We start from the raw sequence: 112,290 nt of genomic DNA, 5'->3' as shown, positions 1-112,290 counted from the left end.
GGGCGTGGCGATGCAAACGTGCAACCTGCCGGGCAGCGACGATGAAGAAGGGCGTATCAAGGATGGGCATGTCGAACTCGGGTTGGGCATTCACGGCGAGCCGGGCGCGTCGGTGGTTGATACGCACAACAGCAAAGAGATTATCGACACCCTGGTGAAGCCGTTAAAAGAGACGGCCGGCGAAGGCAAATTTGCGGTGCTGATTAACAATCTCGGCGGTGTATCGGCGTTGGAGATGGCGCTACTCACGAAAGAACTGGCGGACTCTGCGCTGAAAGAAAATATTGCGTATCTGATTGGCCCTGCGCCGCTGGTAAGCTCGCTGGATATGAAAGGCTTTTCGCTGTCACTGTTACAGCTTAATGATACTTTTGAGAAAGCCATTAATGCCCCCGTCGAAACTATCGGCTGGCAAAAGCCGGTAGCATTCGCGCCATTACGCACGCTTTCGCACACTGCGATTCAGGATCGTGTTGAATTTACGCCTTCCGGGAACGAAGAGGTCGCAGCGCGAGTGGCAGCGGCGACGCAAACGTTGCTCGCTCTGGAGAACCGTTTAAATGCGCTGGACGCCAAAGTGGGTGACGGCGATACCGGGTCGACTTTTGCGCAAGGCGCGCGGGAAATTGCACAGCTTCTGGAGCAAAAACAGCTTCCGCTGAACGATCTTTCTAAGCTGTTGTTGCTGATCGGCGAACGGCTGGCGACGGTCATGGGCGGGTCGAGTGGCGTCCTGATGTCGATCTTCTTTACAGCGGCCGGACAGAAACGACATGACGGAAAATCATTGCCGGAGGCAATGCTGAGCGGGCTTGCGCAAATGAAGCATTACGGCGGAGCGGATCTTGGCGATCGTACCTTGATCGACGCGCTACAGCCTGCACTGGCGGCGCTGCAAAACGGCGATATTCAGGCGGCTGCCCAGGCAGCGAAAAAAGGCGCAGACGCTACGGCTGGCATGCAAAAAGCGGGAGCAGGGCGTTCGTCGTATGTGAATAAAGAGAACCTGGAGGGTGTAATGGATCCTGGGGCAGTGGCCGTTGCAGAGGTGTTTGCGGCAGTGGCCAAAGCAAAACGGTAGCACCTGTACGTGCACCCTCTCCCGTGGGAGAGGGTTGGGTGCGGACATTCGCTCGCACCGTATTTCTGAGCGGGTTAAATCAGAAATCCGCTTTCAGCACGACACGATAACGGGCTTTGCCGTCACGAACGTGCTGAATAGCTTCATTGATTTTAGACATCGGATACAGTTCGGTCGTTGGCGCAACCTTCGTGCGGCCAGCGAATTTCATCAGCTTGCGCAATTCGTAAGGCGTACCGGTCGCAGAACCGGACACGCTACGGTCGCCGCCAATCAGGGTGAACGCAGGCACAGGCAGTGGCTTCAGAACTGCCCCGACGGTGTGGAAATTACCGCCATAGGCCAGCGCTTCAAAGTACGGCTGCCAGTCGAGATCGACGTTAACGGTGTTGATGATCAGATCAAACTGACCGGCCAACGCTTTTAACAATTCCGGATCCCGGCTGTTAACCACTTTGTCAGCACCCATCGCCAGCACTTCTTGCTCTTTTGCCGGGTTAGAGCTGAACGCGGTGACTTCGCAGCCCATGGCGTGCAGCAGCTTGATGGCGATGTGCCCCAGACCACCAATACCGATAACGCCGACGCGGCTGGTGGCAGTGACGTGATGCATCAGAAGAGGTTTGAAGACGGTGATACCGCCGCACAGCAGCGGGCCCGCGGATTCGATATCAATGCTGTCCGGCAGTGGAATAACCCATTGCCAGTCGGCGCGCAGTTTGTCGGCGAAACCGCCTTTGTTCAGGATTGTCGGGACAGCACCTTCCAGACAGTTGATCTGATTGCCGCTGATACAGGCATCACAATGTCCGCAGCTACGTGCAGTCCAGCCGATACCGACACGCTGACCGATTTTAAGCCCTTTGTCCTGGGCAGCCGTCCCCAGTGCGACCACGCGACCAATGACTTCGTGTCCGGCGACGAGCGGATAGCTTGAGAAACCCCATTCGTTGTCGATCATCGACAGGTCTGAGTGGCAGATGCCGCAATAATCGACCTGTACTTCGACGTCTTCTGCTTTCAGCTCGCCCGCATCATATTCGTACAGCTCAAGTTCTGCACCTGCCTGCGGTGCGGCGTAGCTTTTTATCTTCGACATCGTCTTTCCCCCGTTTTGGTGTGAACTGAGAGTGTAGAGCATTCAGTTTACAGCCGCTTAACAGAAGAGGGCGGGAAAGGAATTTACAGATTTTTCAGCATTCTGACTTCGCAGTCGACGTGTCCGGTACAGCCGAGAGGTTCTGAGATGTGCTCAAAGCCGAGGTGTTCGTACAACCCAATCGCGTCTTTGAGGAACGCGGTGGTTTCGAGATAACAGCGCTTAAAACCCTGCGCGCGAGCGTGATCGAGTGCCACCAACGCCAGCTTTTTCGCCAGCCCTTGGCCGCGCACGGACGGCAGAAAGTACATTTTTTGCAGTTCGCAGATGTCGGCTTCGCTGCAGCTCAGCGGTGCCACACCGCCTCCGCCGACGACATGACCGTTTTGCTCGATGACCCAGTAGGCATGGCCTGGCTGACTGTAGAGTTGATACAACTCATCCAGATTCGGGTCAGCGACGGTGTAGCCTTTATCGGCCGTTAGACCATATTCAGCCGATACCGCACGAATGACGGTGGCGATGCCGGAATTATCCAGCTCTGTTATCCGACGCATCGTTGTCGCGGCGGTCGGGGTAATTACGCTCATAGCATGGCTCATGACAAAAATTGACACACAGTTGCAGTTAATAGCATCGCAGAAAAGGGAGTGCAAGCGAGGATATTTCAGGGAGGAGTCCCCTTACCTGCGAACAGGTAAGGGGTTAAGGCCTTACAGCGCAGCGATAACCGCTTGCTGTTCGATCAGTTTCGCTTTTGCATCAGCGAAAGCTACCAGGCGTTCGCGCTCTTTCGCGATAACCGCTTCTGGTGCACGTGCCACGAAACCTTCGTTAGACAGTTTGCTTTCGATTTTGCCAATTTCGATCTCGACTTTGGTCACTTCTTTCGCCAGACGCGCCAGCTCAGTGTCCTTGTCGATAAGACCTGCCATTGGGATCAGCAGCTCGGCGCCATCGATGATTTTGGTCACGGAAACCGGACCTTTTTCATTGGCTGGCAGCACGGTAATGCTTTCCAGACGCGCCATGTTCTGCAGGAAGCTGCTGTTCTCATTAACACGACGAACCGCCGCATCACTGCAACCGCGCAGCAGGAGTTCCAGCGGTTTGCCCGGGGAGATGTTCATTTCCGCACGAATATTACGCACGGCAACGATCGCTTGTTTCAGCCATTCGGTATCGGAAGCTGCAGCTTCATCCACCTGCGCGGCATCAAACTCCGGGAACGGCTGGAGCATGATGGTATCGGCAGTAATGCCTTTGATAACCTTCACGCGCTGCCAGATGGTTTCGGTAATGAATGGAATGATCGGATGCGCCAGGCGCAGTAAACCTTCCAGAACGGTGATTAGCGTGTTGCGCGTTCCGCGCAGTTCCGCTTCATTGCCGCCGTTCATCACCGGCTTGGTCAGCTCCAGATACCAGTCACAGAACTGGTTCCAGGTGAATTCGTACAGGATACCTGCCGCGATATCAAAGCGATAAGTGTCCAGCGCTTCACGGTATGCTTTGATGGTCTGGTTGAATTCCGCGAGGATCCAGCGATCCGCCAGCGACAGTGTCATTTCACCGCCGTTGAAGCCGCAATCCTGATCTTCGGTGTTCATCAGCACAAAGCGGCTGGCGTTCCACAGTTTGTTACAGAAGTTGCGGTAGCCTTCCAGACGTTTCATGTCCCAGTTGATGTCGCGACCAGTAGAAGCCAGCGCCGCCAGGGTGAAGCGCAGGGCGTCGGTGCCGTGCGGCTCGATGCCGTCCGGGAATTGCTTCTCGGTACGCTTAGCGATTTTTTCCGCCAGCTGCGGCTGCATCATGTTGCCGGTACGTTTCTCGAGCAGATCTTGCAGAGAGATACCGTCAACCATATCCAGCGGGTCGATAACGTTGCCCTTGGATTTGGACATTTTCTGACCTTCATCGTCACGAATCAAACCGGTCATGTAGACGGTTTTAAACGGAACCTGAGGTTTGCCGTTTTCATCTTTGATGAAGTGCATGGTCATCATGATCATGCGGGCGATCCAGAAGAAGATAATGTCGAAGCCGGACACCATTACGCTGGTTGGGTGGAACTGACGCAGCGCGTCGGTGTTCTCTGGCCAGCCGAGCGTAGAGAAGGTCCACAATGCGGAAGAGAACCAGGTATCGAGAACGTCGTCATCCTGACGCAGCGCAACGTCTGCACTGAGGTTATTTTCCTGACGCACTTCTTCTTCGGTGCGGCCGACAAACACGTTGCCGTCGTTGTCGTACCACGCAGGGATACGGTGACCCCACCATAGCTGACGAGAAATACACCAGTCCTGAATATCGCGCATCCAGGAGAAGTACATGTTTTCGTACTGCTTCGGCACGAACTGAATGTCGCCGTTTTCAACCGCTTCAACCGCAGGTTTTGCCAGCACGTCAGCGCGTACGTACCACTGGTCGGTCAGCATCGGTTCGATAACCACGCCGCCACGGTCGCCGTAAGGAACGGTCAGATCGTGTGGCTTAACGTCTTCCAGCAGGCCAAGCGCGTCGATGGCGGCAACCACCGCTTTACGCGCGGCAAAACGTTCCAGCTTCTGGAATTCCGCCGGAATATCGCTTGGGTAAACGTCAGATTCTTCGCCTTTGGTGTCGTACACTTCTGCGCTTTCGCGGACGTCACCGTCAAAGGTAAAAATGTTGATCATCGGCAGGGCGTGACGACGGCCAACTTCATAGTCGTTGAAGTCGTGCGCCGGGGTGATTTTCACACAGCCGGTGCCTTTTTCCATATCAGCGTGTTCGTCGCCCAGAATCGGGATGCGACGATTCACCAGCGGCAGCATGACGAACTTGCCAATCAGATCTTTGTAGCGCGGATCTTCCGGGTTAACAGCCACGCCGGTATCGCCCAGCAGGGTTTCCGGACGGGTCGTCGCCACGACCAGGTAATCTTTACCGTCTGCGGTTTTTGCGCCATCGGCCAGCGGATAGCGGATGTGCCACATCGAGCCTTTCGACTCGCGGTTTTCCACTTCCAGATCGGAAATTGCCGTGCGCAGTTTTGGATCCCAGTTTACCAGGCGCTTGCCACGGTAAATCAGATCTTCTTTGTACAGACGGACGAACACTTCTTTCACGGCATTGGAAAGGCCTTCGTCCATGGTGAAGCGCTCGCGCTCCCAGTCCACGGAGTTGCCGAGACGACGCATCTGACGGGTAATGGTGCCGCCAGATTCTGCTTTCCACTGCCAAATTTTGTCGATAAAGGCGTCGCGACCGTAGTCGTGGCGGGTTTTACCTTCTTCAGCGGCAATTTTACGCTCCACCACCATCTGGGTCGCAATACCCGCGTGGTCAGTACCTGCCTGCCACAGGGTATTTTTCCCCTGCATGCGCTGGTAGCGGATCATGGTGTCCATGATGGTTTGCTGGAAAGCATGACCCATATGCAAACTGCCGGTGACGTTCGGCGGCGGGATCATGATGCAGAAGGACTCTTTGCTTTCATCGCCGTTAGGCTTGAAATAGCCCTGCTCTTCCCAGTGCTCGTAAAGCGGCTGTTCGATATCTCGTGGGTTGTATGTCTTTTCCATTATTTCCAGGTTGCCGTATTCAGGTTAAAACCAGCCAGGCGGTACGCTTTGTAGCGTTCGCGCGCCAGTTGTTTCAGAGAATCTTCGTGAGGGACAAAGTCTACCACTTCTGTGAAAGCGGTGGCAAAATCTGCAAAGCCCGTACGCAAGCTAATCAAGATATCGCGTGCGCTGCTGTTGCGTTTTTGCGGCCAGGCTATTTCCACCGGCGCGCCGCCGCGTGGTCCTTCACCCGATAAATTGTGCGGGACAAAACTCTCGGGCGGTCTTGCCCACAGCGCTTCGTCGAGGCGAATAGCCTGCTGTTCATCTTCGCAGGCAATCAGTACACGTTTTCCATTTCGCCAACGTTCTGCGGCAATTTCACACACCAGTTGTTCAACGGCGCTGAGACCATCCTGATGGGTATCATTGTCCAGAAGGTAGAACGTTGCATTCTTCATATATGGGGCTTCTTGTGGTGAATTTAAACGTAGTGCCCGACGGCAATGCGCCGGTCGGGCATACGATTAGTTTACTCTTCGCCATTAAACCCGGCGCGGTTGAGCAGGAACTGTGACAGCAGAGCGACAGGACGACCGGTCGCGCCTTTGGCTTTACCGGAGCGCCATGCGGTGCCCGCGATATCGAGGTGCGCCCAGTTGTACTTACGGGTGAAGCGCGCCAGGAAGCAGCCCGCAGTGATAGCACCACCCGGACGACCGCCGATGTTGGCCATATCCGCAAAGTTGGATTCCAGCTGTTCCTGATACTCATCGCCCAACGGCAGACGCCACGCGCGATCGCCAGCCTGTTCGGAGGCTCCGATCAGCTCATGCGCCAGCGGGTTGTGGTTCGACATCAGGCCAGTGATGTGATGGCCCAGGGCAATCACGCAGGCGCCGGTCAGCGTAGCGACGTCGATAACCGCTTCAGGCTCGAAGCGCTCAACGTAGGTCAGCACATCGCACAGCACCAGACGGCCTTCGGCGTCGGTGTTCAGCACTTCGACTGTCTGGCCAGACATGGTGGTCAGGACATCGCCAGGGCGATAGGCACGGCCGCCAGGCATGTTTTCGCAGCCTGCCAGCACGCCGATAACGTTAATCGGTAGCTGTAGCTCGGCCACCATACGCATCACACCGTACACCGCCGCAGCGCCGCACATGTCGTACTTCATCTCGTCCATGCCTTCAGCAGGTTTGATGGAGATACCGCCGGAGTCAAAGGTCAGCCCTTTACCGACGAGCACGATTGGGCGCGCATCTTCCGATGGGTTGCCTTTGTACTCAATTACTGACATCAGCGATTCGTTTTGGGAACCGTTGCCGACCGCAAGGTACGAGTGCATTCCCAGCTCTTTCATCTGCTGTTCGCCGATGACGCGGGTCACGATATTTTTGCTGTACGAATCCGCCAACTGACGTGCCTGAGAAGCCAGGTAGCCCGCGTTACAGATATTCGGCGGCATATTGCCGAGATCTTTTGCTGCTTTGATACCGGCAGCAATCGCCAGACCGTGCTGAATCGCGCGTTCGCCGCTGGTCAGTTCGCGACGAGTAGGCACATTAAAGACCATCTTACGCAGCGGACGTCGCGGTTCGCTTTTGGTGGTTTTCAGCTGGTCAAAGCTGTAGAGACTTTCTTTCGCTGTCTCAACCGCCTGGCGCACTTTCCAGTAGGTGTTACGGCCTTTAACGTGCAGTTCGGTCAGGAAGCAGACGGCTTCCATCGAGCCAGTATCATTCAGCGTATTGATGGTTTTCTGAATAACTTGTTTATACTGACGTTCATCCAACTCACGCTCTTTGCCACAGCCGATCAGCAGAATGCGTTCGGACAGCACATTTGGAACATGATGCAGCAACAGCGTCTGCCCAGGTTTGCCTTCCAGTTCGCCACGGCGAAGCAGGGCGCTGATATAGCCGTCACTGATTTTATCGAGTTGTTCGGCGATCGGGGAGAGACGGCGTGGTTCAAAGACGCCCACAACGATACAGGCACTCCGCTGTTTCTCCGGGCTACCGCTTTTTACACTGAACTCCATGCACTACGCTCCTGAATCTTAAAGACAACGACGGCGGCTACGGATAGAATTGCAACCTTTCGTAACTCATGTCCGCTGTTGTGGTGACTTCGTGTTAATCTTACGTTACTACGGTTTCGGCAGTTCAAAAAAATTTCCTGAAGCGCGAATCCGCCGGGTTTTTTAATTTTAGCGGTGATTTCGACGACTCAAGAGAATAAATGACCTTTAAGCCATGAAACAAGCAATATTCCAGCAAAGAGACGGGTTTTTACGGGCGTATTTAAAGTGATAATCATAAGATATCTGGTACGGGAGACGCTCAAGAGCCAACTGGCCATCCTTTTCATCCTGCTTCTGATCTTTTTCTGTCAGAAGCTGGTCAGGATCCTCGGTGCGGCTGTTGACGGTGAAATCCCAACAAATCTGGTGCTTTCTCTGCTCGGATTAGGCGTGCCTGAAATGGCGCAGCTTATTCTGCCGCTAAGCCTTTTCCTCGGCCTGCTCATGACGCTGGGCAAACTCTACACCGAAAGTGAAATCACGGTCATGCATGCCTGCGGCCTCAGCAAAGCCGTATTGGTGAAAGCCGCGATGGTACTGGCGCTGTTCACGGGTATCGTGGCGGCGGTGAACGTCATGTGGGCAGGGCCCTGGTCTTCAAAACATCAGGACGAAGTGCTCGCAGAGGCAAAAGCTAACCCAGGCATGGCTGCCTTGGCGCAAGGTCAGTTCCAGCAAGCTTCTGACGGCAGTTCCGTGCTCTTTATTGAGAGCGTCGACGGTAGCCGATTCAACGACGTGTTCCTCGCGCAAATTCGTACGAAAGGCAACGCACGCCCGTCGGTGGTGGTGGCTGATTCCGGTCAACTCACACAACGTAAAGACGGCTCTCAGGTTGTGACGTTGAATAAGGGGACGCGTTTTGAAGGCACAGCGTTGCTGCGCGATTTCCGTATTACGGACTTCCAGAACTATCAGGCGGTTGTTGGCCATCAAAACGTGGCTCTCGACCCGACAGATACTGAGCAGATGGACATGCGCACGCTGATCAATACCGATACCAATCGCGCCCGCGCAGAATTGCACTGGCGTCTGACGCTGGTATTCACCGTGTTTATGATGGCGCTGATGGTCGTGCCGCTGAGCGTAGTTAACCCTCGTCAGGGCCGTGTACTGTCAATGCTACCGGCCATGCTGCTTTATCTGGTGTACTTCCTGCTGCAAACGTCCATCAAGTCTAACGGTGGAAAGGGTAAGATCGATCCCATGATTTGGACATGGGCCGTCAACGGTCTTTACCTGCTACTGGCGGTTGTATTGAACATGTGGGATACCGTGCCGATGCGTCGCATCCGTGCCCGTTTAATGCGTAAAGGAGCGGTGTAATGCAGGCGTTTGGCGTTCTTGACCGCTATATCGGTAAAACTATTTTCACCACCATCATGATGACGTTGTTCATGCTGGTGTCGCTCTCGGGCATCATCAAGTTTGTTGACCAGCTGAAAAAGGCCGGGCAGGGCAGTTACGACGCACTGGGTGCGGGGATGTATACCCTCCTTAGCATCCCGAAAGATGTGCAGATTTTTTTCCCGATGGCCGCGCTGCTTGGCGCATTGTTAGGTCTGGGAATGCTGGCGCAGCGCAGTGAGCTGGTGGTGATGCAGGCGTCGGGTTTCACCCGTATGCAAGTGGCGCTGTCAGTCATGAAAACGGCTATTCCTCTGGTGTTACTGACCATGGCTATTGGCGAGTGGGTGGCACCGCAGGGCGAGCAGATGGCACGTAATTACCGTGCGCAAGCCATGTACGGCGGCTCGTTGATGTCCACTCAGCAGGGCTTGTGGGCAAAAGACGGCAATAATTTTGTCTATATCGAACGCGTGAAGGGCGACGATGAACTGGGCGGCGTGAGTATTTACGCTTTCAACGATAATCGTCGTTTGCAGTCCGTCCGGTATGCGGCGACGGCAAAATTTGATTCTGCAAACAGGGTATGGCGTTTGTCGCAGGTGGATGAATCTAATCTGCAAGATCCTAAGCAAATTACCGGTTCTCAGACGGTATCAGGCACCTGGAAGACCAATCTGACCCCAGACAAACTGGGTGTAGTGGCATTGGATCCAGACGCGTTATCGATCAGTGGCTTACACAACTACGTGAAGTATCTGAAGTCGAGCGGCCAGGATGCGGGGCGTTACCAGCTCAACATGTGGAGCAAAATTTTCCAGCCGATGTCGGTGGCGGTGATGATGCTGATGGCGCTGTCGTTTATCTTCGGGCCGCTGCGTAGCGTGGCAATGGGCGTGCGCGTGGTGACGGGGATCAGCTTCGGTTTCGTCTTTTACGTGCTGGATCAGATCTTCGGTCCGTTGACGCTGGTCTACGGCATTCCGCCGCTGATTGGCGCACTGCTTCCAAGCGCTTCGTTCTTCCTGATCAGCCTCTGGTTACTCCTAAGACGCTCTTAGTTTCCTGACTTACTCACTCCCGCATCGCCGGGAGTGAGCCTCCTCACCCGTTTCACTCCGCACTTTTTCACACAACCTTCAACGTCTTGCCTCAAATTTGAGTATGATTGAGCGATGATGTTGTGAAGGGATCCCCTATGAAGCAAATTCGTATGCTGGCGCAGTATTACGTCGATCTGATGATGAAGCTCGGCCTGGTGCGTTTTTCCCTGCTGTTGGCCCTGGCGCTGGTGGTTCTGGCGATTGTGGTCCAGATGGCCGTGACCATGGTGCTGCACGGGCAGGTTGAGAGCATTGACGTTATCCGCTCAATCTTCTTTGGTTTGTTAATCACGCCGTGGGCCGTCTATTTTCTCTCGGTGGTGGTGGAGCAACTGGAGGAGTCGCGCCAGCGTCTTTCCAGGCTGGTGCAAAAGCTGGAGGAGATGCGCGATCGCGATCTCAAACTCAACGTGCAGTTAAAGGACAACATTGCGCAGTTGAACCAGGAAATTTCAGATCGTGAGAAGGCGGAAGCGGAACGTCAGGCCACGCTTGAGCAACTGAAAATCGAGATGAAAGAACGCGAAGTGACGCAAATTCAGCTCGAACAGCAATCCTCATTCCTGCGATCTTTCCTTGATGCCTCACCCGATCTTGTTTTCTATCGTAATGAAGATAAAGAATTTTCTGGCTGCAACCGGGCCATGGAGTTGTTGACGGGAAAAAGCGAAAAACAGCTGATTCACCTTAAGCCGCAGGACGTTTACTCTGCAGAGGCTGCGGTAAAAGTGATTGAAACCGACGAGAAAGTGTTCCGTCACAATGTCTCTTTAACCTACGAACAGTGGCTGGATTATCCGGACGGTCGCAAAGCCTGTTTTGAAATCCGCAAAGTACCGTATTACGACCGCGTCGGTAAGCGGCACGGGCTGATGGGCTTTGGCCGCGATATTACCGAGCGTAAGCGCTATCAGGATGCGCTTGAGCGTGCCAGCCGTGACAAGACCACCTTTATCTCCACCATCAGCCATGAATTGCGCACGCCGCTGAATGGCATCGTGGGGCTCAGTCGTATTTTGCTGGATACCGAATTAACCAGCGAACAGGAGAAATACCTCAAAACTATTCATGTTTCCGCGGTGACGCTGGGTAATATTTTCAATGATATTATCGATATGGATAAGATGGAGCGCCGCAAAGTCCAGCTGGATAACCAGCCGGTAGACTTCACCGGTTTCCTGGCCGATCTAGAAAATCTCTCTGGCTTACAGGCTCAGCAAAAAGGGCTGCGTTTTGTGCTTGAGCCAACATTGCCGTTGCCGCATAAAGTGGTGACTGACGGGACGCGCTTGCGCCAGATCCTGTGGAATCTTATCAGCAATGCCGTGAAATTTACCCAGCAGGGTGAAGTGGTGGTTCGCATCCGTTTTGACCAGGGCGATATGCTGCACTTCGAGGTGCAAGATTCCGGTATCGGTATTCCGCAGGATGAGCATGACAAGATTTTCGCCATGTATTATCAGGTGAAAGACAGCAACGGCGGGAAACCCGCGACGGGAACCGGGATTGGCCTGGCCGTATCGCGCCGCCTGGCAAAAAGCATGGGTGGGGATATCACGGTTTCAAGCCAGCAGGGTAAAGGCTCAACGTTTACGCTGACTGTCCATGCCCCGGCGGTAGCGGAAGAGGTAGAAGACACCTTCGAAAACGACGAATTGCCATTACCTGCGCTGCATGTGCTGCTGGTTGAAGATATTGAATTGAACGTCATTGTCGCCCGTTCGGTGCTGGAAAAACTGGGTAATAGCGTCGATGTGGCGATGACCGGCACCGCCGCGCTGGAGATGTTTACCCCCGGTGAATATGATCTCGTGCTGCTGGATATTCAGCTTCCGGACATGACAGGGCTGGATATCTCGCGCGAGCTGACGCAACGTTATGCCCGCGACGAACTTCCGCCACTGGTCGCGTTGACGGCGAACGTGCTGAAGGACAAAAAAGAGTACCTCGATGCTGGCATGGACGATGTGCTCAGCAAGCCGCTGGCGGTGCCGGCCCTGACTGCCATGATCAAGAAATTCTGGGATACCTGTGATGAAGAGGAGAGCACTATGACGTCAGTTGATAGCGAAAAAGCGCAAACGATTCTGGATATCGCCATGCTTGAACAGTATATCGAGTTGGTGGGTCCGAAGCTGATCACCGATGGTCTGGCCGTATTCGAAAAAATGATGCCAGGCTATTTAAGCGTGCTGGAATCGAACCTGACGGCTCGCGATCAGAAAGGTATCGTCGAAGAAGGTCACAAGATTAAAGGTGCCGCCGGGTCGATTGGTTTGCGTCATTTGCAGCAGTTGGGTCAGCAGATCCAGTCTCCCGATTTACCTGCGTGGTCAGATAATGTGGGTGAATGGGTTGAAGAGATGAAGCAGGAATGGCAAAACGATGTTGCCGTGCTGAAAGCGTGGGTGGAAAGGACAAAAAAATGACCCCGGATAAACCGGGGTGCGCGAAATACTGCGCCAACACCAGGGAAATCGTGGCCGCGCCTGATTCTTTGTGTTGTTTTCGCATGGACGCTGCCTTAAGAATGAGGCCGCACGCAGTTAAGATAGCAAATCTTAAATGATTTGTTACATGAATCAGTGAAATGTGTGAAGCATAGCGTTTTAATCAGAATTTTTAATATGCTTCAGACGGTTGGAGAGAAGGTACAGCAAGATGAAAAAAGTGGGTGTAGTGCTGAGTGGGTGCGGCGTTTACGACGGTGCAGAGATCCACGAATCCGTTTTGACGCTGCTCGCGCTGGCTAAACAGGGCGCAGAAGCCGTTTGCTTTGCGCCGGATAAAAATCAGGTGGATGTGATTAACCATCTGTCTGGTGAACCAATGTCTGAAACGCGTAACGTGCTCATCGAAGCCGCCCGTATTGCCCGAGGCAATATCTTGCCGCTCGCGCAGGCGAATGCTGACGAACTAGATGCTCTGATCGTTCCCGGTGGGTTTGGCGCGGCAAAAAATTTGAGCACCTTCGCCAGCCAGGGGAGTGAGTGCCACGTCGATAGCGCGTTGCAAGCGTTGGCTCAACGCATGCATGCGTTGGGAAAACCGCTGGGCTTTATCTGCATCGCGCCCGCCATGCTGCCAAAGATATTTGATTTCCCGTTACGTTTGACCATTGGCACCGATATCGACACGGCGGAAGTGATCGAAGAGATGGGCGGTGAACATGTTCCTTGTCCGGTCAACGATATTGTTGTCGATGAAGACAATAAGATCGTGACCACGCCCGCTTACATGGTGGCGCAAAACATCGCAGAGGCCGCAACCGGTATTGATAAGCTGGTTGACCGTGTGTTGGTGCTGACCCAGTGAGTCAAAAACGTTCTCCTGTTGCATGGGCGAAGCGAATCTTCATTCGCGTGATGCTGGCGCTGGCCGTTTTCTGGGGCGGCGGCATCGCGTTGTTTAGCATTATGCCCGTGCCTTTTTCGGCGGTGATGGTGGAGCGTCAAGTCAGCGCATGGCTAACCGGTCATTTTGGTTATGTGGCGCATTCCGACTGGGTGAGCATGGACGAGATTTCGCCATGGATGGGGCTGGCGGTGATTGCGGCGGAAGATCAGAAATTCCCGGAACACTGGGGATTTGACGTTTCGGCAATCGAGAAGGCGCTGGCCCATAATGAGCGCAATGAGAAGCGCGTACGCGGCGCATCGACTCTTTCACAGCAGACGGCAAAAAATCTGTTTTTGTGGGATGGCCGAAGCTGGGTACGAAAAGGGCTGGAAGCCGGGTTGACGGTCGGGATGGAAACGGTCTGGAGTAAAAAACGCATCCTGACGGTGTACCTGAATATCGCCGAGTTTGGCGACGGGGTGTTTGGTGTCGAAGCCGCAGCACAGCGCTATTTCAATAAGCCCGCCAGTCGTCTGAGTCAGTCAGAGGCGGCGCTGCTGGCCGCAGTATTGCCAAACCCCATTATCTACAAAGCGAATGCGCCATCGGGATACGTCCGTAACCGCCAGGCGTGGATTATGCGCCAGATGCGTCAGCTTGGTGGGGAAGGGTTTATGACCAGAAATAAACTGTACTGAGTGAATCTCAAGCCCCTTGGATGCATGCAAGGGGCGAAGGGCAAAGGGCTTAATCAGTCCTCGTCAAAGCCTGAGTTAAACAGTGCAACGACCGCTTCCAGCGCCTCAACTTCTTGCGGTCCGGTGGCTTCGACTTCAATCTGGCGACCTTTGGCGGAATCGAGCATGAGTAACGCGATAACGCTGTTGGCTTCGGCTTCGGTGCCTTCGTCGTTACGCAACAACACTTCAGCGTCAAAACCCTGCATCAATTCAAACAATTTCATCGCTGGACGAGCGTGCATGCCCAGCTTGTTGGTGATCTCAACGGTATGTTTTACGGTCATGTTTTGCGTTTTTCCAGCGTGCGATGACGAGACTGAACGTTTTTCCCGCGTGAGCGGAAATAGTCGGCCAGCTGTTCAGCAATATACACCGAACGATGTTTACCGCCAGTACAACCAATGGCTACGGTCAGGTAGCTACGGTTGTTGGTTTCCAGCATAGGTAACCATAGCTCAAGGTAGCTTCGCGTCTGGTATATAAAATTGTGAACTTCTGTGTGTCTGTCGAGGAATGCCGCGACAGGCTTATCCAGACCGGTCATTGGACGCAGTTTAGGGTCCCAGTGCGGGTTGGGCAGGAAGCGCACGTCAAACACATAATCCGCATCAATAGGGATCCCGTGTTTGAAGCCAAACGATTCGAACACCATGGTGAGCTCACGCTCACGTTTGCCCAGCAAGCGGGTGCGCAGCATTTCGGCCAGTTCATGAACCGACATCTCGGAGGTGTCGACAATCAGATCGGCACGGGAACGCAGCGGCTCCAGCAAATCGCTCTCTTCGTCGATAGCGCTCTCAAGGGAGAGATTTTTGCTGGAAAGCGGATGCAAACGTCGGGTATCACTGTAGCGACGAATCAGCGTGTTGCGATCGGCATCCAGGAACAGCAATTGCGGAGTGAAGGTTTCTGGCAAGCTGCTCATCGCCTGCTCAAAGACTTCCGGCGATTCCGGCATATTACGGACGTCGATGCTGACGGCAGCAGAAATTTGTCTGTCAGCCAGCGTACGCGCCAGTTCTGGTAGCAGCACGACCGGAAGGTTATCGACGCAATAAAAACCCATATCTTCGAGCGCTCGAAGGGCCACGGATTTCCCCGAGCCCGAACGACCGCTGACGATCATCAGCACCATGTTCCGTTTCTCCTCGCGCCTGCAGATGTGGAGGCCATCTTGTGGTTACGCATCATCCTGATTGCCTTCCGCTTCGGTGATAATTTGATACAGTTCCTCATCACTTTGAGCTGCGCGCAGACGGCGGCAAATTGTTTTATCTGCCAGACGCTTGGCCACCAGCGAGAGCGTATGCAAATGGGTTTTGGTCTGGTCAGCAGGCACCAGCAGTGCGAAAAGCAGATCGACGGGCTGGTTATCGATCGCATCAAAAGCGATCGGCGTTTCCAGTTGGACAAAGACGCCCACGGCGCGCAGTGTGTCCTCCTCCAGCTTGCCATGCGGAATGGCAATACCATTGCCGATACCGGTACTGCCCATTTTTTCACGGGTCAGAATGGCCTCAAACACCACCTGAGGTGGCAGGCTTAACTGTTTTGCGGCCAGTTCACTGATGATTTCCAGAGCGCGTTTTTTGCTCTGGCAGTGAACGCCACTGCGGGTACATTCCTGGTTAAGGACATGACTTAATTGAAGACCGGAATCGTTGTTCATCATAATTTCACCTAAGCGCTAACTGTACAAATGGCCTGTTGTGTTTCACAACAGGCCGTCCTGCACCCGTTAACTGCTCGGACAATTAGTGTTGTTTCAGTTTATCTTTATGTTTATTAAGCTGTCGCGCAAGCTTGTCAATCAAGCCGTCGATAGCCGCGTACATGTCTTGCCCTTCCGCACTGGCATGGATTTCGCCCCCGTTTATGTGCAGGGTTGCGTCCGAGATATGAGTCACTTTCTCCACTTTCAACACAATGTAGACCTGATTGATCCTCTCGAAATACTGCTCCAGCTTGGCGAATTTTGTATTCAAAAAGTCGCGTAAAGCCTCAGTGATTTCGACATTGTGTCCTGTGATGTTGAGCTGCATAGTGTCTTCCTTATCGGTTGTGTCAAACCAGTTGTTTACGCTGGTTAGACGGCGGAATGGATAAAGACTCTCGATACTTCGCAACAGTACGACGTGCCACCATGATACCCTGATCGGACAGCATGGTGGTTAACTTACTGTCACTCAGTGGCTTCGCGGGGTTTTCCGCGGCGATCAACTTCTTCACCAGAGCACGAATTGCCGTCGACGAGGCTTCGCCGCCGCCTTCGGTATTCACATGACTGGAGAAGAAATACTTAAGCTCAAAAATACCACGTGGGCTGTGCAGATACTTCTGCGTGGTCACACGCGAAATGGTCGATTCGTGCATCTCAACGGCTTGAGCAATATCTGCCAAAACCATCGGTTTCATAAATTCTTCGCCCTGCTCAAAAAAGCCTTGCTGCTGTTCCACAATGCAGCGACTCACGCGTAGCAGCGTATCATTTCGGCTTTCGAGGCTTTTGATCAGCCATCGCGCTTCCTGAAGATTGCTACGAATATATTGATTGTCGGAGTCGTTCCGCGCACTGGTGCACATGGAAGCGTATTGCTGGTTGATTTGCAGGCGGGGAATGCTGTCGGAATTGAGTTCTACGGTCCAGAGACCGTTGTGCTTTCGGACCAGAACGTCAGGAATCACATATTCGGGTTCGCCGGTTTGGATCGATTGCCCCGGCCGGGGATCGAGCGACTGGATCAGATTTACCGCTTCTTTCAGTACATCTTCTTTGAGTCGCGTCACGCGCATCAGGCTGCGGAAATCATGATTCGCCAGCAAATCCAAATGTTCGCTGATAATTAGTCGCGCTTCGTCGAGTCTTGGCGTCTCTTTTGCAAACTGAGAAAGCTGGATCAGCAAACAGTCGCGCAGATCTTTTGCTGCGACGCCGATAGGGTCAAAGCGTTGAATGCGCTTGAGGACGGCTTCGATCTCGTCGAGTTCGATTTCGCTATCACCCATGCTTTCCAGAATTTCGTCCAGGGTCACCGTTAAATACCCGGTATCATCCACGGCATCGACAATGGAAGTGGCAATCGCGCGATCGGTTTCGGTGAAAGGGGTCAACTCCACCTGCCACATCAGGTAATCCTGTAGCGACTGCGTGGTTTCACCCTGATAAACCGGTAACTCATCATCCTGATAATCAGCGCGCGTTCCGGATGGGGTACCAGCGGTGTAAATTTCATCCCAGCTGGCATCTAGCGGTAACTCGTCAGGCATCTCTTTCTGCTCAAGGGCATCTGCCGTATCGAGCGTTTCGGTGTCCTGCTTTTCCTGGGTATCTACCTCTTCATGAAGATCGGTTTGCTCCAGCAGCGGATTACTGTCCAGCGCTTGCTGCAGTTCCTGCTGAAGTTCTAACGTTGACAGTTGCAACAGACGGATCGCCTGTTGTAACTGTGGCGTCATCGCCAACTGTTGGCTGAGCCTTAATTGCAAACCTTGCTTCATGTTCAGGGCGTTTTTCTCCGGTCCTGCGTAACTTAACCTCTACCCTATCAGAGTCTGAAGTCTTCCCCAAGGTACACGCGCTTAACATGTTCATCTTCGAGGATTTCGAGTGGCGTGCCGTGAGCAATCAAATGGCCCTGGCTGACGATATACGCACGCTCACAAACGGCCAGCGTTTCGCGCACGTTGTGGTCGGTAATCAGCACACCGAGACCGCTGTCGCGCAGATGTTCGATAATGCGTTTAATGTCGATAACGGAGATGGGGTCAACACCTGCAAATGGTTCATCCAGAAGGATAAATTTCGGATTGGCTGCCAGGGCGCGAGCAATTTCTACTCGGCGGCGTTCCCCCCCCGAAAGTGCCTGGCCGAGGCTGTCGCGCAGGTGTTCAATATGGAACTCTTCCATCAATTCGTTGGCGCGATCCTGACGCTGCTCAGCGGTCAAATCGTCACGGATTTGCAGGACGGCCATCAGATTGTCGAACACGCTAAGACGGCGGAAAATAGACGCTTCCTGCGGCAGATAGCCAATCCCGCGACGCGCGCGAGCGTGCAGCGGCAGCAGGCTAATGTCTTCATCATCAATGATGATGTTGCCCGCATCGCGCGGAACAATGCCAACCACCATGTAAAAGGTGGTGGTTTTACCAGCACCGTTAGGACCCAACAGGCCAACAATTTCGCCGGAGTTAACGGTCAGACTGACATCTTCCACGACGCGGCGGCCTTTGTAGGCTTTGGCGAGGTTTTTTGCAGTTAATGTTGCCATAACGAATTAGTTACTCTTTTTCTGTGCGGGAGCCTGGGTTTTCCCTTTGTCCTGCAGCTGAGACGGAACCAGTACGGTTGTCACGCGCTTACCTTTCTCGCTGGAAGCCTGCATTTTCTGCTCTTTCACCAGATAAGTGATCTTATCGCCAGTGATGTTGCTGTCCAACTGCTCCAGATACGCATTGCCGGTCAGGATGACAAGGTCCTTCGCCAGCTCATAGTGCATGTGCGAGGCGTGGCCTTTAACCGGCTTACCGTTATCCTGCATCTGATAGAACGTTGCCGGATTGCCGTAGCCATCAATAATTTCTTTGCCTTGTTCACCGCCAGGACGGGTGACAACCACTTTATCGGCATTGATTTTGATGGTGCCCTGCGTCATCACGACGTTGCCCGTGAAGGTCACAACGTTCCCCTGCATATCAAGTGACTGGGTGTCAGACTCGATATGAATAGGTTGCTCAGTATCTCCTGTCACCGCAAGGGCAGGGAGACTGGCGGCCAGCAGCGCGCTGGCGATAACAAAATTAAGGCTGAGTTTGTTTATTTTGAATTTCATATGAGGTTCTAACCTTTTCAATCAGCTCGGCGTTTTTGCTGCGTAAGTTCCCGCGCATTCTCAAACCGCTGGAATTAAATGTAGTGCCGTATAACGTCACCAGATCTTGCGACGTCACATCCTGGGTCACCAGGTTGATCTGCGCATTATCTGTCGTAATTTTGCGTAGTTGAGAGTCAGCGGTCAGGGCGTTCACTTCTACGTGACCGTACAGATAAAGCATACGGTCATTTGTCAATTTTGCTCTGTCAGATTTGATCGACCAGGTCGGCACCTTATTGGTGTCAAACGTGGTCATGACCGGCTGAGTAAACCACGAGATACCTTCATCGGAAAAATACTCAACGTGCTGGGCAATCAAGCGATAGTTCAGCGCACCTTCCGGGCTGTAAACCACCGTGTCGCTGTGATCGCTCTTATAGGTCGGATCGTTAGTGGCGACCACTTCTGCTGGCGCATCGTCATTGTCAGCGAGATTCACGCCAATCAATACCAACACGGCCAGTGAAAGCAGAATGATAACCCAACGTCTGGTTTTACTCATATCGATTGCCCTTTGGCCTCATCAAGCTTGCCCTGTGCCAGCAATAACAAATCGCACACCTCGCGAACGGCACCGCGCCCCCCGTTGATCCGGGTGACATAGTCCGCGCGCGGGATCAGCAGAGGATGTGCATCGGCGACGGCGATACTTAACCCCACTTCAGCCATCACCGGCCAGTCAATCAGGTCGTCCCCGACATAGGCCACATTCTCAGGTGCGATGGTCAGTTTCGCCAGTAAATCTCTGAAAGCGACCATTTTGTCAGACTGTCCCTGATACAGATGGGTGATGCCCAATGTCTCACAGCGATCTTCTACCAGTTTAGCCTTACGCCCGGTGATAATGGCAACTTCTATCCCGGATGTGAGCGCACAACGAATGCCGTAACCGTCGCGCACGTTAAATGCTTTCAGCTCTTCGCCGTTATTGCCCATAAAAATCAAGCCATCGGAAAGAACGCCATCTACATCCAGAATTAGCAGACGAATCTTTTCCGCCTGCGCCATCATTTGCGTGCTTACCGGACCATAACAGGTTGCAAGGGATGCACCCGCATTACTCATTGTCTTATCCTTTATTACACTACGCCTGCGCGCAGAAGATCATGCATATGTACCACACCCAGCAGTTGGTCGCCATCGGCAACCATGACCGCGGTAATATGACGGGACTGCATTAGGTTCAAAACGTCGACTGCCAGCGTGGCGGGACGGACCCTGATGCCGCCAGGCGTCATTACGTCAGCGATCCCCAGCGTGCGGACATCAACGCCCATATCGAACACGCGGCGTAAATCGCCATCCGTGAAGATCCCTTCGATGTTCATCTGGTCGTCGCAAATCACCGTCATGCCAAGATTTTTACGCGTAATTTCCAGCAAGGCGTCGCGCAGCGGGGCATCTTTACTGACGCGAGGGATCTCTGCGCCCGTATGCATAATATCATTTACCCGCAGCAGTAGCTTACGTCCCAGCGCACCGCCCGGATGAGAGAGAGCGAAATCTTCTGGCGTAAAGCCTCGGGCTTCAAGAAGCGCAACGGCGAGGGCATCTCCCATAACCAGCGCAGCGGTCGTGCTGGAGGTCGGCGCAAGGCCGAGTGGGCAAGCTTCTTTCGGCACTTTTACGCATAAGTGAACATCAGCCGCACGCGCCATCGTGCTTTCTGGTCGGCTGGTCATGCAAATGAGCGGGACGCGGAGTCGTTTCAGCACGGGAATCAGCGCCAGAATCTCGTTGGACTCGCCCGAATTCGACAGGGCGATAACGATGTCCTGCGGCGTCACCATTCCGAGATCGCCATGAGCGGCTTCACCGGGATGAACGAAGAATGAGGATGTTCCGGTACTGGCGAACGTCGCGGCCATTTTGCGCCCAATATGACCCGATTTGCCCATGCCCATCACCACGACTTTGCCCGCGCAGGAGAATATTTTCTCGCACGCAAGGCTGAAATCCTGATTGATGTATTGATCTAACTGCGCCAGACCTTCACGTTCAATCTCCAGAACTTCTTTGCCTGCTTTTTGAAAGTCAAAACCCGGTTGCAATTCTATTTGCGACATAATGCGTTCCGTTTACCCAGAGAGAAGAGGCGACAGCCAATACAGCATCGCCATCCATACGATAAAACCACCCGTCAGTAAGGCACCCGCGCCTTTGCCAATCTGTTGTTTCCGTCGCCAGCACAGCAGGGCGAAAATAATACTGACAATGAGCATCACCCCGTAATCGCGCGAGAAGGCCAGCGGATTAAATGCCCCTGGCGCAATCAGCGCCGGTAAACCCATCACGATAGCGATGTTAAAGATATTGGAGCCAATGATATTGCCAATCGCCATATCGCCTTCGCCTTTACGTACGCCGGCAACGGCAGTCGCCAGTTCTGGCAAACTGGTGCCAATCGCTATCACCGTCAGGCCGATAGTCAGCTCACTGATGGCATAGAAATTGGCGAGCACGGTGGCGTTATCAACGACCATACGCGTGGACATTGGCATGATAATCAGCGCGACGCCCAGCCACAGCAGAGCGACGGGCAGGGTGCCTTCGCGAGGCAGTTCCGCGACTTGCTCACGCGTCAGGCTGTCATTTCCCTGTTTTTCTGCCAGACGCGCAATTTTAACGATATACAGCAGCCAGATGATCGCCAGCGCGATAAGCAGGATGCCGTCATCCAGCGTGAGTTGCCCGTCGTACAGCACGTAACCTGCCAGCAGGCTGACAATTAACATTAGCGGCAATTCGCGGCGCAGAACATCAGAATGCACGCGAAATGGATGCATCAGCGCGGCGAGGCCGAGGATCAATAATATATTGACGATGTTAGAGCCAATTGCCGTCCCAATCGCGAGGTCAACCTGACCATGAAGAGACGCTGAAGCAGAGACGATAATTTCTGGAAGCGATGTTCCGACACTCACCACGGTCATCCCGATGATAAGGGGCGGTATGCCAAAAAGCCGACACAGGATGGATGCTGCAAAAACCAGACGGTCAGCACTGTAGACCACTAACAGTAAACCGATTATTAACAGGGCCGTTGCTAAAAGCATCAAAAATCCTTTATTCAGGTATACTCGCCGGTCCACTGAGAATGAATCTCTGGCGCCGCATGCAGTCTGTAGACGTAACGATTCTCTAATTTTGACTTTATGCGTCGGAAAAGTAAAACAAATGCCAGCTTTCGCTAACCTGTACAGGCAATATTCTGTAAAAATGTCGGGTTTAAGGCTGAATTAAGCGCCATGCTTAACCTCAAAGGGAAAGAAAGGAATTTTAAATGAGCCAAACAATGGCGAATTTAGTCGATGTCCGTGACGTCAGCTTCTCCCGCGGCAACCGATTGATCTTCGAAGACATTACATTGACGGTGCCGCGTGGCAAGATCACTGCGATCATGGGGCCATCCGGCATCGGCAAAACAACGCTGCTGCGTCTGATCGGTGGACAGATCCCGCCAGACAGCGGTGAAATTCTTTTTGACGGCGAAAATGTGCCTGAGATGTCGCGCACGCGCCTCTATACCGTGCGTAAGCGCATGAGCATGTTGTTTCAGTCGGGTGCGTTATTCACCGATATGAACGTCTTTGATAACGTGGCGTATCCGCTGCGTGAACATACGCATTTGTCCCCTGAACTCTTGAAAACGACGGTCATGATGAAGCTTGAAGCGGTGGGGCTGCGTGGCGCTGCCAGGCTGATGCCTTCTGAGCTGTCTGGCGGAATGGCGCGGCGTGCGGCGCTGGCGCGTGCTATCGCGCTGGAGCCGGACTTGATCATGTTCGACGAACCTTTCGTCGGCCAGGACCCTATCACCATGGGCGTGCTGGTCAAGCTGATTTCAGAACTTAACAGCGCACTCGGCGTGACCTGCGTTGTGGTCTCTCATGATGTCCCAGAAGTGCTGAGCATTGCGGATTACGCTTACATTGTGGCGGATAAAAAAATTGTGGCGCAAGGGGGGGCTCAAGAATTGCAGAATAACAGCGATCCGCGGGTTCGACAGTTCCTGGACGGTATTGCGGACGGTCCTGTTCCGTTCCGCTATCCCGCGTGTGATTATCATCAAGATTTATTGGGAATAGGGAGTTAAGCCACTGATGCTGTTAAATGCGTTGGCCGCTCTGGGACACCGTGGCATAAAAACCATCAGGACGTTCGGGCGTGCCGGGTTGATGTTGTTCAATGCGCTGGTAGGCAAGCCGGAATTTCGCAAGCATGGGCCACTGCTGGTACGCCAGCTCTATAATGTCGGCGTGCTGTCGATGCTCATTATTATCGTTTCCGGTTTGTTTATCGGTATGGTTCTTGGGCTGCAAGGCTACCTTGTTTTAACGACATACAGTGCTGAAACCAGCCTCGGTATGCTGGTGGCTCTTTCTCTATTGCGCGAACTTGGACCGGTTGTGGCAGCGCTGCTTTTTGCCGGACGCGCGGGTTCTGCGTTAACTGCAGAAATCGGTTTGATGCGCGCAACGGAACAGCTTTCCAGTATGGAAATGATGGCGGTTGATCCTCTGCGTCGTGTTATTTCTCCGCGTTTTTGGGCGGGTGTGATTTCGCTACCCCTGCTGACTATTCTTTTTGTGGCCGTCGGAATTTGGGGCGGTTCGCTGGTGGGCGTGCAGTGGAAAGGCATTGACGCGGGCTTCTTCTGGTCCGCGATGCAGGATGCGGTTGATCTGCGTATGGATCTCGTGAACTGTCTGATTAAAAGCGTGGTCTTTGCGTTCACGGTTACCTGGATTGCGTTGTTCAATGGTTACGATGCGATACCGACCTCTGAAGGGATTAGTCGTTCGACAACGCGCACTGTAGTTCATTCGTCGCTGGCCGTATTGGGTCTGGATTTTGTGCTCACCGCACTGATGTTTGGGAATTGAGTTCATGCAAACAAGAAAAAGTGAAATTTGGGTAGGTGTGTTTCTTGTGCTGGCGCTGTTGGCTGCACTGTTTATTTGCCTCCGCGCGGCGGACATCACCTCAATTCGGACTGAACCCACTTATCGTCTCTACGCGACATTCGATAATATCGGGGGCCTGAAGGCGCGTTCACCGGTTCGTATCGGCGGCGTTGTGATTGGCCGAGTAGCGGACATTACTCTCGATGAAAAAACCTATTTGCCGCGTGTGGAAATGGAGATCGAAGAGCGCTACAACCATATTCCGGACACCAGCTCGCTCTCCATCCGTACTTCCGGTTTGCTGGGTGAACAATATCTGGCGTTAAACGTCGGCTTTGAAGATCCGGAACTGGGAACGTCTATCCTTAAAGATGGCGGCGTAATCCAGGATACCAAATCTGCGATGGTGCTCGAAGACATGATTGGTCAGTTCCTTTACAGCAACAAAGGGGACGCCAAAACCACTGACGATGCCTCTGCAAAGAGCGAAGGCCAAACTGATGTTGCTCCGACCCCTGGCGCAACCCATTCATCTCAGGAGAAGTAATTGATGATTAAACGACTATTGATGGTTGCCATGCTGGTGATTGCCCCTCTGAGTGCCGCCTATGCCGCGGATCAGGCCAATCCTTATAAACAGATGGACGAAGCGGCGAAGAAGACATTTGACCGCCTCAAAAATGAGCAATCAAAAATTCGTTCCAATCCGGATTACCTCCGTGATGTGGTTGATCAAGAGCTGTTGCCCTACGTGCAGGTGAAATATGCGGGTGCGTTAGTTCTGGGTCGTTATTACAAAGATGCCACGCCTGCACAGCGTGATGCTTACTTTGCGGCGTTCCGTGAATACCTTAAGCAGGCTTATGGCCAGGCGCTGGCGATGTATCATGGCCAGACCTATCAGATTGCTCCAGAGCAACCGCTGGGCGATGCGACCATTGTGCCTATTCGCGTCACCATCATCGATCCAAACGGGCGTCCGCCGGTGCGCCTGGATTTCCAGTGGCGTAAAAATACGCAAACTGGAAACTGGCAGGCTTACGACATGATTGCTGAAGGCGTGAGCATGATTACGACTAAGCAAAACGAGTGGAGTGATTTGCTGCGCACCAAAGGCATCGATGGTCTTACCGAACAGTTAAAATCTATCTCCAGCCAGAAAATTTCGTTGGACGAGAGAAAGTAATGACGCAGCCATTAAGCTGGACGCGTGAAAGTGACACATTATTCTTGTCAGGCGAGCTTGATCAGGACCTGCTGATTCCGTTATGGGATTCGCGTGAATTCGCAATGCAAGGCGTCACGCTGATTGATTTGCATAGCGTAACCCGTGTGGACACCGCAGGCGTTGCACTGTTAGTGCATCTCGTGGCTGAAGGCAAAAAACAAGGTGCAGCGGTGAAACTGGCGGGTGTCAGCGAAAACGTTCTCACCCTGGCAAAACTTTATAATTTGCCCGAAGACGTATTACCTCGCTAATTTTTTCAGTGCGTTACTTCTTAAAGCCTCGACTGTTTCACGGTCGGGGCTTTTTGCTTGTTTAAGACTGCGTCACTTTGCTCTAAGATGTTGGGCTTGTTTTCACTAAAGATGATTTAGAACCCATGGAAAATCATGAAATCCAGTCGGTGCTGATGAACGCACTCTCCCTTCAGGAAGTCCACGTCACCGGCGATGGCAGTCACTTTCAGGTTATTACTGTGGGTGAGATATTCGACGGCATGAGCCGTGTGAAGAAACAGCAGGCTGTCTACGCGCCGCTGATGGAATATATTGCGGATAACCGCATCCACGCCCTGTCGATCAAAGCTTATACCCCGCAAGAGTGGGAACGCGATCGCAAACTAAACGGTTTTTGAGCTGAGGGTGGTTTGCCCGCAGCACGGTTGAATTCATAAGAGAGCACAATCATGGATAAATTTCGTGTACAGGGGCCTACGCGTCTCCAGGGCGAAGTCACAATTTCCGGCGCGAAAAACGCCGCGCTGCCGATTCTGTTTGCCGCACTGCTTGCGGAAGAGCCGGTAGAAATTCAGAACGTACCGAAGCTGAAAGACATCGACACCACGATGAAGCTGCTCAGCCAGTTGGGCACCAAAGTGGAACGTAATGGTTCGGTTTGGATTGATGCCAGCAAGGTGAATAACTTTTCTGCGCCGTACGATCTGGTGAAAACCATGCGTGCGTCTATCTGGGCGCTTGGCCCGCTGGTGGCGCGTTTTGGTCAGGGTCAGGTTTCTCTGCCGGGCGGCTGTGCGATTGGCGCGCGTCCGGTTGATTTACATATTTTCGGTCTTGAAAAGCTGGGTGCAGATATCAAGCTCGAAGAAGGCTACGTTAAAGCCTCCGTCAATGGCCGTCTGAAAGGCGCGCACATTGTGATGGATAAAGTCAGCGTCGGCGCGACGGTCACCATCATGTCAGCGGCGACGCTGGCGGAAGGCACAACCGTTATCGAAAACGCGGCGCGCGAGCCGGAAATTGTTGATACGGCGAATTTCCTCGTCGCACTCGGCGCGAAGATTACCGGGCAGGGCACCGATCGCATCACCATCGAAGGTGTTGAGCGTCTGGGCGGCGGCGTATACCGCGTGTTACCCGATCGTATCGAAACTGGCACCTTCCTGGTTGCTGCGGCGATTTCTGGCGGTAAAATTCTGTGTCGCAATGCGCAGCCAGACACCCTGGATGCTGTATTAGCGAAACTGCGCGATGCCGGTGCAGACATTGAAACCGGTGAAGACTGGATTAGCCTGGACATGCACGGTAAACGCCCTAAAGCGGTTAACGTTCGCACTGCTCCGCATCCGGCGTTCCCAACCGATATGCAGGCACAGTTTACGCTGCTGAACCTGGTAGCTGAAGGGACGGGCTTCATTACTGAAACCATCTTCGAAAACCGCTTTATGCACGTACCTGAACTCATTCGTATGGGGGGGCGTGCAGAAATCGAAAGCAACACCGTGATTTGTCATGGCGTAGAAACGCTGTCTGGTGCTCAGGTAATGGCAACGGATTTACGTGCTTCTGCGAGCCTGGTGCTGGCGGGCTGCATTGCCGAAGGCACAACGATTGTGGACCGCATTTACCACATCGATCGTGGCTATGAGTGTATTGAGGACAAACTGCGCGCTCTGGGTGCAAACATCGAGCGTGTAAAGGGCGAGTAATCGTTCCGGCAGCCCCCTGCCAGATGGCCGGGGGGTTGCTGTTCTTTTCTCCTGCAAGTCTCTCGCAAGCGTCAATTCCCGTGCTCGTTTTCCTGCTTTTTCTGACGCATCATTCGCGTTCTGTCGATAAATTCATGGGTAATCGGGTCGTGGTAACGCGAAGGCCATATAATCCAGGGCTGGGTTTCCAGCGCCGTCGCAATAATCAATTCTCCTTTTGGCCATGGGCGAGTCAACGCGTTGGCAAGCGTTGAAGAGCTGAGCCCATTGCGCCTGGACTCTGCTGCAAGTGAGGTCCCTTTTTTGCGCAGTGCGGCAATAATGTCGGCCGAATGCCAGTCGATAAACTTCTTTTCCATATACTGTCCTTAGATTCAAGTACGTCCACGTCATTCAGGTGAAGTGACGTGAGTTACTATACCTTCTTAGACGGGCTGTTCTAAAAAGTTCGCATAACTGGAGGCAATATTCGGAATATGACAGGGCTTTATTAATGCAGCCTGTAAGCTGATGAATTAACGCGAATGAAGAGCTTATTGGAGTTTATTGGAGTCTCCCCGGCAGGGGCGCGAGGAGACGTTGAGCTTTTAACGATCGCGCTGAACGGCGATGTGGGCAAGCCCAATTAACGCATCGCGCCATGGGCTGTCTGGAATAACCTGAAGGGCTGTAATCGCCTTATCCGCTTCTTCTTCAGCCCGCTGGCGTGTCCATTCAAGCGATCCACAGATCGCCATTGTTTCCAGTACAGGTTCCAGAAGATGTCGGCCATTTCCTTGCTCGATCGCTTCACGAATCAATTTCGCTTGTTCCGGTGATCCGTTGCGCATTGCATGCAGCAGGGGCAGGGTAGGTTTACCTTCGTTCAGGTCATCGCCCACGTTTTTGCCCAGGGTTTCACCATCCGCACTGTAATCCAGTAAATCGTCGATCAGCTGGAATGCGGTGCCAAGGTAGCGGCCATAGTCCTGCAAGCCACGCTCTTGCGCTTCAGTACAGCCTGCAAGAATGCCAGAGCACTGCGCTGCGGCTTCAAACAGACGCGCCGTTTTGCTATAAATCACACGCATATAGTTTTCTTCGGTGATGTCCGGATCGTTGACGTTCATCAACTGCAGCACTTCACCTTCGGCGATGACGTTTACGGCCTCTGACATGACTTCCAGCACCTTTAACGAGCCAAGGCTCGTCATCATCTGGAATGCGCGGGTGTAGATAAAATCCCCCACCAGAACGCTCGCTGCGTTGCCAAATGCGGCGTTTGCGGTCGCTTTCCCGCGACGCATATCGGATTCATCCACCACATCATCATGAAGAAGAGTTGCGGTGTGGATAAATTCGATGAGAGCCGCAATATTGACGTGCGCATCTCCCTGATATCCAACGGCTCTGGCAGCCAGAATGGCGATCATTGGGCGAATGCGTTTACCGCCGCCACTGACGATGTAATAACCCAACTGATTGATGAGCTGAACATCAGAGTTGAGTTGCTCCAGGATTACTGCATTCACACCCGCCATATCTTGCGCGGTTAACTCGTTGATTTTATCTAAATTCATCGCAAAAGCCGGGCTTCTTATCCTGTTTACCACATATCAAATGGGCTAACGTAGGGTTTTGGTTTATCAAATAGTATGCCTGATTGTACTGAAAAAACGGCTCAGATAAACGTTACCGTACGTGTTGTGTTTTTTTTCTTCATGTATCGATGGTAGCACTTGTCAAAGGCTCGCGTTTTGCGTAATATTCGCGCCCTATTGTGAATATTTATAGCGCACTCTGAATCACACGAGGATGTGCGCGGAAGCGGAGTTCTATATGTACGCGGTTTTCCAAAGTGGTGGTAAACAACACCGAGTAAGCGAAGGTCAGACCGTTCGCCTGGAAAAGCTGGACATCGCAACTGGCGAAGCTGTTGAGTTCGCTGAAGTTCTGATGATCGCAAACGGTGAAGAAGTCAAAATCGGCGTTCCTTTCGTTGATGGCGGCGTTATCAAAGCTGAAGTTGTTGCTCATGGTCGTGGCGAGAAAGTTAAAATCGTTAAGTTTCGTCGTCGTAAACACTACCGTAAGCAGCAGGGCCACCGTCAGTGGTTCACTGATGTGAAAATTACTGGCATCAGCGCCTAAGACCTGAGGAGAGATTTAAATGGCACATAAAAAGGCTGGCGGCTCAACTCGTAACGGTCGCGACTCAGAAGCTAAACGTCTTGGCGTTAAGCGTTTCGGTGGCGAAACCGTTCTGGCGGGTAGCATCATCGTTCGTCAACGTGGCACCAAATTCCACGCTGGTAACAACGTAGGTTGCGGTCGTGACCACACTCTGTTTGCTAAAGCAGACGGTAAAGTGAAATTTGAAGTTAAAGGCCCGAACAACCGTAAATACATCAGCATCGTTGCTGAGTAAGTTTTTCGTGGTCCGGTAACGGATTAAAGCCCCGCAACGTGTTGCGGGGCTTTTTACATTGAAAACCCGGAAAAATTTTCTGCAGGAAAAACGGGCATGAAACAGCAGGCAGGCATCGGTATTCTTTTGGCACTCACTACGGCGGTGTGCTGGGGAGCGTTGCCCATTGCCATGAAGCAGGTTCTGGAAGTCATGGAACCGCCTACGGTAGTGTTTTATCGCTTTTTAATGGCCAGTATTGGCCTTGGCGCGATTCTGGCGATAAAAGGAAAACTTCCACCGCTGCGGATTTTTCGTAAACCGCGTTGGCTGATTCTCCTGGCTATCGCAACGGCTGGTCTGTTCGGTAACTTCATTCTGTTCAGTTCTTCTCTGCAATATTTAAGCCCCACCGCATCACAGGTCATCGGTCAGCTTTCGCCTGTGGGCATGATGGTTGCCAGCGTATTTATCCTCAAGGAGAAGATGCGTGTCACGCAGATAGTGGGTGCAAGTATGTTGTTATGCGGTCTGGTGATGTTTTTCAACACCAGCCTGATCGAGATTTTTACCCGCCTGACGGATTACACCTGGGGTGTGATTTTCGGTGTTGGGGCAGCAACGGTCTGGGTGACCTATGGCGTCGCGCAAAAGGTGTTATTGCGCAGGCTCGGCTCACCGCAGATTCTCTTTTTATTGTACACTTTGTGTACAATAGCATTATTGCCGTTAGCAAAACCGGGTGTCATTACCCAGCTCAGCGACTGGCAACTGGCGTGTCTCATTTTCTGTGGGCTTAACACGCTGGTCGGTTATGGCGCGTTGGCCGAAGCGATGGCGCGCTGGCAGGCAGCACAAGTGAGTGCATTAATTACGCTCACGCCGCTGTTTACGCTGTTATTTTCAGATTTATTATCAATGGCCTGGCCCGATTTCTTCGTCAAACCGATGTTAAACCTCTTGGGATATCTCGGTGCGTTTGTCGTGGTTGCGGGCGCGATGTATTCCGCCATTGGTCATCGTCTTTGGGGACGTTGGCGCAAAAATGAAGCGGTTGTAGTTGTCCCCCGCTCAGGCGAATGATTTACGGAGAGTAAAATGAAGTTTGTTGATGAAGCAACAATCCTGGTTGTTGCAGGTGATGGCGGTAATGGTTGCGTAAGCTTCCGCCGTGAAAAATATATTCCTCGTGGTGGTCCTGACGGCGGCGATGGCGGTGATGGCGGTGATGTGTGGTTAGAGGCGGATGAAAACCTCAACACGCTGATCGATTACCGTTTCGAAAAATCTTTCCGCGCCGAACGTGGTCAGAATGGCCAAAGCCGTGACTGTACCGGTAAGCGTGGCAAAGACGTGACCGTTAAAGTCCCGGTCGGGACGCGCGTTATCGACCAGGGCACTGGCGAGACGTTGGGTGATATGACCAAGCATGGTCAGCGCTTGATGGTGGGTAAAGGCGGTTGGCACGGTCTGGGTAACAGCCGTTTTAAATCCTCTGTTAACCGTTCTCCGCGTCAGAAAACGATGGGGACGCCTGGTGATAAACGCGATCTGCAGCTCGAACTAATGCTGCTGGCAGACGTGGGTATGCTGGGGATGCCAAACGCGGGTAAATCGACCTTTATCCGTTCTGTTTCTGCTGCTAAACCTAAAGTCGCGGATTATCCGTTTACCACGCTGGTACCGAGCCTGGGCGTTGTCCGCATGGATAACGAAAAGAGCTTTGTGGTTGCTGATATCCCGGGTCTGATCGAAGGTGCTGCTGAAGGCGCTGGGCTGGGGATTCGTTTCCTGAAACACCTTGAGCGTTGCCGCGTTCTGTTGCACCTCATCGATATCGATCCAATTGACGGTTCAGATCCGGTCGAAAATGCCCGAATCATCGTTGGCGAACTGGAAAAGTACAGCGATAAGCTAGCCGCTAAACCGCGTTGGCTGGTCTTTAACAAGATCGACCTGATGGACAAAGCTGAAGCTGAAGCCAAAGCGAAAGCCATTGCTGAAGCGATGGGCTGGGAAGATAAGTACTATCTGATCTCTGCTGCAACCCAGATGGGCGTCAAAGATCTTTGCTGGGATGTGATGACCTTCATCATCGAGAACCCAATTACTCAGGCAGAAGAAGCGAAGCAGCCTGAGAAAGTTGAGTTTATGTGGGATGACTATCACCGCCAGCAGCTTGAAGAACAAGAAGTTGAAGTCGAAGATGACGAAGAGTGGGATGAGGATTGGGACGAAGACGACGAAGAAGGTGTCGAATTCATCTACAAACGTTAATCCCGTGAAAAGCCCCCTGTTGAAGGGGGCTTTTTTTATGCATTTTAGCTCAACGTCGACGGTAGCCAGCAACTGGCGATTAACCCGCCCTCAGGCGCATTATCGAGTCGTAAAGTGCCACGATGAAGCTGCACGATGCGCTGAACAATACTCAGCCCCAGACCACTCCCACCAAAGCGTTGATCGAGTCGACGGAAGGGTTCGGTAATTGAATGCCTGTGTGCTTCATCAATTCCCGGTCCATGATCGATAACGCTCACTTGTGTCCCGTCTTCATGTTCAGCCAGTGTGATTCCGATAGTAGTGCCAGGTGGACTGTATCGAGCCGCGTTTTCCAGTAGGTTTCGCAGCATCAGTCGCAGCAATATGGCATCGCCCTGAACGGTAAGTTCGCTGTGCGCGGGCCAAATCACCAGATGATCTTTGAATTCATGCTCCAGCTTTAACGGGGCAATAATGTGATTTGTCCAACTGATGGTATCGTAATGACCACTCGCCATGGCTTGTCCCGCACGCGCCAGCATCAAAAGCTGTTCAACCGTATGCATAAGCTGATCGATACGATCGATAAGCGTGGATGCCTGTGGAGTGCCTGATTGCGCCATGAGTTCGAGGTGGAGTCGAATCCCGGCCAGCGGCGTTCGCAGCTCATGAGCGGCGTCAGCGGTAAATAAGCGCTCTTGCTTAATGGTGTGGTCCAGGCGAGCCAGCAGTTGGTTCAGAGACGTCGTGACGGCACCAATCTCTTCCATATCGGAAAATTCAGGAAGAGGCGAGAGATTATCTGCGGATCGATTCGCGAGGCTAATACGCAGCTTGTTGAGGGGACGCGTTATCCAGGTGATCGCCCAGAAAGAGAAAAATAGTGTGAAACCAACCATCACCAACGAAGGAACCAAAAGTGACGCAATGGCTTCGCGGATTTCCTTTTCGACATGCTGGTTACGTGCTTTGGCTGAGAGGGTTTCGCTCACCAGGAAGCTAATTTGCTCTCGGCTTTCATGCCAGAGCCAAATCACACTGATGAGCTGGAAAAATAACAGAATGACCGCCAGCAAAACCATCAATCGCCGACGCATGCTATTCATTGTGGGTTCTCAAGACGATAGCCGACGCCGCGAATGGTTTTGATACGATCCTTGCCGAGTTTACGTCGAAGGTTATGAATGTGTACTTCGAGTGTGTTCGAGCCAGGATCGTCTTGCCAACTGTAAATATCCTGCTGCAGCGTTTCGCGGTGTACGGTTTGCCCCGATCGCATAATCAGGCGCGTGAGCAGTGCAAACTCTTTTGGTGTGACTTCGACAGGGTGAGAATCGCACAGAACCTGCTGGGTTTGCAGATTGAGCGTGAGATCGCCATCGACTACCTGATTATCGCTGTGGCCTTGATAGCGGCGAATCAGCGCGCGTGCTCGAGCCTGTAACTCAGCAAGCGCAAAGGGTTTGACCAGATAATCATCTGCGCCCGAGTCAAGTCCATGAATTCTGTCTTCAATGGCGTCGCGAGCAGTCAGGATGAGAACCGGATTATCAATGCCGCGACGACGCCACTGGCTCAGCAGCGTCGCGCCATCTTTGTCAGGCAGGCCCAGGTCGAGGATAACAAGGCTGTACTCGCCACTTTGAATCAGTGAGTCAGCCTCTGCGGCGGTAGCCGCACAGTCCAGCGCATAGCCTTCGTTGGCAAGCCCCAGAGCCAGCCCTTCCTGTAAGAGAAGATCGTCTTCAACAATGAGTAATTTCATCGCTAGTTATTCTGATAAATGTCCTTGTAAAGCCTGCTTTCGAAACGGACCAGAGGAATACGACGATTACGCTGGTCACCCGGTTCGACGGCATAGCCGGATAGATACTGTACAAACGCCATACGCTGCCCGCTGGCCGTGGTAATAAAGCCAGCCAAATTATACACGCCCTGCAGCGAGCCAGTTTTAGCGGAGACTTTACCATCGACGCCGGCTGCGTGCAGACCTGCGCGATACTGCAGAGATCCATCGTAGCCTGCCAACGGCAGCATCGAAATAAAGTTTAGCTCAGTGTCATGCTGGGCAATGTACTGAAGAACTTGCATCATTGTTGCAGGAGAGATCAAGTTATGCCGTGAAAGGCCTGAGCCATCAACAGCGATAGTATTCCCAAGATCGATTCCCGCCTGCTGGCGCAAAATCTGACGTACAGCATCTGAACCTGCGCGCCAGGTTCCTGGAACGCCAAAACGCGCATGCCCGATCATGCGGAATACGGTATCGGCAATCATGTTGTCCGATTTTTTCAGCATAATCTTAAGCAAATCGTGCAGTGGAGCAGATTGCTTGCTGGCAATCACCGTACCTGCTGCACTTGGTTGCGTCTGACGTAACAACGTGCCTGAATACGTGATATTAGCCTGTTTTAGCTCATCTTTCAGAATCGCACCTGCATAACTTGCGCCATCCTGGATAGCGAAAGCCAACGGCAGGGGGTCAGCGCGTTGTGTCAGGCAGCCCGTCAACGTAAAGCGATTGAGATCGCCGGGAACGACATCGAGTTCACAATATTGCGCATCCGGTGAGCCTTTCGCCAGGGTTCTGACCTGGCTGAACATGGTCACTGGGTAATAGGACGCCACGCGAATAAAGGCTAAATCATCGGGTTTTGGTGCGCTGTACAGCGAAACCGAGAAGCAGTTGCGGTCGACAATAGCGGCTGCAGGAGGCGAGCTAAAGCATTGCGTCATATCATTCCAGGGCCAGCCGGGTGCTTTATCGTGACTGGCGAAAATAGACGTGTCGATCAGCACATTGCCCTCGATTTTTTGGATCCCGGACTTTTTCAGAACGGCGACCATATTGCGGATATCCTGACGTTTAAACGTCGGATCGCCGCCAAATCGAGCAATTAAGTCACCTTTCAGAACGCCGCTATCCACATTCCCCTTGGTTTCAAGCGTCGTGGTGAAACGGAAGTCTGGGCCGAGTTGCAACAGTGCAGCCAGCGCTGTAATCACTTTCTGCGTACTGGCGGGCAGGGCCATTTGCTGGCTGTGATAATCAATCTCCGGCGCCTGGGCACCCACTTTTTGCACCATGAGCGCAAGATTAGCGCCAGCAGGGAGTTGATTGATATATTCATCAACATTCGCTGCGTTTGCAGTGAATGCCATACTGGTAGTCAATCCGATGATAAATCTGGAAAATCGCATAATCTCGCGCTAACAACCCGTAAACAAACCGCCATACTACGGTGCAACGCCCTGTAAAGTAAACGATGACCCATAGTGAACTTCGCGGTAAAATACGTATCAAATTGAAAAATTGCTGCTGACCTGGAACTTTGCTTCCGGGTCAGTTTTCTTTTGCTCCTGACCTGAGACAGGCATTGAAGTCTGCGAGGCCGGTAGTCGGGGTGTGTCACTCCCAACAGGAATGTTTAAGAGGTATAACAAATGCAAGCTATTCCGATGACCCTACGTGGTGCAGAAAAACTGCGCGAAGAACTGGATTTCCTGAAATCGGTTCGCCGTCCTGAGATCATTTCCGCCATTGCCGATGCGCGTGAGCATGGTGATCTGAAAGAGAACGCTGAATATCACGCTGCGCGTGAGCAGCAGGGTTTTTGCGAAGGGCGCATTAAAGATATCGAGGCTAAGCTGTCTAATGCGCAGGTTATCGATATCACCAAAATCCCAAATACGGGCCGCGTGATCTTTGGCGCTTCGGTAAAAGTGCTGAACCTGGACAATGACGAAGAGCAGACTTATCGCATCGTGGGTGATGACGAAGCAGACTTTAAACAGAATTTAATCTCTGTAAACTCACCTATTGCACGTGGTCTGATTGGCAAGGAAGAAGAGGATGTCGTTGTCATCCGTACGCCCGGCGGCGAAGTGGAATTCGAAATTATTAAGGTCGAGTACCTCTGATTCGCATCTCAGCGCAGATGTTGATACATTGTAAAGAAAGGAAAAAGGCCGCATAGCGGCCTTTTATCAACTGTCAGAGCATGGCATTTTGCTCACCTACTCATGGAAATCCCTCGTTTTACACAGAAAATGTGTTCGATTCAGGATATTCTTAGCGTGGTAGCGAGATTTTACGCTCTTTAGTCGGGCGATAGAGCACCAGCGTTTTACCGATAACCTGTACATTACAGGCACCGGTTTCACGCACGATTGCTTCCACGATTAAGGTTTTAGAGTCTCTGTCTTCAGAGGCGATTTTCACCTTGATTAACTCGTGGTGCTCAAGCGCTAGTTCGATCTCGGCAAGCACCCCTTCGGTCAAACCATTGTTGCCAAGCATGACTACAGGCTTGAGTGGATGTGCCAGACCTTTAAGGTGCTGTTTTTGTTTAGTACTCAGATTCATCGTATATTTTTGCTTACGTTGGGATTGAAAACGGTTCATTCTACCGCCATCTCCCTTATATCGCCAAATAGCTGCGTAGAAATTTACGTCACAGGCAAATTACGATGAACCAGGACGGAAAGTGAAATGACAGGTAAAAAGCGTTCTGCCAGCTCCAGCCGCTGGCTCCAGGAACACTTTAGCGATAAATATGTTCTACAGGCGCAGAAAAAGGGATTGCGTTCCCGCGCCTGGTTTAAACTTGATGAAATACAGCAAAGTGACAAACTCTTTAAACCGGGAATGACGATTGTTGATCTCGGTGCTGCACCCGGTGGATGGTCTCAGTATGCGGTTACGCAGATTGGTGGCCAGGGTCGAATCATCGCTTGCGATCTTTTACCAATGGATCCAATCGTCGGTGTTGACTTCCTTCAGGGCGATTTTCGTGATGAATTAGTGCTTAAAGCGCTGCTTGAACGAGTCGGTGACAGTAAGGTTCAAGTTGTCATGTCGGATATGGCGCCAAATATGTGCGGAACACCAGCGGTGGATATCCCCCGTTCCATGTATCTGGTTGAACTGGCGTTAGAAATGTCTCGTGATGTTCTAGCACCTGGTGGTAGTTTTGTAGTGAAGGTGTTCCAGGGCGAAGGTTTCGAGGAGTATCTTAAGGAAATTCGCTCCCTGTTTGCGAAGGTGAAAGTTCGTAAGCCGGACTCTTCCCGTGCTCGTTCACGAGAAGTGTATATTGTAGCGACAGGACGTAAATGATAACCGGTTGATTTCAAACGCAAGTTTGAGAAAAGCCAGGTGCAGACTATCCTGACGCTGTTTTTAACACAGTTGTAATATGAGGTTCATCCCTTGAGTGACATGGCGAAAAACCTAATACTCTGGCTGGTCATTGCCGTTGTGCTGATGTCAGTGTTCCAGAGCTTTGGGCCCAGCGAGTCGAATGGCCGCAAGGTGGATTATTCTACCTTCCTGCAAGAGGTCAATCAGGACCAGGTTCGCGAAGCGCGTATCAACGGACGTGAGATCAACGTTACCAAGAAAGATAGTAACCGTTACACGACTTACATCCCGGTGAACGATCCTAAGCTGCTTGATAACCTTCTGACTAAAAACGTCAAGGTGGTAGGTGAGCCGCCGGAAGAACCGAGCCTGCTGGCTTCTATCTTCATTTCCTGGTTCCCGATGCTGTTGCTTATCGGTGTCTGGATCTTCTTTATGCGCCAAATGCAGGGCGGCGGTGGCAAAGGTGCCATGTCGTTCGGTAAGAGCAAGGCGCGTATGCTTACGGAAGACCAGATCAAGACCACTTTTGCTGACGTTGCAGGCTGTGACGAAGCAAAAGACGAAGTGGCAGAACTTGTTGAATACCTGCGTGAGCCAAGTCGTTTCCAGAAACTGGGCGGTAAGATTCCGAAAGGCGTTCTGATGGTCGGCCCTCCGGGTACCGGTAAAACGCTGTTGGCGAAAGCCATCGCAGGTGAAGCGAAGGTGCCGTTCTTTACTATTTCTGGTTCTGACTTCGTCGAAATGTTCGTGGGTGTGGGCGCATCTCGTGTGCGTGACATGTTCGAACAGGCTAAGAAGGCAGCACCGTGCATTATCTTCATCGATGAAATCGACGCCGTAGGCCGCCAGCGTGGCGCAGGTCTGGGCGGTGGTCACGATGAACGTGAACAGACGCTGAACCAGATGTTGGTTGAGATGGATGGCTTCGAAGGTAACGAAGGTATTATCGTTATTGCTGCGACTAACCGTCCAGACGTACTTGACCCTGCGTTGCTTCGTCCAGGCCGTTTCGACCGTCAGGTTGTTGTTGGTTTGCCGGATGTTCGTGGTCGTGAACAGATTCTGAAAGTCCACATGCGTCGCGTACCGCTGTCTCCAGATGTCGATCCGGCAATCATTGGGCGTGGTACACCGGGCTTCTCCGGTGCTGACCTGGCAAACCTGGTCAACGAAGCGGCACTGTTTGCTGCTCGTGGTAACAAGCGCGTGGTGTCCATGGTGGAATTCGAAAAAGCGAAAGACAAAATCATGATGGGTGCGGAACGTCGCTCCATGGTGATGACGGAAGCGCAGAAAGAATCCACGGCATATCACGAAGCAGGTCATGCGATTATTGGTCGTCTGGTTCCGGAACACGATCCGGTACACAAAGTCACCATTATTCCACGTGGCCGTGCGTTGGGTGTTACGTTCTTCCTACCGGAAGGCGATGCAATCAGCGCCAGCCGTCAGAAGCTGGAAAGCCAGATTTCGACCCTGTACGGTGGTCGTCTTGCTGAAGAAATTATCTACGGTGTGGAACATGTTTCTACCGGTGCGTCGAACGACATTAAAGTCGCGACCAACCTGGCTCGTAACATGGTGACCCAATGGGGCTTCTCCGACAAACTTGGTCCGCTGCTGTATGCGGAAGAAGATGGCGAAGTATTCCTGGGACGCTCTGTCGCGAAAGCGAAACATATGTCTGATGAAACAGCACGTATCATCGACCAGGAAGTCAAAGCGCTGGTTGAACGCAACTATGGCCGCGCACGTGAAATCCTGAATGAAAACCTGGATATTCTGCACTCGATGAAAGATGCGCTCATGAAATATGAGACTATCGATGCTCCGCAGATCGATGACCTGATGGCTCGCCGCGAAGTGCGTCCGCCAGCGGGTTGGGAAGATCCAGGCGCTTCTAATAACTCTGACAACAATGGCACCCCGCGTGCGCCGCGTCCGGTTGATGAACCCCGTACGCCAAATCCGGGTAATACCATGTCAGAGCAGTTGGGCGACAAATAAGTTACTGCCTGAAATCGGTTAATCTGTACCCAAACCCTGGAGCTTGCTCCGGGGTTTTTCTTATCTGTTCATTTAAATACCAGGGATTTAGCCATGAAACTATTCGCCCAGGACTCGACTCTTGATCTCTCACATCCACATGTGATGGGGATCCTGAACGTTACGCCTGACTCGTTCTCCGACGGCGGCGCGCACAACACGCTGATTGAAGCGGTGAAGCATGCCAATCTGATGATCAACGCGGGTGCGACGATTATTGATATCGGCGGCGAGTCTACGCGCCCTGGCGCGTCGGACGTGAGTGTGGAGGAGGAGTTAGCGCGGGTGATCCCTGTGGTGGAAGCGATTGCTCAACGCTTTGAAGTGTGGATCTCCGTGGATACTTCAAAACCTGAAGTGATCAGAGAATCCGCGCGAGTAGGGGCTCACATCATTAACGACATTCGCTCGCTTACCGAGCCAGGCGCACTGGAAGCGGCTGCCGAAACCGGTTTGCCGGTATGCCTGATGCATATGCAGGGGCAACCCAAAACAATGCAGGCAGCGCCGAAGTATGACGATGTTTTTGCCGATGTGAATCGCTACTTTAATGAGCAAATAGCACGTTGTGAGCGTGCGGGTATCGCAAAAGAGAAATTGTTGCTCGACCCGGGATTCGGATTCGGTAAAAATCTCTCCCATAACTATGAGTTGCTTGCGCGTTTATCAGCGTTTCACCATTTTGGTCTGCCGTTGCTGGTTGGGATGTCGCGAAAAACGATGGTAGGGCAATTGCTTAATGTGGGTCCTGGCGAACGTCTGAGTGGAAGTCTTGCGTGTGCAGTTATTGCGGCGATGCAAGGCGCGCACATTATTCGCGTCCATGACGTCAAAGAGACAGTAGAAGCTATGCGTGTGGTTGAAGCCACACTGTCAGCGAAGGAAAATAAACGCTATGAGTAATCGTAAATATTTTGGCACCGACGGCATTCGTGGGCGCGTGGGCGACGCACCGATCACCCCAGAATTTGTTCTTAAACTTGGCTGGGCGGCGGGTAAAGTGTTGGCTCGCCACGGCTCGCGTAAAATTATCATCGGGAAAGATACCCGTATTTCGGGCTACATGCTGGAGTCTGCATTAGAAGCTGGCCTTTCCGCCGCAGGGCTTTCCGCTTCATTCACCGGCCCAATGCCAACGCCTGCGGTCGCGTATCTGACGCGTACCTTCCGTGCAGAAGCGGGCATTGTGATTTCTGCCTCGCACAATCCGTTCTACGATAACGGGATTAAATTCTTCTCTATTGATGGCACAAAATTACCTGACGAAGTTGAAGAAGCAATCGAAGCGGAAATGGAAAAAGAGCTGACCTGCGTCGATTCATCGGAATTGGGCAAAGCAAGCCGTATTGTTGATGCTGCGGGCCGCTACATTGAGTTCTGCAAAGGCACGTTCCCCAATGAGCTGAGCCTGAGCCATCTCAAAATTGTGGTCGATTGTGCGAATGGCGCGACCTACCATATTGCGCCAAATGTTTTCCGCGAACTCGGTGCAAAAGTTATCGCCATTGGCTGTGAGCCTGATGGCCTCAACATCAACGAGGAAGTGGGCGCGACAGACGTGCGTGCTTTGCAGGCCCGCGTGTTGGCTGAAAAAGCCGATCTGGGCATTGCGTTTGACGGCGACGGTGACCGCGTGATCATGGTTGATCACGAAGGAAACAAAGTCGACGGCGACCAGATTCTGTACATCATTGCCCGTGAAGGTCTGCGTCAGGGCCAGCTGCGCGGCGGTGCGGTAGGCACATTGATGAGCAATATGGGCCTGGAACTGGCTCTGAAACAACTTGGCATTCCGTTTGCCCGAGCCAAAGTAGGCGACCGCTACGTGCTGGAGAAACTCCAGGAAAAAGGCTGGCGTATTGGCGCAGAAAACTCTGGCCATGTGATTCTGCTAGACAAAACAACGACCGGCGACGGCATCGTGGCAAGTCTTCAGGTTGTTGCTGCGATGGTGCGCAATCATATGAATTTGCATGACCTATGCAGCGGCATGAAAATGTTCCCGCAGATTCTGGTTAACGTTCGTTTTACTGCTGGTAAAGGCGATCCGTTGGAAAATGAAAATGTGAAAGCGGTCATGGCAGAAGTGGAAGCAGCGCTGGGAAATCGCGGTCGCGTGCTGTTACGCAAATCGGGGACGGAGCCTTTGATTCGCGTAATGGTTGAAGGCGAAGAAGAAGCGCAGGTTACTGAGTTTGCTCATCGAATAGCCGATGCGGTTAAAGCGGCATAATCTCTCGCAGTAAGTGTTTAAAAAGGCGGCGTTTGCCGCCTTAAGATTGTCCGATATTGGTGCTTTTGCTGTTTTTTTCAGCAGTTGATACAATGCACTAAAATTGCCCTTGCGAAGGCCATTCGCTTTGGTTAGTATTCACACCCGCTTCAGTGGGAAACAAAAATCCTGCTAAATTGGTCGAAGCATTGGTATGCGGCAAATCCGCAAGGAACAGGTTGATTATGTACGAAGCTCTTTTAGTTGTTTTCCTTATTGTAGCCATCGCTCTCGTAGCGCTGATCATGCTGCAGCAAGGTAAAGGCGCTGATATGGGAGCCTCCTTCGGAGCAGGCGCTTCCGGTACGCTGTTTGGCTCAAGTGGTTCTTCGAACTTCATGACCCGTACTACGGCGATTCTGGCTACGCTGTTCTTCATTATCAGTCTGGCGCTTGGCAACATCAATAGCAACAAGACCAGCAAAGGAAGCGAGTGGGAAAATCTGAATGCTCCGTCTAAAACCGAGCAGACTCAGCCAGCTGAACCGGCTAAGCCGACCAGCGATATCCCGCAGTAAGTTTTCAGTACCGAGGTGGTGGAATTGGTAGACACGCTACCTTGAGGTGGTAGTGCCCTAACGGGCTTGTGGGTTCGAGTCCCATCCTCGGTACCAATATTCCAGAAGAAAGACATCGAAAGATGTCTTTTTTTTCATCTGTTAGTTTTGCCGTTTTAAAAAATAGCAGAGTGATGACCGTTGCCATTATGCTCGACAGAGAGCGATGGTCGGCATCAGCGGCCGATATCTCACAGACACAAAAAAGGCGCCTTTTGGCGCCTTTTTTATTCCGCTTCGCGATTACTTTTTATCGCTGTGTTCCAGATTCTCAACCTGCGGCAGACCATTTCCGGAAGACGCAGAGAGCAAACCGGTTTCAATGTAATTGAACAGTTTCTCACGCGTGTCGGTGATATCCAGATTACGCATAGTTAATTGGCCGATACGATCATCCGGAGAGAAGACAGAGTCCCCTTTCTCCATGGTCAGGCGTTCAGCTTTGTACGTCAGATTATCAGACACGGTATTCAGGATAGAGTAGTCATTACCACGACGCAGTTCCAGAGTCACTTCGCCCGTAATGGCGCTGGCAACCCAGCGTTGCAGGGCATCACGCAGCATCAACGCCTGCGGATCGAACCAACGTCCCTGATACAGCAATTTACCCAACTGGCGACCATGAGAGTGATACTGCTCAATGGTGTCCTCGTTGTGAATACCGGTCAGCAGACGCTCGTAAGCAATGTGCAGCAGCGCCATGCCCGGTGCTTCATAGATCCCGCGGCTTTTTGCTTCGATAATACGGTTTTCAATCTGATCGCTCATGCCTAAACCGTGACGACCACCAATGCGATTTGCTTCCAGCATCAGTTCTACGTCGTCTGAGAAGGTCTGGCCGTTCAGCGCCACCGGGTGACCACGTTCGAAACGAACCGTGACTTCTTCAGCCTGAACCTTGACGTTTTCGTCCCAGAACTTCACGCCCATGATGGGATTGACGATTTTGACGCTAGAGTTCAGGAACTCAAGATCCTTCGCTTCGTGTGTCGCGCCTAACATGTTGGAATCTGTGGAATACGCTTTCTCGGCAGACATTTTGTAGTCAAAACCGGAAGCCACCATAAACTCGGACATTTCCTGACGGCCTCCCAGTTCATCAATGAAATCCGTGTCCAGCCAAGGTTTGTAAATCTGCAATTCAGCGTTGGTCAGCAGGCCGTAACGATAGAAACGTTCAATATCGTTGCCTTTATAGGTGCTGCCGTCGCCCCAAATATTCACGCCATCATCTTTCATGGCTGCAACCAGCATGGTGCCGGTAACCGCGCGGCCCAGAGGCGTGGTGTTGAAATAGGTCAGGCCGCCAGTCGTATTGTGGAAAGCACCGCATTGAATGGCCGCGATACCTTCAGCAACCAGTTGCTTACGGCAGTCAATCAGACGTGCGTTCTCTGCACCGTATTCCATGGCGCGACGAGGAATCGCATCATAATCTTCCTCATCCGGCTGACCCAGGTTCGCTGTATATGCATAAGGAACCGCTCCCTTTTGGCGCATCCACAGGAGTGCAGCGCTGGTATCCAGGCCGCCCGAAAAAGCGATGCCTATACGTTGTCCTACTGGAAGATGCTTGAGAATCGTCGTCATAAAATAAAACCCTGCTTGATTGACTGATGAGAGACCGCTTTCAGCTCTCTTTGCATGTTTATGCAAAATAAGTGAGTTTTCATTTAATCATCTTTTGCCAATGACCGGAAGAGATTCGTGAGTTTTTTGTAAAAATTTCCCACTGTTTAGGCCGCTAGACATGAAGACGTCAGAACAGAATAGTGCCTGCTGGCTTATTCAGCAAAACGCATAGCTTGTAGGGTTGACAGGTGGGGTTAACTATCAATATACTAAACGCCGATTTAAAGTCCCGTCCTCGGTACCAAATCCCAGCATTATTTGCATTTTTTACCCAAAACGAGTAAAATTTGCCACGTTTCAGGCGCGGGGTGGAGCAGCCTGGTAGCTCGTCGGGCTCATAACCCGAAGGTCGTCGGTTCAAATCCGGCCCCCGCAACCACTTTCCTATAAAGTTCTTTTTCAAATATACTGTGAAGACATAGCGGCTTCGTAGCTGGATTTGAAAAAATTCTTTCAGAAAGTGCTCCAGGCCGCAGTTGCGGCTATAGGGTTCAGTTATCTAAAGCCCCGATTTATCGGGGTTTTTTGTTATCTGACTACAGAATAACTGGGCTTTATGCCCTTTTTTTACGTCTTGGGGGTGGGCTTGTCCACATTAGAGCAAAAATTAACAGAGATGATTAAAGCACCGGTCGAAGCACTGGGCTACGAACTGGTCGGCATCGAATTTATTCGCAGCCGTACATCCACGCTGCGCATCTATATTGATAGTGAAGATGGCATCAATGTTGATGATTGTGCTGATGTTAGCCACCAGGTCAGTGCGGTTCTTGACGTTGAAGATCCTATTACTGTTGCCTACAACCTGGAAGTTTCCTCGCCTGGCCTCCATCGTCCAATGTTTACTGCTGAACACTACACTCACTATATTGGTGAAGAAGTGGCTGTCGTTCTGCGTATGGCTGTGCAAAACCGCCGTAAATGGCAGGGCGTTATTAAGGCCGTTGATGGTGAGATGATCACAGTAACAGTCGAAGGCAAAGATGAAGTGTTCGCGCTGAGTAATATCCAGAAGGCGAACCTGGTTCCCCACTTTTAACAGTCTGGATTGAGGTGAAAAGCCCGCGATGAACAAAGAAATTTTGGCTGTTGTTGAAGCCGTCTCTAACGAGAAATCACTGCCGCGTGAGAAGATTTTCGAAGCGCTGGAAAGTGCACTGGCTACAGCAACCAAGAAAAAATACGAACAAGAGATCGATGTTCGCGTAGAAATCGATCGTAAAAGCGGTGACTTCGATACATTCCGTCGTTGGGTTATTGTTGAAGAAGTGACCCAACCGACTAAAGAAATTACGCTGGAAGCGGCTCGTTACGAAGACGAAAGCTTCAATGTCGGCGAATATGTTGAAGATCAGATTGAATCGGTGACGTTTGACCGTATCACTACCCAAACGGCGAAACAGGTTATCGTACAGAAAGTACGTGAAGCTGAACGCGCCATGGTGGTTGATCAGTTCCGTTCACACGAAGGTGAAATCATCACTGGCGTCGTGAAGAAAGTTAACCGTGACAACATCGCGCTTGACCTGGGTAGCAACGCTGAAGCGGTTATTCTGCGCGAAGATATGTTGCCGCGTGAGAACTTCCGTCCAGGCGACCGCATCCGCGGTGTTCTGTATGCGGTACGGCCAGAAGCGCGCGGTGCGCAGCTGTTCGTTACGCGTTCTAAAGCAGAGATGCTGATTGAACTGTTCCGCATTGAAGTACCAGAAATTGGTGAAGAACTTATCGAGATCAAAGCAGCGGCCCGCGATCCAGGTTCACGCGCTAAGATCGCGGTAAAAACCAACGACAAGCGTATCGACCCGGTCGGTGCTTGCGTAGGTATGCGTGGTGCGCGCGTTCAGGCTGTATCAACTGAACTGGGCGGCGAGCGTATCGATATCATCCTTTGGGACGACAACCCGGCACAATTCGTGATTAACGCGATGGCTCCGGCAGATGTTGCTTCCATTGTGGTCGATGAAGACAAGCACACCATGGATATCGCTGTTGAAGCCGGTAACCTGGCGCAGGCTATCGGACGTAATGGTCAGAACGTACGTTTGGCTTCTCAACTGAGTGGTTGGGATCTGAACGTGATGACCGTTGATGATCTGCAGGCGAAGCATCAGGCTGAAGCTCACGCCGCGATCGCGACCTTCACGAAGTACCTGGAAATTGACGAAGATTTCGCAACTGTCCTGGTTGAAGAAGGTTTCTCTTCGCTTGAAGAACTGGCCTATGTGCCAATTAAAGAACTGCTGGAAATTGACGGCCTGGATGAAGCAACCGTTGAAGCCCTGCGTGAACGCGCTAAAAACGCACTGACCACCCTGGCACTGGCTCAGGAAGAAAGCCTTGGTGATAACAAGCCGGCTGATGACCTGCTGAATTTAGAAGGTCTTGATCGTGCGATTGCGTTCAAGCTGGCTGCCCATGGTGTTTGTACGCTGGAAGATCTCGCTGAGCAAGGCGTTGATGACCTGGCTGATATCGAAGGTTTAACCGACGAGAAAGCCGGCGAACTCATCATGGCCGCACGTAATATTTGCTGGTTCGGCGACGAAGCGTAATAAACTGTAGCAGGAAGGAACAGCATGACTGATGTAACTGTAAAATCGCTGGCTACTGAGATTCAGACCCCCGTGGAGCGCCTGGTACAGCAATTTGCTGATGCAGGGATCCCGAAGGCGGCTGATGATTCGGTAACCGCGCAAGAAAAACAAACGCTGTTAGCGCACCTGAACCGTGAACACGGCTCTACGCCTGACAAGCTGACGTTGCAGCGCAAAACGCGTAGCACGTTGAGTATTCCAGGTACCGGTGGAAAAAGTAAATCGGTACAAATCGAAGTCCGCAAGACACGCACCTTTGTAAAACGTGATCCGCAAGAGGCCGAGCGCCTTGCAGCGGAAGAGCAGGCACAGCGTGAAGCGGAAGAGCAAGCTCAGCGTGAGGCTGTTGAAACAGCTAAACGTGAGGCCGTATTAAAAGCTGAACGTGAGGCCGCAGAAAAAGCGAAGCGCGATGCAAATGATAAAGCGAAGCGCGACGCTGCGGAAAAAGACAAAGTGAGCAATCAACAGACTGACGAAATGACCAAAACTGCCCAGACAGAAAAAGCCCGCCGTGAAAATGAAGCTGCGGAGCTGAAGCGCAAAGCGGAAGAAGAAGCCCGTCGCAAACTCGAAGAAGATGCGCGTCGCGTAGCAGAAGAAGCCCGTCGCATGGCTGAAGAAAATGCAGGCGTTTGGGCTGAGCAAGAGAAAGCGAAAGGTGAAGAGGATAAGACCGATTATCACGTCACCACTTCTCAGCACGCTCGCCAGGCTGAAGACGAAAATGACCGTGAGGTTGAAGGTAACCGTAGCCGTACGCGTACTGCGACGAAAGCTGCTCGTCCTCAGAAGAAAGGCAACAAACACGCTGAATCCAAAGCAGACCGCGAAGAAGCGCGCGCTGCGGGTCGCGGTGGTAAAGGTGGCAAGCGTAAAGGTTCATCTTTGCAGCAGGGCTTCCAGAAACCTGCTCAAGCCGTTAACCGTGACGTTGTGATTGGCGAAACCATCACCGTTGGTGACCTGGCGAACAAAATGGCTGTTAAAGGCTCTCAGGTCATCAAAGCGATGATGAAACTGGGCGCAATGGCAACCATCAACCAGGTTATCGATCAGGAAACAGCGCAGCTGGTTGCTGAAGAGATGGGCCATAAAGTGACCCTGCGCCGTGAAAACGAGCTGGAAGAAGCGGTAATGAGCGACCGTGACACTGGCGCTGCGGCTGAGTCTCGCGCACCGGTTGTGACTATCATGGGTCACGTTGACCACGGTAAAACCTCTCTGCTTGACTACATTCGTTCTACGAAAGTGGCATCTGGCGAAGCGGGCGGCATTACCCAGCATATCGGTGCTTACCACGTTGAAACTGACAACGGTATGATCACCTTCCTGGATACCCCGGGCCACGCCGCGTTTACCTCTATGCGTGCTCGTGGTGCTCAGGCAACGGATATCGTTGTTCTGGTTGTTGCAGCAGACGATGGCGTGATGCCACAAACGATTGAAGCTATCCAGCACGCAAAAGCGGCGCAGGTACCGGTTGTTGTTGCAGTCAACAAAATCGATAAGCCTGAAGCAGACATGGATCGCGTTAAAACCGAACTGTCTCAGTACGGCGTTATGCCGGAAGAGTGGGGCGGTGAATCCCAGTTCATCCCAGTTTCTGCGAAAGCGGGTACCGGTATTGATGACCTGCTGAACGCTATCCTGCTGCAAGCTGAAGTACTGGAGCTGAAAGCGGTTCGCAACGGCATGGCAAGCGGCGCAGTGATCGAATCCTTCCTGGATAAAGGTCGTGGTCCGGTTGCTACCGTACTGGTTCGTGAAGGTACGCTGAACAAGGGCGACATCGTTCTGTGTGGCTTCGAATACGGTCGTGTTCGCGCAATGCGTAACGAACTGGGTCAGGAAGTGCTGGAAGCAGGTCCATCCATTCCAGTGGAAATCTTGGGTCTGTCCGGTGTTCCGGCTGCCGGTGACGAAGTGACCGTTGTTCGTGACGAGAAAAAAGCGCGTGAAGTTGCATTGTATCGTCAGGGCAAATTCCGTGAAGTTAAACTGGCTCGTCAGCAGAAATCTAAACTCGAGAACATGTTCGCAAACATGACTGATGGCGAAGTTCACGAAGTGAACGTCGTACTGAAAGCGGACGTTCAGGGTTCTGTGGAAGCGATCTCCGATTCTTTACTGAAACTGTCTACCGACGAAGTGAAAGTAAAAATCATCGGTTCTGGTGTCGGTGGTATCACCGAAACCGACGCAACGCTGGCGGCTGCTTCGAACGCGATTCTGGTTGGCTTCAACGTGCGTGCTGACGCTTCTGCACGTAAAGTTATCGATTCAGAAAGCCTGGATCTGCGCTACTACTCCGTCATCTATCATCTGATTGACGAAGTGAAAGCGGCGATGAGCGGCATGCTGTCTCCGGAACTGAAACAGCAGATCATCGGTCTGGCTGAAGTTCGTGACGTGTTCAAATCACCTAAATTTGGTGCGATCGCGGGCTGTATGGTTACCGAAGGTACGATTAAACGTCACAACCCAATCCGCGTACTGCGTGACAACGTGGTTATCTACGAAGGCGAGCTGGAATCCCTGCGCCGCTTCAAAGATGACGTTAACGAAGTCCGTAACGGCATGGAATGTGGTATCGGCGTGAAGAACTACAACGACGTTCGCGTTGGCGATATGATCGAAGTGTTCGAAATCATCGAGATTCAACGTAGCATCGCTTAATTCATGGCGTCTTTCGGGTTGCAACGAAGAGTTATAGCCCGAATGACTCAGTGGATGAGAACGTGCAGGCCGGGTTAGCGAAGCGCCACCCGGCAATAATTTTAAAAGGGGCTAATAGCCCCTTTTTTGTCTGGAGAATTTATTATGGCGAAAGAATTTGGTCGCCCGCAGCGTGTTGCTCAGGAGATGCAGAAAGAAATCGCACTCATCCTGCAGCGTGAAATCAAAGACCCGCGCGTCGGCATGATGACGACCGTTTCTGGTGTTGAAATGTCTCGTGATCTGGCATATGCCAAAGTGTTCGTCACGTTCCTCAATGATCAAGATGAAGCGGCGGTTAAGAACGGTATCAAAGCCTTGCAGGAAGCGTCAGGATTTATCCGCTCTCTGCTCGGTAAAGCGATGCGTCTGCGCATCGTGCCTGAACTGACGTTCTTCTACGATAACTCGTTAGTAGAAGGCATGCGTATGTCTAACCTCGTGACCACTGTGGTTAAACATGACGATGAGCGTCGTGTGAACCCGGATGACGAAAAGGAAGACTGATGAGTCGTCCTCGTCGTCGCGGTCGCGACGTGCATGGCGTGCTGCTGCTGGATAAACCTCAAGGTGCATCCAGTAATGACGTATTGCAAAAAGTTAAGCGTATTTATAACGCAAACCGTGCCGGACACACCGGTGCGCTGGATCCGCTGGCGACAGGTATGCTGCCCGTTTGTCTGGGTGAGGCGACAAAGTTTTCCCAGTATCTGCTCGATTCTGATAAGCGTTATCGCGTCATCGCAAAATTGGGTCAGCGCACGGATACTTCCGATGCCGATGGCCAGGTTGTCGAAGAACGCCCGGTAACGTTTAGTGCCGAACAGCTGGATGCTGCGCTGGAAAGTTTCCGGGGCGAAACCCAGCAGGTGCCGTCGATGTATTCGGCGCTGAAATACCAGGGCAAAAAGCTATACGAATATGCGCGCCAGGGGATAGACGTCCCGCGCGAAGCCCGTCCGATAACCGTGTATGAGCTGTTATTCATTCGCCATGAAGGTGATGAACTGGAACTCGAAGTGCACTGTTCGAAAGGCACCTATATTCGTACCATCATTGATGATCTGGGCGAAAAACTGGGTTGTGGCGCGCATGTGATTTATCTGCGTCGTCTCGCCGTCAGTAAGTACCCGGTCGACCGTATGGTAACGCTTGAACAGCTTCGTGAATTGGTAGAGCAAGCCGAAACGCAGGGGATTTCACCTGAGGATTTACTTGATCCGCTGCTGATGCCAATGGACAGTCCAGCGTCCGATTTCCCGGTCGTCAATTTGCCGTTAACGTCTTCAGTTTACTTTAAAAATGGTAATCCGGTACGTACGACAGAGACGCCACAACGGGGTCTGGTTCGCGTCACTGAAGGCGAAGAAAATAAGTTCATCGGCATGGGTGAAATCGACGATGAGGGCCGTGTAGCACCGCGTCGCCTGGTTGTTGAATATCCGTTTTAAGCGAGTGACTTGCCTTGCGATAAGCAGGGGAGACGAGTAGAATATCGCCGCTTAACGTCCGGTAAAGTGTTTACCATTTTGCAGGGCGTAAACTGGGGTTGCTGAATTAGAGATCGGCACCCTTTCATTCTTTATATTTTTGGAGTTCATCATGTCTCTAAGCGTTGAAGCTAAAGCTAAAATCGTTTCCGAGTTCGGTCGTGGTACTAACGACAGCGGTTCTACCGAAGTTCAGGTTGCACTGCTGACCGCACAGATTAACCACCTGCAGGGTCACTTTGCAGAGCACAAAAAAGATCACCACAGCCGTCGTGGTCTGCTGCGTATGGTTTCTCAGCGTCGTAAACTGCTCGACTACCTGAAACGTAAAGATGTTGCACGCTACACCGCGCTGATCGAGCGTCTGGGCCTGCGTCGCTAAGTCTTGCGAGTTTCAGAAAAAGGGGCCTAATGGCCCCTTTTTTCAACCAGACGGCAGCAATTCACTGGAAACTATTGTATTGTTGCTATAAATGATCTTCATTGCAGAGGTTCGCGCGGCTAATGAGAGGCTTCACCCATGGGGGTGTCGGTTGTCATTAGTCGCGAGGATGCGAAGAAGGTCGGGTTAAATCGACAGCACACCGTGGGTGTGCTGTCATCTATTAAGAAAGGACAGAATTTTGCTGAATCCGATCGTTCGTAAATTCCAGTATGGTCAGCATACCGTCACGCTGGAAACCGGCATGATGGCACGTCAGGCTACTGCTGCCGTTATGGTAAGCATGGATGACACTGCTGTATTCGTGACCGTAGTTGGCCAGAAAAAAACTAAGCCAGGCCAGGACTTCTTCCCGCTGACCGTTAACTATCAGGAGCGTACTTACGCTGCTGGTAAAATTCCTGGTGGCTTCTTCCGTCGTGAAGGCCGTCCAAGCGAAGGCGAAACCCTGATTGCGCGTCTGATTGACCGCCCGGTTCGCCCGCTGTTCCCGGAAGGCTTCATTAACGAAGTTCAGGTTATTGCCACCGTTGTTTCCGTTAACCCACAGGTTAACCCTGACATCGTAGCGATGATCGGCGCATCTGCTGCGCTGTCTCTGTCCGGCCTTCCGTTCAACGGTCCTATCGGTTCTGCTCGTGTGGGTTATATCAATGACCAGTACGTACTGAACCCGACTCAGGACGAGCTGAAAGAAAGTAAGCTGGATCTGGTTGTTGCAGGTACCGAAGCTGCAGTGTTGATGGTTGAATCTGAAGCAGAACTGCTGAGTGAAGACCAGATGCTGGGCGCAGTGGTCTTTGGTCACGAGCAGCAGCAGATCGTTATCGAAAACATCAAAGATCTGGTGAAAGAAGCCGGTAAACCACGTTGGGACTGGCAGCCAGAAGCGGTGAACGAAGCGCTGAATGCGCGCGTTGCTGCACTGGCTGGAGCGCGTCTGAGCGATGCATACCGCATCACTGACAAACAAGAACGTTATGCCCAGATTGATGTGATCAAATCTGAAACCATCGCTACGCTGGTTGCAGAAGATGACTCTCTGGACGCTAACGAACTGAGCGAAATTCTGCACGCTATCGAGAAAAATGCTGTTCGTAGCCGTGTTCTGGCTGGCGAGCCGCGTATCGATGGCCGTGAAAAAGACATGATTCGTGGTCTGGATGTGCGTACGGGCGTTCTGCCACGTACTCACGGTTCTGCACTGTTCACCCGTGGCGAAACTCAGGCGCTGGTGACTGCGACTCTGGGCACCGCTCGTGACGCACAGAACATCGACGAACTGATGGGCGATCGCACTGACAGCTTCCTGTTCCACTACAACTTCCCTCCGTACTCTGTAGGTGAAACCGGTATGGTGGGCTCGCCGAAGCGTCGTGAAATTGGTCACGGTCGTCTGGCGAAGCGTGGCGTACTGGCTGTTATGCCAGAGGCTGACAAATTCCCGTACACCGTGCGTGTGGTTTCTGAAATCACCGAATCTAACGGCTCTTCTTCCATGGCTTCCGTGTGTGGCGCATCTCTGGCTCTGATGGATGCTGGCGTACCGATCAAAGCTGCTGTTGCCGGTATCGCAATGGGCCTGGTGAAAGAAGGTGACAATTTTGTTGTTCTGTCTGACATTCTGGGCGACGAAGATCACCTGGGTGATATGGACTTCAAAGTTGCGGGTTCCCGCGAAGGTATCTCTGCGCTGCAGATGGATATCAAAATTGAAGGCATCACCAAAGAGATCATGCAGGTTGCACTGAACCAGGCTAAAGGTGCGCGTCTGCACATCCTGGGCGTGATGGAGCAGGCGATTAACGCGCCACGCGGCGACATTTCTCAGTTCGCACCGCGTATCCACACCATCAAGATCAGTCCAGACAAGATCAAAGATGTTATCGGTAAAGGCGGTTCTGTTATCCGTGCTCTGACCGAAGAAACCGGCACCACCATCGAAATCGAAGACGACGGTACTGTTAAAATCGCAGCGACCGACGGTGAGAAAGCGAAATTCGCTATTCGTCGTATCGAAGAGATTACGGCAGAAATCGAAGTGGGCCGTATCTACAATGGTAAAGTGACGCGTATCGTTGACTTTGGCGCATTCGTTGCCATTGGTGGCGGTAAAGAAGGTCTGGTTCACATCTCTCAGATCGCTGACAAGCGTGTTGAGAAAGTGACTGATTACCTGCAGATGGGTCAGGAAGTTCCAGTTAAAGTTCTGGAAGTTGATCGCCAGGGCCGTGTTCGCCTTAGCATCAAAGAAGCAACCGAGCAGACTCAACCTGCTGCCGCGCCGGAAGCGCCGGCTGCAGAGCAAGGCGAGTAAAGTTGCATTTGCCCTCCGCTTTAGCGGAGGGCCTATTATCAGGCAGGACGCCTTGTTAGCAGCCGGGGGACAGGACGTTCATCCAATAGTTGTCTTCGGGAGTGGAAATGAAGCCTTTTTTGCGCTGGTGTTTCGTTGCGACAGCTTTAACGCTGGCAGGATGCAGCAACTCTGCCTGGCGTAAGAGCGAAGTTCTCGCAGTGCCATTGCAACCCACTTTGCAGCAAGAAGTGATTCTGGCACGCATGGAACAAATTCTTGCCAGTCGGGCTTTAACCGATGATGAACGCGCACAGCTTTTATATGAGCGCGGAGTGTTGTATGATAGTCTCGGTCTGAGGGCACTAGCGCGAAATGATTTTTCACAAGCGCTGGCAATCCGACCTGATATGCCTGAAGTATTCAATTACTTAGGCATATATTTAACGCAGGCAGGCAATTTTGATGCTGCCTATGAAGCGTTTGATTCTGTACTTGAGCTTGATCCAACTTACAACTACGCGCACTTGAATCGCGGTATCGCATTGTATTACGGCGGTCGTGACAAGTTAGCGCAAGATGATCTGCTGGCGTTTTATCAAGACGATCCTAATGATCCTTTCCGTGTCCTGTGGCTTTACATCGTTGAGCAGAAGCTCAATGAGAAGCAGGCAAAAGAGGCGTTAAAACAACGCTTCGAGAAATCGGACAAGGAACAATGGGGATGGAACATTGTCGAGTTCTACCTGGGCAACATTAGCGAAGCAACGCTAATGGATCGGCTCAAGGCGGACGCAACGGATAACACCTCGCTCGCTGAGCATCTCAGTGAAACCAACTTCTATTTAGGTAAGTACTACCTAAGTCTGGGGGATATGGACAGCGCTACGGCACTGTTCAAATTAGCGGTTGCTAACAACGTACACAACTTCGTTGAGCACCGTTATGCATTGTTGGAATTATCGCTCTTGGGCCAGGAGCACGACGACCTGGCAGAATCGGACCAGCAATAGCTGACGACATAAACATCAGCCCGTAATCTTTTGATTGCCATCACCTTAACTGGTGAGGGCGTTGTTGTTCGTCAATACACCTACTTTGAGCCGGTTCACACTTTTCAATGAAAATCGCTAATCATTTTCACGATGAGTTATGTAGACTGGCCGCCATTAATATCGAGGCACTTGTACTACATGGCTGAATTCGAAACCACTTTTGCAGATCTGGGGCTGAAGGCTCCTATCCTTGAAGCCCTTACCGATCTGGGTTACGAAAAACCATCTCCGATCCAGGCAGAATGCATCCCGCATTTGCTCTCTGGTCGTGACGTGCTGGGCATGGCCCAGACTGGCAGTGGTAAAACCGCAGCATTCTCGCTGCCGCTGCTCAACAACATTGATCCGGAACTGCGTGCACCGCAGATCCTCGTATTGGCTCCGACCCGTGAACTGGCTGTTCAGGTGGCGGAAGCTATGACTGAATTCTCTAAACACATGCGCGGCGTGAACGTGGTAGCCCTTTACGGCGGCCAGCGTTATGACGTGCAGTTACGCGCCCTGCGTCAGGGTCCACAGATTGTCGTCGGTACGCCGGGTCGTCTGCTGGATCACCTGAAACGCGGTACACTGGATCTCTCTAAACTGAAAGGTCTGGTTCTGGATGAAGCTGACGAAATGCTCCGCATGGGCTTCATCGAAGACGTAGAAACGATTATGGCGCAGATCCCAGAAGGTCATCAGACCGCTCTGTTCTCTGCAACCATGCCAGAAGCGATCCGTCGTATTACCCGTCGTTTCATGAAGGATCCGCAGGAAGTGCGTATCCAGTCTAGCGTAACGACGCGTCCGGACATCAGCCAGACTTTCTGGTCGGTACACGGAATGCGTAAAAACGAAGCGCTGGTGCGTTTCCTGGAAGCAGAAGATTTTGATGCGGCGATTATCTTCGTTCGTACCAAAAATGCGACTCTGGAAGTGGCTGAAGCGCTGGAGCGTAGCGGTTATAACAGCGCCGCGCTGAACGGTGACATGAACCAGTCACTGCGTGAGCAGACTCTGGAACGTCTGAAAGACGGTCGTCTGGATATTCTGATTGCAACTGACGTTGCAGCACGTGGTCTGGATGTTGAGCGTATCAGCCTGGTTGTTAACTACGACATCCCGATGGACTCTGAGTCTTACGTTCACCGTATCGGTCGTACCGGTCGTGCGGGTCGTGCGGGTCGTGCGCTGCTGTTCGTTGAGAACCGTGAGCGTCGTCTGCTGCGTAACATTGAACGTACCATGAAGTTGACCATTCCAGAAGCAGACCTGCCTAACGCAGAGCTGCTGGGCAAACGCCGTCTGGAGAAGTTCGCCGCTAAAGTACAGCAGCAGCTGGAAAGCAGCGATCTGGACAAATATCGTGAACTGCTGACGCAAATCAAGCCGACCGCCGAAGGCGAAGAGCTGGATATTGAAACGCTGGCTGCAGCACTGCTGAAAATGGCTCAGGGCGAACGCGCTCTGATCGTGCCAGCTGATGCACCGATGCGTCCTAAGCGTGAATTCCGTGAACGTGACGAGCGCTTTGAGCGTCGCGACCGTAATGACCGTGGCGATCGTAACGATCGTGGCCCACGTCCAGAACGTGCTGCTGGCGCTGCTGGTGAAGAGCGTCCACGTCGTGAACGTCGTGAAGCTGGCGATATGGAACTGTACCGTATTGAAGTTGGCCGTGATGATGGTGTTGAAGTTCGTCATATCGTTGGCGCTATCGCTAACGAAGGCGATATCAGCAGCCGTTACATCGGTAACATCAAACTGTTTGGTACTCACTCAACTATCGAGCTGCCTAAAGGCATGCCGGGCGAAGTTCTGCAGCACTTTACTCGCACCCGCATCCTGAACAAGCCGATGAACATGCAGTTGATGGGTGATGCCCAGCCGCGTCCAGACCGTGGTCCTCGTCGTGAAGGCGATCGTCCTGCGGGCGAACGTCGTAGCTTCGGTGGCGGTGAGCGTCGTGAAGGCGGTCGCGGTCCTCGTCGTGATGGCGCAGCGCCAGCTGGTGCTGGTGCAGGTCGCTTCAGCGGTGAACGTCGTGAAAACCGTGGTCCACGCCGCGAAGAAGGTGCTGCTCCTACTCGTCGTCGCGACGCGTAAGCCTTTCGTCTCTAGCGTAAAGTAATATATACAGCCCCGATAAACACTATCGGGGCTTTTTTTATTCCTTTTGTACTCCTGTACTGGTACAGTGCGACGCATTAGATTGAGTAGCACTATTTTCACTGGAGAATTGGCGGTATGGCGACACTAACGACCACACAAACGTCACCTTCGCTGCTTGGCGGCGTGGTGATTATTGGCGGTACCATTATTGGTGCGGGGATGTTTTCTCTGCCGGTGGTGATGTCGGGTGCGTGGTTTTTCTGGTCACTGGCGGCGTTGGTGTTGACCTGGTTCTGCATGTTGCATTCCGGATTGATGATCCTTGAGGCGAACCTTAATTACCGCATTGGCTCGAGCTTCGACACCATCACCAAAGATTTGCTCGGCAAACGCTGGAACGTGGTCAACGGCATCTCTATTGCCTTTGTGCTGTATATCCTCACCTACGCATATATTTCAGCGAGCGGTTCGATTCTTCAGCATACTTTTGCGGAAATGTCGCTGAATGTTCCGGCGCGCCTGGCGGGCCTGACGTTTGCTCTCGCAGTGGCTTTTATCGTCTGGATCAGTACCAAAGCGGTCAGCCGCATGACGGCGATTGTGCTCGGTGCCAAAGTCATCACTTTCTTCCTGACTTTCGGCAGCCTGCTGGGGCACGTCACGCCGACGACGCTGTTTAACGTGGCAGAAAGCAACGCATCCTACTCGCCGTATTTGCTGATGACGCTGCCATTCTGTCTGGCATCATTTGGTTATCACGGCAACGTGCCGAGCCTGATGAAGTATTACGGTAAAGATCCGCGCACCATTATTCGCTGCCTGGTATACGGCACGCTGCTGGCGTTGGCGCTTTATATCATCTGGTTGTTAGGGACGATGGGCAATATTCCGCGTCCGGAGTTCATTGGTATCGCGGCGAAGGGCGGAAATATTGATGTGCTGGTGCAGGCGCTGAGCGGGGTCCTTAACAGCCGTAGTCTGGATCTGCTGTTAGTCGTCTTCTCAAACTTCGCCGTTGCGAGTTCTTTCCTCGGGGTGACGTTGGGGCTGTTTGATTATCTCGCCGATCTGTTTGGTTTTGATGATTCCGCCATTGGACGTTTAAAAACGGCGCTGCTGACCTTTTTGCCGCCGATCGTTGGCGGGCTGATGTGGCCGAACGGTTTCCTGTATGCCATTGGCTATGCGGGGCTAGCGGCAACCATCTGGGCCGCGATTGTTCCGGCACTGCTGGCGAGAAAATCGCGTAAACGTTTCGGTAGCCCAAAATTCCGTGTCTGGGGCGGAAAGCCGATGATTGCGCTGATTCTGGTGTTTGGCGTTGGTAACGCGCTGGTGCATATCCTGTCGAGTTTTGATCTGTTGCCGGTTTATCAGTAAATGCCTCTTTTCACCCTCTCCCGCTGGGAGAGGGTGTCCATCAACATTAACCCAGCAACTCTTCTTTCACCTGCATCGCTAAATCAAACGAATGCAAACGCGCCTGATTATCGAAAATTTGCCCGTTAACCATAATCTCGTCCGCCTGCGTTTCACGCAGTACCGCTTCCAGACCGTGACGTACTTTCGCTTTATCACCCACCAGAGACATGCTCAGCGCTTGCTGGACACCGTACTGTTCTGATGCCGACCAAAGCTGATGCATATTTTCCACGGGTGGCGGCAGCTGTCCGCTTTCGCCACGACGCAACTTCGCGAAGGCTTGCTGCATCGAGGTAAACAAGAATTCCGCATCACGATTGCTGTCTGCCGCGATGATGTTGATGCACACCATGGCATACGGCTTTTCCAGTCGCGCCGACGGTTTAAACTGAGTGCGGTAGAGATGCAGCGCCTGATGCAGCATATCCGGTGCAAAATGCGAGGCAAACGCAAACGGCAGGCCAAGCTGTGCCGCCAGCTGCGCGCTATAAAGGCTTGACCCTAACAGCCATACCGGCACCTGCTCGCCGTAACCTGGCACCGGGCGTACCTGTGGATTGGGATCATGTGCATCAAACCAGTCCACCAGTTCTGCTACATCGCGCGGGAAGTTATCAATATCGCCGCTCATATGGCGACGCAGCGCACGCATAGTAGGCTGGTCGCTGCCGGGCGCGCGTCCCAGACCTAAATCAATACGGCCAGGATAGAGGGTATTCAGCGTACCAAATTGCTCAGCAATCACCAGAGGGGAATGGTTTGGCAGCATCACGCCGCCTGAGCCAAGATGAAGCGTGGTGGTATTGGCGGCAAGATAGCCAATCAGAACCGACGTTGCCGCACTGGCGATGCCCACCATATTATGGTGTTCCGCCAGCCAGTAGCGATGGTAGCCGCGCTGTTCCGCGAGACGGGCAAGATCCAGAGAATGCGAGAAAGCTTCTTTGGCAGAAGAACCTTCGGGAATCGGTGCCAGGTCCAGCACCGAAAACGGAATGGATTTATCAGTCATAACAGCTCACTTTGTCGACGGTGAATCTTTTAATAGTGCATTAAAATTTGATAACCGTTGTTAACAAAGTGAGCTTTATTCACGTCGTCCTTCACGCTGCCCGGATGCAGCTTGAGGGATTTGGCGTCTCTTTACACCTGCAGTTCCAGCCCCGCCAGACGTTTCCAGTAACCGTTGCAGTCACTGTTTGCCTTTAACGGCAAAGGCGCGCCACCCTTTTCATTGGCGCGGAACGCATCCATCATCGCGAAAACATCAGTATCCAGTGGGGAGAGACGCACCATATCCACCACGCCATGCATTGACGTTAATTCGTTGCCAAGGTTATACACGTAACCGCTCATCGTCTGAATGCCGTTGAGAACAAACACCTGCTGATTTTCCTGCGATAACATGCTGCGCCCGTTCGGGTATTTGATACAGCAGGTTTCACATTCGTCTTTGGGCTTGTCTTCCGAGCGGGCGGTAAAGCAACGCGCCGAGTAGGCCAGCGGCAGGTGCCCGTAACTCAGCACTTCCACTTCAAACCGATCGCGGATGCCCAGATCGTCGCATTGGTTCAGCAGATTGACGAGCCAGTCGCGGGACAACTCAACAGGCATACACCAGCGGATCATCCCTTGTTTCAGCAGCAGGCGCAGCGTCACCGCGTTGTAGCAGTTCAACGCGTGTCCGGCCACGAACGGCAGTTTACGCTCGGCGCACATGTTCACCACCCCGAGATCGCTGGCTTCCAGCAGGAAATCCCCGTTCTCGACGTAACGTTTGATCTCGCCCAGTTCCGACGACGCCTGTACCAGCGCCAGCGTTGAGAGCACAACCTGTTTCCCACTACCTGCCAGACTTTTGGCCATCTCCAGCCATTCGCCCACCTTGGTGGCGCGGCGTTTACTACACACGGATTCACCGAGATAAATCGTGTCGGCGCTGCTTGTCGCTGCCTGCTGGTAAAAATCTTCCAGCATCTCTTTTGACCAGTAATAGAGCACCGGTCCTAATGAATATTTCATTGATTATCTCACTGCCATTTTCGGTGATACGCACCCAGCGTGGTTTGCGTGCCTTCAGACATTGCGCCAAGCGTCTCCATCCAGGCGGGCTGCGGGGCGTAGTTCTGCGGATCGGCCATGCAGCGGTCAATCGCCTGACGCCACACTTTTGCCACCTGGCTGACATACGCCGGGCTGCGCTGACGACCTTCGATTTTGACCGAGGCGATATTGGCGGCCAGCAGCTCTGGCAGCAGTTCCAGCGTATTCAGGCTGGTAGGCTCTTCCAGTGCGTGGTAACGCTCGCCATCCACCAGATAGCGACCTTTGCACAGCGTCGGATAGCCCGCGTTTTCGCCATCCTGGTAACGGTCGATAAGCACATCGTTAAGACGAGACTCCAGCCCTTGCGGCGTTTGCTGCCAGCGGACAAAGCGGGCAGGGGAACACGCGCCCACGGTATTCGGCGATTCACCGGTCAAATAAGAGGAAAGGTAGCAACGCCCCTCCGCCATGATGCACAGGCTACCGAAGGCAAAAACTTCCAGCGGAACTGGCGAGACGCGCGCCAGTTGCTTAACCTGATGAATAGACAGCACGCGCGGCAATACCACGCGAGCCACGTCAAAGTGACGATGATAGAAGCGAACCGCCTCTTCGTTGGTGGCGGAAGCCTGAACAGAGACATGGCGCTCAATATGCGGATAGCGTTCTGCGGCATACTCAAGCATGGCAAGGTCAGCGAGAATCAGCGCATCCGCGCCAAGCTGAGCCGCCATATCCACGGCACGCTGCCAGCGTGCGTAGCCATCGGGATGAGCAAAAGTATTGATGGCGATATGTAATTTACGACGGTGCTGATGTACGAAATTGACGGCTTCCTGGAGTTTTTTCTCCGTGAAATTCAGGCCAGCAAAGTGGCGGGCGTTAGTATCATCTTTCAGCCCGATATAGACCGCGTCGGCGCCATTTTCGATGGCCGCTTTAAGTGCCGGGAGGTTTCCGGCTGGACAGAGCAGCTCCATAATTTATCCTGAGTCCGCTGCCCCAGAGGGCACAAAATTGTTAACGAACGTGGAGTTTAATTAACCTCTGCGCGACAATTTTTGATTTAAGGCAGTTAATGGCGTATTGATGACACCAATAATGAATGTTGCAGCAAGACGGTTTGTTGATTTACGCCGCTACGGCAACCGCCGGATATGGCAAAATGACCGCATTAACGATATCAGGGAGTAAAGCTCGTGCTGGATAAACTGCGTTCACGTCTCGTCCAATTTGGCCCATCACTGTTGAGCGTGCCGGTAAAATTGGCGCCGTTCGCCCTTAAACGTCAGATTCTTGAGCAAATGCTCAGCTGGCAATTTCGTCAGGCGCTTGAAGAGGGCGAGCTGGCGTTTTTGGAGGGCCGCTGGCTGAGTATTGAAGTGCGTGATATTGGGCTACGCTGGTTTACCTCGGTAGAAAACGACCGATTGATCGTCAGCGATTCTGCCACGGCGGACGTCAGTTTCAGCGCTGACGCCAGCGATCTGCTGATGATCGCCGCACGAAAACAGGATCCTGATACGCTCTTTTTCCAGCGTCGTCTGGTCATTGAAGGCGATACCGAACTAGGCCTGTACGTCAAAAATTTAATGGATGCCATTGAACTGGATCAGATGCCAAAGCCGCTGCGCGTGGTGCTGATGCAAATGGCCGATTTTGTTGAGGCAGGGCTAAAAACCCCGCCTGAGAGTAAACACACTTCAGTGGGTGAGCCATGCTGATTCGAGTTGAAATAGGGATTGATGCCCCGGGTATCGATGCATTGTTACGTCGTTCGTTTGCGCAAGAGAGTGAGGCACGACTGGTGCACGATCTCCGTGAAGACGGGTTGATCACCCTGGGGCTGGTGGCCACCGATGACGAAGGTCAGGTGGTTGGCTATGTGGCGTTTAGTCCGGTTGCCGTTCAGGGTGAAGAGTTGCAGTGGGTTGGAATGGCTCCGCTGGCGGTCGATGAAAACTATCGCGGTCAGGGTCTGGCACGTAAGCTGGTCTATGAAGGACTGGATTCACTGAATGAATTTGGTTATGCGGCGGTGGTTGCGTTGGGCGATCCGGCTTTTTACGGGTGTTTAGGGTTCGAACCCGCTGCGCCGTACGATTTGCATTGCCGCTGGCCGAATACGGAGACCGCATTCCAGGTGCATCGTCTGGCGGATGACGCACTGAACGGCGTCAGCGGTCTGGTTGAGTATCACGACCATTTTAATCGCGTTTAACAGGCGGCGTTTGCAGGCTTTCGTATAGCGCCTCAAACGAACCGTCCCCGGCGACGAGGCGCTCTTTCTGACGCTTCGTCAGCTGCTTAATGCGGTACTCCATCTTCAGCGCCAGTGAGCGCTCGCCAACGGGCGCGGAAAAGGCCAGTGAGAGTTCACCTTTTCCCCGCAGCGCTTTCGCGCCTTTCCCTGTTTGATGTTCAAGGAAACGCCGCCCGACGTCGGTGGTAATTCCGGTGTAAAGCGCGTTATCAGCCGTTCTGACGAGATAGAGAAACCAGCACACGGTAAGCATATTCAGTATCTTAAGGTGAACGCACCATAGCATGAGAGAGAGCAAAAATGGAAACTCTGGCCGCCATTAACCGCTGGCTGGCAAAGCAGCATGTCGTGACCTGGTGCGTGCACCATGAGGGCGAGCTGTGGTGCGCTAACGCGTTTTATTACTACGATCCCGAGCGCGTTGCGTTTTACGTGTTAAGCGAAGACAAAACGCGCCATGCGCAGATGACCGGGACGAGAGCAAAAGTCGCCGGGACAATTAACGGGCAGCCGAAAAACGTCGCGCTGATTCGCGGCGTCCAGTTTCAGGGTGAGATTCGTCGTCTGGAAGGTGAGGAAAGCGACAGCATGCGCAGACAGTACACTCGCCGCTTTCCGGTGGCTTTGGCGTTGTCAGCGCCCGTCTGGGAAATTCGCCCTGACGAACTCAAGTTCACTGACAACACCCTGGGCTTTGGTAAAAAGCTTCACTGGCTACGCGCCGAGTAAGCGCAAGGCCTCACGATTAAACGCGGGCAGATCGTCCGGCGTACGGCTGGTCACAAGCTGATCCTGATCGACCACTACCTCTTGATCGTAAAAGTCGGCACCCGCGTTTTTAAGATCAATCACGATCGGTTTGACGGCCGTAAGTTTGCGCCCGCGCACCACTTCGGCGCTGATCAGCAGTTGCGGCCCATGACAGATGGCAAAGACAGGTTTGCCGCTGGCGACAAAATCACGGGTAAACGTGACAAAGCGCTCGTCACCGCGCAGGGTATCCGGCGAATGGCCGCCTGGCAATAAAAGCGCGTCGAACTCAGCCGCTGTGACGTCGTCAATGGACTTATCGATTGTCACGCTAGCCTCGCCTTTATGGCCTTTCACCGTTTTCCCCGCCTGTGTATCTATTGTCACAACTTCATGCCCCGCTTTGCGGAACGCCTCAGCAGGCGAGGTGAATTCTGAATCTTCAAACTCGTCGGTGATCAAGACCGCTATTTTCTTGCTCATGTTTCCTCCGTTGTTTTGGCTTCAGACAGATTTTTCTGCGTTTGTGGTAAATACTTAACCAACAGACTACTCAGTGTGGTCGAACAGGCTGAAACCGCATACGGACTAATCTGTAAAGGAGATAAAATGAGCCAGGTATTGATTACAGGCACTACCGGACTGGTCGGCGGCCATTTGTTACGGCTGTTGATGCAGGAGCGAAAAGTCAATTATATCGCCGCCCCGACTCGCCGTCCGTTGACCGATATTTCAGGTGTCTTTAACCCTTACGATCCCCAGCTCACCGATGCTCTGGCGCAGGTCAAGGATCCAATTGATATCGCTTTTTGCTGTCTTGGCACCACGCGTCGTGCAGCTGGAAGCAAAGAGGCGTTTATTCATGCCGACTATACGCTGGTGGTGGATACAGCGCTCACGGCAAAAAAGTTGGGAGCAAAACACTTTCTGGTGGTCAGCTCAATGGGGGCTAATGCCCGTTCTCCCTTTTTCTACAATCAGGTGAAAGGGAAAATGGAAGACGCATTGATCGCGCAAAACTGGGAACGACTGACCATTGTACGTCCGTCTATGCTGCTCGGGGATCGCGATAAACAGCGCTTCAATGAATCGATTTTCGCGCCATTGTTCCAGCTTTTTCCCGGAAACTGGAAATCCATTCAGGCGAGAGATGTTGCGCGTGCCCTGTTGCACGAGGCGTTTTCTCCGTCGCAGGAAGGGGTCAACATTATACCCTCGGCAAAACTGCGTGAAATTGCAAAAGGTGAGGCGTAAACTCCCCCAGCTCATTAATGACTCTCCCCGGGATAGGTTATGACTGGTCAGTCTTCATCTCAGGCGGCAACGCCCTTTCAGTGGTGGAAACCCGCACTCTTTTTTCTCGTCGTTATCGTCGGTCTTTGGTATGTGAAATGGCTGCCCTATTACGGTAAAGCCTTCACCGCTGCCGATACTCACAGCATAGGCAAATCCATACTCGCCCAGCCGGACGCCAGCCCGTTGCAGGCGGCGTGGGATTACGCGATGGTCTATTTCCTCGCCGTATGGAAAGCCGCGGTGCTGGGCGTGTTGCTGGGATCGTTGATTCAGGTGCTGATTCCGCGCAACTGGCTGATGCGAACGTTAGGCCAGCCGCGGTTTCAGGGCACATTGTTGGGGACGATTTTCTCTCTGCCCGGCATGATGTGCTCCTGCTGCGCAGCGCCCGTGACGGCTGGCATGCGGCGTCAGCAGGTATCAATGGGTGGCGCGCTGGCATTCTGGATGGGAAATCCGGTACTCAATCCCGCCACGCTGGTCTTTATGGGCTTTGTGCTGGGCTGGCACTTTGCGTTGATCCGCCTGGTGGCCGGGCTACTGACCGTGCTGATTGTGGCCTCTATCGTCCAGTATCTGTTCAAAGATAAAGATGCCCCGCCAGTGTCCGTAGACGTCGTCACGCCTGAAGCGCAGGGCGGATTCTTTGCCCGCTGGGGAAAAGCGTTGTGGCAGCTTTTCTGGAGCACCATACCGGTGTATATCCTTGCAGTACTCGTGTTAGGCGCGGCACGCGTCTGGTTATTCCCTCACGCAGACGGCGCGATCGATAACACGCTGCTGTGGGTGATTGCGATGGCGGTGGCCGGATGCTTGTTTGTGATCCCGACTGCGGCTGAAATTCCGATTGTGCAGACGATGATGCTCGCCGGTATGGGTACCGCTCCCGCGCTAGCACTGTTAATCACGCTGCCAGCCGTGAGCCTTCCGTCGCTTATCATGCTGCGCAAGTCATTCCCGGCGAAAGCGCTGTGGCTGACGGGGTTGCTGGTCGCATTAAGTGGTGTGATAACAGGCAGTATTGCGCTGCTGTAAAACAAAAAACCCGGCTTCCGCCGGGTTTTTCTTATCATGCAAACGCGTTTACTTAATATAGGTAAATGCGGTTGTCACGTGCTTCACGCCGCTCACACGGCTGGCGGTATCGGCCGCAGCTTTGCCTTCACGATCGGTGACCAGTCCGAGCAGGAACACTTCGCCATTCTCGGTGGTGACTTTCACGTTGGAGGATTTCACCTGATCGCTACCCAACAACTGTGAACGCACTTTGGTGGTGATCCAGGTATCCGACGATGCCGTTCCCAGACCAATAGGCTGACCCTGGCGAACTTCGTTGAACACTTCCGTGGTGCCTTCTACGCCCATGGCGATTTGTTTCGCGCGGGCAGCCAGTTCCAGATTGGGTGCCTGGCCTGCCAGCAGCACTTTGCCCTGATAAGCGGTCACGTTAATGCGCGCTTCTTTCTTAATTTGTTCGTCTTTCGACAGGGCGCTGTTGACGCGCAGTTCCAGCGTGCCGTCATCGACTTGAGTACCCACAGAGCGCGGATCGGTTGCTGCTTTGGTGCCGACAGCCGCTGTACCTACCACAGCCGCAGCGATACATCCTTGAAGCAGCAGCGCAGAAATAAGGACTGCGAGGGGCGTTAATGCCTTCATTAGTACTCCTTAATCATCCTGGTGAGGGAAAAGCGTGTTATCAATCAAATCGCATAGACAGTTCACCGTCAGCATGTGCATTTCCTGAATGCGCGCACTGCGATGAGAGGGAATGCGAATTTCCACATCCTGCGGGCCTAAAAGGCCTGCCAGTTCACCACCGTCATAGCCTGTTAGCGCGACAATGGTCATATCACGCGTCACGGCAGCTTCGACGGCTTTCACGATATCACGGCTATTTCCGCGCGTAGAAATCGCCAGCAGAATATCCCCGGCGTGGCCTAAGGCTCGAACCTGTTTTGCGTAGATTTCGTCATGAAGACGATCGTTGGCAATCGCGGTTAAGACCACATTATCGGTATTAAGTGCAATGGCAGGTAAACTAGGGCGTTCTGTTTCAAAACGATTGATCATGCTGGCAGCAAAATGCTGTGCGTTGGCGGCGGAGGTGCCGTTGCCACAACAGAGGATTTTGTTGCCATTGAGCAGGGACTGCACCAGCGTCATTGCTGCGCGTGAAATAGCTTCCGGGAGGGCTTCCGCCGCTGCAATCTGAGTTTGAATGCTTTCTGTGAAGCAAACCTTAATTCTTTCGAGCACGTTATCCCTTTAAATCTTAATTATGCGTCTTCGCCAAAAGCGTTTTTAAGCCACTCGATGTCGTTTCCGGTGAAGGCTACCACATCGAACCGGCAATCCACAGTATCAAAACTCCCATTATGGCGGGCAAGCCACAAGTGGGCAGTCTGTAATAATTTATGTTGTTTGGCGAGCGTCACGCTGGCGGCAGCGCCACCAAATCGGGACGACTGTCGGAAACGTACCTCAATAAACACGATAACCTGACCGTCTTTCATGATCAGATCAATTTCGCCGCCACGTCCGTGAACGTTAGCGGCGATAAAACGCAGTCCTTTGCCTTCCAGCCAGCGACGCGCTTTTAGCTCCCACGCGTCGCCCGTCTGTTTGCGGCTTAACTTGCCGGGACGATCTGCCCCTGCTGGTATTTGAGCCATGATAACTTCCTGTTAATCACACAATCCTGAGTAGCGGTCAGATCGCCGGTGTTGCCGTTAAGCTCAAAGCCCGGCACCTGACGCATCTGGGTAAAGTGGTTCGCCAGCGCCCACGCATCCACGCCCATCGCGTACAAACGCGCGAGTGAATAGTCGTTACGTACGCTGCTCAGTGCTTGCTGCATCAGCGCCGGGTTGCTACCCGCCAGCATAGGGATTTCGCTGTATTGCAGGCCATCCATTTCCAGACGGAAATCAGGCCCAGCCGTCCCCTGTGCGCTGCGCGAGCTGGCATACAATGTTACGCCGCTTTGGCTGCCATTGCGCATGGCAATCATCGGTTTGATAAAGGCAATTTCTTCTGGCGTCGCGACGATATAAGCCGCATCCACTTTGCCGCCGCCGCTGATTTGCGCGTCAGTTGGTGGAGCCGGAATCGTCAGACCGCCGATGGTCACGCCTTGCTGCTGCGGCAGACTGGCCGAAACCGGGCTGCCGGTCAGTGCAATACCTGACCCGCCGTTCACGCCTGCTCTTAGCTCAGAGGTTGAGCCAAATTTCTGCTGCAACACGATATTACCGCCGAGCTGTTGCCATTCCTGAGCAAACGCCGTGGCGACGCGGTCACCCAGCGCGCTACGCGGTGTCAGTAGCAACGGGGCCTGTTTTCCTTGTTCATGAATATGACGCGCCGCGTCGCGAGCTTCGTCTTCTGGTGAAAGGGCGAAGTAACAGATATTCGCGCGATTCTGAACTTGCTCAGGCTGGTTAAGCGCCAGCACGTTCAGCGAAGTGTTGCTCTTCATCAACTCTTCGACATTATTCTTCAGCAAGGGACCAACCACGATACTGGCACCGTCCTTCTGAACTTGCGCCAGCACCTGATCGAGTGGCTGCGAACTGGTGTCATAGATTTTCAGTTCTGCACGCGGATTCGCGGTCGTTGCAGCAACGGTTTGCGGCTGTGCGGCAGGCTGCTGATCGGGCGTCGAGGTTTGTGGTTGTGCCGTTGCCGCATCGGTTGCAGGTGCCGCCTGGGGAACAACAGGCGTTTGTGCTTCCGCTGGCGCTGCGGTTTCTGCAGGGGCCTGCGTGGTCGCTGGCGGCGTTGTCGGAGCGGTCACTGGATTTTGCATCGTGCCTTGAGCTGGCGCTTGCGCAGAGGTCAAATCGCTGGTTTCTACCGCAGACGGGCTAATCACATCGTTCACATTCGCGGCCTGCGCTGCTTGTGCAGGAACAGCGTTACCTGCCACCGCAGTGGTGCCATTTTTCGCCGCTTCAAAGCCCTGCTGAATGGTACGACCAAATACCGCCGCCTGACCATTCAATGGCAGCAAAAGGGCGATTTTGCTGACGGAGACAGGCTGGAAGTTCTGCACGTTGACCAACTGCGTCGGCAGCATTTTCGCCCCCGGGTTTTGCGGGTAACGCGTCTGCCAGTCGGTAATGCCCGCTTTCAGCATTTTTGGATCGCTGCGGTTGTTGAACCACATCTGCTGCAAATCCAGCCAGCCTTGCAACACATTCTCATCAGCGTTGATTACCAGCGCCTGAGCCTGTTCCGGCGTCATTGAGGAGAGCGCTTGCCAGGTGGCATCGATGTTTTTCTGCTTGTCGGCGCCGCTCAACAGCGGCTCTTGTGCAATGAGCGCGCGCAAGAGTGGCAGGGAAGGGCGACCCTGTTCAGCAGCGATAACGGCCTGCCAGTATCGGGCCTGCTGGTTGTTTTCCAGCGCTTTCATATCGATATCTGCCAGCAGTTTTTTCGCCGCCGGATACTCTTTCTGCGCGATTTTCAGCTCAGCCGCCAGTAGCGATTGCTCGCCGCGCTGCGTATTGTTCAATTCCTGCGGCAACTGGTTATACAGATCGACTGCCTGCTGCGTTTTACCTTCATTCAGCAGTGCACGAATGGCAAGTAATTGCCAGTTGGTCTTGGTATCATTTGAGCTCTGCGACATTTGTTGCAGATAAAAGCCGGAATCAGCCTGCGCGGAACCCTGCATATGGGCGGCAGTCTGATCGGGCGCCTGAGTGCCACAGCCTGCGAAAATCAGGGCTGCCAGCATAATAGGAAGGCTGCGCGAAGCTTTTGTTCGAAGAAACGTTAAGGGTACCATACTGTATCCAGTGATTTTTTTAGGCAATGCTCAATATTAAATCGGCAATACGGACTAAACAATGAAACAACACGAAACGGCAGATAATTCTCAAGGCCAGCTTTATATTGTACCTACTCCTATCGGGAATTTGTCTGATATTACCCAACGTGCGCTCACCGTATTACAAGCCGTTGATTTAATTGCTGCTGAAGATACCCGGCATACGGGGTTACTGCTGCAGCATTTCGCGATCAGCGCCCGTTTGTTCGCTTTGCACGATCACAATGAGCAACAAAAAGCCGAAACGCTGGTGGCGAAACTCAAAGAAGGGCAAAACATCGCGCTGGTATCCGATGCCGGTACGCCGCTGATCAACGATCCCGGTTATCACCTGGTGCGCACCTGTCGCGAAGCCGGTATTCGCGTTGTGCCGTTGCCAGGCCCTTGTGCCGCGATTGCCGCTTTGAGCGCCGCAGGTTTGCCTTCTGACCGCTTCTGCTATGAAGGTTTTTTACCCGCCAAATCGAAAGGCCGTCGCGATACGTTGAAAGATCTCGAAGCCGAACCGCGCACGCTGATTTTCTATGAATCCACCCATCGCCTTCTGGACAGTTTAGAAGACATGGTCACCGTGTGGGGTGAATCACGCTATGTGGTGCTGGCGCGCGAATTGACCAAAACCTGGGAGAACATCCACGGCGCGCCGGTTGGCGAGCTGCTGGCCTGGGTGAAAGAAGACGAAAACCGCCGTAAAGGCGAAATGGTACTGATCGTTGAAGGCCATAAAGCGCAGGAAGAGGCGCTGCCTGCCGAAGCGCTGCGTACGCTGGCATTGCTGCAAACCGAGCTGCCGTTGAAAAAAGCCGCTGCGCTTGCCGCCGAAATCCACGGCGTGAAAAAGAACGCGCTGTATAAGCATGCGTTGGACCAACAGGGCGAATCGTAACAACGAGCCGGGCAAACGTCGCGTTGCCCGGCTGACTATTCACATATCGCAGTAAAGACAGGTGGTTTTCGGATGCAACCAAAGGAATGACGCCGGAATTTGGGTTGTCACTTTCCCTTCCTTAAGCGCCGCAAATGCCCGCTGTTTCCCTTCGCCAGAGACCAGCAATAAGACTTCTCTCGCTGCCAGAATATCGCGTAAGCCTAAGGTAATCCCTTTCTCGACTGGGACGTTTGCCTGTTTCAGCATCTCGTGGAGCCGGGTACGCTCATCAAGATGCGTTATGTGACAGGCGGGGTCCAGTTTCTCATCCGGTTCGTTCAGCCCGAGATGACCATTTTTGCCGATTCCCAGAACGCACAGATCCAATCCTCCGCGCTGGGCAATTTGCTCCACAATTCGCGCGCATTCCTGTTCATCGGCGTTGTCAGACCCGAACGAAATGTAGTTTTCAGGCGCAATGCCGAGTGGCTGGAGAATATGGTGCTGCAAGAAAACCTCGCAGGTGGCCGGGTTGTCTGGCGCTAACCCCACCCATTCGTCCAGCTTGACGAAGGTGATCCGGCTAATATCAACCTGTTGTGCGATGATCTTTTCCACCAACAGCTGATAGGTCATCACAGGCGTCGCACCTGTCGCGAGACAGATGACGGCGTCAGGTTTGCGATGAATAAGCGCTAATAATTTCTCGCTGGCGGCTTCGCTGAGCGAGCGGCCATCACTCTGTTGCTGGAACGTTATGCCATTCATTTACAGAATCCCCAGCGCAGAACCGGCGATAGCCAGCACAAATGTCACCGCAATCAGCAGAACCGGATGCGCTTTTTTCACGCGTAAAAGGTAGTACATCAACAAGGTATAGCCCATGGGTAAAATGTTGGGGAAGACCTTATCGAAGAAGTCTTTTTGCAGCGCAACGTTGTGGGTGGCATCGATCGCAAACGTGGTGACGACGTTGATATGAACGTAGGAAGCAATCAGCCCGCCGATCACCGTGATCCCCAGAATCGTTGCTGAGCGGGCAATCATCTGCGAATTTTCTCGCACCTTATCGATCGCTTTTATCCCCACCGTATAGCCAACGTGCGTCCAGCCCACGCGCAGGAAGAAAATGGCGAGATAGACGGCGAAGAACAGAATCGGTCCCAACAGGTTGCCCTGGCTGGCAAACGATGAGCAAATTCCGGCCATAATCGGTAACAGCGTAAACCAGAAAATCGCGTCGCCGATCCCGGCGATAGGACCAAACAGCGCTACTTTGAGGCCTTTAATCGTGTTGCGGTTTTCGCCTTTCTCCTCCATGGAGATCAGCAGTCCCATCAGGAATCCCACCAGGTTTGGGTGCGTGTTGATAAACTCCAGATGGTCCTTCATGGCCGCGCTAAGGCCTTCTTTATCGCCTTTGTAGATCTTCTTGAGGAGCGGCAACATCGCCCATGTAAAGCCGCCCGCCTGCATACGCTCGTAGTTAAAGCTGGCCTGCAGCAGTGAAGAACGGAACCCCAGGCGCGTAATGTCTTTTTTACTGATTTCAGATCCCATTGCTGTAATCCTCTTCATCTTTTTTCGCTGCCGAAGCCTGAGGCTGAGCGGCGTTTTTGGCTTTCGCGTTAAAGAACTCATACACCGCAAATCCCGCGCCTAGCACAGCGACCGGCAGCAGATTGCTGACCTGGATGTAACAGACAAATAAGAAACCAGCGATCAGGTAAGGGATGTACTGCGCTTTGAACATCACGCGCAACAGCAAGCCGAAACCGACAGCGGGAAGAATGCCCCCCGCGACTTCAAATCCGTGCGTCAGCCAGGCCGGCATGGCCTTGACCAGCGCCTGCATCGCCCCTTGAGCAAGGTATGTGCAGAGGAACGTGATCACCGCGTAAGTGCAGGCCACAATCAGCGTGGTCGTCCAATTAAGACGGGCGAATCCCGCGGTATTTGTCTCTTTCGCATACCTGTCGGCTTTCGACATAAACAGGGAGAATGCTGAATAGAAAAACAGAATGACGTATTGCATTAACAGGCTAAACGGCAGCCCCAGTCCGATGGCTGTTTTGGCATCGACACCGGTAGACCAGGCAATGACAGTGGTCATCACCCCGGCCATGATAGGGTTAGGTGGCTGCACGCCACCCGCGGGCGTGAGACCCGCAAATGCCAGCTCGGTCAGACCGCCGGTAATCAAGCCGATATGGATATCACCCAAAATCGCCCCGGTAAGGGTACAAACGATAATAGGACGAAACAGAAACAACGCTTCCAGCCAAAAATCAATCCCTAAGAAAAACACTAACGTGGCCAGGGAAATCCCCTGAATCAATGTTATTTCATGCATTTTATTGCCTCGTAATAGCGACTTTAGTTTTTGAATGTCGAGACAGGGCGATTAATCAGGAATGCTCTCTTTCGCATCCCCCGGGACATCCTGGATAAAGAGATTCACGCCGCTGCGCTTGATAAAGCGCAGATCGTCGAGATCCCGATCGTCGACATAAACTTTGCTGCTGATCTGCCGTTTGCCTTCCGAAAAATGCATATTCCCGACGTTAACGTCGTTTAGCGGTACGCCTGCTTCAATTAGCCTCCTGACAATGTCCGGCGTACGGCAAATCAGGAAGATCTTCTGATGCGGCGCGGCCTTAGAAATGATCGCGGCAGTTTTTTCGATTGAAAAAAAGCGAATGCCGAAACCGTAGGTATCCGCGGTGATCCCCATCAGCTTTTGTTGGATCTCGTCTTTCGCGACGTCGTCATCGACGACGATCAGCAAATTAGCGCCGATGGTTGAGGTCCATGTGACTCCAACCTGACCATGCACCAGGCGGTTATCGATCCGGGTTAATAAAATATTAGGAGCGCTCATCTTCATTCCTGCCCATAGTGTGTTGTGCGAGTTTTTATTAAACGACGGCGGAGTCGAGCACGAGTTTGTTGGCCGAGCCGCAGACGTTGATTTTGTTTTTTACCACCTCTTTCATGGCGTCCATACCGACACGCATGTAAAAGCGCGGATCGTTTCCCTGCGGATTTTCGTTGAACCACTCTTTGACGGCGGCTGAAAACGCGATTTTCAGTTCCGTCGCCACGTTCACTTTACAGACCCCCAGCTCGATCGTGCGGCGCACGAATTCATCCGGAACGTCGCTTGCACCGTGCAGCACGAGAGGGATATCCACAACGTCACGGATTTCAGCCAGACGTTGAAAATCAATTTTTGGCCGCTTGGTGTAAAGCCCATGTGCCGTGCCTATTGCCACGGCAAGACTGTCGACTCCCGTCAGCTCGACAAAGCGTTTGGCCTCCTGCGGATCGGTCAGAAATGCGCTTTCGGCGTCCACGCTCATGTCATCTTCAACGCCGCCCAGGCGGCCAAGCTCAGCCTCGACGCTGCAGTCATTGAGATGGCAGAAATCCACAACGGATTTCACCAGCGTCACGTTTTGCTCAAACGGGAAGTGGCTGCCGTCGATCATTGCGCTACGCACGCCTGCATTCACCTTGCGGCGAATGTCGTCCAGCGACTCATGATGATCGAGATGCAGCGCCAGCGGCATGTCGTAGCTGAGGGAATACGCGCTGCACAGCGCGTAGATCTCTTCCAGTGCGATATGTTTAAAGGTGCCTGGCGTACCGGCCAGAATCACCGGCGATCGCATTTCGCTGCACACTTCGAGAATGGCCTGGATCGTTTCGGCGTTATGAATGTTAAACGCGGGAACCGCATAGCCTTTGGCTTGCGCATCCTGCAGAAGGTATTTCGTTGAGATAATGCTCATGATGCGCTCCTGTTAAGCCAGCCACGGGTGAATGACAACGCCCTGTACCACACGGTTTACCGTACCGCTGGCAGATGGGGTGTCTGGGGTATTTCCGACGCTGATGGACTGCGTGAGTGCAAAGACCTGCGCGTACATCAGGAAGCAGAACGCCAGTTCAACGTCCAGGAATGGGCGTGAAGCAGGGAGCAAAATATACGGACCCGCTTCGACAATCGGATCAGGATCGGCAGTCACGGCAACCACACTCAGGGCCTGCTGATCACGGCGTAATTCAGCCACGAGATCGAGATCGTACTGGCGCGTGTAGGGATGGCTGGAGACAAAAACCACCACCAGCGTTTCGTTATCGACCAGTGATTTCGGGCCATGGCGGAAACCGGTTGGCGAGTCATAAAACGCGACCACTTTGCCCGCCGTCAGCTCCAGCACTTTTAACGCGGATTCACGCGCTGCGGCCTGCAATCCGCCGCTGCCGAGATAAACGATCCGTTTCCAGGGTTCAGCGCCAAATACGCCGTGACTGAAATCCCCCAGTGACGACAAGATCGCTTCGCAGCGATTTGCGACGTCGCGGAAGGATGCACAGTTGATCGTGTCCGGAGCGAATACCGCCAGACAACTTGCCATCATGGTGGTGATGCTGCTGGTCATCGCAAAACCGCGATCGTGCGTCTCGGGCGGCATCAGCAGCGCAAAGGCGTTGTCGCTGTCAGCCGCACTCTGATAAAGACTTCCGGCTTCGTTGCAGGTGATCGTCAGGTGATAGCACTCTGGCACAAACTGATTTGCCAGCTCCACGGCGGCCACGCTTTCTGGGCTATTGCCGGAGCGGGCGAAAGAGACCAGCAGCATCGGATGAGCAGGACTCAAATAATCCATCGGATTGGTCACCAGATCGGTGGTTGGAATGGCACTAAAATTTTTCCCGGTGTGACGCGAGAGCCACGGAGCGATAATATCGCCGATAAATGCCGATGTTCCCGCGCCCGTCAGGACGATCCGCAGATCCTTTTTGCTGAGCAACGGCGAGAGAAAACGATCGAGTGTCTGTCGAAGGGTGTCGATATGGTGTAGAGAACGGCTCCAGCACTCAGGTTGCTGACGGATCTCTTTTTCCGTCCAGGTGCCGGTGGCGGTAGGGGTGTCTGGCATAATTCAGTCCTTAGTAATGTGAAATCCACATCAGACACGATCGTAATCGCCATTGTCTTTCGTTTCGTTTCACTTGTTCGATTAATTAAAATCTATAGAAAGGAAAGTGAAAGGTCAATGCCGAGAAAAGAAATAAAACGAAATTTGTGATCGAGGAAAAGAACGGTTTGAGTAACGCATTAACTTTTATAGATTTATTTTATTTTCCACCGGGCAATGCTTATTAATCGAAAGCAAAAGAAAGGCCCTACGCGATTAACGTAAGGCCAAAGTAATGCAGAGTGAAAGGGCTAAGGGGGAGAGCCTGCCCGGAATGCTATATACGATAATGGGTTTGCTAAAAGGACAATGGGCGCGAGGCTAAATGCCTTCTTCAACGGGCTTTTCTTCGCGACAGCGCCCCAGCTCGTCTACCAGGCTGGTCAGCCCGCGATGCCCGCACTCAAGCGCCTGTAACCGAAACGCTTCGCTGGTTAACCCGTCGCGCTCCATCACCATTTCCAGCAGAAGCTGCATATTGGTTCCTGTAAGCACTTCCCAGCCGGGTTTTTCCAGCGCCATGGTAGAGGCCACGCGAAACGGCGTGCCGCCCAGTAAATCGGTCAGAAAGACGATATCCTCCTGACTACCCAACTCGTTTATTGCCTGCTCCAGCTGCGAAGTCAGGAGCGCGGTGGTCGAGGTTTCAGGAAAATCGATGGCAATAAATTGCTCTTGCTCACCGAGGATTTGCTTCATCGCTTTTTCAAGCCCGCTGGCGAATCCGCCATGACCACAAAGAATAATGCCTAACATCTCAAACCCCTTGTTTTACAGGAAGTGACAGAACTTACCCACGACGCCCAACACCACCGTGATGCCGATGAGTCGCAACGGACTCCAGCCACGACGCACCAGCCAGAACATGGTGAGGGTGTAAACCAGCGGCAAAAACGCGGGCATCAGCTTGTCGATAACATCTGTTTGCAGTTTCACCACCGCGTCACCAGCCGTAATTTCCAGCGTAGTGTTCAGGCGCACATAGGTCGCCACCAGTGCGCCGATGACCGTCATCCCTACAATCGACGCGGCGTGGCCGACTTTTTTGGTATTGGCCTTAATCAGCGGGATCGCGGCGACGCCCATCCGATAAGCATAGTGCGCCAGGCCAAAGCGCAGCCCCAGATGCACCACGTTGAACATCACGATGAACACCACGGCCCCAAGTATCGAGCCTTGCAGCGCAAGGCTGGCCCCGATGCCGCCGCAAATCGGCAGCAGCGTCAGCCAGAACATCGCATCCCCAATTCCGCCGAGCGGAGCGCCCACGGCAATCTTGGTGCTCTGAATGCTGTTTACGTCCTGTTTGGGACGTTCCATCGCCAGAATAATGCCGATAACAAAGGTTACCAAAAAGGGGTGAGTGTTGAAGAACCCCATATGGCCTTTCATGGCGCGGGCCAGATCGCGCGGGTTGGTGTGGATTTTTTTCAACGCCGGCAACAAACCATATAACCAGCCCGATGCCTGCATACGTTCGTAGTTAAATGAAGCCTGCAACAGCATCGAACGCCAGGCCACGCGATTGATATCTTTTTTGGTCAACTCCGCGCCGATTTTCTGATCTTCGTAAATATTTTCGTTCACGCCGGAAAGCAGCGACTCATCGGCCTCGGAAACGGTCGGCAGAGTGGTTTGATTAGATGCCATCTTCGAATTCCTCTTTCTGAGCGACCGGAGCCGGCTCCGGGGATTTGCGGACAAAATCGATCAGCGCCATCGCCAGCGCTGCAGCAGCAATGGCCAGTACCGGCAATTTAAGCCAGGCGGCTGCCACAAAACCGAGAATAAAATAGGGGATGTAAACGTTTTTCATCATGATTTTCAGCAATACGGCAAAGCCGATGGCTGGCATGATGCCGCCCGCAACGCCAAGCCCGTCAATTAAACGTGCGGGAAGCACATCAATGGCGGTTTTCGCGTGTTCTGCGCCGAAGTAGATGGGCAGGAAAGCGCAAAGAAAATAGAAAATCCCGAGTGCCAGCAGTGCCAGATAATTCACCCGCTCAATGCCTGCGGTATCCGCGTTGGCGGCCATCCTGTCGCAACGTGCCATGACGCCTGACATCACGGAGAACAAGAACGTAATCCCCATTTGCACTGCAACGGCGAACGGCACGGCCACACCGACGGCGACCTCCGGCTTCACGCCGGTGGTAATGGCGAACGTCGTCCCGACAATGGTGCCAATAATGACGTTTGGCGGCTGCGCGCCCGCCAGCGGAGCCAGTCCCATCCAGACCAGTTCCAGCGTACCACCCGTTAAAATACCGGTATGCAGATCGCCCAGAATCAAGCCCACCAGCGGCCCAAGCACCACCGGGCGGTGCATATGCGTTAAGCCATTGAACATATCCAGGCCTGCGATAAAGGCGAGAATGCCCAGCGCAAACGCCTGCAATAAACTGATTTCCATAGTGAATCCCTCAAAGAAGTTTAAAGAGATCCAAAGCGGGTTCTGTCGGGACGCCCTGAACGAAGCACTCCACTCCAGCGGCTTTCAGGCCGTTAAACGCCGCCGTATCGTTGGCGTCTACAGAGACCGTTTTGGCAATTTGCTGTTTGCCATTCGCGTAATGCATATTTCCAACGTTAATACGGTTGATAGGCACGCCACCTGCTGCGAGCGTCAGGAAATCGGCAGGCGACTTGCAGACCAGCAGAATTCTCTGCCGATCGGCGGCGCGGTGAATATTGTCGATGACTTTCTGCAGTGACCAGAAGCGAACGTCGATGCCTTCGGCCAATACCATTTCCATCAGGTTTTGCTGGACCGAATCCTCAGCCACTTCATCATTGGCGACCAGAACCAAATTTGCGCCTGCAAATCCGACCCACTGCACGCCCACCTGGCCGTGAATCAAGCGTTCGTCAATGCGACATAAGACAATGTTTGGCATAGCGTTTTCCTGTTGTTGTTATGCGTTATGCGGCGTGACACGCTGACAGGCGTCGTGGTACTGACGCAGTATGTCCTGAATGTGGTCGATGATAAGTTCTCGCGGCGTAGCCTTGAGAGCGCCCTCGCGAACTTTGCTGTATTGCAGCGGTAAGTACTGACTCACAAGCGGCAGTGGAATGGGGTCGTCGGCCAGGTTTCGTACCAGCCGTTCGAACGCGTCGTCGATCTGACTGTCGGGCCAGTAGTAGCGAACGCGATCTGAATAGCTGTAGCCGCGTGCCAGACGACGCGCGTTGCCATCGCCGTGATAGTGGCTTTGCCAGTATTCCGGGCGATCGAGCATCACGTTTTCCAGAACGTGGCGCAGTCCAGACCCGGCTTTCAACGGGAGTAACTCTTCTTCAACGGCCGCCAGCGAAAACAGTGCCTCACGCAGAGCAAACGTGAGTGCCGGACCGACTTTTAGAATCGCAAAATGATCTTTCACCAGCTGGCGCAGCGCCTGCTGCGTCTGGTAATCGGTAGAGTGAGCCTCAAACACCAGCGTGTCATACCCTTCCACCATCGCACTCAGCGCGGCCGCTTTTTCCGGTTGATAGTCAATCACGTTGGTGTGATCGAACTCCACGCCAGGCTGAACCACCAGCCCGATAATACGCGGCCAAATCGCGCTTAATCCTTGCTGCTCGAAAGCATGGCGATGAGCTTCGAGCGTGGCGCGTGCTGCATCAGGTGTGGTGACTACGAGTTCGCTTAGGGTTTCGTGCGCGCCGCCGGGAACGGGCACTTCGGTGCCAATGATGTACACCAGATCGGATTCTCCAAAGCACGCATCACTGGTCTCTTCGGCTATTTTCGCCAGACGCGCGGCACGCGTCGCGACGATCTCATCCGTCAAGGGAATCGGATCGTCCTCGCAGGACATGCTGCAATCGAGGTGAATCTTCTTAAAACCTGCGGCCACGTAGCTTTTAATAAGTGTCTGCGCGTTTTCCATCGCTTCGTCAGCAGTGAGATGTTGCCAGCGATTTGGGCCGAGATGGTCGCCGCCCAAAATGAGCATTGAGCGAGGAAAATTTAGCGAGTCCGCAAGCTGGTGGACAAAACCGCAGAAATCGGTGGGCGTCATGCCGGTGTAACCGCCAAACTGGTCCACCTGGTTGGATGTCGCTTCAATCAATAACGCGGAGTTATGTGTACGGGCAAATCGAATTGCGGCTTCGAGTACCAGTGGGTGCGCGGAGCACACGGCATAAATCCCGTTTTCCGCGCCTTGTTTATGGCTTTCCACTATTTCAATCAGATGTTTCACTTTCCTCTCCACTTCGGATGGTTATGGTATTCATCTTTCGTTTTATTTCACTTTATACTGCTGCATGGTGCTGTAAAAATAAAACGAAAGATAATAGTTTTCCGATCTGTTTCACAAAAGAAACATAACGAAAGGTTTCAGCATCGACAACCTCCGACAGGAACACGCCGGTGGGGCTTGCATTCCGCTAAAAGAAAGGAGTTAATAGATAAATCGAAATGAAACGAAAGATTTTAGTGAAGGAGCTCTCATGAGCAGCAGCGATTCATCCGCGGAAAAACGCGTGACGGGCACCAGCGAAAGGCGTGAGCAGATAATCCAGCGGTTACGGCAGCAGGGAAGCGTACAGGTTAACGATCTTTCTCAACTTTATGGCGTCTCTACGGTCACGATCCGTAACGATCTCGCCTTTCTGGAAAAGCAGGGCATTGCCGTTCGTGCCTACGGCGGGGCGTTGATCTGTGACGGTAATACCCCTGGTGTTGAGCCTTCCGTTGAAGATAAAAGTTCGCTCAATACAGCGATGAAGCGCAGCATTGCGCAGGCGGCGGCGAACCTGATTAAACCAGGCCATCGTGTGATTCTCGATTCGGGTACCACAACCTATGAAATCGCACGCATGATGCGACAGCACAGCGATGTGATCGCTATGACAAATGGCATGAATGTCGCCAATGCGTTGCTTGAAGCGGAAGGGGTGGAACTGCTGATGACCGGCGGCCATTTGCGTCGTCAGTCGCAGTCGTTTTATGGCGATCAGGCGGAACAGTCGTTGCAAAACTATCACTTCGATCTGCTGTTTCTGGGCGTGGATGCCATCGATCTCGATCGCGGCGTCAGTACCCACAATGAAGATGAAGCGCGACTGAACCGAAAAATGTGTGAAGTCGCAGAGCGGATTATTGTCGTGACGGATTCAACAAAGTTTAACCGTTCAAGCTTGCATAAAATTATTGATACGCAACGCATTGATATGATTATTGTCGATGAAGGCATCCCGACTGAAAGTCTGGAAGGGCTGCGTAAAAACGGGATTGATGTGATTCTTGTTGCGGGGTAAGGCTGTTTAAATCGCCCTCTCCTCTAAGCAGAGGGCGATTGCGTTTAGAGGGCTATCATGTCACCGGCGCCGGGTTAAACACTGCTAGCTGGTTGTGCAAGCCCCATTGATCCGAGAAGGTTTTCTTGCGGCCGCTCGCCACATCAAGAATAAAGTGGAACAGTTTCCAGCCCACGTCCTCAATGCTCTCTTCGCCGGTAGCAATGGTGCCCGCGTTGATATCCATCAAGTCATACCAACGGTTTGCCAGCTCGGTGCGCGTCGCCATCTTGATGACCGGAACGGCCATCAGACCGTACGGCGTACCGCGACCGGTGGTGAAGACCTGCACCGTAATGCCGGATGCGACCTGCTGCGTACCGCAGACAAAATCGCTGGCGGGCGTTGCGGCATAAATCAAACCGCGTTTGGTCGGGCGCTGGCCTGGCGAGAGCACCTCTGAAATCGCGCTCTGACCAGATTTCGCAATCGAACCCAACGCTTTTTCCACCACGTTTGCCAGACCGCCTTTTTTGTTGCCGGGGGACGGGTTCGCGCTGCGGTCGGTTTGCCCCAAGTCGAGATAGTTATCGTACCAGGCCATCTCTTCCAGCAGGCGTTTACCCACCTCTTCGTTGATGGCGCGCGGAGTCAGAAGGTGGATCGCATCGCGCACTTCGGTGACTTCCGAGAACATTACCGTTGCGCCGCAACGCACAAACAGATCCGAGGCGTAGCCGACCGCTGGATTTGCTGTGACGCCGGAGAACGCATCGCTGCCGCCGCACTGCGTGCCGACAACCAGCTCAGAAGCCGGGCAGGTTTCGCGTTGACGCTTGTTCAGCCTTTCCAGATGGATCGTGGCAACCTGCAGAATGTCGTCCACCATCGATCTAAAGCCAACGTGATGCTCATCCTGCAAACGCACAATGCTTGCGCTGTCTACGGGGATTGCCTTCACATCGTCGGTGCCCTGTAATAGGCGCTCTGGCTGGAGTTTTTCGCAGCCCAGGCCAATCACCATTACCTCACCGCCGAAATTCGGGTTCAGCGAAATGTTGTGGATGGTACGGATGGGCACAACGGCTGCGGGCGCGTTAATCGCCACGCCACAGCCATACAAATGGTTCAGCCCCACCACACCGTCGACGTTCGGGTATTTTGGTAGCAAATCACGTTCGATGATTTTGACCACGTAATCCACCACGCCCGCCACGCAATGCACGCTGGTGGTAATGCCGAGCAGATTTTTGGTACCCACGCTGCCGTCGGCATTGCGATAGCCTTCGAAGGTGTATCCTTCCAGCGGGGGCAGTGGCTCCGGCACGCGGGTCGCCAGCGGTAAGGTATTGAGCGGTGGTGCTTCTGGCAGTTCGACGAGCGATTCATCAATCCAACTGCCCTGCGGCACGGCGCGTACTGCGTAGCCGATGATTTCGCCGTAACGGACGATTTCACCGTGCGCAGGAATATCGACCAGTGCGACTTTATGTCCCTGGGGAATGTGCTCTATCAGTTCCAGGCCATCGGGGAAACGCGTTCCTGCTTTCAGGCCGTTGTCGTTAACAATAATCGCCACGTTATCAGTGTCGTGTACTTTTATATAGAACGCCGTCGGCGACGCTTGTCGAATTTCGATGTCGGCCATTGTTCAGTATTCTCCAGCGAAAAGTAGATATTAAATGTCGTTAAGAGTGTGCTTATTTTCTTATTAGAAAAAATAAAGACGCTGCCTGCTTTAATAAAGAATGTCAGGACTTACGGGATAAAAATGTGATCAAGATCACTCATCAGGGCGAGTACTGACGGCGTCTGGCGGGGAATGCGTAAATCTGTGCATTAGCGCCCAGGGAGTTGTGCATATGCTCAAAATATTATTCCTGAGAGGTGAGATAATTGAGCGATGCGACAATGTGCGGGCCGGGGGTGATGTTTATACTTAATCACGATTTCATTGCATCTGGTTAATTAACTGATATTGCCTGCTATCGATAATAATCAGTATAGATTTCTCTCAAAATAATAAAAATACCAACATCGATGTGCCCGAGGAAATAAACATGTCACTAGATACTGCTGTAGAAACAAAAAAGGGTATTCATACCCGTCATTTAATATTACTGATTATTTTCATTGTGACGGCGGTTAACTACGCTGACCGCGCAACACTTTCGATTGCCGGGACCGAAGTTGCAAAAGAGCTGCAGTTAAGCGCGGTATCGATGGGGTATATCTTCTCCGCGTTTGGCTGGGCCTATCTGCTGATGCAAATCCCTGGCGGCTGGTTGCTCGACAAGTTTGGCTCGAAAAAAGTCTACACCTATAGCCTGTTTTTCTGGTCGTTGTTCACGTTCTTACAAGGTTTTGTCGATTTCGTGCCGCTGGCGTGGGCAGGCATTTCGATGTTCATCATGCGCTTTATGCTGGGCTTCTCCGAAGCACCGTCATTCCCGGCTAACGCCCGTATCGTTGCGGCCTGGTTCCCGACGAAAGAGCGTGGCACGGCATCCGCCATTTTCAACTCTGCACAGTATTTCTCTCTGGCGCTGTTCTCGCCGCTGCTGGGTTGGTTGACCTTTGCGTGGGGCTGGGAACACGTCTTTACCGTGATGGGCGTTATTGGCTTTGTGCTGACCGGAATGTGGGTCAAGTTCGTTCACAACCCAACCGATCACCCACGTATGTCTGCTGAAGAGCTGAAGTTCATCACTGACGGTGGCGCAGTGGTCGATATGGATCATAAAAAGCCAGGCGATAAAGCGGCGAGTGGTCCAAAGCTTCATTACATCAAACAGTTATTGACGAACCGCATGATGCTCGGCGTGTTTTTTGGTCAATACTTTATCAACACCATCACCTGGTTCTTCCTCACCTGGTTCCCGATTTATCTGGTGCAGGAAAAGGGCATGTCGATTCTGAAAGTCGGCCTGGTGGCCTCCATCCCGGCGCTGTGTGGATTTGCGGGCGGTGTACTAGGCGGCGTGTTCTCGGATCATCTGATTAAAAGCGGTAAGTCGATTACTCTGGCACGTAAGTTGCCGATTGTGCTCGGAATGCTGTTGGCTTCCTCCATTATTCTGTGCAACTACACCGACAACACGGTCCTGGTGATTGCGCTGATGGCGCTGGCGTTCTTCGGAAAAGGTTTTGGTGCGCTGGGCTGGCCGGTGATTTCTGATACCGCGCCAAAAGAGATTGTGGGCCTGTGCGGTGGCGTGTTCAACGTCTTCGGTAACGTGGCGTCGATTGTCACCCCGCTAGTGATTGGCTATCTGGTGAGTGAACTGCATTCATTCAATACGGCTCTGGTCTTCGTTGGCTGCTCTGCGTTGATGGCGATGTTCTGCTACCTGTTCGTAGTGGGCGACATTAAACGTATGGAATTGCAGAAATAATTGAAGGTATAAGCGATGAGTAACGATATTTTCCCGAACAAGTTTAAAGCGGCCCTGGCGGCGAAAGAGATTCAGATTGGCTGCTGGTCTGCGCTGGCAAGCCCCATCAGCACCGAAGTGCTCGGTCTGGCCGGTTTCGACTGGCTGGTCCTGGACGGTGAACATGCGCCGAATGATATCACCACGTTCATTCCGCAACTGATGGCGCTCAAGGGCAGCCACAGCGCACCGGTGGTACGTGTGCCAACGAATGAGCCGGTGATCATCAAGCGTTTACTGGATATCGGGTTCTATAACTTCCTCATCCCGTTCGTGGAAAATGTGGAAGAGGCGGTTCAGGCCGTGGCGTCTACCCGCTATCCGCCGGAAGGGATTCGCGGTGTATCGGTTTCTCATCGCGCCAATATGTTTGGCACCGTGCCGGACTATTTTGCGCAGTCCAACAAGAACATCACGATTCTGGTGCAGATCGAGAGCCAGCACGGCGTGGATAACGTTGATGCCATCGCGGCAACTGACGGCGTAGACGGCATCTTTGTTGGCCCAAGCGATCTGGCGGCGGCGTTCGGACATCTCGGCAATGCCAACCACCCGGAAGTGCAACGCGCTATTCAACACATTTTTGAACGTGCAAAAGCGCACGGCAAGCCGAGCGGCATCCTGGCACCCGTTGAAGCGGACGCCCGTCGTTACCTGGAATGGGGCGCAACGTTTGTTGCTGTCGGCAGTGACCTTGGCGTGTTCCGCTCTGCCACGCAGAAGCTCGCCGATTCCTTTAAAAAATAACCACCACTGAGATAAAGAGAGACGCAATTATGACAATGAAAGTTGGTTTTATTGGCCTGGGTATCATGGGTAAACCAATGAGTAAAAACCTCATCAAGGCAGGTTACTCGCTGGTGGTTTCTGACCGTAATCCAGAAGTGATTGCTGAGTTGATTGCCGCTGGCGCAGAAACGGCCACCACCGCAAAAGCGATTGCTGAGCAGTGCGACGTGGTAATTACCATGCTGCCAAACTCCCCGCACGTCAAAGAAGTCGCGCTGGGTGAGAACGGCCTGATCGAAGGCGCGAAGCCGGGCCTGGTGCTGATCGACATGAGTTCCATCGCGCCACTGGCGAGCCGTGAAATCAGCGATGCGTTGAAAGCGAAAGGCGTCGAAATGCTGGACGCACCGGTCAGCGGCGGAGAGCCAAAAGCCATCGACGGAACGCTGTCTGTGATGGTCGGCGGCGACAGAGGTACGTTCGACAAATATTACGACCTGCTGAAATCCATGGCCGGTTCCGTTGTGCATACCGGTGATATCGGCGCGGGCAACGTCACCAAGCTGGCAAACCAGGTGATTGTGGCGTTGAACATCGCCGCCATGTCCGAAGCGCTGACCCTGGCGACCAAAGCAGGGGTCAACCCGGATCTTGTGTATCAGGCGATTCGCGGCGGCCTGGCGGGAAGTACCGTGCTGGATGCCAAAGCGCCGATGGTGATGGATCGCAATTTCAAGCCGGGTTTCCGTATCGACCTGCATATTAAAGATCTGGCGAATGCCCTGGATACTTCGCACGGCGTTGGCGCGCAATTGCCTCTCACCGCTGCGGTGATGGAGATGATGCAGGCGCTGCGTGCTGATGGCTTGGGTAACGCCGACCATAGCGCCATCGCTTGCTACTACGAAAAACTGGCGAAAGTGGAAGTCACTCGCTAACAAAGACGGGCGCGGAAACGCGTCCGGTATTTTTGCCGCGTGCAGTAACAGGCTACAACTATGAAAATCGTAATCGCCCCTGACTCTTATAAAGAAAGCCTATCTGCCGCCGAGGTAGCTCAGGCCATAGAAAAAGGATTTCGGGAAATCTTTCCTGATGCTCAGTATGTTTCTGTGCCTGTCGCTGACGGTGGCGAAGGCACGGTCGAAGCCATGATTGCCGCCACCGAAGGGACAGAACAACACGCGGTTGTCACGGGGCCGCTGGGCGAAAAAGTAAAAGCCTGCTGGGGGATTTCTGGCGACGGTGCAACGGCGATTATCGAGATGGCCGCTGCCAGCGGTCTGGCGCTTGTTCCTAACGCAAAACGCAATCCGTTGATCACCACATCGCGTGGAACGGGTGAGCTGATTCTGGATGCGCTGGATAAAGGCGCGCGCAATATCATTATCGGCATTGGCGGCAGCGCCACTAACGATGGCGGGGCCGGCATGATGCAGGCGCTGGGGGCTAAACTGTGTGACGCGAACGGCAAAGAGATTGCCTTTGGCGGCGGCAGCCTGATGGCGCTTAACAGCATTGATGTTTCCGGACTGGATCCGCGTCTGAAAGACTGCACTATTCGCGTGGCTTGCGATGTGACCAACACGCTGGTGGGTGAGCACGGTGCCTCGCGTATTTTTGGTCCGCAAAAAGGGGCCGATGAAGCGAAAATTGTAGAGCTGGATAAAAACCTCAGCCATTTTGCGGACGTTATTAAGCAGTGCCTGCATATTGACGTTAAAAACGTACCGGGTTCCGGCGCGGCTGGCGGTATGGGCGCTGCGCTGATGGCGTTTCTGGGCGCAGAACTGCGCAGCGGGATTGAGATTGTCACCCAGGCATTGAACCTGGAAGAACATATCCACGATTGCACGCTGGTGTTGACCGGCGAGGGCCGTCTCGACAGCCAGAGTATCCACGGAAAAGTGCCTGTGGGTGTGGCGAACGTCGCCAAAAAATACCATAAACCCGTTATCGGTATTGCGGGCAGTTTGACCCCTGATGTCGGTGTCGTGCATCAATATGGTATCGACGCTGTATTTAGCGTGCTGAGCAGCATTGGCTCGCTGGAAGAGGCATTCCGTGGGGCCTATGACAATATTTATCGGTCGTCGCGTAATATTGCTGCCACTTTGCAGGTGGGGATGCGCACGCAAGGGTGACAGCAGCGCGCAAACCCTCTATACTGCGCGCCGAAGCTGACCAGACAGTCGCCGCTTCGTCGTCGTCCCCTTTCGGGGGGAGACGGGCGGAGGGGAGGAAAGTCCGGGCTCCATAGGGCAGGGTGCCAGGTAACGCCTGGGGGGGAAACCCACGACCAGTGCAACAGAGAGCAAACCGCCGATGGCCCGCGCAAGCGGGATCAGGTAAGGGTGAAAGGGTGCGGTAAGAGCGCACCGCGCGGCTGGTAACAGTCCGTGGCACGGTAAACTCCACCCGGAGCAAGGCCAAATAGGGGTTCACAAGGTACGGCCCGTACTGAACCCGGGTAGGCTGCTTGAGCCAGTGAGCGATTGCTGGCCTAGATGAATGACTGTCCACGACAGAACCCGGCTTATCGGTCAGCTTCACCTCTTATAAAACCCCGCTTCGGCGGGGTTTTTGCTTTTTAAGTCAGTGGGGCAGCGATGAATGACTGTCCACGACGCTATACCCAAAAGAAAGCGGCTTACCGGTCAGCGTCATCTCTTATAAAACTCCGCTTCGGCGGGGTTTTTGCTTTTTAAGTCAGTGGGGCAGCGATGAATGACTGTCCACGACGCTATACCCAAAAGAAAGCGGCTTATCGGTCAGCGTCATCTCTTATAAACCCCCGCTTCGGCGGGTTTTGGGCTTATTGGGGTAGGAAAGTACCCATAGGCCTTCATGATGAATTGTCATATTTGCGACAGTAAGCACATTTCACTGTTTTTCATTTAAATCCTGCCCTATCTGGCAAGTTAACGATCTTAATCACAAAATTACGCACTGGAAAATGGTGATTTCTTGGTGTTGGATTGATGTTAATTTTGTGTCTTGTATGTATCTGACTTTTTTCTTATTCATTAATAATATTTTCAGATTCAATACATTTGCCATGTGAATGTGTGACGGGTTCTACTCTTTTGAGTTATCAAAACATAATTTTATAATTTTATTTGATAAACCATAAAAGTGTTTATTCAGAACAGCGATTAATTATTAATCTTTAATTGCCTGAAATATAGCCTTTATTCCTGATGACTAATTCAACCTAATAGGCCTTGGTTATCCCCATAAAATAAAATTATCTCCCGCAATTTAGTTGATCAATATCAGGCAATAGGACGATTGGTTTAATTTCAAGCTATTGATAAATATGATTTTAAATTGATATTTTGGTGTGAGTGATCGGGGCTGGAAAGTAATTTGTGAGTAACAGCACATCCCTCATTCATCATTAATGGGTACAATTAAGCATCGGGATACGGAAATAAGAGCAGAATATAATGAACACTATTATTCTACCGAAAACGCAACACCTCGTTGTATTTCAGGAAGTCATTAAAAGTGGATCCATTGGTTCTGCCGCCCGTCAGCTCGGTCTTACGCAGCCAGCAGTCAGCAAAATTATCAACGATGTCGAATCTTACTTTGGCGTCGAACTCATTGTGCGCAAAAACACGGGTGTAAAGCTCACCAGCGCCGGGCAAACGCTGCTGGCTTACTCAGAATCCATCACCCGCGAAATGAAGAACATGGTCAGCGAGATGAACAGCCTGAGCTTCAGCACCGTTATCGACGTGTCGTTCGGTTATCCGTCGTTAATCGGTTTTACCTTCCTCTCCAGCATGCTCAAAAAATTCAAGGAAGTGTTCCCAAAAGCGCGAGTATCCATGTTCGAAGCGCAGCTCTCTTCATTTTTGCCCGCGATTCGCGACGGGCGGCTGGATTTTGCTATCGGAACGCTCAGTGACGAAATGCTCCTGCAGGATCTGCATGTTGAGCCACTGTTTGAATCTGAATTTGTGTTGGTGGCCAGTAAATCACGAACGTGCACCGGCTCAACAACCCTGGCGTCGCTCACGCATGAGCAGTGGGTGATGCCGCAAACCGATATGGGCTACTACAAAGAATTACTGACCACCCTTCAAAATAACCACATCAGCATCGAAAACATCGTTCAGACCGATTCTGTTGTCACCATTTATAACCTGGTGCTTAACGCTGATTATCTCACCGTTATTCCTCGTGACATGATCGCCCCCTTTGGCTCCGACCAATTTATCGTGCTCCCTGTGGAAGAAAAATTACCTGTCGCCCGCTATGCGGCGGTATGGTCAAAAAATTATCGTATTAAAAAATCCGCTTCGGTATTAGTGGAGTTAGCGAAGCAATATTCTGCGCAAAACAGTGAAAGGCGAAAGCAATTTGTCATAACAGAATAACTCACTCAGCTTTTTAGTTTTTAACTATCCGACGGTTTTTTATAAGCGTCGACACCCAGGCTTTGCTTAAAATATCATATTATTATAAAGAGGATTATATGCACATTACTTACGATCTTCCGGTGACGATTGAAGACATCCAGGCCGCTCGTAAACGACTGGCTGGAAAAATATATAAAACAGGAATGCCGCGTTCTAATTATCTTAGTGAGCGTTGCAAAGGTGAAATATTCCTGAAATTTGAAAATATGCAGCGTACAGGTTCATTTAAAATTCGCGGTGCATTTAACAAATTAAGCTCGCTAACTGAGGCGGAACGACGTAAAGGCGTGGTGGCCTGTTCAGCAGGAAACCATGCTCAGGGTGTATCTCTTTCCTGCGCTATGCTGGGTATCGACGGCAAAGTGGTGATGCCGATGGGCGCGCCTAAATCCAAAGTGGCCGCAACACGTGACTACTCGGCCGAAGTGATCATGCATGGCGACAACTTCAACGACACCATTGCTAAAGTCAGTGAAATCGTGGAGCTGGAAGGGCGCATCTTTATTCCTCCATACGATGATGCGTTGGTGATTGCCGGTCAGGGAACGATTGGTCTTGAGATCCTCGAAGATTTATACGACGTGGATAATGTGATTGTGCCTATTGGCGGCGGTGGTTTAATTGCCGGTATTGCTACCGCAATAAAATCCATCAACCCCACAATTAATATTATCGGTGTGCAATCTGAAAATGTTCATGGGATGGCAGCGTCATATTATGCCGGTGAAATAACCAACCATCGAACGACAAGCACCTTAGCCGACGGTTGTGATGTTTCTCGCCCAGGGAAATTAACGTTTGAAATTGTGCGTGAATTAGTCGATGACATTGTTCTGGTGAGCGAGGACGATATTCGTAACAGCATGGTGGCACTTATTCAACGAAATAAAGTCGTGACCGAAGGCGCGGGTGCGCTGGCGACCGCTGCATTATTAAGTGGAAAATTGGATCATTATATTCAGGGACGGAAAACAGTCAGTATTATTTCCGGTGGTAATATCGATCTTTCACGTGTTTCCCAAATTACCGGTCTCGTCGACGCATAAATAAGGACAGATTATGAGCAATACTGAAAGCATTATTGTCAGTCAGACAAAAACAACGTCCTGGCGGAAATCAGATACGACCTGGACGCTGGGGTTGTTTGGTACGGCCATCGGCGCAGGCGTTTTATTCTTCCCTATTCGCGCTGGTTTTGGCGGCCTGATCCCCATCTTACTGATGCTGGTGTTGGCATACCCAATCGCCTTTTATTGCCACCGTGCACTGGCGCGCTTGTGCCTGTCCGGCAGCAATCCATCGGGCAATATCACCGAGACGGTAGAAGAGCATTTCGGTAAAACCGGCGGTGTGGTGATCACCTTCCTTTATTTCTTTGCCATTTGCCCGCTGCTGTGGATTTACGGCGTCACCATTACGAACACCTTTATGACTTTCTGGGAAAACCAGCTCCAGATGCCTGCGCTGAACCGTGGCTTTGTGGCCTTGTTCCTGTTGCTGCTGATGGCGTTTGTTATCTGGTTTGGTAAAGACCTGATGGTCAAGGTGATGAGTTTCCTGGTGTTCCCGTTTATTGCCAGCTTGATTCTGATTTCCCTGTCGTTGATTCCTTACTGGAACTCGGCGGTGATCGACCAGGTCAGCATGAGCGATCTCTCCTTCACCGGACATGACGGCATTCTGGTCACCGTCTGGCTGGGCATTTCCATCATGGTCTTCTCGTTTAACTTCTCACCCATCGTCTCCTCTTTTGTGGTCTCGAAACGTGAAGAGTACGAAGGTGAATTTGGTAAAGAATTTACCGAGCAGAAATGTTCCAAAATCATCGGCCGCGCCAGCATGCTGATGGTCGCTGTGGTCATGTTCTTCGCCTTTAGCTGCCTGTTTACGCTCTCTCCGCAAAACATGGCAGAAGCTAAAGCGCAGAACATTCCGGTGCTTTCTTACCTGGCAAACCACTTTGCCACCATGTCAGGCACTAAATCGACATTCGCCACCGTGCTGGAATACGGCGCATCGATCATCGCGCTGGTCGCCATTTTCAAATCCTTCTTCGGCCACTATCTGGGCACGCTGGAGGGGCTGAACGGCCTGGTGCTGAAGTTCGGCTACAAAGGCGATAAGAAGAAAGTCTCCGTCGGCAAACTGAACACCATCAGTATGATCTTCATCATGGGTTCGACCTGGGTTGTGGCTTACGCCAACCCGAACATTCTTGACCTTATCGAAGCCATGGGTGCGCCAATTATCGCTTCTCTGTTGTGCCTGCTGCCGATGTTCGCCATTCGTAAAGTCCCTGCACTGGCGAAGTTCAGAGGCAGAACCGAGAACCTGTTCGTTACCGCGGTTGGTCTGCTGACCATTCTGAATATCGTTTACAAACTGTTCTGATTTATTGCTCAGGAAGAGCGGAGTAAAGACATGATTGAGTTTCCGGTTGTACTGGTCATTAACTGTGGATCGTCTTCTGTGAAGTTTTCTGTGCTCGACGCGGCAAGCTGTGAGGCGCTGATCACCGGCATCGCGGATGGTGTTAACACGGAAAACGCCTTTATATCCGTGAACGGGGGCGAGCCAGCACCGCTGGCTCGCAAGGACTACGAAGGGGCGTTGGCCACCATCGCCCTGGAACTGGAAGCGCGCGATTTGATGGGCAGCGTGGCCTTAATTGGCCACCGTATCGCTCACGGCGGCAGCGTTTTCAGTGAATCCACCCCAATCACCGATGAGGTCATCGATCAGATTCGTGAGATTTCCCCGCTGGCCCCGCTACACAACTACGCCAACCTCAGCGGTGTAGAAGCGGCAAAGCATCTTTTCCCGGGCGTGCAGCAGGTGGCGGTCTTTGACACCAGCTTCCACCAGACGCTCCCTCCGCAGGCTTACTTGTACGGCCTGCCGTACCGTTATTTTGAAACGCTGGGCGTGCGTCGTTACGGTTTCCACGGTACGTCCCATCGCTACGTCGCCCAGCAGGCGTATTCCTTGCTGAATATTCCTCAGGACGACAGCGGCCTGGTGATTGCTCACCTCGGCAACGGCGCATCCATTTGCGCGGTGCGTAACGGCGAAAGTGTCGATACCTCTATGGGCATGACGCCGCTGGAAGGGCTGCTGATGGGCACGCGTTGCGGCGATGTGGATTTTGGCGCGATGGCGTGGATCGCTCAACAGACCGGCCAGACCCTGGACGATCTGGAACGCGTGGTGAATAAAGAGTCCGGTCTGCTGGGCATTTCGGGCCTCTCTTCCGATCTGCGTACGCTGGAGAAAGCGTGGCATGACGGGCACGAGCGCGCGCGATTAGCGATTGAGACGTTTGTGCATCGCATCGCGCGGCATATTGCCGGGCACGCCGCGTCGCTGCACCGTCTCGACGGCGTGGTCTTTACCGGTGGCATTGGCGAGAACTCAAAACTGATCCGCCAACTGGTGACGGATCGCCTGAAGGTTTTCGGCATCACATTGGATCCGCTGAAAAATGCCTTACCGGGCAGCGCTGGCGAGCGAATCATCACCACTGATGATTCAGATGTGCTGTGCGCCGTCATCCCCACCAACGAAGAAAAAATGATCGCGCTGGATGCCATTCGTCTTGGAAAGGTCCATCCAGCCGCTGCTTACGCCTGATACAGAGAGAAAATCATGAAGGTTAATATGGATATCAGCGCGACGCCTTACAGCGACGCGTGGGCCGGGTTTCGCACAAATGAATGGCAAAATACGATCGATGTGCGTGATTTTATTCAGCACAACTATACCCCGTACGAAGGCGACGAATCCTTCCTTGCGCAGGCGACGCCTGCTACGACGGCGCTGTGGCATAAAGTGATGGACGGTATTCGACAGGAAAACGCCACCCATGCGCCGGTCGATTTCGATTTAAACGTTGCCACCACCATCACCGCTCACGCCCCTGGCTATATCGACAAAGATCTCGAAACCGTCGTGGGTTTGCAGACGGATAAACCGCTGAAGCGCGCGCTGCATCCGTACGGCGGGATCAACATGATCCGCAGCTCATTCGAAGCCTACGGACGTGAAATGGATCCGCAGTTCGAATATCTGTTCACGCATCTGCGTAAAACACATAACCAGGGCGTATTTGACGTCTATTCGCCGGATATGATGCGCTGTCGTAAATCGGGTGTGCTCACCGGCTTGCCGGATGGCTACGGTCGCGGGCGTATTATTGGTGATTACCGCCGCGTGGCGCTCTACGGCATCAGCTATCTGGTGCGCGAGCGCGAACTGCAGTTTGCCGATCTCCAGTCCAAAATGGAGTGCGGCGACGATCTCGAAGCCACGATCCGCCTGCGCGAAGAGTTGTCTGAGCACCGCCGCGCGCTGCTGCAAATTCAGGAGATGGCGGCGAACTACGGCTTTGATATTTCTCGCCCGGCCATGAACGCACAGGAAGCGGTGCAGTGGCTGTACTTTGCCTATCTGGCTGCGGTGAAATCGCAGAACGGCGGGGCGATGTCGCTCGGTCGTACGGCAACGTTTATCGATATTTATATTGAGCGCGATATGCAGGCAGGACGCCTGAATGAGATCCAGGCGCAGGAGTTGATCGACCATTTCATCATGAAGATCCGCATGGTGCGCTTTCTGCGTACCCCGGAATTCGATACGCTTTTCTCGGGCGACCCGATTTGGGCGACGGAAGTGATCGGCGGCATGGGGCTGGATGGACGCACGCTGGTGAGCAAATCATCGTTCCGCTATCTTCATACGCTGAACACCATGGGGCCTGCGCCGGAGCCGAATTTGACTATCCTGTGGTCAGAAGAGTTGCCGATTGCCTTTAAAAAATATGCGGCGCAAATGTCGATTGCCACCTCATCGTTGCAGTACGAAAACGACGATCTGATGCGCACGGATTTTGACAGCGATGATTACGCCATCGCCTGCTGCGTCAGCCCGATGGTGATTGGCAAGCAGATGCAGTTCTTCGGCGCGCGCGCCAACCTCGCCAAAATCCTGCTGTACGCGATCAACGGCGGTGTGGATGAGAAGCTGAAAATCCAGGTCGGGCCGAAAACCGCGCCGCTGCTGGACGATGTGCTGGATTACGACACCGTGATGGCGAGCCTGGACCACTTTATGGACTGGCTGGCGGTGCAGTACATCAGCGCGCTGAATCTCATTCACTATATGCATGATAAATACAGCTACGAAGCCTCGCTGATGGCGCTGCATGACCGCGACGTGCATCGCACTATGGCCTGCGGGATCGCTGGATTATCCGTTGCAGCCGATTCGCTGTCCGCTATCAAATACGCGACGGTCCAGCCGGTGCGCGACCATAACGGTCTGGCGGTAGATTTCGTTATCACCGGGGAATATCCGCAGTACGGTAATAATGATGACCGCGTGGACAGCATTGCCTGTGACCTGGTTGAGCGCTTTATGAAGAAAATTCAGGCGCTGCCAACCTATCGCAATGCCGTGCCAACCCAGTCGATTTTGACCATCACCTCTAACGTGGTGTATGGGCAGAAGACCGGCAACACGCCGGACGGACGCCGTGGCGGCACACCGTTTGCGCCAGGGGCGAACCCGATGCACGGACGCGATCGTAAAGGGGCGGTGGCGTCGTTAACCTCCGTGGCGAAACTGCCGTTCACCTACGCCAAAGACGGGATTTCGTATACGTTCTCCATCGTGCCGCAGGCGCTGGGCAAAGACGAAGGAGTGCGTAAAACTAATCTGGTCGGGCTGTTGGATGGGTATTTCCACCACGAGGCATCCATAGAAGGCGGTCAGCATCTGAACGTTAACGTGATGAACCGCGAAATGCTGATGGATGCGATCGAACATCCAGAGAATTACCCAAACCTGACAATCCGCGTTTCGGGATATGCGGTGCGCTTTAATGCGCTCACCCGCGAACAGCAGCAGGACGTGATTTCGCGTACCTTCACCCAGGCGATCTAACGCCTAACTCGCCAACAAGCCCCCTTCCGGTAAGGGGGCTTTTTTTTTGCCCACTCGACATACAAAATTGTTTATATAATTAATCACACATATTCATCCGATCTTGAAAAACAATGCACCTGTTTTCCCTAACCGTATTGAGGATAGAAAGATGATGAAAATTACCCGTATTGCCCTGCTGGCCGCCACGCTTGCAGGCGTTAGCTTTACCGCTCAGGCGGCAGACATGGAGGCGGCGCCAACGCCTGCACAGGATCCGCTGGTACAGCATTTGAAACTCAGCAACGAACAGGTGAAAAAAATCGAGACGCTGCACCAGGAGCTCAATGACAACGTCAGTAAAATCCCGATGACCGGCGTTAAAGATGGCGCGCTGGTGGAGATGTTTCAGGCAGGAAAATGGGATGAAAGCGTAGTGAAAAATCAGCTCTCTGCCTTCAGTAAAGTGGAAGAACAAGCACGCTATTACCGCGTGAAATATTACTTCGACGTCAGTCAGGTACTCACGCCTGAACAGCGCAAACAGGTTAAATCTGATATGGCCAATGCGCTGGCTAACTGACTTTCTGCCCGCCGCCGCGCGGGCTTTTTATTTCTTTGAACTGCATCACTGTTAGAAAGTATTTTCTCTATTTATTAAATAGAGAGTAATTATTTCTTCTGCTTGTGGAAAGCCCTTCAAATATTGTGACTTTTTTCTCCCACCCTCTCGGTATGATCTTTTTATTCCAATAACAAGCATCTGCAACGATTCGACTCATTATCGCTGGTGAGTAGATCCCTATAACAATAACGTTCTACCCTACAAAATAAGCGAGTGCCTAATGGATACGGCGACAAACAGCAGCGTGATTGTAAATGACTCCCCGGCGGCAAGACGGGCGGGAATGAGTGAAAGTGAATGGCAGGAAGCGATAAAATTCGATGGCAACGATACCGGCTGGGTCATCATGAGTATCGGGATGGCGATCGGCGCGGGAATTGTTTTTCTCCCGGTTCAGGTTGGGTTAATGGGGCTGTGGGTTTTCTTGCTCTCTTCCATTATTGGTTATCCGGCCATGTATCTCTTCCAGCGCTTGTTTATTAACACGCTGGCGGAATCACCGGAGTGCAAAGATTACCCAAGCGTTATTAGCGGTTACCTCGGTAAAAACTGGGGCATCTTGTTAGGGGCGCTCTATTTCGTGATGTTGGTTATCTGGATGTTTGTCTATTCCACGGCGATAACCAACGACAGTGCATCTTATCTGCATACTTTTGGCGTGACCGAAAGCCTGCTGTCGGAAAACCCGTTCTACGGCTTATTCCTGATTTGTATTCTGGTGGCAATTTCCTCGCGGGGTGAAAAGCTGCTGTTTAAAGTCTCGAGCCTGATGGTGCTGACCAAGCTGCTGGTGGTCGCCGCGTTAGGGCTGTCGATGATTGGCCTGTGGCATCTTTACAACACGGGGACGCTGCCGCCGACAGGCCTGCTGATTAAAAACGCCATTATTACGCTACCGTTTACCTTAACCTCCATTCTGTTTATTCAGACGCTGAGTCCGATGGTGATTTCTTATCGTTCGCGATCAAAGTCTATTGAAGTCGCGCGGTATAAAGCGCTGCGGGCGATGAATATTGCGTTTGGAATTCTGTTTGTAACGGTCTTTTTCTACGCGGTTTCTTTCACGCTTGCCATGGGGCATGACGAAGCGGTCAAAGCTTATGAGCAGAATATTTCTGCCCTGGCGATTGCTGCGCAGTTTATTAGCGGTGACGGTGCGGGTTGGGTCAAAATCGTCAGTGTTATTCTGAATATTTTTGCCGTGATGACCGCCTTCTTTGGCGTCTATCTTGGGTTTCGCGAAGCCACGCAGGGCATTGTGATGAATATCCTGCGCCGCAAAATTCCGGCCGACAAAATCAATGAGCGTACCGTACAGCGCGGCATTATGGTCTTCGCCATTCTGCTGGCCTGGAGCGCCATTGTGTTAAACGCCCCGGTGTTGAGTTTCACCTCAATCTGTAGCCCGATTTTCGGCATGGTGGGCTGCTTAATTCCCGCGTGGTTGGTCTATAAGGTCCCTGCGCTTCACAAATATAAAGGCGTGTCGCTGGTGATTATTATTATTACCGGCCTGCTGCTTTGTGTTTCTCCTTTCCTCGCTTTCTCATAGGGCGCAATTAAGGTCGTAACGATGTCTGAGCAAATGAATCCTTTGTGGAACCTGTTTATTCGCGCGGTGCAGGAAGAGGTTAAGCCTGCATTGGGGTGTACCGAGCCTATCTCGCTGGCACTGGCCTGTGCGATTGCAGCCGAGCAACTGGACGGGGATATTACGCATATTGATGCGTGGGTTTCGCCGAATTTAATGAAAAACGGGCTGGGTGTAACGGTGCCCGGCACCGGCATGGTGGGCTTGCCGATTGCGGCTGCGTTGGGTGCAATCGGTGGTGATGCGCAGAGCGGGCTAGAGGTTCTGAAAAGCGTCTCCAGCGAGGCTCTAGACAGGGCGAAGTTCCTGCTTGCCTCTGGACATGTGCAGGTCAAATTGCAGGAGCCGTGTGACGACATTCTTTATTCCCGAGCTTGCGTGTATGCCGAGGGTGAATCGGCAAGCGTCACGATTGCGGGTGGGCATACGCGGGTGGTGAAGATTGAGCATCAAGGTGAAACCCGTTTCATGCTCGATGAGGAGCAGCAATGCTGTGCCGACGATCCGCTGGCAATACTCTCGCAAACCACGCTGTTTCAGATCCTGGCGTTTGTCGAGCAGGTGCCATTCTCCGCGATCCGCTTTATTCTGGAGTCCGCGCGTTTGAACGACGCGCTTTCCCAGGAGGGATTAATCGGCAGGTGGGGACTGCATATCGGTGCAACGCTGCGTAAACAGCAGGGGCGAGGTTTTATCGCGCAGGATTTAGGGTCGGAAATTGTGATCCGCACTAGCGCCGCATCGGATGCGCGCATGGGCGGTGCGACCCTGCCCGCGATGAGCAACTCTGGCTCCGGCAATCAGGGCATTACCGCCACCATGCCCGTGCTGGTCGTGGCGGAACATGTTCAGGCAGACGACGAAAAGCTGGCGCGAGCGTTGATGCTTTCACACCTGTCGGCGATTTACATCCATCATCAGTTGCCGCGGTTATCAGCACTGTGCGCAGCGACCACAGCGGGTATGGGGTCGGCGGCAGGGATGGCGTGGCTGATGGACGGCCGCTATGACGCTATCGCCATGGCGATAAGCAGCATGATTGGCGATGTCAGTGGGATGATTTGCGACGGCGCATCGAACAGCTGCGCAATGAAAGTCTCAACCAGCGTTACCAGCGCCTGGAAATCGGTGATGATGGCGCTCGATGATTCTGCCGTGACCGGCAACGAAGGGATTGTGGCACATGATGTCGAGCAGTCTATCGCTAATCTGTGCGCTCTGGCGTGCCGGTCAATGCAGGAAACCGATCGGCAGATTATCGAGATCATGGCGAAGAAGGCATCCTGAAAAAGCCACACTTCTGAGCCGTATTGTTCCCTCTCCCCTTAGAGGAGAGTGAACGATACGGTGCCCGGAACGTCGTTATACCGGCAAATCAATCAACAGCGCGCGCAGCGGCGTGTCGGCAACCAGCGTGATATTCGCTTCATCACGGATAAACGCGCCGTCACCGCAGGTGAGCGCTTCTTTCTCTTCCGTGTGTGTCAGCGCATGTACCGTGCCGTGAATCGATTGCAGATAGGCTCGCGGGCCGTGAAGCTGGAAACTCGCCTGTTCCCCTTTTTTCAGTTCAATATGGTGCAGCCACACCTGCTGGCGCAATTGCAGGCTATTGTGACTGCCATCCGGCGAGGCGATCACTTGCTGCTTTTCGCCGCTCAGATTGATCTTCTGCACGGCCGGATTTTCGCGTTCTGGACAGGCATCAAGCCACAGTTGCATGCGGGTCAGCGTTTTATCTTTGCTGAGGTTATGCTCGCTGTAGCTAATGCCCGGTTGGGTTGAAATCAATAACGCTTCACCCGCTTTCGCCTGGACGTGATTGCCCTCGCTATCGCGATATTCTGCTTCACCTTCGAGGATCAGATTCAGGATATCCACTTTCGGATACGTACGCGGCTGGAAAGACGCGCCCGGAGCGAGCACTTCCTGATTCAGCACGCGCAGTGAGGCGTAACCGAGCAATTTGGGATCAAAGTAGTGTCCAAAGGAAAAGGTGTAGCGGGCCTGCAGCCAACCAAAATCGGCTTGTCCGCACTGTTTTGCTGTTCTTGTCGTAATCATAAAACTGACCTCTCTTTACACTAAAACAATGGTAAAGGTATGGACGCTTCATTGTTAGCCAGATATTCTGCCCGGTATGTTCAAATTTCCTGAATGAGAACGAGATGGCAAAAGAAAGGGCATTGACGCTTGAGGCGCTTCGCGTGATGGACGCGATCGACAGGCGTGGCAGCTTTGCCGCTGCGGCAGACGAGCTGGGGCGCGTTCCGTCTGCGCTGAGTTACACCATGCAGAAGCTCGAAGAAGAGCTGGACGTGGTGCTATTCGACCGTTCCGGTCACCGAACAAAATTCACCAATGTCGGACGCATGCTGCTGGAGCGCGGGCGCGTTCTGCTGGAAGCGGCCGACAAACTGACGACCGATGCGGAAGCGCTGGCGCGCGGCTGGGAAACGCACCTGACGCTGGTCACCGAAGCGCTAGTACCGACCGCCGCGTTATTCCCGCTGGTGGAGCGTCTGGCGAATAAAGCCAATACGCAGCTTTCCGTGATTACCGAAGTGCTGGCGGGCGCGTGGGAGCGTCTTGAAACGGGCAGGGCGGATATTGTGATTGCGCCGGATATGCACTTCCGTTCGTCGTCAGAGATCAATTCGAAAAAACTCTATAGCGTGATGAACGTTTACGTCGCTGCGCCGGATCATCCGATTCATCAGGAGCCGGAACCGTTATCCGAAGTGACCCGCGTGAAGTATCGCGGTGTGGCGGTGGCGGATACCGCGCGAGAACGTCCGGTGTTAACCGTCCAGCTTTTGGATAAACAGCCGCGTCTGACCGTGACGTCGCTGGAGGATAAGCGTCAGGCGCTGTTAGCCGGTTTGGGCGTCGCGACGATGCCGTATCCGTTTGTCGAAAAAGATATCGCAGAAGGGCGCCTGCGCGTCGTCAGCCCGGAATACACCAATGAGGTCGATATCATTATGGCCTGGCGCCGCGACAGCATGGGCGAAGCCAAATCGTGGTGTTTACGCGAGATCCCTAAGCTGTTTGCGAACAAATGAGGGTATGCCCGGCAGGCGCAACGCCGCCGGGCAGGAATTATGCGAGACGTTTGGGATCGGGACCAAAACGGTTTTCACCCGGCGTACCGCTCTGACAGCAGAAGACCAGAATCACCAGCCAGCCGATAATCGGGATCAAAATCAGCAGTAACCACCACGCCGAACGGTCGGTGTCATGCAGTCGGCGGAACAGCACCGCCCAGGATGGCAGAAAGACCAACAGCGCATAAATAGTGGTGAGAATGCCTTCGCCGCCCGCGCGCTCCCAGCCCAGAATCCTGTCGACAATTCCTATCACCATGGCGAGAACGAAGTTCACCAGCATGAACATCCAGTACTCTTTGCGACGGGCGCGGCCGCCAAATCCCACGTAGTTTTTCAGTACTTTTAGATACCAGTCCATTTTTCCCTTCCCTTAATAGCAATTAATCACTTGTTTTTTAAGCGATCAGATTAAGCGTAGACGGGAATAAATGCGTGGTAAAGGGCACGCATTGGTGCCCTTTGGATGACGGTGTTAATCAACCGAAACGCGTATCGCGGCCGTGGGGTTCATCCAGATCCTGCCACGGGCCAATGGAAATAATACCCGTTGGATTGATGGTTTTATGACTGCGATAGTAGTGGGTGCGGATGTGACCAAAATCGACGGTTTCGGCGATACCGTCCATCTGATAAATATCACGCAGGAAACCGGACAAATTCAGGTAATCGCTGATGCGGTGTTTATCGCATTTAAAGTGGGTGACATAAACCGGATCGAAGCGCACCAGCGTCGTCCACAGGCGGATATCGGCTTCTGTCAGCGTATCGCCCGTCAGATAGCGATGCTGTCCAAGGATCTGCTCCAGCCGCTCGAGCGATTCAAACACTTTTGCGACCGCGTCGTCGTAGGCTTCCTGGCTGGTGGCAAATCCGGCTTTATAGACGCCGTTATTCACGTTGTCGTAAATCCAGCTGTTCAACTCGTCGATTTTATCGCGCAGTGCAGGCGGGTAGAAATCACCGGCGCGGGCACCGTGCGCGTCAAACGCGGTATTGAACATGCGGATGATCTCCGCGGATTCATTGCTGACGATGGTTTGATTTTGTTTGTCCCACAGTACGGGAACTGTGACGCGTCCGGTGTAGTGCGGATCGGCGCGCAGATAGAGCTGATACAGAAAGTCGTGGTGATACAGGTCATCGCCCGTGGCGGCCGGGAAATCACTGTCAAAGGTCCAGCCGTTTTCCAGCATCAGCGGGTTCACCACCGAAACAGGAATTAACGCGTCCAGCCCCTTTAATTTACGTACCATCAGCGTGCGGTGCGCCCACGGACAGGCCAGCGACACATAAAGATGATAGCGATCTTTTTCCGCCGCAAAGCCGCCTTCGCCAGTGGGACCCGGTGCGCCATCGGCAGTGAGCCAGTTACGGAAAGCCGAAACAGAACGCTTAAAGCGTCCCCCAGTGGATTTGGTGTCATACCAGATGTCCTGCCAGACGCCGTCAACAAGTTGTCCCATTTTTTCCTCCTGTATAAAAAACAAAAGCGAGGAGATGTCTCCTCGCTTTTTTATTCAGTATAGCGTGCTTACCACTTTTTATTCAGAACACGGTCGATGCTGAAAGCGCCTGGACCGGTAATAGCCAGCAGCAGGAAGCCGCCTGCGATGGTCAGGTTTTTCATGAACATCAGAGAGTTCATGCCTTCCGCAAAGTTGCTGTGGAAGATAAACGCGGTCAGCAGCGTGAAGCCCGCCGTGAACAGTGCAGTGGTGCGAGTCAGGAAGCCGAACAGAATCGCCAGACCGCCGCCAAACTCAAGCAAAATGGTCAGTGGCAACAAGAACCCTGGGACACCCATCGCTTCCATGTATTGTTGCGTGCCTGCATAACCGGTGATTTTGCCCCAGCCTGCGGTGATGAACAGAATTGGCATCAAAATACGTGCGACCAGAATACCAACATCTTCTAATTTTTTCATTTTACTCTCCAGGGAACCACAATGGCTGCTGATTATTATTTGTGTGCAAATCCGGGGGGATACCGCGGGTTTGCTGTCGATGGAGAGGATAATAAACGTGACGAATGACAATTGTTAGCAAGGAAAACTGTCAATCTCCTTCAAAGATATTGAGTAAGGGAGTGTGCGCCTATGTGCTCACCGCATCCCTCCTCACGGGGAGAGGCGCAAAAACAAAAAACGGTAACATGCGTTACCGTTTTGCTTTTACTACCGCAACTGTTGTTGCCGGAGTGTGGCTTTCACCAGACGCCAGGCGCTCCACGCGCCAAAGCCACGTCTGGCCCAGCGCACGAGCATACTGGGATGACGAACAGACCAGATCGCCATCACGCTGCTTCCGACCAATGCCCATGAGCGCATGCTAAGAAGCGTGCTCCAGCCACGATCGTACGCCCGCGTCACTTCCAGCCAGTCACGGCGACAGGCGGTCAGATCCAGCCGTTGCTGCTGGATCTGACTCAACAGATACGCTTTGCGCTTCTGACGTTCAGTTGTGCTGCTCACGGCTTGTCATCCTCCAGCAGCGTGCGGTCGTTGGCCAACTCCTGACGGGTATGGCGCAACAGCGTAGAGGTGCGCGCCTTATGCATCGTCCAGATCCCGCCTATCAGCGCAGCCACCAATAGCACGACAGTTGTTGCAATCATCGCGTTAAGCCGATACTGCGGGTCGATGGCCCAAATGATCAGCACCATCAGGCTCATCAGACCAAACGCGGCGAACAGCATGGTGAGTCCCAGCATGAGCAGCATCTGAAAGAGATTGGCTTTCTCCTCTTCCAGTTCCACCACCGCCAGGCGAACTCGCGTTTCGGCAATGCCGACCAGCGTCGTTAAAATACGCTGGCCGATACCGAGGACGTTTTTTGCAGGCCCCTGTGCGTGACGAGGATCTTCCATAATCAGCGACGCGTCAGCAGAACGCCCAGGACCACACCCACGGCGGCACCGATGCCTACGCCTGTCCACGGATTATCGCGCACATATTCGTCCGCACGAGCCGCTGCTTCACGAGTCTGTTTTGCCAGCGCATCACCGGTTTCACCCAGGCGGTAGCGGCTGTCTTTCAGCGCACTTTCCGCTTTGCTGCGCAGTTTGCTCAGCTCTTCTTTCGATTTATCGGTCGAAGAGTTCAGCACCTCTTCCAGGGTATCGGCCAGGGATTTCAACTCAGCGCGCAGGTGTTCTGAAGTAGTATCTTTAGACATGATTTTCTCCTGTTGAGATTTCCGTTAACTCAATAATCGCGAGCTTCAAGAGCTTTCAGTTCTTCCTGAGCCTCTTTCAACTTTTCTTCGCGCTTTGTAATCTTATCCGCATCACCTTTCTCTTTCGCCTCTTTCAGGTCGTGACGGCGTTCAGCAATCTCTTCCTTTTGTTCAGCGATTTTCTTCTGGTGATCGGCACGCAGCTTGCTGTCCGAACAGTTGGCTTTCACTTCACTTAACGCTTTTTTCAGGCCATCAATGCGGTTCTGATTGTTATGCTTTTCGGCATAACTGATCTCACGCTGAATGTCCTGTTCTTTCTCCTGACAGAGAGAGTTTGCAAAGGAAGCTGTGCTCAAAGAAAAAAGGGCCAAAGCCAGGGTGATGCGGTATTTCATTATAGAAACCTTCCATTGTGTTACGGCATTTTAAAGAGAATGCCGCGGTCCAGTATCATGCGGAGAACATCTGAGGGGTGCTCCGCGTACTTAAGCATAGTAAGTAAACGGGGGAATCACCAAAGTGAGTGAAAAGATTCAGAATATAGGAAATTAACCAAACCGATGCGATGTGTCACGCAGTCGCGTTAACCACACCGCTGTCTGGCTTTGATCGTCCTGCAGCGCAATGATGTAGCCGCGCGGCAGGGAGCGGTCGAGAACAACCTTCGCTGCGGCGCTTTGCGCGCTGGAATCAAACTTAATCAGCAAAACGTCATCCTGCGGCGTGATGCTTTTAAACTGAATGCCGTTCGCATCCAGATGATGCCAGATATAAAAACCGTCAGGGACGCTAGCCCCTTGGCTCACCGGGCGAATCGCCAGGGTGGATTCCTGGCGCTGAAGTGCGGTCCAGACCAGAATCAACGCGCTGAGGATCACCAACGCGATCAACCCATAAGACAAGCGGCGCAGAGCCAGTGGCGAAATAACCATGTTAGCTCCGTGCCCCGTATTTCTTTTTCAACAGCACGTATACCGATCCGAGCAGACCAAAGACCAGCAGCACGACAGGAAGTAGCATCAGGCAGGACATCAACTGGTCTTCGTATTTCAGGAACACCGGCGTTTTGCCCAGCAGATAACCAAGGCTGGTTAAAATCAGCACCCACAGCAAGCCACTCATCCAGTTAAAGAACTGGAAGCGGGCGTTGTTCAGGCCAGACAGGCCTGCGATCGTTGGCAGCAATGTACGAACAAAAGCGATGAATCGGGCGATCAGCAGGGCCGAAAGACCATGCTTATGGAACAAGTGGTGCGCTCGCTGGTGGTAATGGGCTGGAAGATGAGAAAGCCAGTTCTGTACGATACGCGTATTGCCCAGCCATCGTCCCTGGATATAACTCACCCAGCATCCCAGGCTGGCGGCGATAGTCAGCAGGAGAACGGTTTGCGGGAATTCCATTGCGCCTTTCGCGCACAAAACACCCACCAACACCAGTAAGCTGTCGCCAGGGAGAAACGCAGCGGGGAGCAGTCCATTCTCAAGGAATAGAATCATAAACAAGACGAAATAGAGCATGCCAATCATGGAGGGATTGGCCAGGGTTTCGAAATCCTGGGCCCATAAGGCATTCAGTAATTGGGTCAAAAGTTCCATTCAGTGTTCCTGGAGATCGGTTAACGTCTCGCCTGTTATCCGGGTCAAACAGCACAGCGACATCGTTTATAATTTCATTATGGTCGCTCGCGGACACATTGTGGTGGCCAGAACTGTTCCCTGTAAAATGGCTAGGTAAGCAAGCACTAACTAAAAAATGCAATTTGCATCCAATTGTAACAAAGCCCAACGTACTGCGTCAGATAATTTGCGCTCGGCTGGATAAATGATTTTGGCTTAACAAACGGAAGGGAAGCGAGGCTTTTTACACAGGCTGACACTATATTTGTTTTACTTACCCCAGCATGCCGGAAGGCGCATCGGTGCGCCTGCCAGCGAAAAGCGTTTCTATTTTGCCTGACTGGATGCTGTATCGAGGTGAACGACGGGATTATCAGCAAAAAGATAGCGGTCTGCATTGAATTCGAAGTCGTCACTGGTTTCGTTGAACAGCATCAGTTTGGTGTTTTCCAGATGCTGCCACATCGCCAGTTTTGCCGCGTGCGGATCTTTACGAATCAGCGCTTTAAGAATTTGATCATGATCGTCACACCAGTTATCCACGGTACGCAAATCGATGTGATCGTGCAGTTTCTTCCAGTACGGGTTATGAACGCGCTGAGTCCACATTTTTTCGACGATTGCCGCCAGAGCCGTATTTTGCGTCGCCAGTGCTACCTGAACGTGGAATTGCAGGTCCCATTCTGAATCGCGGAAGCATTTTTCCTTGCGCGCATTGTCCTGGATTTCCATCAATTTCATGATGTCCTGCTTGGTCACCTGCGTCGCCGCAAACTCCGCTATATTGCTTTCGATAAGCTGTCGCGCCTGGAGCAGCTCAAACGGACCGTAGCTAGCAAATTCCAGACTTTCGTCTGGAACAGGAGAGTGTTTCGGCAGATTGGAAATCACATGAATGCCGGAGCCTTTGCGTACTTCGACGTAACCTTCCACTTCGAGCATGATAATGGCTTCGCGAACCACGGTGCGGCTGACGCTCTTTTCATCAGCAATAAAGCGTTCTGCCGGGAGTTTGTCACCCACCAAATAGACGCCTTGCTCGATACGGCTTTTCAGCTCGGCAGCAAGTTGCTGATACAAACGACGGGGTTCAGTGATTTCCATATGCGCTCCAGGCAAGGTACGGCGGATGATTTGTTATACCACTTTTGCGAGCCAGTCTCCAGATTTCCCCCTGTTTCGCCATAAAAAAAGCCGCCCGGAGGCGGCTTTAATCAATATTGTGAACTGGGCTAACTTTGTGCGGCGGGCCCGCCCACCGAGCTGTTTTGTAGCTCCTCGGCAGACTGGTTTTTCAGCACCGTCCAGATAACGACAGCCCCCATCAAATCGAAGATAGCCAGCACTGCGAACAGCGGGCTGAAGCCGATGGTATCCGCCAGCGCACCGACGACCAGGGCAAACATAGTACTCGCGGTCCAGGCGGCCATCCCGGTCAGGCCGTTGGCGGTTGCTACCTCGTTACGTCCAAAGACGTCAGAAGAGAGGGTAATCAGTGCGCCAGACAGGGACTGGTGAGCAAAGCCACCAATACACAGCAGACCAATCGCGACGTATGGGCTGGTGAAGAGACCGATCATGCCCGGGCCAATCATCAGCAGTGCGCCCATGGTGACCACCATTTTACGGGAAACAATCAGGTTCACACCAAACCAGCGCTGGAACAGCGGCGGCAGATAACCCCCGACGATACAGCCCAGGTCAGCGAACAACATAGGCATCCAGGCGAACATCGCGATCTCTTTCAGGTTAAAGCCGTAGACTTTAAACATGAACAGCGGGATCCAGGCGTTGAACGTTCCCCAGGCCGGTTCTGCCAGGAAACGTGGCAGGGCGATACCCCAGAACTGGCGGGTGCCCAGGATCTGCCATGGCGTCATTTTTTTGCCATTGTTGGTCTGATGCTGAGACTCCTGACCACTAATGATGTATTCGCGTTCTTCGTCAGACAGTTTCTTCTGATCACGCGGGTGTTTGTAGAAAATCAGCCACGCCATTGCCCAGGCAAAGCTCAGGACGCCAGAGATGATAAACGCCAACTGCCAGCTGTGCATCACGATAGCCCACACCACAAGTGGAGGAGCAATCATGGCGCCGATAGAAGAACCGACGTTGAAGTAACCCACGGCGATGGAGCGCTCTTTTGCCGGGAACCATTCGGAGCTGGCTTTCAGGCCTGCAGGGATCATTGCAGCTTCAGCCGCACCGACCGCACCACGTGCCAACGCCAGTCCACCCCAGCTTCCTGCCAGTGCGGTTGCACCACAGAAAATCGCCCAGGTTACGGCGAAGAAGGCGTAACCCACTTTGGTGCCGAGAACATCCAGAAGGTAGCCCGCAACAGGCTGCATGATGGTATAAGCCGCGGAGTAAGCCGCGATAATGTATGAGTATTGCTGCGTGGAGATATGCAGCTCTTCCATTAGCGTTGGCGCAGCCGCCGCTATGGTGTTACGCGTCAGGTAACCCAGCACGGTGCCGAGCGTCACCAGTGCAATCATGTACCAACGTAACCCTTTAATTTTACGCATGTAAAACCTCATCGTTATAGTATTGCCGCGCCGGAGCACGGTAACATCTCGACCGTTTCCGGGAGCTGTCTTGTAACGGGAGGGCGTAACGGGGAGTGACTCCCGGAACGGCCCGAACCTTGCCATAAGTAATCGTGCATAAGTCGGTATCCGTACCGCTAATTCCGATGTTGAAACACCGGTAATGCATTCCGTCGGCTTATATGTTGCGACGGCGAAAAGATAACTTGTCATACAACTTTAAAAGGTGAGTGACATCACAAAAGCGTGAATCTTAGTGTGGTCATTATTTTCACGATATGAAGCCAGTGCTGGCGCGGTTTGCACTGAGGTTTGCTCCTTTGGGGGTAATTATTTTGTCGACGTTTATTGATCTAACTCACGAAAAAAACTTCTGTCGCTGGAAATTGGTGTGATAACTTTGCAGCATCTGAACATAAGTTTCTGACGCTCTCGTTATAGAGGAAGATGATAATGACGCCGTTTATGACCGAAGATTTCCTATTAGATACCGAATTTGCTCGCCGTCTGTACCACGACTACGCAAAAGACCAGCCGATTTTCGACTACCACTGCCATTTACCGCCGCAGCAGGTTGCCGAAAATTATCGCTTCAAGAATCTGTATGACATCTGGCTGAAGGGTGACCACTACAAATGGCGTGCAATGCGCACCAATGGTGTGGCTGAGCGCCTGTGTACCGGTGATGCGACTGACCGCGAGAAGTTTGATGCGTGGGCGGCAACTGTGCCACACACCATCGGTAACCCGCTGTATCACTGGACGCATCTGGAACTGCGTCGTCCATTCGGTATCACCGGAAAACTGCTGTCGCCAACCACTGCCGACGAAATCTGGAACCAGTGTGGCGATCTGCTGGCGCAGGATAATTTCTCCGCACGCGGCATCATGAAGCAGATGAATGTGAAGATGGTCGGTACCACTGACGATCCGATTGATTCTCTTGAACACCATGCGGTCGTCGCGAAAGACACCTCTTTCGATATCAAAGTGCTGCCAAGCTGGCGCCCGGATAAAGCCTTCAACATCGAGCAGGCGACGTTCAGCGACTATATGGCGAAACTGGCCGAAGTATCAGATATCGATATCCGTCGCTTCACCGATCTGCAATCTGCGCTGACCAAACGTCTGGACCACTTTGCTGCCCACGGCTGTAAAGTGTCTGATCACGCACTGGACGTGGTGCTTTTCGCTGAGTCAAACGAAGCAGAACTGGATAGCATCCTGGCGCGTCGTCTGTCCGGTGAAAGTCTAAGCGAACACGAAGTGGCGCAGTTCAAAACCGCCGTGCTGGTCTTCCTGGGTGCAGAATACGCGCGTCGCGGCTGGGTTCAGCAGTATCACATCGGTGCGCTGCGCAACAATAACCAGCGTCAGTTCAAACTGCTGGGCGCGGACGTCGGCTTTGACTCCATCAACGACCGTCCGCTGGCGGAAGAGCTGTCAAAACTGCTGAGCAAACAGAACGAACAAAATCTGCTGCCGAAAACCATTCTGTACTGCCTGAACCCACGCGACAACGAAGTGCTGGGCACCATGATCGGTAACTTCCAGGGCGAAGGCATGCCGGGCAAGATGCAGTTCGGTTCCGGCTGGTGGTTCAACGATCAGAAAGACGGCATGGAACGTCAGATGACGCAGTTGGCACAGTTAGGTCTGTTAAGCCGTTTTGTCGGCATGCTGACCGACAGCCGCAGCTTCCTGTCTTATACGCGCCATGAATATTTCCGCCGCATTCTGTGCCAGATGATTGGCCGCTGGGTGGCAGCAGGTGAAGCGCCCGCTGACATTCAACTGCTGGGTGAAATGGTGAAAAACATCTGCTTTAACAATGCGCGCGACTACTTCGCCATTGAACTGAACTAAGGCCGTTTGAGGTTGATATGCAATACATCAAGATCCATTCGCTGGATAACGTAGGCGTAGCACTGGCAGATTTGGCCGAAGGTACGCAAGTCACTTTCGACACGCTTTCGGTCACGTTACGTCAGGCAATTGGCCGTGGACATAAGTTTGCCCTGATCCCCATTGCGAAAGGGGAAAACGTGGTGAAATACGGTTTGCCCATCGGCCATGCGCTGGCGGACATTGCGCCGGGTGAATACATTCACTCTCACAATACCCGCACCAATCTCAGCGATCTGGACGAGTACAGCTATCAACCTGATTTCCAGGCGGAAGCCAATCAGCCGGCAGATCGTGACGTTCAGATCTACCGCCGTGCTAACGGCGAAGTGGGGATCCGCAATGAACTGTGGATCCTTCCTACCGTCGGCTGTGTGAACGGGATCGCGCGTCAAATTCAGACGCGTTTTCTGAAAGAAACCAACGATGCCGAAGGCACCGACGGGGTATTCCTGTTTAGCCACACCTATGGCTGCTCTCAGCTCGGCGACGACCACATCAACACCCGTACCATGCTGCAAAACATGGTGCGCCACCCCAATGCGGGTGCGGTGCTGGTGATTGGCCTCGGCTGTGAGAATAACCAGGTCGATGCTTTCCGCGAAACGCTGGGTGATTTTGACCCTGACCGCGTCCACTTTATGGTGTGTCAGCATCAGGATGACGAAGTGGAAGCGGGGCTTCAGCAACTGCACCAGCTGTATGACGTGATGCGTCACGACAAACGTGAGCCGGGCAAACTGAGCGAGCTGAAGTTTGGTCTGGAGTGCGGCGGTTCCGATGGCCTTTCCGGCATTACCGCTAACCCGATGCTGGGGCAATTCTCGGACTATATGATCAGCAACGGCGGCACGACCGTGCTGACCGAAGTGCCCGAAATGTTCGGCGCTGAACGCATTCTCATGAGCCATTGCCGCGACGAAGAGACGTTCGAAAAAACCGTCACCATGGTGAACGACTTCAAACAGTATTTCATCGCGCACAATCAGCCGATTTACGAAAACCCATCGCCGGGTAACAAAGCGGGCGGGATCACCACGCTCGAAGAGAAATCGCTTGGCTGCACGCAGAAAGCGGGTGCAAGCCAGGTGGTGGATGTCCTTCGTTATGGCGAACGTTTGAAAACTCACGGTCTGAACCTGTTAAGCGCACCAGGGAATGACGCCGTCGCTACCAGTGCTCTGGCGGGCGCAGGCTGTCATATGGTGCTGTTCAGCACCGGTCGTGGTACGCCTTACGGCGGTTTTGTCCCGACGGTAAAAATTGCCACCAACAGCGAACTGGCTGCCAAGAAAAAGCACTGGATCGACTTTGATGCCGGTCAACTGATTCACGGCAAAGCGATGCCGCAGCTGCTGAATGAGTTCATCGATACCATCGTGGATTTTGCCAACGGCAAGCAGACCTGTAACGAGAAGAATGATTTCCGCGAACTGGCGATCTTCAAAAGCGGTGTCACGCTCTAGTACCGCGGTTTGATGCCCTCACCCTGACGCTTTCCCACGGGGAGAGGGCAAAAACACTAAAAACGGCAACCTCAGGGTTGCCGTTTTGCTGTTAACCTCGTAACGCGTTCTTCGCTAAACGCGCGTCTTCCGCCTGACATACCGCAGCCGTAAACATCACGTCAGTTGAGGAGTTAATCGCGGTTTCGCACGAGTCCTGCAACACACCGATGATGAAGCCCACTGCAACCACCTGCATGGCAATTTCGTTCGGGATGCCAAACATATTACAGGCCAGCGGGATCAGCAGCAGTGAACCGCCCGCCACGCCCGACGCACCACAGGCGCACAGTGCCGCCACGACGCTCAACAGCAACGCCGTCGGCAGATCCACCGGAATGCCCAGCGTATTTACCGCCGCCAGCGTTAGCACCGTAATGGTGATCGCTGCACCCGCCATATTCACGGTTGCGCCCAGCGGAATCGACACGGAATAGGTATCGCGGTCTAGATTCAGCTTTTCGCACAGCGCCATGTTAACCGGAATATTCGCCGCTGAACTGCGGGTGAAGAACGCCGTCACGCCGCTTTCGCGCAGACACATCAACACCAGTGGATACGGATTGCGACGGGTTTGCAGGAACACCAGCAGCGGGTTAATCACCAGCGCGACGACCGCCATACAGCCGATCAGCACCAGCAGCAGTTGGGCATAACCCCACAGTGTGGAGAAACCGGTGGTGGCCAGCGTGGAGGAGACCAGGCCGAAGATACCGATCGGCGCAAAGCGAATGACGATTTTTACCATAAAGGTCACGGCATTTGAGACATCGTTGACCAGGTTTTTCGTTGTTTCGTTACCGTGACGCAGCGCAAAGCCCAGGCCAACCGCCCAAACCAGAATGCCAATATAGTTAGCGTTAAGCAGGGCATTAACAGGGTTAGAAACCATGCTCATCAGCAAGCCGCGTAACACTTCCACAATACCGGATGGCGGTGTGATATCGCCCGCCGCGCTGGACAGATGCAAGGTGGACGGGAACAGGAAACTGAACACCACCGCGATCAGCGCGGCAGAAAATGTCCCCAGCAGGTAAAGGAACAGAATAGGGCGGATATTGGTTTTTTGTCCGTGCTGATGATTGGCGATAGAGGCCATCACCAGCATCAAAACGAGTATTGGTGCTACTGCTTTCAACGCGCCGACAAACAGCGTGCCGAGCAAACCGGCCGCTTCAGCCGCCGGTTTTGAGATTAGCGCCAGCAGAATACCCAATATTAGGCCTACCAGTATTTGTTTAACCAGGCTGCCCTGCGCAATACGCGCGAGCAGACCAGACGATTGCATGGTCATAGTCAATCCTTAAGTGAAATTGTGTTCCATCCTGGATGCGTTCTAGGTCGCATTTATGTCCGGATGTAAGTAAATGTTTGCCTGGTTGAGTATAGGGAAAAGGCGCGGAGTGGGAAGTGTAAAATGCTGGAATTTACGTGTTGCGTCATATTTTTTAACTGTTATTTAACATCGTTGCGGCTTGTGCAAGGTAAAAGCAAAACGGTAACGTCAGTTACCGTTTTTAGTATTTACACCCTCTCCCGTGGGAGAGGGCTGGGGTGAGCAGCTGTGTTCAAAGTCAACGGCTGACTGCTATTCTGCCACCCATTTTTTATTGTCCCGCACCATCGCATTCAGGATTGTCACCAGCTTCCTGACACAGGCCGTCATCGCCACCTTAAACGC

113 protein-coding genes, 2 tRNA genes and 1 other RNA gene (1 of these 116 only partly in view) are annotated in these 112,290 nt (G+C 52.8%); 59 read left to right on the top strand and 57 right to left on the bottom strand.

What is annotated here, in order from left to right:
- A protein-coding gene (locus ACKI5T_RS10300) for a dihydroxyacetone kinase subunit DhaK (protein ID WP_407437262.1) crosses the window boundary here: on the top strand, window positions 1-1,081 show its 3' portion. It extends 566 nt beyond the left edge of the window; the window shows 1,081 of its 1,647 coding nt (coding positions 567-1,647); its start codon lies off the left edge, out of view; the stop codon is at window positions 1,079-1,081.
- 79 nt (window positions 1,082-1,160) lie between these two features.
- Here ACKI5T_RS10300 and ACKI5T_RS10295 read toward each other — a convergent pair whose 3' ends face one another.
- From ACKI5T_RS10295 to pepA, 5 genes are all read right to left on the bottom strand, one after another.
- A complete protein-coding gene (locus ACKI5T_RS10295; protein WP_015960633.1) occupies window positions 1,161-2,180 on the bottom strand; it encodes an NAD(P)-dependent alcohol dehydrogenase in 1,020 nt (339 codons plus the stop codon).
- 83 nt (window positions 2,181-2,263) lie between these two features.
- Window positions 2,264-2,770, bottom strand: coding sequence for a GNAT family N-acetyltransferase (locus ACKI5T_RS10290; RefSeq protein WP_407437261.1), 507 nt, complete (start codon window positions 2,768-2,770; stop codon window positions 2,264-2,266).
- Window positions 2,771-2,893: 123 nt separating this feature from the next.
- Entirely contained in the window at window positions 2,894-5,749 is a 2,856-nt protein-coding gene (locus ACKI5T_RS10285) for a valine--tRNA ligase (protein WP_407437260.1), read from the bottom strand.
- Window positions 5,749-6,192, bottom strand: a complete 444-nt coding sequence (holC, locus tag ACKI5T_RS10280) for a DNA polymerase III subunit chi (protein ID WP_015960630.1) — start codon at window positions 6,190-6,192, stop codon at window positions 5,749-5,751. Before holC ends, ACKI5T_RS10285 begins: the two co-directional genes overlap by 1 nt.
- A 71-nt stretch (window positions 6,193-6,263) precedes the next feature.
- Window positions 6,264-7,775 carry a leucyl aminopeptidase gene (gene pepA / locus ACKI5T_RS10275; RefSeq protein WP_015960629.1) on the bottom strand — a complete coding sequence of 504 codons (1,512 nt, stop codon included), beginning with the start codon at window positions 7,773-7,775 and terminating at the stop codon, window positions 6,264-6,266.
- A 267-nt stretch (window positions 7,776-8,042) separates the two neighbouring features.
- On the opposite strand from pepA, the gene lptF reads away from it, so the two are divergent.
- The 5 genes from lptF (at window position 8,043) to mtgA (ending at window position 14,304) form a co-directional block, all read left to right on the top strand.
- A complete protein-coding gene (gene lptF / locus ACKI5T_RS10270) occupies window positions 8,043-9,143 on the top strand; it encodes an LPS export ABC transporter permease LptF (protein ID WP_133631569.1) in 1,101 nt (366 codons plus the stop codon).
- A complete protein-coding gene (gene lptG, locus ACKI5T_RS10265; RefSeq protein WP_015960627.1) occupies window positions 9,143-10,225 on the top strand; it encodes an LPS export ABC transporter permease LptG in 1,083 nt (360 codons plus the stop codon). The genes lptF and lptG overlap by 1 nt, the downstream gene beginning before the upstream one ends.
- 137 nt (window positions 10,226-10,362) lie before the next feature.
- Window positions 10,363-12,696, top strand: coding sequence for an aerobic respiration two-component sensor histidine kinase ArcB (gene arcB / locus ACKI5T_RS10260; RefSeq protein WP_407437259.1), 2,334 nt, complete (start codon window positions 10,363-10,365; stop codon window positions 12,694-12,696).
- 232 nt (window positions 12,697-12,928) lie between these two features.
- Window positions 12,929-13,582, top strand: a complete 654-nt coding sequence (elbB, locus tag ACKI5T_RS10255; RefSeq protein ID WP_407437258.1) for an isoprenoid biosynthesis glyoxalase ElbB — start codon at window positions 12,929-12,931, stop codon at window positions 13,580-13,582.
- The gene (gene mtgA / locus ACKI5T_RS10250; protein ID WP_407437257.1) at window positions 13,579-14,304 is read left to right on the top strand and encodes a monofunctional biosynthetic peptidoglycan transglycosylase; all 726 of its coding nucleotides are present in this window, start codon (window positions 13,579-13,581) and stop codon (window positions 14,302-14,304) included. The genes elbB and mtgA overlap by 4 nt, the downstream gene beginning before the upstream one ends.
- Before the next feature lie 53 nt (window positions 14,305-14,357).
- On the opposite strand, the gene npr is transcribed toward mtgA, so the two are convergent.
- The 11 genes from npr to ACKI5T_RS10195 form a co-directional block, all read right to left on the bottom strand.
- Window positions 14,358-14,630, bottom strand: a complete 273-nt coding sequence (npr, locus tag ACKI5T_RS10245) for a PTS phosphocarrier protein NPr (RefSeq protein ID WP_015960623.1) — start codon at window positions 14,628-14,630, stop codon at window positions 14,358-14,360.
- Window positions 14,627-15,481: an RNase adapter RapZ gene (rapZ, locus tag ACKI5T_RS10240; protein WP_015960622.1), complete on the bottom strand. Its 855-nt coding sequence runs from the start codon at window positions 15,479-15,481 to the stop codon at window positions 14,627-14,629. The genes npr and rapZ overlap by 4 nt, the downstream gene beginning before the upstream one ends.
- Before the next feature lie 45 nt (window positions 15,482-15,526).
- A complete protein-coding gene (gene ptsN / locus ACKI5T_RS10235; RefSeq protein WP_015960621.1) occupies window positions 15,527-16,018 on the bottom strand; it encodes a PTS IIA-like nitrogen regulatory protein PtsN in 492 nt (163 codons plus the stop codon).
- Window positions 16,019-16,100: 82 nt separating this feature from the next.
- Window positions 16,101-16,388, bottom strand: a complete 288-nt coding sequence (hpf, locus tag ACKI5T_RS10230) for a ribosome hibernation promoting factor (RefSeq protein WP_015960620.1) — start codon at window positions 16,386-16,388, stop codon at window positions 16,101-16,103.
- Between the two features lie 22 nt (window positions 16,389-16,410).
- Window positions 16,411-17,844 carry an RNA polymerase factor sigma-54 gene (gene rpoN, locus ACKI5T_RS10225; protein WP_407437256.1) on the bottom strand — a complete coding sequence of 478 codons (1,434 nt, stop codon included), beginning with the start codon at window positions 17,842-17,844 and terminating at the stop codon, window positions 16,411-16,413.
- Between the two features lie 47 nt (window positions 17,845-17,891).
- Complete coding sequence (gene lptB / locus ACKI5T_RS10220) at window positions 17,892-18,617, bottom strand: LPS export ABC transporter ATP-binding protein (RefSeq protein WP_015960618.1); 726 nt, start codon at window positions 18,615-18,617, stop codon at window positions 17,892-17,894.
- 6 nt (window positions 18,618-18,623) lie between these two features.
- Window positions 18,624-19,178, bottom strand: a complete 555-nt coding sequence (gene lptA / locus ACKI5T_RS10215; protein WP_041689538.1) for a lipopolysaccharide ABC transporter substrate-binding protein LptA — start codon at window positions 19,176-19,178, stop codon at window positions 18,624-18,626.
- Window positions 19,147-19,722, bottom strand: coding sequence for an LPS export ABC transporter periplasmic protein LptC (lptC, locus tag ACKI5T_RS10210; RefSeq protein ID WP_015960616.1), 576 nt, complete (start codon window positions 19,720-19,722; stop codon window positions 19,147-19,149). Before lptC ends, lptA begins: the two co-directional genes overlap by 32 nt.
- The gene (kdsC, locus tag ACKI5T_RS10205; protein ID WP_407437255.1) at window positions 19,719-20,285 is read right to left on the bottom strand and encodes a 3-deoxy-manno-octulosonate-8-phosphatase KdsC; all 567 of its coding nucleotides are present in this window, start codon (window positions 20,283-20,285) and stop codon (window positions 19,719-19,721) included. The genes lptC and kdsC overlap by 4 nt, the downstream gene beginning before the upstream one ends.
- Window positions 20,286-20,299: 14 nt before the next feature.
- Entirely contained in the window at window positions 20,300-21,286 is a 987-nt protein-coding gene (gene kdsD, locus ACKI5T_RS10200; RefSeq protein WP_407437254.1) for an arabinose-5-phosphate isomerase KdsD, read from the bottom strand.
- 12 nt (window positions 21,287-21,298) lie between these two features.
- Window positions 21,299-22,276, bottom strand: a complete 978-nt coding sequence (locus tag ACKI5T_RS10195; protein WP_407437253.1) for a calcium/sodium antiporter — start codon at window positions 22,274-22,276, stop codon at window positions 21,299-21,301.
- Between the two features lie 227 nt (window positions 22,277-22,503).
- Here ACKI5T_RS10195 and mlaF point away from each other — a divergent pair, with 227 nt between their 5' ends.
- The 7 genes from mlaF (at window position 22,504) to murA (ending at window position 27,297) form a co-directional block, all read left to right on the top strand.
- Window positions 22,504-23,316: a phospholipid ABC transporter ATP-binding protein MlaF gene (gene mlaF / locus ACKI5T_RS10190; RefSeq protein WP_407437252.1), complete on the top strand. Its 813-nt coding sequence runs from the start codon at window positions 22,504-22,506 to the stop codon at window positions 23,314-23,316.
- A 7-nt stretch (window positions 23,317-23,323) separates the two neighbouring features.
- Window positions 23,324-24,106 carry a lipid asymmetry maintenance ABC transporter permease subunit MlaE gene (gene mlaE, locus ACKI5T_RS10185; protein ID WP_407437251.1) on the top strand — a complete coding sequence of 261 codons (783 nt, stop codon included), beginning with the start codon at window positions 23,324-23,326 and terminating at the stop codon, window positions 24,104-24,106.
- A 4-nt stretch (window positions 24,107-24,110) separates the two neighbouring features.
- Window positions 24,111-24,674: an outer membrane lipid asymmetry maintenance protein MlaD gene (gene mlaD, locus ACKI5T_RS10180; protein WP_015960610.1), complete on the top strand. Its 564-nt coding sequence runs from the start codon at window positions 24,111-24,113 to the stop codon at window positions 24,672-24,674.
- Between the two features lie 3 nt (window positions 24,675-24,677).
- Entirely contained in the window at window positions 24,678-25,313 is a 636-nt protein-coding gene (mlaC, locus tag ACKI5T_RS10175) for a phospholipid-binding protein MlaC (RefSeq protein WP_407437250.1), read from the top strand.
- Window positions 25,313-25,606 carry a lipid asymmetry maintenance protein MlaB gene (gene mlaB, locus ACKI5T_RS10170; RefSeq protein WP_015960608.1) on the top strand — a complete coding sequence of 98 codons (294 nt, stop codon included), beginning with the start codon at window positions 25,313-25,315 and terminating at the stop codon, window positions 25,604-25,606. Before mlaC ends, mlaB begins: the two co-directional genes overlap by 1 nt.
- Window positions 25,607-25,731: 125 nt before the next feature.
- Window positions 25,732-25,986 carry a BolA family iron metabolism protein IbaG gene (ibaG, locus tag ACKI5T_RS10165; RefSeq protein WP_015960607.1) on the top strand — a complete coding sequence of 85 codons (255 nt, stop codon included), beginning with the start codon at window positions 25,732-25,734 and terminating at the stop codon, window positions 25,984-25,986.
- 51 nt (window positions 25,987-26,037) lie between these two features.
- Window positions 26,038-27,297 (top strand): UDP-N-acetylglucosamine 1-carboxyvinyltransferase, encoded by a 1,260-nt coding sequence (murA, locus tag ACKI5T_RS10160; RefSeq protein ID WP_407437249.1) that lies wholly within the window; start codon window positions 26,038-26,040, stop codon window positions 27,295-27,297.
- A 71-nt stretch (window positions 27,298-27,368) separates the two neighbouring features.
- Here murA and sfsB read toward each other — a convergent pair whose 3' ends face one another.
- On the bottom strand, window positions 27,369-27,656 hold the full coding sequence (gene sfsB, locus ACKI5T_RS10155; protein ID WP_407437248.1) for a DNA-binding transcriptional regulator SfsB: 288 nt from the start codon (window positions 27,654-27,656) through the stop codon (window positions 27,369-27,371).
- A 228-nt stretch (window positions 27,657-27,884) separates the two neighbouring features.
- Entirely contained in the window at window positions 27,885-28,856 is a 972-nt protein-coding gene (ispB, locus tag ACKI5T_RS10150; RefSeq protein ID WP_407437247.1) for an octaprenyl diphosphate synthase, read from the bottom strand.
- Window positions 28,857-29,115: 259 nt separating this feature from the next.
- Here ispB and rplU point away from each other — a divergent pair, with 259 nt between their 5' ends.
- The 4 genes from rplU to cgtA all read left to right on the top strand — a co-directional run bounded on the left by rplU (window position 29,116) and on the right by cgtA (window position 31,960).
- Window positions 29,116-29,427: a 50S ribosomal protein L21 gene (rplU, locus tag ACKI5T_RS10145; protein WP_015960603.1), complete on the top strand. Its 312-nt coding sequence runs from the start codon at window positions 29,116-29,118 to the stop codon at window positions 29,425-29,427.
- Between the two features lie 19 nt (window positions 29,428-29,446).
- A complete protein-coding gene (gene rpmA, locus ACKI5T_RS10140) occupies window positions 29,447-29,704 on the top strand; it encodes a 50S ribosomal protein L27 (protein ID WP_007673187.1) in 258 nt (85 codons plus the stop codon).
- A 96-nt stretch (window positions 29,705-29,800) separates the two neighbouring features.
- Window positions 29,801-30,766 (top strand): DMT family transporter, encoded by a 966-nt coding sequence (locus tag ACKI5T_RS10135; protein ID WP_015960602.1) that lies wholly within the window; start codon window positions 29,801-29,803, stop codon window positions 30,764-30,766.
- A gap of 15 nt (window positions 30,767-30,781) precedes the next feature.
- Complete coding sequence (cgtA, locus tag ACKI5T_RS10130) at window positions 30,782-31,960, top strand: Obg family GTPase CgtA (RefSeq protein ID WP_407437246.1); 1,179 nt, start codon at window positions 30,782-30,784, stop codon at window positions 31,958-31,960.
- Between the two features lie 44 nt (window positions 31,961-32,004).
- On the opposite strand, the gene pmrB is transcribed toward cgtA, so the two are convergent.
- The 3 genes from pmrB to dacB are packed head-to-tail and all read right to left on the bottom strand — an operon-like array spanning window position 32,005 to window position 35,143.
- Window positions 32,005-33,048, bottom strand: a complete 1,044-nt coding sequence (pmrB, locus tag ACKI5T_RS10125; RefSeq protein WP_407437245.1) for a two-component system sensor histidine kinase PmrB — start codon at window positions 33,046-33,048, stop codon at window positions 32,005-32,007.
- Window positions 33,045-33,707, bottom strand: a complete 663-nt coding sequence (gene pmrA, locus ACKI5T_RS10120; protein WP_407437244.1) for a two-component system response regulator PmrA — start codon at window positions 33,705-33,707, stop codon at window positions 33,045-33,047. The genes pmrB and pmrA overlap by 4 nt, the downstream gene beginning before the upstream one ends.
- 2 nt (window positions 33,708-33,709) lie before the next feature.
- Window positions 33,710-35,143: a serine-type D-Ala-D-Ala carboxypeptidase gene (gene dacB, locus ACKI5T_RS10115; RefSeq protein WP_407437243.1), complete on the bottom strand. Its 1,434-nt coding sequence runs from the start codon at window positions 35,141-35,143 to the stop codon at window positions 33,710-33,712.
- A 243-nt stretch (window positions 35,144-35,386) separates the two neighbouring features.
- Between dacB and greA the strand changes: the two genes are divergently transcribed.
- The gene (greA, locus tag ACKI5T_RS10110) at window positions 35,387-35,863 is read left to right on the top strand and encodes a transcription elongation factor GreA (protein ID WP_015960597.1); all 477 of its coding nucleotides are present in this window, start codon (window positions 35,387-35,389) and stop codon (window positions 35,861-35,863) included.
- 151 nt (window positions 35,864-36,014) lie between these two features.
- On the opposite strand, the gene yhbY is transcribed toward greA, so the two are convergent.
- Window positions 36,015-36,308: a ribosome assembly RNA-binding protein YhbY gene (yhbY, locus tag ACKI5T_RS10105; RefSeq protein ID WP_041689726.1), complete on the bottom strand. Its 294-nt coding sequence runs from the start codon at window positions 36,306-36,308 to the stop codon at window positions 36,015-36,017.
- Between the two features lie 126 nt (window positions 36,309-36,434).
- Between yhbY and rlmE the strand changes: the two genes are divergently transcribed.
- The 6 genes from rlmE (at window position 36,435) to ACKI5T_RS10075 (ending at window position 42,023) form a co-directional block, all read left to right on the top strand.
- Entirely contained in the window at window positions 36,435-37,061 is a 627-nt protein-coding gene (gene rlmE / locus ACKI5T_RS10100) for a 23S rRNA (uridine(2552)-2'-O)-methyltransferase RlmE (protein ID WP_015960595.1), read from the top strand.
- A gap of 102 nt (window positions 37,062-37,163) precedes the next feature.
- Window positions 37,164-39,098, top strand: a complete 1,935-nt coding sequence (gene ftsH, locus ACKI5T_RS10095; RefSeq protein ID WP_015960594.1) for an ATP-dependent zinc metalloprotease FtsH — start codon at window positions 37,164-37,166, stop codon at window positions 39,096-39,098.
- A 93-nt stretch (window positions 39,099-39,191) separates the two neighbouring features.
- Complete coding sequence (gene folP / locus ACKI5T_RS10090) at window positions 39,192-40,040, top strand: dihydropteroate synthase (protein ID WP_133631547.1); 849 nt, start codon at window positions 39,192-39,194, stop codon at window positions 40,038-40,040.
- Window positions 40,033-41,370 carry a phosphoglucosamine mutase gene (gene glmM, locus ACKI5T_RS10085; RefSeq protein ID WP_015960592.1) on the top strand — a complete coding sequence of 446 codons (1,338 nt, stop codon included), beginning with the start codon at window positions 40,033-40,035 and terminating at the stop codon, window positions 41,368-41,370. Before folP ends, glmM begins: the two co-directional genes overlap by 8 nt.
- Before the next feature lie 224 nt (window positions 41,371-41,594).
- On the top strand, window positions 41,595-41,927 hold the full coding sequence (secG, locus tag ACKI5T_RS10080) for a preprotein translocase subunit SecG (RefSeq protein ID WP_041689537.1): 333 nt from the start codon (window positions 41,595-41,597) through the stop codon (window positions 41,925-41,927).
- Between the two features lie 9 nt (window positions 41,928-41,936).
- Window positions 41,937-42,023, top strand: a tRNA-Leu gene (locus ACKI5T_RS10075).
- Between the two features lie 186 nt (window positions 42,024-42,209).
- Here ACKI5T_RS10075 and argG read toward each other — a convergent pair.
- Window positions 42,210-43,556 (bottom strand): argininosuccinate synthase, encoded by a 1,347-nt coding sequence (gene argG / locus ACKI5T_RS10070; protein ID WP_235134135.1) that lies wholly within the window; start codon window positions 43,554-43,556, stop codon window positions 42,210-42,212.
- A gap of 344 nt (window positions 43,557-43,900) precedes the next feature.
- Between argG and ACKI5T_RS10065 the strand changes: the two genes are divergently transcribed.
- From ACKI5T_RS10065 to mtr, 12 genes are all read left to right on the top strand, one after another.
- A tRNA-Met gene (locus ACKI5T_RS10065) sits at window positions 43,901-43,977 on the top strand.
- A gap of 207 nt (window positions 43,978-44,184) precedes the next feature.
- Window positions 44,185-44,637 carry a ribosome maturation factor RimP gene (gene rimP / locus ACKI5T_RS10060; protein WP_015960590.1) on the top strand — a complete coding sequence of 151 codons (453 nt, stop codon included), beginning with the start codon at window positions 44,185-44,187 and terminating at the stop codon, window positions 44,635-44,637.
- Window positions 44,638-44,665: 28 nt separating this feature from the next.
- Window positions 44,666-46,153 (top strand): transcription termination factor NusA, encoded by a 1,488-nt coding sequence (nusA, locus tag ACKI5T_RS10055; protein WP_015960589.1) that lies wholly within the window; start codon window positions 44,666-44,668, stop codon window positions 46,151-46,153.
- Between the two features lie 24 nt (window positions 46,154-46,177).
- Window positions 46,178-48,874 (top strand): translation initiation factor IF-2, encoded by a 2,697-nt coding sequence (gene infB / locus ACKI5T_RS10050; RefSeq protein WP_015960588.1) that lies wholly within the window; start codon window positions 46,178-46,180, stop codon window positions 48,872-48,874.
- 144 nt (window positions 48,875-49,018) lie between these two features.
- Entirely contained in the window at window positions 49,019-49,420 is a 402-nt protein-coding gene (gene rbfA, locus ACKI5T_RS10045) for a 30S ribosome-binding factor RbfA (RefSeq protein ID WP_015960587.1), read from the top strand.
- Window positions 49,420-50,364 carry a tRNA pseudouridine(55) synthase TruB gene (gene truB, locus ACKI5T_RS10040; RefSeq protein ID WP_407437242.1) on the top strand — a complete coding sequence of 315 codons (945 nt, stop codon included), beginning with the start codon at window positions 49,420-49,422 and terminating at the stop codon, window positions 50,362-50,364. The genes rbfA and truB overlap by 1 nt, the downstream gene beginning before the upstream one ends.
- A gap of 151 nt (window positions 50,365-50,515) precedes the next feature.
- Window positions 50,516-50,785, top strand: coding sequence for a 30S ribosomal protein S15 (gene rpsO / locus ACKI5T_RS10035; protein WP_003861789.1), 270 nt, complete (start codon window positions 50,516-50,518; stop codon window positions 50,783-50,785).
- A gap of 241 nt (window positions 50,786-51,026) precedes the next feature.
- Window positions 51,027-53,162: a polyribonucleotide nucleotidyltransferase gene (gene pnp / locus ACKI5T_RS10030; protein ID WP_407437241.1), complete on the top strand. Its 2,136-nt coding sequence runs from the start codon at window positions 51,027-51,029 to the stop codon at window positions 53,160-53,162.
- Window positions 53,163-53,269: 107 nt separating this feature from the next.
- A complete protein-coding gene (gene nlpI / locus ACKI5T_RS10025; protein WP_015960584.1) occupies window positions 53,270-54,154 on the top strand; it encodes a lipoprotein NlpI in 885 nt (294 codons plus the stop codon).
- Between the two features lie 107 nt (window positions 54,155-54,261).
- The gene (yrbN, locus tag ACKI5T_RS10020) at window positions 54,262-54,342 is read left to right on the top strand and encodes a protein YrbN (protein ID WP_097919743.1); all 81 of its coding nucleotides are present in this window, start codon (window positions 54,262-54,264) and stop codon (window positions 54,340-54,342) included.
- A complete protein-coding gene (locus ACKI5T_RS10015) occupies window positions 54,335-56,284 on the top strand; it encodes a DEAD/DEAH family ATP-dependent RNA helicase (protein ID WP_407437240.1) in 1,950 nt (649 codons plus the stop codon). Before yrbN ends, ACKI5T_RS10015 begins: the two co-directional genes overlap by 8 nt.
- A 141-nt stretch (window positions 56,285-56,425) precedes the next feature.
- On the top strand, window positions 56,426-57,670 hold the full coding sequence (gene mtr / locus ACKI5T_RS10010; RefSeq protein WP_407437239.1) for a tryptophan permease: 1,245 nt from the start codon (window positions 56,426-56,428) through the stop codon (window positions 57,668-57,670).
- A gap of 46 nt (window positions 57,671-57,716) precedes the next feature.
- Here mtr and ACKI5T_RS10005 read toward each other — a convergent pair whose 3' ends face one another.
- From ACKI5T_RS10005 to ACKI5T_RS09995, 3 genes are all read right to left on the bottom strand, one after another.
- Entirely contained in the window at window positions 57,717-58,724 is a 1,008-nt protein-coding gene (locus ACKI5T_RS10005) for a luciferase-like monooxygenase (protein WP_407437238.1), read from the bottom strand.
- A gap of 131 nt (window positions 58,725-58,855) precedes the next feature.
- Complete coding sequence (locus ACKI5T_RS10000) at window positions 58,856-59,734, bottom strand: U32 family peptidase (protein WP_407437237.1); 879 nt, start codon at window positions 59,732-59,734, stop codon at window positions 58,856-58,858.
- Between the two features lie 8 nt (window positions 59,735-59,742).
- A complete protein-coding gene (locus ACKI5T_RS09995) occupies window positions 59,743-60,738 on the bottom strand; it encodes a peptidase U32 family protein (protein WP_015960579.1) in 996 nt (331 codons plus the stop codon).
- 219 nt (window positions 60,739-60,957) lie between these two features.
- On the opposite strand from ACKI5T_RS09995, the gene ACKI5T_RS09990 reads away from it, so the two are divergent.
- Window positions 60,958-61,482 carry an SCP2 domain-containing protein gene (locus tag ACKI5T_RS09990; protein WP_407437236.1) on the top strand — a complete coding sequence of 175 codons (525 nt, stop codon included), beginning with the start codon at window positions 60,958-60,960 and terminating at the stop codon, window positions 61,480-61,482.
- Window positions 61,476-61,979 carry a GNAT family N-acetyltransferase gene (locus tag ACKI5T_RS09985; protein WP_407437235.1) on the top strand — a complete coding sequence of 168 codons (504 nt, stop codon included), beginning with the start codon at window positions 61,476-61,478 and terminating at the stop codon, window positions 61,977-61,979. Before ACKI5T_RS09990 ends, ACKI5T_RS09985 begins: the two co-directional genes overlap by 7 nt.
- Here ACKI5T_RS09985 and ACKI5T_RS09980 read toward each other — a convergent pair.
- Window positions 61,966-62,307, bottom strand: coding sequence for a GIY-YIG nuclease family protein (locus ACKI5T_RS09980; RefSeq protein ID WP_015960576.1), 342 nt, complete (start codon window positions 62,305-62,307; stop codon window positions 61,966-61,968). The two genes, ACKI5T_RS09985 and ACKI5T_RS09980, sit on opposite strands and share 14 nt — an antisense overlap.
- Before the next feature lie 14 nt (window positions 62,308-62,321).
- On the opposite strand from ACKI5T_RS09980, the gene ACKI5T_RS09975 reads away from it, so the two are divergent.
- The gene (locus tag ACKI5T_RS09975) at window positions 62,322-62,750 is read left to right on the top strand and encodes a YhbP family protein (protein WP_407437234.1); all 429 of its coding nucleotides are present in this window, start codon (window positions 62,322-62,324) and stop codon (window positions 62,748-62,750) included.
- On the opposite strand, the gene ACKI5T_RS09970 is transcribed toward ACKI5T_RS09975, so the two are convergent.
- Entirely contained in the window at window positions 62,736-63,254 is a 519-nt protein-coding gene (locus ACKI5T_RS09970; RefSeq protein ID WP_407437233.1) for a type 1 glutamine amidotransferase domain-containing protein, read from the bottom strand. The two genes, ACKI5T_RS09975 and ACKI5T_RS09970, sit on opposite strands and share 15 nt — an antisense overlap.
- A 126-nt stretch (window positions 63,255-63,380) precedes the next feature.
- On the opposite strand from ACKI5T_RS09970, the gene ACKI5T_RS09965 reads away from it, so the two are divergent.
- Window positions 63,381-64,025, top strand: a complete 645-nt coding sequence (locus ACKI5T_RS09965; protein ID WP_407437232.1) for an NAD(P)H-binding protein — start codon at window positions 63,381-63,383, stop codon at window positions 64,023-64,025.
- 39 nt (window positions 64,026-64,064) lie between these two features.
- A complete protein-coding gene (locus ACKI5T_RS09960; RefSeq protein ID WP_407437231.1) occupies window positions 64,065-65,102 on the top strand; it encodes a permease in 1,038 nt (345 codons plus the stop codon).
- Between the two features lie 48 nt (window positions 65,103-65,150).
- Here ACKI5T_RS09960 and dolP read toward each other — a convergent pair whose 3' ends face one another.
- The 4 genes from dolP to ACKI5T_RS09940 are packed head-to-tail and all read right to left on the bottom strand — an operon-like array spanning window position 65,151 to window position 68,865.
- Window positions 65,151-65,726 (bottom strand): division/outer membrane stress-associated lipid-binding lipoprotein, encoded by a 576-nt coding sequence (gene dolP / locus ACKI5T_RS09955; RefSeq protein WP_015960571.1) that lies wholly within the window; start codon window positions 65,724-65,726, stop codon window positions 65,151-65,153.
- Between the two features lie 9 nt (window positions 65,727-65,735).
- The gene (diaA, locus tag ACKI5T_RS09950; RefSeq protein ID WP_015960570.1) at window positions 65,736-66,326 is read right to left on the bottom strand and encodes a DnaA initiator-associating protein DiaA; all 591 of its coding nucleotides are present in this window, start codon (window positions 66,324-66,326) and stop codon (window positions 65,736-65,738) included.
- A 20-nt stretch (window positions 66,327-66,346) separates the two neighbouring features.
- Window positions 66,347-66,742: a YraN family protein gene (locus tag ACKI5T_RS09945; protein ID WP_015960569.1), complete on the bottom strand. Its 396-nt coding sequence runs from the start codon at window positions 66,740-66,742 to the stop codon at window positions 66,347-66,349.
- Window positions 66,700-68,865 (bottom strand): penicillin-binding protein activator, encoded by a 2,166-nt coding sequence (locus ACKI5T_RS09940; protein WP_407437230.1) that lies wholly within the window; start codon window positions 68,863-68,865, stop codon window positions 66,700-66,702. The genes ACKI5T_RS09945 and ACKI5T_RS09940 overlap by 43 nt, the downstream gene beginning before the upstream one ends.
- A 61-nt stretch (window positions 68,866-68,926) precedes the next feature.
- Here ACKI5T_RS09940 and rsmI point away from each other — a divergent pair, with 61 nt between their 5' ends.
- Window positions 68,927-69,793, top strand: a complete 867-nt coding sequence (rsmI, locus tag ACKI5T_RS09935; RefSeq protein WP_235134128.1) for a 16S rRNA (cytidine(1402)-2'-O)-methyltransferase — start codon at window positions 68,927-68,929, stop codon at window positions 69,791-69,793.
- A 39-nt stretch (window positions 69,794-69,832) separates the two neighbouring features.
- Here the strand turns inward: rsmI and ACKI5T_RS09930 are convergent, their stop codons facing one another.
- The 11 genes from ACKI5T_RS09930 to kbaZ all read right to left on the bottom strand — a co-directional run bounded on the left by ACKI5T_RS09930 (window position 69,833) and on the right by kbaZ (window position 78,977).
- Window positions 69,833-70,543 (bottom strand): galactosamine-6-phosphate isomerase, encoded by a 711-nt coding sequence (locus ACKI5T_RS09930; protein WP_407437229.1) that lies wholly within the window; start codon window positions 70,541-70,543, stop codon window positions 69,833-69,835.
- The gene (gene agaD / locus ACKI5T_RS09925; RefSeq protein WP_407437228.1) at window positions 70,544-71,335 is read right to left on the bottom strand and encodes a PTS galactosamine transporter subunit IID; all 792 of its coding nucleotides are present in this window, start codon (window positions 71,333-71,335) and stop codon (window positions 70,544-70,546) included. It lies immediately after the preceding gene.
- Window positions 71,325-72,128, bottom strand: a complete 804-nt coding sequence (agaC, locus tag ACKI5T_RS09920; protein ID WP_407437227.1) for a PTS galactosamine transporter subunit IIC — start codon at window positions 72,126-72,128, stop codon at window positions 71,325-71,327. The genes agaD and agaC overlap by 11 nt, the downstream gene beginning before the upstream one ends.
- Window positions 72,129-72,179: 51 nt before the next feature.
- Complete coding sequence (gene agaB, locus ACKI5T_RS09915; RefSeq protein ID WP_407437226.1) at window positions 72,180-72,656, bottom strand: PTS galactosamine transporter subunit IIB; 477 nt, start codon at window positions 72,654-72,656, stop codon at window positions 72,180-72,182.
- 37 nt (window positions 72,657-72,693) lie between these two features.
- Window positions 72,694-73,569 (bottom strand): tagatose-bisphosphate aldolase subunit KbaY, encoded by an 876-nt coding sequence (gene kbaY, locus ACKI5T_RS09910; protein ID WP_407437225.1) that lies wholly within the window; start codon window positions 73,567-73,569, stop codon window positions 72,694-72,696.
- A gap of 12 nt (window positions 73,570-73,581) precedes the next feature.
- On the bottom strand, window positions 73,582-74,724 hold the full coding sequence (locus ACKI5T_RS09905; protein ID WP_407437224.1) for an SIS domain-containing protein: 1,143 nt from the start codon (window positions 74,722-74,724) through the stop codon (window positions 73,582-73,584).
- A 360-nt stretch (window positions 74,725-75,084) separates the two neighbouring features.
- Window positions 75,085-75,519, bottom strand: a complete 435-nt coding sequence (gene agaF / locus ACKI5T_RS09900; RefSeq protein ID WP_407437223.1) for a PTS galactosamine/N-acetylgalactosamine transporter subunit IIA — start codon at window positions 75,517-75,519, stop codon at window positions 75,085-75,087.
- Between the two features lie 15 nt (window positions 75,520-75,534).
- Window positions 75,535-76,413, bottom strand: coding sequence for a PTS N-acetylgalactosamine transporter subunit IID (agaE, locus tag ACKI5T_RS09895; protein ID WP_407437222.1), 879 nt, complete (start codon window positions 76,411-76,413; stop codon window positions 75,535-75,537).
- Window positions 76,403-77,179 carry a PTS N-acetylgalactosamine transporter subunit IIC gene (gene agaW / locus ACKI5T_RS09890; protein ID WP_202714593.1) on the bottom strand — a complete coding sequence of 259 codons (777 nt, stop codon included), beginning with the start codon at window positions 77,177-77,179 and terminating at the stop codon, window positions 76,403-76,405. Before agaW ends, agaE begins: the two co-directional genes overlap by 11 nt.
- A 10-nt stretch (window positions 77,180-77,189) precedes the next feature.
- Window positions 77,190-77,663 carry a PTS N-acetylgalactosamine transporter subunit IIB gene (gene agaV, locus ACKI5T_RS09885; protein WP_407437221.1) on the bottom strand — a complete coding sequence of 158 codons (474 nt, stop codon included), beginning with the start codon at window positions 77,661-77,663 and terminating at the stop codon, window positions 77,190-77,192.
- Window positions 77,664-77,681: 18 nt separating this feature from the next.
- Window positions 77,682-78,977: a tagatose-bisphosphate aldolase subunit KbaZ gene (gene kbaZ / locus ACKI5T_RS09880; protein WP_407437220.1), complete on the bottom strand. Its 1,296-nt coding sequence runs from the start codon at window positions 78,975-78,977 to the stop codon at window positions 77,682-77,684.
- 250 nt (window positions 78,978-79,227) lie between these two features.
- Here kbaZ and ACKI5T_RS09875 point away from each other — a divergent pair, with 250 nt between their 5' ends.
- Complete coding sequence (locus ACKI5T_RS09875) at window positions 79,228-80,037, top strand: DeoR family transcriptional regulator (protein ID WP_202666217.1); 810 nt, start codon at window positions 79,228-79,230, stop codon at window positions 80,035-80,037.
- Window positions 80,038-80,092: 55 nt separating this feature from the next.
- Here ACKI5T_RS09875 and garD read toward each other — a convergent pair whose 3' ends face one another.
- The gene (gene garD, locus ACKI5T_RS09870; protein ID WP_407437219.1) at window positions 80,093-81,664 is read right to left on the bottom strand and encodes a galactarate dehydratase; all 1,572 of its coding nucleotides are present in this window, start codon (window positions 81,662-81,664) and stop codon (window positions 80,093-80,095) included.
- 412 nt (window positions 81,665-82,076) lie between these two features.
- Here garD and ACKI5T_RS09865 point away from each other — a divergent pair, with 412 nt between their 5' ends.
- From ACKI5T_RS09865 to ACKI5T_RS09805, 13 genes are all read left to right on the top strand, one after another.
- Window positions 82,077-83,411 carry an MFS transporter gene (locus ACKI5T_RS09865; protein WP_407437218.1) on the top strand — a complete coding sequence of 445 codons (1,335 nt, stop codon included), beginning with the start codon at window positions 82,077-82,079 and terminating at the stop codon, window positions 83,409-83,411.
- 15 nt (window positions 83,412-83,426) lie between these two features.
- Window positions 83,427-84,197 (top strand): 2-dehydro-3-deoxyglucarate aldolase, encoded by a 771-nt coding sequence (garL, locus tag ACKI5T_RS09860; protein WP_407437217.1) that lies wholly within the window; start codon window positions 83,427-83,429, stop codon window positions 84,195-84,197.
- 29 nt (window positions 84,198-84,226) lie between these two features.
- A complete protein-coding gene (garR, locus tag ACKI5T_RS09855) occupies window positions 84,227-85,117 on the top strand; it encodes a 2-hydroxy-3-oxopropionate reductase (protein WP_407437216.1) in 891 nt (296 codons plus the stop codon).
- Between the two features lie 60 nt (window positions 85,118-85,177).
- Entirely contained in the window at window positions 85,178-86,323 is a 1,146-nt protein-coding gene (garK, locus tag ACKI5T_RS09850) for a glycerate 2-kinase (RefSeq protein WP_407437215.1), read from the top strand.
- A gap of 32 nt (window positions 86,324-86,355) precedes the next feature.
- Window positions 86,356-86,734, top strand: an RNA gene (rnpB, locus tag ACKI5T_RS09845) — RNase P RNA component class A.
- A gap of 894 nt (window positions 86,735-87,628) precedes the next feature.
- Window positions 87,629-88,567, top strand: coding sequence for a transcriptional regulator TdcA (gene tdcA, locus ACKI5T_RS09840; protein WP_407437214.1), 939 nt, complete (start codon window positions 87,629-87,631; stop codon window positions 88,565-88,567).
- A 98-nt stretch (window positions 88,568-88,665) separates the two neighbouring features.
- Window positions 88,666-89,655: a bifunctional threonine ammonia-lyase/L-serine ammonia-lyase TdcB gene (gene tdcB / locus ACKI5T_RS09835; protein ID WP_015960548.1), complete on the top strand. Its 990-nt coding sequence runs from the start codon at window positions 88,666-88,668 to the stop codon at window positions 89,653-89,655.
- A gap of 13 nt (window positions 89,656-89,668) precedes the next feature.
- Window positions 89,669-91,000 (top strand): threonine/serine transporter TdcC, encoded by a 1,332-nt coding sequence (gene tdcC, locus ACKI5T_RS09830; protein WP_407437213.1) that lies wholly within the window; start codon window positions 89,669-89,671, stop codon window positions 90,998-91,000.
- A gap of 30 nt (window positions 91,001-91,030) precedes the next feature.
- The gene (gene tdcD / locus ACKI5T_RS09825) at window positions 91,031-92,239 is read left to right on the top strand and encodes a propionate kinase (RefSeq protein ID WP_407437212.1); all 1,209 of its coding nucleotides are present in this window, start codon (window positions 91,031-91,033) and stop codon (window positions 92,237-92,239) included.
- A 15-nt stretch (window positions 92,240-92,254) separates the two neighbouring features.
- Complete coding sequence (gene pflB / locus ACKI5T_RS09820; RefSeq protein ID WP_407437211.1) at window positions 92,255-94,549, top strand: formate C-acetyltransferase; 2,295 nt, start codon at window positions 92,255-92,257, stop codon at window positions 94,547-94,549.
- Between the two features lie 151 nt (window positions 94,550-94,700).
- Entirely contained in the window at window positions 94,701-95,111 is a 411-nt protein-coding gene (locus ACKI5T_RS09815; RefSeq protein WP_407437210.1) for a Spy/CpxP family protein refolding chaperone, read from the top strand.
- 262 nt (window positions 95,112-95,373) lie between these two features.
- Window positions 95,374-96,705, top strand: a complete 1,332-nt coding sequence (locus ACKI5T_RS09810) for a hypothetical protein (RefSeq protein ID WP_407437209.1) — start codon at window positions 95,374-95,376, stop codon at window positions 96,703-96,705.
- Between the two features lie 21 nt (window positions 96,706-96,726).
- Window positions 96,727-98,031, top strand: a complete 1,305-nt coding sequence (locus ACKI5T_RS09805) for a serine dehydratase subunit alpha family protein (RefSeq protein WP_407437208.1) — start codon at window positions 96,727-96,729, stop codon at window positions 98,029-98,031.
- Between the two features lie 75 nt (window positions 98,032-98,106).
- Here the strand turns inward: ACKI5T_RS09805 and ACKI5T_RS09800 are convergent, their stop codons facing one another.
- Window positions 98,107-98,808 carry a pirin family protein gene (locus tag ACKI5T_RS09800; RefSeq protein ID WP_407437207.1) on the bottom strand — a complete coding sequence of 234 codons (702 nt, stop codon included), beginning with the start codon at window positions 98,806-98,808 and terminating at the stop codon, window positions 98,107-98,109.
- 104 nt (window positions 98,809-98,912) lie between these two features.
- Here ACKI5T_RS09800 and ACKI5T_RS09795 point away from each other — a divergent pair, with 104 nt between their 5' ends.
- Window positions 98,913-99,809 (top strand): LysR family transcriptional regulator, encoded by an 897-nt coding sequence (locus ACKI5T_RS09795; protein WP_015960542.1) that lies wholly within the window; start codon window positions 98,913-98,915, stop codon window positions 99,807-99,809.
- A gap of 37 nt (window positions 99,810-99,846) precedes the next feature.
- On the opposite strand, the gene ACKI5T_RS09790 is transcribed toward ACKI5T_RS09795, so the two are convergent.
- The 11 genes from ACKI5T_RS09790 to ACKI5T_RS09740 all read right to left on the bottom strand — a co-directional run bounded on the left by ACKI5T_RS09790 (window position 99,847) and on the right by ACKI5T_RS09740 (window position 107,178).
- Window positions 99,847-100,212 (bottom strand): DUF805 domain-containing protein, encoded by a 366-nt coding sequence (locus tag ACKI5T_RS09790; RefSeq protein ID WP_202666223.1) that lies wholly within the window; start codon window positions 100,210-100,212, stop codon window positions 99,847-99,849.
- A 118-nt stretch (window positions 100,213-100,330) separates the two neighbouring features.
- On the bottom strand, window positions 100,331-101,317 hold the full coding sequence (locus tag ACKI5T_RS09785) for a glutathione S-transferase family protein (RefSeq protein WP_407437206.1): 987 nt from the start codon (window positions 101,315-101,317) through the stop codon (window positions 100,331-100,333).
- A gap of 68 nt (window positions 101,318-101,385) precedes the next feature.
- Entirely contained in the window at window positions 101,386-101,778 is a 393-nt protein-coding gene (locus ACKI5T_RS09780; protein ID WP_015960539.1) for a DoxX family protein, read from the bottom strand.
- A 249-nt stretch (window positions 101,779-102,027) separates the two neighbouring features.
- A complete protein-coding gene (locus ACKI5T_RS09775) occupies window positions 102,028-102,324 on the bottom strand; it encodes a YqjK-like family protein (protein ID WP_407437205.1) in 297 nt (98 codons plus the stop codon).
- Entirely contained in the window at window positions 102,321-102,719 is a 399-nt protein-coding gene (locus ACKI5T_RS09770; protein ID WP_015960537.1) for a phage holin family protein, read from the bottom strand. The genes ACKI5T_RS09775 and ACKI5T_RS09770 overlap by 4 nt, the downstream gene beginning before the upstream one ends.
- 2 nt (window positions 102,720-102,721) lie before the next feature.
- Window positions 102,722-103,027 (bottom strand): YqjD family protein, encoded by a 306-nt coding sequence (locus tag ACKI5T_RS09765; protein WP_015960536.1) that lies wholly within the window; start codon window positions 103,025-103,027, stop codon window positions 102,722-102,724.
- A 29-nt stretch (window positions 103,028-103,056) separates the two neighbouring features.
- Window positions 103,057-103,425, bottom strand: coding sequence for a DUF1090 domain-containing protein (locus ACKI5T_RS09760; protein WP_407437204.1), 369 nt, complete (start codon window positions 103,423-103,425; stop codon window positions 103,057-103,059).
- Window positions 103,426-103,578: 153 nt separating this feature from the next.
- Window positions 103,579-103,962 (bottom strand): EnvZ/OmpR regulon moderator MzrA, encoded by a 384-nt coding sequence (mzrA, locus tag ACKI5T_RS09755; protein WP_407437203.1) that lies wholly within the window; start codon window positions 103,960-103,962, stop codon window positions 103,579-103,581.
- Between the two features lies 1 nt (window position 103,963).
- Complete coding sequence (yqjA, locus tag ACKI5T_RS09750) at window positions 103,964-104,626, bottom strand: DedA family general envelope maintenance protein YqjA (RefSeq protein ID WP_015960533.1); 663 nt, start codon at window positions 104,624-104,626, stop codon at window positions 103,964-103,966.
- Window positions 104,627-104,974: 348 nt separating this feature from the next.
- On the bottom strand, window positions 104,975-105,751 hold the full coding sequence (gene exuR, locus ACKI5T_RS09745; protein ID WP_015960532.1) for a transcriptional regulator ExuR: 777 nt from the start codon (window positions 105,749-105,751) through the stop codon (window positions 104,975-104,977).
- Window positions 105,752-105,879: 128 nt separating this feature from the next.
- Window positions 105,880-107,178, bottom strand: a complete 1,299-nt coding sequence (locus ACKI5T_RS09740) for an MFS transporter (protein WP_041689534.1) — start codon at window positions 107,176-107,178, stop codon at window positions 105,880-105,882.
- Between the two features lie 474 nt (window positions 107,179-107,652).
- On the opposite strand from ACKI5T_RS09740, the gene uxaC reads away from it, so the two are divergent.
- A complete protein-coding gene (gene uxaC / locus ACKI5T_RS09735) occupies window positions 107,653-109,065 on the top strand; it encodes a glucuronate isomerase (RefSeq protein WP_407437202.1) in 1,413 nt (470 codons plus the stop codon).
- A 17-nt stretch (window positions 109,066-109,082) separates the two neighbouring features.
- The gene (locus ACKI5T_RS09730) at window positions 109,083-110,570 is read left to right on the top strand and encodes a UxaA family hydrolase (RefSeq protein WP_407437201.1); all 1,488 of its coding nucleotides are present in this window, start codon (window positions 109,083-109,085) and stop codon (window positions 110,568-110,570) included.
- 91 nt (window positions 110,571-110,661) lie between these two features.
- Here ACKI5T_RS09730 and sstT read toward each other — a convergent pair whose 3' ends face one another.
- On the bottom strand, window positions 110,662-111,903 hold the full coding sequence (gene sstT, locus ACKI5T_RS09725; RefSeq protein WP_407437200.1) for a serine/threonine transporter SstT: 1,242 nt from the start codon (window positions 111,901-111,903) through the stop codon (window positions 110,662-110,664).
- Between the last annotated feature and the right edge of the window lie 387 nt (window positions 111,904-112,290).

The organism is Lelliottia sp. (genome assembly GCF_045627565.1).
Classification (GTDB): Bacteria; Pseudomonadota; Gammaproteobacteria; order Enterobacterales; family Enterobacteriaceae; genus Enterobacter.
Note: the sequence above shows the minus strand (reverse complement) of the source record. Positions and strands in the feature narration are given on the sequence as shown.

Excerpts from the sequence above, each read along its gene's own strand:
- ACKI5T_RS09975 (WP_407437234.1), top strand. The coding sequence starts at position 62,322 with ATGGAAACTCTGGCCGCCATTAACCGCTGGCTGGCAAAGCAGCATGTC.
- arcB (WP_407437259.1), top strand. The coding sequence starts at position 10,363 with ATGAAGCAAATTCGTATGCTGGCGCAGTATTACGTCGATCTGATGATG.
- lptG (WP_015960627.1), top strand. The coding sequence starts at position 9,143 with ATGCAGGCGTTTGGCGTTCTTGACCGCTATATCGGTAAAACTATTTTC.
- garR (WP_407437216.1), top strand. The coding sequence starts at position 84,227 with ATGACAATGAAAGTTGGTTTTATTGGCCTGGGTATCATGGGTAAACCA.
- greA (WP_015960597.1), top strand. The coding sequence starts at position 35,387 with ATGCAAGCTATTCCGATGACCCTACGTGGTGCAGAAAAACTGCGCGAA.
- garD (WP_407437219.1), bottom strand. The coding sequence starts at position 81,664 with ATGGCCGACATCGAAATTCGACAAGCGTCGCCGACGGCGTTCTATATA.
- secG (WP_041689537.1), top strand. The coding sequence starts at position 41,595 with ATGTACGAAGCTCTTTTAGTTGTTTTCCTTATTGTAGCCATCGCTCTC.
- ACKI5T_RS09930 (WP_407437229.1), bottom strand. The coding sequence starts at position 70,543 with ATGAATGGCATAACGTTCCAGCAACAGAGTGATGGCCGCTCGCTCAGC.
- ACKI5T_RS10000 (WP_407437237.1), bottom strand. The coding sequence starts at position 59,734 with ATGAAATATTCATTAGGACCGGTGCTCTATTACTGGTCAAAAGAGATG.
- glmM (WP_015960592.1), top strand. The coding sequence starts at position 40,033 with ATGAGTAATCGTAAATATTTTGGCACCGACGGCATTCGTGGGCGCGTG.
- ACKI5T_RS10135 (WP_015960602.1), top strand. The coding sequence starts at position 29,801 with ATGAAACAGCAGGCAGGCATCGGTATTCTTTTGGCACTCACTACGGCG.
- holC (WP_015960630.1), bottom strand. The coding sequence starts at position 6,192 with ATGAAGAATGCAACGTTCTACCTTCTGGACAATGATACCCATCAGGAT.
- ACKI5T_RS09785 (WP_407437206.1), bottom strand. The coding sequence starts at position 101,317 with ATGGGACAACTTGTTGACGGCGTCTGGCAGGACATCTGGTATGACACC.
- ACKI5T_RS10015 (WP_407437240.1), top strand. The coding sequence starts at position 54,335 with ATGGCTGAATTCGAAACCACTTTTGCAGATCTGGGGCTGAAGGCTCCT.
- ACKI5T_RS09810 (WP_407437209.1), top strand. The coding sequence starts at position 95,374 with ATGGATACGGCGACAAACAGCAGCGTGATTGTAAATGACTCCCCGGCG.
- ACKI5T_RS09865 (WP_407437218.1), top strand. The coding sequence starts at position 82,077 with ATGTCACTAGATACTGCTGTAGAAACAAAAAAGGGTATTCATACCCGT.
- ACKI5T_RS09980 (WP_015960576.1), bottom strand. The coding sequence starts at position 62,307 with ATGCTATGGTGCGTTCACCTTAAGATACTGAATATGCTTACCGTGTGC.
- ACKI5T_RS09995 (WP_015960579.1), bottom strand. The coding sequence starts at position 60,738 with ATGGAGCTGCTCTGTCCAGCCGGAAACCTCCCGGCACTTAAAGCGGCC.
- sfsB (WP_407437248.1), bottom strand. The coding sequence starts at position 27,656 with ATGGAAAAGAAGTTTATCGACTGGCATTCGGCCGACATTATTGCCGCA.
- ftsH (WP_015960594.1), top strand. The coding sequence starts at position 37,164 with ATGGCGAAAAACCTAATACTCTGGCTGGTCATTGCCGTTGTGCTGATG.
- npr (WP_015960623.1), bottom strand. The coding sequence starts at position 14,630 with ATGACCGTAAAACATACCGTTGAGATCACCAACAAGCTGGGCATGCAC.
- garK (WP_407437215.1), top strand. The coding sequence starts at position 85,178 with ATGAAAATCGTAATCGCCCCTGACTCTTATAAAGAAAGCCTATCTGCC.
- mlaC (WP_407437250.1), top strand. The coding sequence starts at position 24,678 with ATGATTAAACGACTATTGATGGTTGCCATGCTGGTGATTGCCCCTCTG.
- dacB (WP_407437243.1), bottom strand. The coding sequence starts at position 35,143 with ATGCGATTTTCCAGATTTATCATCGGATTGACTACCAGTATGGCATTC.
- ACKI5T_RS09875 (WP_202666217.1), top strand. The coding sequence starts at position 79,228 with ATGAGCAGCAGCGATTCATCCGCGGAAAAACGCGTGACGGGCACCAGC.
- nusA (WP_015960589.1), top strand. The coding sequence starts at position 44,666 with ATGAACAAAGAAATTTTGGCTGTTGTTGAAGCCGTCTCTAACGAGAAA.
- mzrA (WP_407437203.1), bottom strand. The coding sequence starts at position 103,962 with ATGGTTATTTCGCCACTGGCTCTGCGCCGCTTGTCTTATGGGTTGATC.
- lptC (WP_015960616.1), bottom strand. The coding sequence starts at position 19,722 with ATGAGTAAAACCAGACGTTGGGTTATCATTCTGCTTTCACTGGCCGTG.
- ACKI5T_RS10290 (WP_407437261.1), bottom strand. The coding sequence starts at position 2,770 with ATGAGCGTAATTACCCCGACCGCCGCGACAACGATGCGTCGGATAACA.
- ispB (WP_407437247.1), bottom strand. The coding sequence starts at position 28,856 with ATGAATTTAGATAAAATCAACGAGTTAACCGCGCAAGATATGGCGGGT.
- ACKI5T_RS09790 (WP_202666223.1), bottom strand. The coding sequence starts at position 100,212 with ATGGACTGGTATCTAAAAGTACTGAAAAACTACGTGGGATTTGGCGGC.
- pmrA (WP_407437244.1), bottom strand. The coding sequence starts at position 33,707 with ATGAAATTACTCATTGTTGAAGACGATCTTCTCTTACAGGAAGGGCTG.
- ACKI5T_RS10195 (WP_407437253.1), bottom strand. The coding sequence starts at position 22,276 with ATGCTTTTAGCAACGGCCCTGTTAATAATCGGTTTACTGTTAGTGGTC.
- agaD (WP_407437228.1), bottom strand. The coding sequence starts at position 71,335 with ATGGGATCTGAAATCAGTAAAAAAGACATTACGCGCCTGGGGTTCCGT.
- yqjA (WP_015960533.1), bottom strand. The coding sequence starts at position 104,626 with ATGGAACTTTTGACCCAATTACTGAATGCCTTATGGGCCCAGGATTTC.
- rpmA (WP_007673187.1), top strand. The coding sequence starts at position 29,447 with ATGGCACATAAAAAGGCTGGCGGCTCAACTCGTAACGGTCGCGACTCA.
- rplU (WP_015960603.1), top strand. The coding sequence starts at position 29,116 with ATGTACGCGGTTTTCCAAAGTGGTGGTAAACAACACCGAGTAAGCGAA.
- rapZ (WP_015960622.1), bottom strand. The coding sequence starts at position 15,481 with ATGGTGCTGATGATCGTCAGCGGTCGTTCGGGCTCGGGGAAATCCGTG.
- ACKI5T_RS09970 (WP_407437233.1), bottom strand. The coding sequence starts at position 63,254 with ATGAGCAAGAAAATAGCGGTCTTGATCACCGACGAGTTTGAAGATTCA.
- rpsO (WP_003861789.1), top strand. The coding sequence starts at position 50,516 with ATGTCTCTAAGCGTTGAAGCTAAAGCTAAAATCGTTTCCGAGTTCGGT.
- ACKI5T_RS09730 (WP_407437201.1), top strand. The coding sequence starts at position 109,083 with ATGCAATACATCAAGATCCATTCGCTGGATAACGTAGGCGTAGCACTG.
- truB (WP_407437242.1), top strand. The coding sequence starts at position 49,420 with ATGAGTCGTCCTCGTCGTCGCGGTCGCGACGTGCATGGCGTGCTGCTG.
- ACKI5T_RS09945 (WP_015960569.1), bottom strand. The coding sequence starts at position 66,742 with ATGGCTCAAATACCAGCAGGGGCAGATCGTCCCGGCAAGTTAAGCCGC.
- mlaB (WP_015960608.1), top strand. The coding sequence starts at position 25,313 with ATGACGCAGCCATTAAGCTGGACGCGTGAAAGTGACACATTATTCTTG.
- mtr (WP_407437239.1), top strand. The coding sequence starts at position 56,426 with ATGGCGACACTAACGACCACACAAACGTCACCTTCGCTGCTTGGCGGC.
- pepA (WP_015960629.1), bottom strand. The coding sequence starts at position 7,775 with ATGGAGTTCAGTGTAAAAAGCGGTAGCCCGGAGAAACAGCGGAGTGCC.
- rbfA (WP_015960587.1), top strand. The coding sequence starts at position 49,019 with ATGGCGAAAGAATTTGGTCGCCCGCAGCGTGTTGCTCAGGAGATGCAG.
- mlaF (WP_407437252.1), top strand. The coding sequence starts at position 22,504 with ATGAGCCAAACAATGGCGAATTTAGTCGATGTCCGTGACGTCAGCTTC.
- agaV (WP_407437221.1), bottom strand. The coding sequence starts at position 77,663 with ATGCCAAACATTGTCTTATGTCGCATTGACGAACGCTTGATTCACGGC.
- ptsN (WP_015960621.1), bottom strand. The coding sequence starts at position 16,018 with ATGATGAACAACGATTCCGGTCTTCAATTAAGTCATGTCCTTAACCAG.
- ACKI5T_RS09795 (WP_015960542.1), top strand. The coding sequence starts at position 98,913 with ATGGCAAAAGAAAGGGCATTGACGCTTGAGGCGCTTCGCGTGATGGAC.
- tdcB (WP_015960548.1), top strand. The coding sequence starts at position 88,666 with ATGCACATTACTTACGATCTTCCGGTGACGATTGAAGACATCCAGGCC.
- sstT (WP_407437200.1), bottom strand. The coding sequence starts at position 111,903 with ATGACCATGCAATCGTCTGGTCTGCTCGCGCGTATTGCGCAGGGCAGC.
- dolP (WP_015960571.1), bottom strand. The coding sequence starts at position 65,726 with ATGAAGGCATTAACGCCCCTCGCAGTCCTTATTTCTGCGCTGCTGCTT.
- ACKI5T_RS10285 (WP_407437260.1), bottom strand. The coding sequence starts at position 5,749 with ATGGAAAAGACATACAACCCACGAGATATCGAACAGCCGCTTTACGAG.
- folP (WP_133631547.1), top strand. The coding sequence starts at position 39,192 with ATGAAACTATTCGCCCAGGACTCGACTCTTGATCTCTCACATCCACAT.
- ACKI5T_RS09940 (WP_407437230.1), bottom strand. The coding sequence starts at position 68,865 with ATGGTACCCTTAACGTTTCTTCGAACAAAAGCTTCGCGCAGCCTTCCT.
- ACKI5T_RS09770 (WP_015960537.1), bottom strand. The coding sequence starts at position 102,719 with ATGGAAGATCCTCGTCACGCACAGGGGCCTGCAAAAAACGTCCTCGGT.
- rlmE (WP_015960595.1), top strand. The coding sequence starts at position 36,435 with ATGACAGGTAAAAAGCGTTCTGCCAGCTCCAGCCGCTGGCTCCAGGAA.
- argG (WP_235134135.1), bottom strand. The coding sequence starts at position 43,556 with ATGACGACGATTCTCAAGCATCTTCCAGTAGGACAACGTATAGGCATC.
- agaW (WP_202714593.1), bottom strand. The coding sequence starts at position 77,179 with ATGGAAATCAGTTTATTGCAGGCGTTTGCGCTGGGCATTCTCGCCTTT.
- ACKI5T_RS09965 (WP_407437232.1), top strand. The coding sequence starts at position 63,381 with ATGAGCCAGGTATTGATTACAGGCACTACCGGACTGGTCGGCGGCCAT.
- lptB (WP_015960618.1), bottom strand. The coding sequence starts at position 18,617 with ATGGCAACATTAACTGCAAAAAACCTCGCCAAAGCCTACAAAGGCCGC.
- agaF (WP_407437223.1), bottom strand. The coding sequence starts at position 75,519 with ATGTTAGGCATTATTCTTTGTGGTCATGGCGGATTCGCCAGCGGGCTT.
- ACKI5T_RS09740 (WP_041689534.1), bottom strand. The coding sequence starts at position 107,178 with ATGCGTAAAATTAAAGGGTTACGTTGGTACATGATTGCACTGGTGACG.
- ACKI5T_RS09805 (WP_407437208.1), top strand. The coding sequence starts at position 96,727 with ATGTCTGAGCAAATGAATCCTTTGTGGAACCTGTTTATTCGCGCGGTG.
- tdcA (WP_407437214.1), top strand. The coding sequence starts at position 87,629 with ATGAACACTATTATTCTACCGAAAACGCAACACCTCGTTGTATTTCAG.
- infB (WP_015960588.1), top strand. The coding sequence starts at position 46,178 with ATGACTGATGTAACTGTAAAATCGCTGGCTACTGAGATTCAGACCCCC.
- exuR (WP_015960532.1), bottom strand. The coding sequence starts at position 105,751 with ATGGAAATCACTGAACCCCGTCGTTTGTATCAGCAACTTGCTGCCGAG.
- rsmI (WP_235134128.1), top strand. The coding sequence starts at position 68,927 with ATGAAACAACACGAAACGGCAGATAATTCTCAAGGCCAGCTTTATATT.
- murA (WP_407437249.1), top strand. The coding sequence starts at position 26,038 with ATGGATAAATTTCGTGTACAGGGGCCTACGCGTCTCCAGGGCGAAGTC.
- garL (WP_407437217.1), top strand. The coding sequence starts at position 83,427 with ATGAGTAACGATATTTTCCCGAACAAGTTTAAAGCGGCCCTGGCGGCG.
- agaC (WP_407437227.1), bottom strand. The coding sequence starts at position 72,128 with ATGCATGAAATAACATTGATTCAGGGGATTTCCCTGGCCACGTTAGTG.
- yhbY (WP_041689726.1), bottom strand. The coding sequence starts at position 36,308 with ATGAATCTGAGTACTAAACAAAAACAGCACCTTAAAGGTCTGGCACAT.
- hpf (WP_015960620.1), bottom strand. The coding sequence starts at position 16,388 with ATGCAGCTCAACATCACAGGACACAATGTCGAAATCACTGAGGCTTTA.
- ACKI5T_RS09905 (WP_407437224.1), bottom strand. The coding sequence starts at position 74,724 with ATGCCAGACACCCCTACCGCCACCGGCACCTGGACGGAAAAAGAGATC.
- ACKI5T_RS09960 (WP_407437231.1), top strand. The coding sequence starts at position 64,065 with ATGACTGGTCAGTCTTCATCTCAGGCGGCAACGCCCTTTCAGTGGTGG.
- agaE (WP_407437222.1), bottom strand. The coding sequence starts at position 76,413 with ATGGCATCTAATCAAACCACTCTGCCGACCGTTTCCGAGGCCGATGAG.
- pmrB (WP_407437245.1), bottom strand. The coding sequence starts at position 33,048 with ATGAATAGCATGCGTCGGCGATTGATGGTTTTGCTGGCGGTCATTCTG.
- ACKI5T_RS09760 (WP_407437204.1), bottom strand. The coding sequence starts at position 103,425 with ATGAAATACCGCATCACCCTGGCTTTGGCCCTTTTTTCTTTGAGCACA.
- ACKI5T_RS09815 (WP_407437210.1), top strand. The coding sequence starts at position 94,701 with ATGATGAAAATTACCCGTATTGCCCTGCTGGCCGCCACGCTTGCAGGC.
- tdcC (WP_407437213.1), top strand. The coding sequence starts at position 89,669 with ATGAGCAATACTGAAAGCATTATTGTCAGTCAGACAAAAACAACGTCC.
- ACKI5T_RS09985 (WP_407437235.1), top strand. The coding sequence starts at position 61,476 with ATGCTGATTCGAGTTGAAATAGGGATTGATGCCCCGGGTATCGATGCA.
- elbB (WP_407437258.1), top strand. The coding sequence starts at position 12,929 with ATGAAAAAAGTGGGTGTAGTGCTGAGTGGGTGCGGCGTTTACGACGGT.
- ibaG (WP_015960607.1), top strand. The coding sequence starts at position 25,732 with ATGGAAAATCATGAAATCCAGTCGGTGCTGATGAACGCACTCTCCCTT.
- yrbN (WP_097919743.1), top strand. The coding sequence starts at position 54,262 with ATGAAAATCGCTAATCATTTTCACGATGAGTTATGTAGACTGGCCGCC.
- ACKI5T_RS10005 (WP_407437238.1), bottom strand. The coding sequence starts at position 58,724 with ATGACTGATAAATCCATTCCGTTTTCGGTGCTGGACCTGGCACCGATT.
- tdcD (WP_407437212.1), top strand. The coding sequence starts at position 91,031 with ATGATTGAGTTTCCGGTTGTACTGGTCATTAACTGTGGATCGTCTTCT.
- ACKI5T_RS09780 (WP_015960539.1), bottom strand. The coding sequence starts at position 101,778 with ATGAAAAAATTAGAAGATGTTGGTATTCTGGTCGCACGTATTTTGATG.
- lptA (WP_041689538.1), bottom strand. The coding sequence starts at position 19,178 with ATGAAATTCAAAATAAACAAACTCAGCCTTAATTTTGTTATCGCCAGC.
- ACKI5T_RS09800 (WP_407437207.1), bottom strand. The coding sequence starts at position 98,808 with ATGATTACGACAAGAACAGCAAAACAGTGCGGACAAGCCGATTTTGGT.
- ACKI5T_RS10295 (WP_015960633.1), bottom strand. The coding sequence starts at position 2,180 with ATGTCGAAGATAAAAAGCTACGCCGCACCGCAGGCAGGTGCAGAACTT.
- kbaY (WP_407437225.1), bottom strand. The coding sequence starts at position 73,569 with ATGAGCATTATCTCAACGAAATACCTTCTGCAGGATGCGCAAGCCAAA.
- nlpI (WP_015960584.1), top strand. The coding sequence starts at position 53,270 with ATGAAGCCTTTTTTGCGCTGGTGTTTCGTTGCGACAGCTTTAACGCTG.
- uxaC (WP_407437202.1), top strand. The coding sequence starts at position 107,653 with ATGACGCCGTTTATGACCGAAGATTTCCTATTAGATACCGAATTTGCT.
- rpoN (WP_407437256.1), bottom strand. The coding sequence starts at position 17,844 with ATGAAGCAAGGTTTGCAATTAAGGCTCAGCCAACAGTTGGCGATGACG.
- mlaD (WP_015960610.1), top strand. The coding sequence starts at position 24,111 with ATGCAAACAAGAAAAAGTGAAATTTGGGTAGGTGTGTTTCTTGTGCTG.
- pflB (WP_407437211.1), top strand. The coding sequence starts at position 92,255 with ATGAAGGTTAATATGGATATCAGCGCGACGCCTTACAGCGACGCGTGG.
- cgtA (WP_407437246.1), top strand. The coding sequence starts at position 30,782 with ATGAAGTTTGTTGATGAAGCAACAATCCTGGTTGTTGCAGGTGATGGC.
- kdsD (WP_407437254.1), bottom strand. The coding sequence starts at position 21,286 with ATGTCGCAAATAGAATTGCAACCGGGTTTTGACTTTCAAAAAGCAGGC.
- ACKI5T_RS09765 (WP_015960536.1), bottom strand. The coding sequence starts at position 103,027 with ATGTCTAAAGATACTACTTCAGAACACCTGCGCGCTGAGTTGAAATCC.
- kdsC (WP_407437255.1), bottom strand. The coding sequence starts at position 20,285 with ATGAGTAATGCGGGTGCATCCCTTGCAACCTGTTATGGTCCGGTAAGC.
- agaB (WP_407437226.1), bottom strand. The coding sequence starts at position 72,656 with ATGAGCGCTCCTAATATTTTATTAACCCGGATCGATAACCGCCTGGTG.
- mlaE (WP_407437251.1), top strand. The coding sequence starts at position 23,324 with ATGCTGTTAAATGCGTTGGCCGCTCTGGGACACCGTGGCATAAAAACC.